The organism is Cognatiluteimonas lumbrici, from assembly GCF_006476065.1.
Taxonomy (GTDB): domain Bacteria; phylum Pseudomonadota; class Gammaproteobacteria; order Xanthomonadales; family Xanthomonadaceae; genus Cognatiluteimonas; species Cognatiluteimonas lumbrici.
This window is the reverse complement of record NZ_ML636798.1, coordinates 2,022,520-2,131,775: the sequence shown is the minus strand read 5'-3', so window position 1 is coordinate 2,131,775 and position 109,256 is coordinate 2,022,520. Positions and strand designations below refer to the sequence as shown.

Here is a 109,256-nt window from a genome sequence, read left to right as displayed (position 1 = left end):
AGCAGCGCACCGCCGGCTTCATGTACCTGCGCCTGCACGGCGACGAGCAGCTGTACGTGAGCGGCTACTCCGCGTCGGCGCTGGCGCGGTGGGAAAGGAAGATCCGGCGCTGGGCCGGCGACGGCGACGTCTACTGCTACTTCGACAACGACGCCAAGGTGCACGCGCCCTTCGACGCGCTGGCGCTGATGCAGCGGCTCGGCCTGGCCGACGACGTTCCGGTGCGACCCGTCGGGGCCCGCGGCGAGGACGCGCGGGCCGGGTGGCCCGCTATTTCGTCTCGGACAGGCTGACGCCGTCGAGCCCGGCCGACAGCGAGTGCGCGTCGCCGCCCTGGGCGAGCTTGATGCGCAGGCGCACCTCGTTGGCGGAGTCGGCGTAGCGCAGCGCATCCTCGTAGGAGATCTCGCCGGCCTGGTACAGCTCGAACAGGCTCTGGTCGAAGGTCTTCATGCCGAGGTTGGTGGACTCCTTCATCACTTCCTTGAGCTTGGCCACCTCGCCGTCGCGGATGTAGTCCTGCACCAGCGGCGTGCCCAGCAGGATCTCCATCGCCACACGCCGGCCCTTGCCGTCCGGGGTGGGGATCAGCTGCTGCGCGACCACGCCCTTGAGGTTCAGCGACAGGTCCATCAGCAGCTGGCCGCGCCGGTCCTCGGGGAAGAAGTTGATGATGCGGTCCATCGCCTGGTTGGCGTTGTTGGCGTGCAGCGTGCACAGCACCAGGTGGCCGGTCTCGGCGAAGGCGATGGCGTGGTCCATGCCCTCGCGGGTGCGCACCTCGCCGATCATGATCACGTCGGGCGCCTGGCGCAGGGTGTTCTTCAGCGCGTTCTCCCAGCTGTCGGTGTCGATGCCGACCTCGCGCTGGGTGATGATGCAGCCGGCGTGCTTGTGCACGAACTCGATCGGGTCCTCGATGGTGATGATGTGCCCGGTCGAGTTCTCGTTGCGGTAGCCGATCATGGCCGCGAGCGAGGTGCTCTTGCCGGTGCCGGTGGCGCCGACGAAGATGATGATGCCGCGCTTGGTCATCGCCAGCGTCTTGATGATCGGCGGCAGGTTCAGCTCCTCGACCGTCGGGATCCGGGTCTCGATCCGGCGCAGCACCATGCCCACCTGGTTGCGCTGGTAGAAGCAGGAGACGCGGAAGCGGCCGACGCCGGCAACGCCGATCGCGAAGTTGCACTCGTGGGTGCGCTCGAACTCCTCGCGCTGCGGCGGGGTCATCACGTTCAGCACCAGGTCGCGCGCCTGCTGCGGCGTGAGCGGGCTCTGCGTGATCGGCGAGATCTTGCCGTGGACCTTCATCGACGGCGGCATGCCGGCGGTGATGAACATGTCCGAGGCTTTCTGGTGCGCCATCAGCTTCAGGAACGAAGTGAAGTCGATGCCGCTGCCTGTGGGATTGGGTGTGCTCATGGCCTTGCTCCGGCGGCGTCAGTCGAACAGCCGCTTGTCCTTGGCGTACTCGCGGGCCTGCTGCTTGGCGACGACCGAACGCTTCACCAGGTCCTGCAGGTGCTGGTCGAGGGTCATCATGCCTGCCTGCTGGCCGGTCTGGATGGCGGAATACATCTGCGCGACCTTGTCCTCGCGGATCAGGTTGCGGATGGCCGGGGTGCCGACCATGATCTCCCACGCCGCGGTGCGGCCGCCGCCGACCTTCTTCAGCAGCGCCTGCGAGATCACCGCGCGCAGCGACTCCGACAGCATCGAGCGCACCATCGGCTTCTCGCCGGCCGGGAACACGTCGATGATGCGGTCGATGGTCTTGGCCGCCGACGAGGTGTGCAGGGTGCCGAACACGAGGTGGCCGGTCTCGGCCGCGGTCAGCGCCAGCCGGATCGTCTCCAGGTCGCGCATTTCGCCGACCAGGATGTAGTCCGGGTCCTCGCGCAGCGCCGAGCGCAGCGCCTCGCTGAAGCCGTGGGTGTCGCGGTGCACCTCGCGCTGGTTCACCAGGCACTTCTGCGAGGTGTGCACGAACTCGATCGGGTCCTCGACCGAGAGGATGTGCCCGTACTCGTTCTTGTTGATGTGGTCGAGCATCGCCGCCAGCGTGGTCGACTTGCCCGAGCCGGTCGGGCCGGTGACCAGGATCAGGCCCTGCGGCTGGTCGATCAGCTGCCGGAAGATCGGCGGGCAGCCCAGGTGCTCGAGCGTGAGCACCTCGGAGGGAATGGTGCGGAACACCGCGCCGGCGCCGCGGTTCTGGTTGAACGCGTTGACTCGGAAGCGCGCCAGGCCGGAGATCTCGAACGAGAAGTCGACCTCGAGGAACTCCTCGTAGTCGCGGCGCTGCTTGTCCGACATGATGTCGTACACGAGCGCGTGCACCTGCTTGTGGTCGAGCGCCGGGATGTTGATCCTGCGGACGTCGCCGTCCACCCGGATCATCGGCGGCAGCCCGGCCGACAGGTGCAGGTCCGAGGCCTTGTTCTTGACCGAAAACGCCAGAAGTTCGGCGATATCCATGCTTCTCCCCTGAAGCCAAGGTGGCCCCCGCGCTGGTGCGGGCGGGCCTCCGTGCGGCAGTATAGGCACAAATGCAACGGACGCTTCACGACCTCCTGCAGGCGCTGGAAGACGCGGCGCGGCGGACCGGAAGACCGCCCCCCCGATTATTGGCGGTCAGCAAGCTGCAGCCTGCGACCGCCGTCGCGGAACTGGCAGGGGCGATGCGCCGGGAACGCCCGGGAATGCGGCCGCTTTTCGGCGAGAACTACGTGCAGGAAGCGCGCGCGAAGCAAGCCGCCCTGGCCGGCCTCGACGCCGAGTGGCACCTCATCGGGCACCTGCAGTCGAACAAGGCGGCGGAGGCGGCGAACCTGTTCGACTGGGTGCAGACCGTGGACCGGCCGAAGCTGGCGCGGGCGCTGGGCGCAGCGCGCGACCCCGAGCGCGGGCCGCTCGCGGTGCTGCTGCAGGTGAACATCGACGACGAGCCCGGCAAGCACGGCTGCCGGCCGCAGGACATGGCGCAACTGGCCCGACAGGTGGCGGCCGAACCGAACCTGGCGCTGCGCGGCCTGATGGCGATCCCGGCGCCGTGGCCGGACATGCAGCAGCGGCGCGGGTCGTTCCGCCGCATGCACGCGCTGTTCGAGGCCTTGCGCGACGCCCACCCCGGCGTGGATACCCTGTCCATGGGCATGAGCGCCGACGCGACCATCGCGGTGGAGGAAGGCGCGACCATGGTCCGCGTCGGCACCGCGCTGTTCGGCGAGCGCCCGTCCGGACGGCACCCGGAAAACCCAGGAGCACCACAATGAAGCAAGCACTCCCCGTCGCCTTCATCGGCGGCGGCAACATGGCGCGCAGCCTGGTCGGCGGCTTGCTGGCGCGCGGCGTCGCGGCCGACGCGATCCGCGTGTCCGATCCGGCCGCGGCCTCGCGCGAGGCGCTGCACCACGACTTCGGCATCGCGACCTTCCCTGGCAACGCGGACGCGGTGCGCGGCGCGCCGACCTGGGTGTTCGCGGTGAAGCCGCAGGTGATGCGCACGGTATGCCAGGCGCTGGCGCCGATGGCGCAGGAGGCACGGCCGCTGGTGGTGTCGATCGCCGCCGGGATCACCGCCGGCCAGCTCGAGCAGTGGCTCGGCGGCGGCATCGCGGTGGCGCGCTGCATGCCCAACACCCCGGCGCTGCTCGGCGCCGGCGTCACCGGCCTGTACGCGAACCCGCGGGTGGACGCGGCCGGGCGCGACGCCGCGGAAGCGCTGCTGGCCGCGGCCGGCAAGACCGTGTGGATCGAGGACGAGGCCAGCATGGACGCGGTGACCGCCACCTCCGGCAGCGGTCCCGCCTACGTGTTCCTGCTGGCCGAAGCGATGCAGGCCGCGGCCCGCGAGCAGGGCCTGGCGGAGGACACCGCGCGGACGCTGGTGCTGCAGACCATCCTCGGCGCCGCGCGCATGCTGACCGAATCGGATGCCGATGCGGCCGAGCTGCGCAGGCGCGTGACCTCCCCCGGCGGCACCACCCAGGCCGCGATCGAGACCTTCGAGGCCGGCGGCTTCCGCGAGCTCGTAGGCCGCGCCATCGCCGCGGCCACTACCCGCGGCCGCGAGCTGTCGGCCGCCAACGACTGAGGCTCGCCCATGTTCCGCACTGCCCTTCTCGCCTTCTCCGCCGCCGCGCTGCTGGCCGGCTGCGCCCCGGATGCGCCGCCGGCCGCGCCGCACGAGGAAGTCCTGCAGCGCGGCGACACCACCGTCCGCGCGACGGTGATGCAGACCTCCACCCTGTCCGAGGCGATCGCCGCCCGCTACGGGATCGAACGCGGCGACGACCGGGTGCTGCTGGTGGTCGGGGTGCGCCAGGGCCCCGCCGAGGATCCGGCGGACGCCACCGTGACCGCCACTGCCACCGACCTGCGCGGCCGGCGCCACGCCATCCCGCTGCACGCGCTGGAGGCCGGCGGGCTGGTGGACCACGTCGGCAGCCTGCGGGTCGAGCTCCCGGCGACGCTGTCGTTCGAGATCGAAGTGCGGCGCGCGGGCGGCCAGCCCCTGCGCATGCGCTTCAACCACGACTTCCGCTGAGGGGTCGCGGCGCCAGCGCCGCTCCTACAGAGTGTTGGCCCAGGCCTGGATGATGCGGGCCATTTCGCGCACGCCGTCGGTCAGCGCAGCCGGGCCTGGCTGCAGGATGATCGGCGACTTGATTTCGTGCAGCTGCCCGTCGCGCACGGCCGGGATCGCGTCCCAGCCGGGCCGCGCGGCGACCTTGTCCGGGCGAAACTTCTTGCCGCACCAGGAGCCGAGGATGATGTCGGGCGCGCGCCGCACGACTTCCGACGCATCCTCGAGGATGCGCGCCTTCGCCAGCGGTTCGAGCGCGCGCTCCGGGAAGATGTCGTCGCCGCCGGCGATGCGCACCAACTCGGCGACCCAGCGGATCCCGGTGATCGGCGGCTCGTCCCACTCCTCGAAGTAGACCCTCGGCCGCCGCGGCAATGCCGCCGCCTCCTCCGCGATCGCCTCCAGCCCGCGCTCGAGCTCGTCGGCGTAGCTCGACGCGCGATCGGCGGCGCCGACCAGCGCGCCCAGCCGGCGCACGTAGTCGAGGATGCCGTCCACGCTGCGGTGGTTGCTGATCCAGACCTCCACGCCACGCCGCACCAGCTCTGCGGCGATGTCGGCCTGGATGTCGGAGAAGCCGACCACGAAGTCCGGCTGCAGGTCCAGGATGGCGTCGATCCTGGCGCTGGTGAAGGCGCTGACCTTCGGCTTCTCGCGGCGCGCACGCGGCGGACGCACGGTGAAGCCGCTGATGCCGACGATGCGGTCCTGCTCGCCGAGCGCGTACAGGACTTCGGTCGGCTCCTCGGTCAGGCAGACGATGCGCCGCGGCCCGTTGCCGCTGCTCACGGGTACAGCAGCCGCTTCGACCAGTGCGCGGCGACGTCGCGCTCGTACAGCACGCGATCGTGCAGGCGGAACTCGCCGGCGTGCCAGAACTCGATCCAGCGCGGGCGCACGCGGAAGCCGGTCCAGCGCGGCGGCCGCGGCACGTCGCGACCCTCGAACTGGCGCTCGGCCTCGGCCACGCGCGCGTCGAAGGTTGCGCGCGCGTCCAGCGTCTCCGACTGCAGCGAGGCCCAAGCGCCGATCTGGCTGCCGCGCGGACGGCTGGCGAAGTAGGCGTCGGCCTCCTCGTCCGGGACCATGTGCACGCGGCCCTCGATCCGCACCTGCACGCCGCGGCGCACGCGCGGCCAATGGAACAGCAGCGCCGCGTACGGGTTGTCCTGCAGCTCGCGGCCCTTGCGCCCGTCCAGGTGGGTGTAGAACACGAAGCCGCGCGGGTCGAAGGCCTTGAGCAGCACGGTGCGCGCCGAAGGACGCGCATCCAGCGTGGCGGTGGCCAGCGTCATCGCGGTGCGGTCGGGCTCTCCGGCGGCCGCGGCCTCGTCGAACAGCCGGGCGAACTCTGCCAGCGCTTCCGCGTACAGCGGGTCGGGAACGTGCTCGTCCATTGCGCTATTGTCGCCCGATGGCCCCCGCAAACAAGCACCCGTCCGCCGGCTACGCGCCGGCGTTCGTTTCAGCGATCCTCGACAAGGCCCTCGCGGCCGCCGATCCGGGCGGCGGGCCGCTGGTCCATGCCATCGCAGGGCTGCAGGGCACCGGCAAGTCCACGCTGTCGCTGCAGCTCGAGGAGCTGGGCCGGGAGCGCGGCTTGGCCGTGGTCCCGCTGTCCATCGACGACTTCTACCTGGGTCGTGCAGAGCGCCAGCGCCTGGGCCGCGAAGTGCACCCGCTGTGCGCGACGCGCGGCGCGCCCGGCAGCCACGACGTGCCGCTGGCCTGCGCCGTGCTCGATGCGCTCGCGCACGGCAAGCCGACGACGCTGCCCCGCTTCGACAAGATCGCCGACGACCGCCTGCCCGAATCGCAATGGCCCACCGTGCACCACGCCGACCTGGTGGTGCTCGAGGGCTGGTTCCTGAAAGTGCCTCCGCAGGCGCCCGCGGAGCTGGTCGAGCCGATCAATGGGCTCGAGCGCGACGAGGATCCGGACGGCACCTGGCGCAGTTGGGTGAATCGGTCGCTGGCCGACGACTACCCCGAACTGTGGAAGCGGCTTCCGCGGATGCTGTTCCTGCAGGGCCCCGGCTTCGAGGTCGTGCCGACTTGGCGCTGGCAGCAGGAGCAGACCCTGCAGGCGCAGCACCCCGACCGCAAGGCCATGGACCAGGCCCAGGTGATGCGATTCGTGCAGTTCTTCGAGCGCGTCAGCCGCCACGCCCTCGCGACCTGGCCGGCCATCGCCGACGACACCATCCGCCTCGACGCCGAGCGCACTCCCCTGTAGCTGTTCGAGATGGTGGGCCGTGATGGATTCGAACCATCGACCAGCGGATTAAAAGTCCGATGCTCTACCGACTGAGCTAACGGCCCACTGCGGCTTGCGCCAAGGGTCGGATTTTACCGGTAACGGGTCGGGTCCGTGACCCCGGCCGCGGCGAAGCCGTCTGCGCGCAGGCGGCAGGCGTCGCAATGGCCGCAGGCGCGGCCCTGCGCGTCGGCCTGGTAGCAGGACACGGTGAGCTCGAAGTCCACGCCCAGGCGCACGCCCTCGCGCACGATGTCGGCCTTGGACATCCGCATCAGCGGCGCGTGCACGCTGAATCCCGCGCCCTCCACGCCGGCGCGGGTGGCCACGATCGCCAGCCGCTCGAAGGCCTCGATGAACTCCGGGCGGCAGTCCGGGTAGCCGGAATAGTCCACCGCGTTCACGCCGCAGAACAGGTCCGAGCTGCCGATGACCTCGGCCCAGCCAAGCGCCAGCGACAGCATGATGGTGTTGCGCGCGGGCACGTAGGTCACCGGGATGCCCTCGCCGATCACGTGGCCGTCGCTGTCCTCGGGCACGGCGATGTCGTCGGTGAGCGCGGAACCGCCGATGCTGCGCAGGTCCACGTCCACGGTCTTGTGCTCGACCGCGCCCAGCGCGCGCGCGACGCGGTCGGCGGCCTCGAGCTCGGAGGTGTGGCGCTGGCCGTAGCGCACGCTCAGCGCGTGCGCCGCGAAGCCGCGCTCGCGCGCGATCGCCAGCACCACCGCCGAGTCCATGCCGCCGGAGACCAGCACCACCGCGGGATTCTTCGCGCTCGCGTCCATCGTCGTCCCCTCAGCGGCCCGGTTCGTCGTTCCACAGCAGCTTGTGCAGCTGCAGCTGGAAGCGCACGGGCGGCTTTCCGGCCACGATCCAGTCGGCCAGGTCGCGCGGCGCGATTTCGCCGAAGCTCGGCGAGAACAGGACCTCGCAGCGCTCGTGCAGGCGGTGCCCGGCGACCACGCCGACCGCCCAGTCGAAGTCCGCGCGGTTGCAGATGACGAACTTCACCTGGTCGCGCGCGGTGAGCAGCGGCAGGTTGGACCACAGGTTGCGCGCCACCTCGCCCGAACCCGGCGTCTTGATGTCGAGCACCCGCGACACGCGCGGGTCGACCGCGGCGATGTCCATCGCGCCGGAGGTCTCCAGCGACACCTCGAGGCCGGCGTCGCACAGCCTCTGCAACAGCAGCAGGCAGCGCTTCTGCGCCAGAGGCTCGCCGCCGGTGACGCAAACGTGGCGCACGCCGTGGCCGAGGACCTCGGCGACGATGCCGTCGATGTCCCGCCACTCGCCGCCATGGAACGCGTAGGCGGTGTCGCAGTAAGTGCAGCGCAGCGGGCAGCCGGTCAGGCGCACGAACACGCTGGGCCAGCCGGCCGCGCGGGCCTCGCCCTGCAGCGACAGGAAGATCTCGGTGATGCGGAGCCGTTCCGCCGTCCCGGCAGCGGCGGCCGCTGGCGGGGCGACGGTGCTCATGCGTGCATTTTACCGGTGCCTAGCGCAGCGCACCCAGCTGCATCGCGCGCAGGCGGTCGGAGGCGGTGCGGGCGGCGTCGGTGCCGGGATAGCGCCGGCCTACCTCCGCCAAGGTCGACTCGGCGTCGGCCTGGTGGCCGAGGCCGTATTGCGACAGCCCCAGCTTCAGCAGCGCACCGGGAGCCTTCTGGTCGGTGGGGTAGCGCTGCAGCAGCGCGCGGAACTGCGCCTGCGCCAGTTCGTAGTTCTGGGTGGCGTAGTAGCTCTCCCCCAGCCAGTACAGCGCGTTCGGGGCCAGCGCACCCTCGGGGAACTGCTCCAGGAAGTCCTGGAACTGGCGCGCGGAGGCGTCGTACTGCCCGGCCTTCAGCACCTCGAAGGCGGCCTCGTAGGCGGCGCGCTCGGCGTCGCCGACGCGCACCGGCGCCGGCGGCGGCGCAGGCACGGACGGCGCCGCGTCGGCCGCGGGGGCCTGGGCCGGCGGTACGCTGGCCTGCGGCGCTCCGGCGGCCACGGGCGGGGCGCCGCCTTCCAGCCGCAGCAGGCGGCCGTCGATGTCGAGGTACTGGTTGCGCGAGGCTTCCTGCATCTGCTGCAGCGCGTGCTGCAGTTCCTCGACCTGCCCGCGCAGCGACTGCACTTCGTCCTTGAGTAGCGTCACCTGGCGCAGCAGGTCGCTGGTGCCCTGCGACGCGGCCGCCTGCTGTTCCAGCGCGGCGACCCGCTCGGCCAGGCTGGCGCGCTGCGCCAGCGCCGCCGGCGACAGCGCCAGCAACGCCGCGCCCAACGCGAGGATTCGAATTCCAGCGTTCATCGGAAAGCTCCGTCGAAACCTGAAGACCACAAAAGGGTAAGGCAGCGGCACGGCCGCTGCCTTACCCGTCACTGTCCGGCCTGGCGCCTCAGCGCGAGCTGTAGTTCAGCTCGACGCGGCGGTTGCGGGCCCAGCAGTCCTCGCTCGAGGACGTGCACACCGGACGCTCCTCGCCGTAGCTGACCACGTTCAGCTGGCCGGCGGAGCCGCCGTTGGCCTGCAGCGCGGAGGAGACCGCGTTGCCACGGCGCTCGCCCAGGCCGAGGTTGTACTCGCGGCTGCCGCGCTCGTCGGCATTGCCCTCGAGGGTCAGGCGCGCGGTCGGACGGTCACGCAGGTACTTGGCGTGGCAGGCCATCGCGGCCTGGAATTCCGGACGCAGGGTGTCCTGGTCGAAGTCGAAGTAGATGGTGCGCTGGCGCAGGCAGCTGTCGGTATCCAGGTCTTCCGGACCGTACAGGCCGTCGTCGGTGACCGGCTGGGTGACCGGCGGCGGCGTGGTGTCGGCGACGGGCGGCGCTTCCTTGACCTTCTTGGAGCAGGCGACGGCCGCGGTGCAGAGCAGCGCGACCAGCAGAACTCGACTCGTGGCATTCATGGCAAATCCTCGTCAATTCGCGGGTGGGTGGGGACGACTCAGCGCGCGCGGTAGGGCCCCCAGGCCGGTTCGCGCACGTCGCCGTCCGCGAGCACCAGTCGCTGGCGCACGCGGGCATCGGCAGACACGGCATACAGCACGCCGCGACCGCCTTCCTTGGCGGCGTAGAGCAGCATGCTGGCATTCGGGGCGAAGCTGGGCGACTCGTCCATCGAGCCCGGCGACAGCATGGACCAGCGCGGCGAGCCCAGGCTGCGGTCCATCAGCGCGATGCGGTAGGTGTTGCCGCTGCCCTGGGTGGTCGCCAGCTTCTGGCCGTCGAACGAGACCACCGGGTCGGCGTTGTAGCTGCCCTGGAAGGTCACGCGGGTGGCGCTGCCGCCGCTCGCCGGCACCTGGTAGATCTGCGGCTTGCCGCCGCGGTCCGAGGTGAAATAGAGGGTGTTGCCGTCGGCGCTCCACGCGGGCGAGGTGTCGATGCCGAACTGGCGGGTCACCTGGGTCAGCGCGCGGCTGGCCAGGTCCATCACGTAGATCTCCGGGTTGCCGGACTTCGACAGCGTCAGCGCCAGCCTGCGGCCGTCCGGCGAGAACGCCGGCGCGCCGTTGATGCCGCGGAAGCTGGCGACCAGCTCGCGCGCGCCGGTGGCGATCTCCTGGATGTAGATCGAGGAATTGCCGCGCTCGAAGCTGACATAGGCCAGCTTGCGCCCGTCCGGGCTCCACGAGGGCGACAGCAGCGGTTCGCCCGAGCGCACTACGGTCTGCGGGTTCCAGCCGTCGGAGTCGGCCACCATCAGCGCGTACTGGGTGCCGGGGCCGACGCCGCTGGCGGTGACGTAGGCGATGCGGGTCCAGAACGCACCGCGCACGCCGAGGATCTTCTCGTAGATGGCGTCGGCGATCTGGTGGGCGACGTCGCGCATGGCGTCGGCGCGGCTGGTCATGGCGAAGCCGAGCAGGCGCTCCTGCTTGGCTACGTCGAACAGTTCGTACTCGACCCGGTAGCTGCCGCCGCCGGCGTCGAGCACGCGCCCGACGACCAGGAAGTCCTGCTTGAGCAGGCGCCAGGCCGGGTAGTCCACCTCGCTGCCGCGGGTCGGGCGCTGCACCATGTCGCGCGCCGGCAGGGTGCGGAACTGGCCCGAGCGCGCAAGGTCGGAGGCGACCACCGAGGCGATGTCGGTGTCCGGCGCGGCGCCGCTGCCCTGGTACGGCATCGGCACCACCGCGATCGGAAGCGCCGATGCATTGCCGCCGATGATGTCGATCTCCAGCCCGCGTTCCTGCGCGACGGCGGCCGCCGGGACGAGCAGCGCCAGCAGCAGCAGGAAGGCGGGGAGGGACACGCGCGGCAGTCGGGTCATCGTCACGTCCGGGTCTGGTTCGGATTCAGTCAAGAGCAAGGAGTGTTAACAGCTTGGCCGTGAAGGCACTCTCAAAGATGAATGGAGGCGCACCGGCGCCGCGGGCTAGCGGTCGGCGGCCTGGAAGTTGAGGATCAGGGTGCGGTTGAACACCGGCTCGAAGCCGGCATAGGGGAGCGGCTGGGCCTTGAGCACGGCGGCCTCGATGGAGCGCCGGCCCAGGTCGTCGTAGGGGCAGCTGGGGTCGACGTCCGCATCGATCACGGTCCCGCCGGGGACCTGCCGGATCACGATCTTGCAGCGCTGGCCCAGTGGCACCGTCTCGGGGCGGGTCCAGTTCTGGACGATGGCGGCGTTGAGCGCGGCGATGTAGCGGGCGAGCAGGTCGGGATCGGTGCCATCGTTGCCGGGCGGTGGGCTGGCGGTCGAGTCCGAGGACGCCTGCGAGCGGGCCTGGGCGTCGCGGATCTGCTGCAGGCGCTGCTGGGCCAGGCGCTCGGCGCGCTCCGCCTTCTCGCGTTCGGCGCGGATCTTCGCCAACCGGTCGGCGATCTCCTTCTGTTTCGCCTGCTGCTCGGCCAGGCGCCGCTGCTTCTCGGCCTCTTCCTGGCGCTTGCGCTCGGTCAGGTCCGCCTGCTCCTGGCGGCGGCGCTCCTCCTGCTCGCGCTCGGCGCGGCGCGCGGCTTCGGCTTCCGCCGCGACCCGCTCCTGCTGGCGGGTGTCCGGCTCCGGCAGCACTTCCTGCGGGGCCGGCTGCGGCTCCACCGGCGAGTCCTGCGGCACCGGCTCGGGTTCGGGCTGCGGCGGCGGCGCCACCGGTTCCGGCTCCGGCTCGGCCACCGGTTCGGGCGGCGGCGTTGCGGGCTCGTCCAGGGCCGCGCGCATCGGCGCCGACAGTGCGCGCGGGTCCACGAGGTCGGCCTCGATCACCGGCCCGGCGGCCGACACCGGCGCGGCCCGGCGGGTCCACCACATGCCGGCGAACATCAGCGCGAACAGCAGCGCGTGCAGCAACAGCGCCGCAACCACCGCACGGCTGGTGTCGGCGCGCGTTTCCCTCATTGCGGCTCCGGCGACTGGGTCAGCAGCGTGGCCTTGTCCACCTTCGCGTCCGTGCGCAGGCGCTGCAGCACGCGCAGCACCTCGCCATACGGGACGGCCGCATCACCGGCGACGAACACCGCGAGATTGCTGTCCTGGTTGCGGAACGCGGCCACGCGCGCGACCAGCGCCTCCTCGTCCAGCGCGACCTTGCTGGTGTCGCCCTGGTCGTCGCGCTGGATCAGCGAGAGGCCGCCGGCGGCGTCGAGCTGCACCACCACCTGGTGCTTCGGCTGCTCGACGCTGGCGGCCGCCACCTGCGGCAGCTGCACGTCCACGCCGAGATTCAGCAGCGGCGCGGTGACCATGAAGATGATCAGCAGCACCAGCATGACGTCGATGTAGGGCACGACGTTGATGTCGGCCTTGAGCCGGCGCTTGCGGATCCGGCGCCCGGTCGCGGTCATGGCCATGGCTCAGTCCTCGTCGTCGAGGTGGGCCTGGCGCTGCAGGATCGAGGAGAACTCCTCGGAGAAGGTGTCGTAGCGCACCGAAGTGCGTTCCACGCGGGTGGCGAAGCGGTTGTACGCCCAGACCGCGGGGATCGCGGCGAACAGGCCCATCGCGGTCGCGATCAGCGCCTCGGAGATGCCCGGCGCGACCGTGGCGATGGTCGCCTCCTTGACGTTGGCCAGGCCCTGGAACGAGACCATGATTCCCCAGACCGTGCCGAACAGGCCGACGTAAGGTGCGATCGAGCCGACGTTGGCGAGGAACTCGAGGTTGCGCTCGAGCCCGTCGAGCTCACGCGAGGCCGCCGCGCGCATCGCGCGTTGCGCACCCTCGAGCTGCATCCGCCCGTCCACGCCGCGGCGCTGGCGGATGCGGTGGAACTCGCGGTAACCGCCCTCGAAGATCGCCTCCAGGCCCTCGATGTCGCGGTTGCGCTCGGTGGCGGCGGCGTACAGCTTGGACAGTTCGGCGCCGGACCAGAAGCGCTCCTCGAAGCGGTCGGCCTCGGCTTCGGCGCGGTCGAGCAGGCGCTTCTTGCGGAAGATGATCACCCACGAGGCGACCGAGCCGAACAGCAGCAGCAGCATCACCAGCTGCACCGGGATGCTCGCGTGCAGGATCAGCTGCAGCATGTCGATGCCGTCCTGGGCGACGGGGGCCGCGTCGGCCGCGAGCTGCGCTGCGGTCGCCGGTGCGTCTTCCGGCAGGGCTTCGGCGGCACTCTGCAGGGCGGCCAGTAATGTCATGCGTGTCGCTCCCTCGATGGCTTTGCGTGTGTGGTGTGACGGCTATTCGACGCCCTGCAGGGCCTGCAGTTCCCGCAGCAGGGGCTCCGGGATGGCGCGCGGCCGGAAATCGGACGCGTTCAGTGCCGCCACCCGCACCGTGGCGTCGAGCAGCAGGGCGCCGTCGCGGCGCACCTCCTGCGCGAACACCAGGCTCGCGCGGCGGCATTCGCGCAGCGCGCAGGTGACCTGCAACGCATCGTCCAGCCGCGCCGGCGCGCGGAAGTCCACCTGCATCGCGCGCACCGCGAACACCAGGTCGTGCTCGCTGCGCAGCGCGTCCTGGCCCCGGCCCAGCGCGCGCAGCCACTCGCTGCGCGCACGTTCCAGGAACGCCAGGTACTGCGCGTGGTAGACCACTCCGCCGGCATCGGTATCTTCCCAGTAGACGCGGACCTGGAAGCTGAACATAGGCTAAGACCCGAACAGGTCGGAGGCGCCGGCCTTGGGCTTCAGGCCCAGGTGGCGGTACGCCTTGTGGGTCGCCATACGCCCGCGCGCCGTCCGCACCAGGTAGCCCTGCTGGATCAGGTAGGGCTCGATGACGTCCTCGAGCGTGCCGCGTTCCTCGCTCAGCGACGCGGCCAGCGACTCGACCCCGACCGGGCCGCCGTCGAAGGCGTCCACGATCGTGCGCAGCAGGCGCCGGTCGAGTTCGTCGAAACCCTGCGGGTCCACCTGCAGCATCTCCATCGCCGCCTGCGCGGTGACGTCGTCGATGTGGCCGGCGGCGCGCACCTGGGCGAAGTCGCGGACCCGGCGCAACAGCCGGTTGGCGATGCGCGGGGTGCCGCGCGAGCGGCGCGCGATCGCGGCCGCGCCCTCCGGCTCGCAGGCGATGCCGAGGATCTGCGCGGAGCGGCGCACGATCCGGGTGAGCTCCTCGGGCGAATAGAACTCCAGCCGCTGGACGATGCCGAAGCGGTCGCGCAGCGGCGCGGTCAGCAGCCCGGCGCGGGTAGTCGCGCCGACCAGGGTGAACGGCGGCAGGTCGAGCTTGATCGAACGCGCGGCCGGACCCTCGCCGATCATGATGTCGAGCTGGAAGTCCTCCATCGCCGGGTACAGCACTTCCTCCACCGCCGGCGACAGCCGGTGGATCTCGTCGATGAACAGCACGTCGTGCGGCTGCAGGTTGGTCAGCAGCGCGGCCAGGTCGCCGGCCTTTTCGATCACCGGCCCCGAGGTCACCCGCAGCCCGACCCCGAGCTCGTTGGCGATGACGTGGCTGAGGGTGGTCTTGCCGAGGCCGGGCGGGCCGAAGATCAGCACGTGGTCCATGGCCTCGCCGCGGGCGCGGGCGGCCTCGATGTAGATCCCGAGCTGCTCGCGCACCGGCTGCTGGCCGAGGTACTCGTCCAGCCGCTTCGGCCGGATCGAGGCCTCGACCGCCTCGTCCTCGCGGGTGGCGCCGGCGGCGATGATGCGGTCGCTGGGGAGCTCGTCGTTCATGCCCCTATGGTAGGCCGCGGCAGGCCTCCGCGGCGATCGCGAACGAGCGCAGCCGCGCCTGGTGGTCGAAGACATTGCCGGTCAGCAGGATCTCGTCCGGCCGGTGGCGCTCGACGAACGCGGCGATGCCCTCGCGCAGCTGATCCACGGTGCCGAGCACGCTGCAGGCCAGCGCCTGCCCGACCATCGCCTTCTCCGCCGGCGTCCAGTAGGCCTCGATATCGTCGATCGGCGGCGGCACCAGCCCCGGTTCGCCGCGGCGCAGGCGGATGAAGGCCTGCTGCTGGGTGGTGAACAGCCGCCGCGCTTCGGCCTCGCTGTCGGCGCCGACGACGTTGAGCGCCAGCATCGCGCAGGGTTCGCGCAGCCGCTTCGAGGGCCGGAAGTCGCGGTGGTACACGGCCAGCGCCTGGTCCATCGCCGCCGGTGCGAAATGCGAGGCGAACGCGAACGGCAGACCCAGGTGGGCCGCGAGCTGCGCGCTGAACAGGCTGGAGCCGAGCAGCCACACCGGCACCTCGATGCCGGCGCCGGGCACCGCGCGCACCGCTTGCCCCGGCTGCTCCGGCTCGAACCAGTGCAGCAGTTCCTGCACGTCCTGCGGGAAGGCCTCGGCGCTGTCGAAGTAGCGGCGCAGCGCGCGGGCGGTGGCCTGGTCGGTCCCCGGCGCGCGCCCGAGCCCGAGGTCGATCCGGTCCGGGTACAGCGAGGCCAGGGTGCCGAACTGCTCGGCGACCTGCAGCGGCGAATGGTTCGGCAGCATGATCCCGCCGGCGCCGACCCGGATGCGCGAGGTCCCGCCGGCGACGTAGCCGATCAGGACCGCGGTCGCGGCGCTGGCGATGCCGGGCATGTTGTGGTGCTCGGCCAGCCAGAACCGGTGGTAGCCCTCGGCCTCGGCCAGCCGCGCGAGATCGAGCGTGTTGGCGAACGCGTCGCGCGGGGTGGCGCCTTCGGGAACGGGGGCCAGGTCCAGCAGCGAGTAACGCATCTCAGATCTCCACTTGCGCGCCCAGCTCGACCAGCCGGTTGCCCGGGATCCGGAAGAAACCGGTGGCCGGCGCGGCGTTGCGGTGCATCACCGCGAACAGCTTGTCGCGCCACATCGGCATGCCGCCGCGACGGCGCGCGACCACGTTCTCGCGGCTGGCGAAGTAGGTGGTGTCCATCGGGTCGAAATACATGCCGTTGGCGTCGCAGGAACGCATCAGCGCCAGCGGCACGTCGGGCGTCTCCATGAAGCCGAAGCGCACGGTGACGCGGTGGAAGTCGTCGCCGATGGGCTCCATCCTCAGGCGCTGGTCCGCCGGAGCGTAGGGCACGTCGAGTGTCTCCACGGTGAGGAACACGTTGCGCTCGTGCAGCACCTTGTTGTGCTTGAGGTTGTGCAGCAGGGCCTGCGGGACCATGCCCTGCTGCGCGATCAGGAACACCGCCGTGCCGGGCACGCGGACCGGCGGCGCCAGCATCAGCCCGGGCAGGAAGCTGTCGAGCTGGATGCCCTCCTTGCGGATCTCCTGGTACAGCAGCTCGCGGCCGCGGCGCCAGGTGCGCAGCAGCGTGAACAGCACGATGCCCAGCACCACCGGGAACCAGCCGCCGTCGAGGATCTTGGCGCCGTTGGCGACCAGGAAGCCGAGGTCGGCGACCAGGAACACCAGGCACAGCGGCAGCACCCAGTTGCGCGCCTTCGGCCACAACGCGCGCGCCACCAGCGCCAGCAGCAGGGTGTCGATCAGCATCGTCGCCGACACCGAGATGCCGTAGGCCGTGGCCAGCGCGGTCGAGCTGCCGAAGCTCAGCACCAGCCCGAGCACCAGCACCATCAGCATCCAGTTGATGCCGGGGATGTAGATCTGCCCGATCGTCTCCTGCGAGGTGTGCTTGATCGCCATGCGCGGGATGTAGCCGAGCTGCATGGCCTGGCGCGAGATCGAGAACGCGCCGGTGATCACCGCCTGCGAGGCGATCACGGTGGCGGCGGTGGCGAGCGCGATCACCGGCCAGCGCGCCCACTCCGGCACGCCGAAGTAGAACGGGTTGCGGATCGCCGCCGGGTCCTCGAGCAGCAGCGCGCCCTGCCCCAGGTAGTTGAGCATCAGCGCCGGCAGCACGAAGAAGTACCAGCCGCGCCGGATCGGCCGGGCGCCGAAGTGGCCCATGTCGGTGTACAGCGCCTCGCCGCCGGTCACCGCCAGCACCACCGCGCCGAGGATGAAGATGCCGTGGAAATGATGGGTGGCGAAGAAGTGGATCGCCCACCACGGGTTGATCGCCTTCAGTACCTCGGGCTCGTGGGTGAGGTTGATCGCGCCCAGCACCGCCAGCACCAGGAACCAGAGCACCATCACCGGCCCGAAGACCTTGCCGACCTTCTCGGTGCCGTAGCGCTGGGCCACGAACACGCCGGTCAGCACCACCACCACGATCGGCACCACCCAGTGGTGCAGGCTCGGCGCCACCACCTCCAGGCCCTCGACCGCGGACAGCACCGAGATCGCCGGCGTGATCACGCCGTCGCCGAAGAACAGCGAGGCGCCGAAGATGCCGAGGATCCCGACCAGGTAGGTGGAACGCGAGCCGGGCTTGAGCGTGCGCTGGGCCAGCGTCATCAGCGCCATGATGCCGCCCTCGCCCTCGTTGTCGGCGCGCATGATGATGGTGACGTACTTGATCGTCACCACCAGCATCAGCGCCCAGAACACCAGCGACAGCAGGCCGATCACGGTGTCGTGGGTCGGCGACAGCCCGTAGTGCGGGCCGAAGGCCTGCTTGACGGTGTACAGCGGGCTGGTGCCGATGTCCCCGAACACCACGCCGATCGCGGCGACGACCAGGCCGGCGCTGGCCTTGCCGCCCGCGGCGCGGCGGTCGCGTGGCGTGTGCGCGGTCTTGGACATGCGGGCTCCCGCTCAGCGAAGCGCGGACTGTAACGCCTTGCGGATGATGGCGGCTGCGTCGTCGCCGGCGGCGGCGGCGTCGCGGGCCATGCGCGCCGCGTCCGCAGGCTTGTAGCCGAGCTGCTGCAGCGCCACCGTGGCCTCGGATTGCGGGTCCGCCGGCACGCCGCCGCCCGGGAGCGGGCCGCCGCCCGTGCCGAGGTCGGCCGCGCGGTCGCGCAACTCCACCACCATGCGCTCGGCGGTCTTCTTGCCGATGCCGGGAATGCGGGTCAGCGCGGTCACGTCCGAGGTCTGCACCAGCCGCGCGAACTCCTCCACGCTGGCGCCGGACAGCACCGCCAGCGCGATCTTCGCGCCGATGCCCGAGACCTTCTGCAGGTCGCGGAACAGCCGCCGCTCGCCCTCGCGCAGGAAGCCGTACAACGACACGCTGTCCTCCTTCTGTGCGTAATGCGTGAACAGCGCGACCTCGCGCCCGACGTCGGGCAGGTCGTAGAACGTGCTCATCGGCGCCTCCAGCTCGTAGCCGACGCCGTTGACGTCCACCACCAGCCACGGCGGCTGCTTGTGCACCAGGAGGCCCTTCAGGCGTCCGATCATGCTCCCCGCCTCCGCAACAATGCCGTCGCCACGCCGGTGCGGGTGGCGGTCGCGCTCATGTGCGCGTGGGTGAGGGCCACCGCCAGCGCGTCGGCGGCGTCGGCCTGCAGCCTGGCATCGGCCAGGTTCAGCAACAGGCGCACCATGTGCTGCACCTGGGCCTTCTCGGCGGCACCGCGGCCGACCAGGGACTGCTTGATCAGGCGCGGCGCGTACTCGCTCACCGGCAGGTGGCGCCGCACCACCGTCGCCAGCGCCGCGCCACGCGCGTGCCCCAGCTTCAGCGCCGAGGTCGCGGACTTGTCCATGAACACCGTCTCGATCGCGACCTGCTGCGGCTGCCACTGGTCGAGCAGCGCCTCGAGGCCTTCGCACAGCAGCCCGAGCCGCGACGGGAAATCCTCGGCCCCGAGCAGCACCAGGGCCTGCGCGTGGACGTAGCGGCAGCGCCCGGCGTCGTCCACGTCGATGACGCCGATGCCGGTGCGCTGGGAGCCTGGGTCGATGCCGAGGATGCGGATCACGGCCCCAGCTTACGCGTAAGCGGCGTCGCCGAGGTCGGCGTTGGAGTGGACCGCCTGCACGTCGTCCATGTCCTCGAGCCAGCGCAGCAGCTTCGCCACCTGCTCCGCGGTCTCGCCCTCGACCACCACGTCGTTGTCGGCGCGCATGGCGACCTCGGCGATGTCGGCCCTGAACCCGGCCGCCTCCATCGCCGCCTTGACCTCGCCGAAGGCCTCCGGCGCGGTGAGCACGTCGATGGCGCCGTTGTCGTGCACCACCACGTCGTCGGCGCCGGCCTCGATCGCGGCCCCGGTGAGCGCATCCTCGTCCACGCCCTGCGCGAACGAGAGCACGCCGAGCTTGCGGAACATGAAGGCGACCGAGCCCTCGGTACCCATGTTGCCGCCGAACTTGCCGAAGGCGTGGCGCACGTCGGCGACGGTGCGCACGCGGTTGTCGGTGAGGCAGTCGACGATCACGGCGACGCCGCCAGGGGCGTAGCCCTCGTAGCGCACCTCCTCGTACTCGACGCCCTCGAGCTCGCCGGTGGCCTTCTTGATCGCGCGCTCGATCACGTCCTTCGACATGTTGGCCGACAGGCCCTTGTCGATGGCGCTGCGCAGGCGCGGGTTGCCGGCCGGGTCGCCGCCGCCGGCCCGGGCCGCGACGGAGATCTCGCGGATGATCTTGGTGAAGATCTTGCCGCGGCGCGCGTCCTCGGCGTTCTTGCGCGCCTCGATGGAAGGACCTCTGCCCATTGCTGCGACCTGCAAACCCGTTGAAAGACGCGGATTCTACCCTTGTAGGAGCGGCGCTTGCGCCGCGACAGCCCGATCGCGGCGCAAGCGCCGCTCCTACAGGAAGCGGCCCTCGCGCAGGAAGGCGACGGCCTGGGCGGCGGCGTCGGCGGAGAACAGCAGGCCGCTGTGGCTGCATTCGACGACCACGTGGTCGGCGATCCCCTCCAGCCGTGTCTCGACCACGGCGACGGTGCCGTCGTGGTCGCCGTCGAAGCCGGCGAACAGCGAGCCGAGGCCGTGCGGCACGCAGCCGGCGACCACGCCCACCTGCGCGCGCCCCCTCCAGCGGCCGACCCCCTCCCGCAGCAGCCCGGCGCTGCGCCCGAGCAGGGGCGCGGTCGGCGACCAGCGCAGCATGCCGGCCGCGGCGCCGCTGCCGGTCAGCGGCGACCCCAGGCACACCACCCGTCCCACGGGCAGGTCGGGCGCGTCGCGCAGCGCCTGCAGCGCGATCAGCCCGCCCAGGCTGTGGGCCACGATGTCGGCCTCGCCGCCGCCCTGCAGCAGCTCCACCAGGCGCGGGACCGCAAGGTCGGGACCGTCGGCGACGCTGTGGTAGCCGAAGACCTCGGGCGCGAAGCCGGCGTCGCGCAACTGCAGCGACAGCCAGTGCATCGAGGCCCCGGGCATCCACAGCCCGTGCAGCAGGATCACGCGGCGCGCGCCGGCCATGCTCAGGCTGCCGGCTCGCGCCGGTACATGAACTCGATGTCGCGCACGCGCCCGACCGGGAATTCGTACTCGGCGACCTTGCCGAAGCCGTGGCGCGCGTAGAAGCGCTGCGCCCCGAAATTCTCCGACCACACGCTGATCCAGAGCCGGCGCGGGCCGTCGCGTTCCAGCCAGGCCAGCGCCTCGTCGAACAGGCGTCCGCCCCAGCCGCCGTTCTGCACTTCCGGGAGCAGATACAGGCGCTTGAGCTCGCCGTCCCGGGGGCGCACGTCCGGGTGCGGCAGGCCGCACGGCCCGGCCACCGCGTAGCCCACGGGGCGGCCGGCGTCCGCCAGCAACCACAGCGCGTAACGCGGATCGCCCAGCAGCTTCGCGTACGCGGCTTCGGAATGGCTTTCGGCGAGGAACGTCGCCAGGTCCTCCGGCGGGTACAGGTGCCCGAAGGTCAGGTCGAAGGTGCGCGCGCCGATCTCCGCCAGCGCCGCGGCATCGCCCGGCCCTGCCCTGCGGATGGCGAGCGCCCCGGTCATTCCTTCGGCTTGATCGCCACGTGCACCTCGCGCAGCTGCTGCTCCGGGACCGGCGACGGCGCGCCGGTCATCAGGCACTGCGCGGTGGTGGTCTTGGGGAACGCGATCACGTCGCGGATGGACTCGGTGCCGGCCATCAGCGCGGCGATGCGGTCGATGCCGAAGGCGATGCCGCCGTGCGGCGGCGCGCCGTAGTTCAGCGCCTCGAGCAGGAAGCCGAACTTGGCCTGCTGCTCCTCGGCGCCGATCCCGAGCAGATCGAACACCGCCGCCTGCATCTCCGGGCGGTGGATGCGGATCGAGCCGCCGCCGATCTCGTTGCCGTTCAAAACCATGTCGTAGCCGCGGCTGACAGCGGTCGCGGCGTTGGCGCGCAGGTCGTCGATGCTGTCCACGGCGGGCGCGGTGAACGGATGGTGCAGGGCGACGTGGCGCTGTTCCTCCTCGTCCCACTCGAACATCGGGAAGTCGGTGACCCACAGCGGCTTCCAGCCGGCCTCGACCAGGCCGAGGTCGCGGCCCAGCTTCAGGCGCAGCGCGCCCATGAACTCGCTGACCACCCTGTACGGGCCGGCCCCGAAGAACCCGATGTCGCCAGGCTGCAGGCCGATCGCCTGCACCAACGCCTGCTGGGTGGCCTCGTCGAGGAACTTGGCGATCGGCGAGTTGATGGTGCCGTCGGCGCCCAGCTTGAGCCATGCCAGGCCCTTGGCGCCGAACTTGGCCGCGTGCGCGGCGTAGTCGTCCACCTGCTTGCGCGAGAAGCCGGCGCCGCCGACGGCGCGCAGCGCGGCGACGCGCCCGCCATCCGCATTCGCCCACTCGGCGAACACCTTGAATTCCGTCGCCTTCACCAGCGCAGCGACGTCCACCAGCTCCATGCCAAAGCGCAGGTCGGGCTTGTCCGAGCCGTAGCGGCGCATCGCCTCGGCCCAGGTCATGCGCGGGAACTCGCCGAGCTCCACGTCCATCACCTCGCGGAACACGTCGCGCATCATCGCCTCGACCGTGTCCTGCACGTCGCGCTCGGCGACCCAGGCGAACTCCATGTCGAGCTGGGTGAACTCGAGCTGGCGGTCGGCGCGCAGCGCCTCGTCGCGGAAGCAGCGCGCGATCTGGTAGTAGCGGTCGAAGCCGGCCACCATCAGGATCTGCTTGAACAGCTGCGGCGACTGCGGCAGCGCGTAGAACTCGCCCGGATGCAGCCGCGCCGGCACCAGGAAGTCGCGCGCGCCCTCGGGCGTGGCCTTGGTCAGGATCGGGGTCTCGATGTCCTGGAAGCCCCGCGCGTCCAGCCAGCGGCGCAGCGCCTGCACCAGCTTCGTGCGGGTGCGCAGCATCTGCTGCATGCGCGGCGTGCGCAGGTCGAGGTAGCGGTACTTGAGGCGGATGTCCTCGCCGGCGTTCTCGTGCGCGTGGAACGGCAGCGGCGCGGCCTTGTTCAGCACCTCGATCGCGGTCGCCAGCACCTCGACCTGCCCGGTCGGCAGCTTGGGATTGGGCTTCTCGCGGCGGCGCACGGTGCCGGTGACGCGCAGGCAGTCCTCGTAGCCGATGCCGGCGGCGGTCCCGAGCACCGCGGCGTTGCCCTCGGCGTCCGACGGTTCGGCGACGACCTGGACGATGCCTTCGTGGTCGCGCAGGTCGACGAAGCAGAGGCCGCCGAGGTCGCGGGCGACGTCGGCCCAGCCGCACAGGGTGACGGTCTCGCCGACCAGGGATTCGTCGATCAGGCCGCAGAAGTGGGTACGCATTTGGTTCGGGAGGGCTGGGAAGCCTTCCATTCTAGCGGGCTTCGGACGGGCGCTCTCGCGGGAAAGGCGGTTCCCCTGCCCTCCTCGCAGAGCGTTTTGAGTCGTCGGCCAGGGGAACCGCCTTTCCCGCTACGCTTCGCCGGTGCTCGAGGGCGTCGCTTTCGCTTCCGCCTTCTTCCCGGTGGGCTTGGACTCGGACGGGTTGGTGTCGGCGGGCTTGGCGGCGTCGCCGGCGAGGTTGCGCTTGCCTTCCTTCTTGAAGTCGGTTTCGTACCAGCCGCCGCCGGCGAGGCGGAAGCTGGGGGCGGTGACCTTGCGCTTCACGGCGGCCGCGGCGCAGGCCGGGCAGGCCTCCGGGTCCGGATCCGAGAGTTTCTGCAGGCGGTCGAACTCGTGGCCGCAGGCATCGCAGGAGAAGGCGTAGATCGGCATGGCGCGCTGGAACTCGTGCAAGGGGACGGAACGCGAACCATTCTGGGGGCTGAATCCGCTTATTCAAGCGCACTGGCGGCGGCGTCACGCGCGGCTAGACTGTCGCGGACGCCACCCGGGGAGACCGCCATGCAGGATCGCAGCTTCGCCTCCATCATCGCCGCGCTCTTGCTGGCGCTCGGCATCGTCGTGGCCGGCTGGTTCGCGTCCCGCGGCCTGGTCGCGATCAAGACCCAGGACCGCTACGTCGTGGTCAAGGGCTCGGCCGAGCGCATCGTGGACGCCGACCTGCTGGTCTGGCCGCTGCCGCACACGGTCGGCGGCAACGACCTGGCCTCGGTCCAGCGCGACCTCGCCCGCAACACCGAGGCGATCCGCCGCTTCTTCCTCGACGCCGGCTTCGAGGAAGGCGAGATCGTGGTCTCGCCGCCGCGGCTGGAGGACCGCTGGGCCTACGCCTACGGCGACAGCCGCCCGCCGGAGCGCTTCCGCTACGCCAACACCGTCAGCCTGCGCACCACCAAGGTGGACAAGGCGCTGGCCGCGCTCCGCAACAGCGGCCAGCTGGTGGCCGGCGGGGTGATGCTCGAGCAGCACAGCCAGCCCGAGTTCGACTACACCAAACTCAACGACATCAAGCCGGAACTGATCGCGGAAGCGACCGCGGCGGCGCGCGAGTCGGCCGAGCAGTTCGCCAAGGACTCGGGCTCACGCCTGGGCGGCATCCGCAACGCGAACCAGGGCGTGGTGACCATCAGCGACCGCGACCAGAGCAGCCCCCAGGTCAAGAAGGTCCGCGTCGTCACCACCGTCGAATACTTCCTCCGCGACTGACCGCCACCCGAAGATCGGTCGCGGCGCTAGCGCCGCTCCTACAGGGCGTTGCGGGAGGGGGTGTTGCGGTCCTCGGGGTGCTGGTAGGGCGGCGCGTCGGCCAGCGGATCGATGTCGAAGGTCTGCTTCAGCACCAGCGACGGCAGCATCGTGTTGAGCACCGTGTACAGCACCAGCCCCCCGAACAGCGGCCCCGGCAGATCGAAGCGCTCGAACAGGATCTGCGCGATCACCAGCGTGAACACCAGCGTCGGCGCCAGTGCCACCGACACCCGCAGCGCCCCGGCCGCGCTCTCCCGGAACACCACCCGCCGCTGCAGCCAGGTCATCCCGACCCGCAGCGGCAGCACCACCGCCGTGATCCCGAGCCCGATCAGCAGCGCCTCCAGGCTGAGCGCGTCGCGCGAGATCAGGGTGCCGGCGTGGAAGAAGTAGAACGGCACGAAGAAGGTCGCGAACAGGCGCAGCGCGTGGATGTTGTCGTGCGCGGTCAGCCGCGGCATGCGGTCCTGCAGCATGCGCGCGGTCAGGCCGGCGATGAACGCGCCGACCAGGTAGTACACCCCGAGCCGGAAGGTGAAATAGGCCGCAACCATGCCGACCATCACCAGCAGCGAGAACTCCGAGCCGGGCGCATGCGGCACCACCCAGCGCCCGAGCGCGATGAACAGCAGCGGCAGCCCCACCAGCAGCCCGACCATGGCCGCGGAGGACACGCCGAGCTCCATCCCGTTGTCTGCCTTCAGCGCCACGAACAGCACCGCCAGCGCCAGCAGCTCGCCGGCAATCGCCTTGCTGGTCACCCAGAAGCGCTCGCCCTCGTCCAGGCCCATGCGCTCGAGGGTGTCGAGGATGAAGCCGGTGGACGGGGTCAGGAGCGCGAGCGCGAGCAGCACCGAGGCCTGCCAGCCCAGCTCGAGGTAGCGCCACGACAGCCAGCCGACCAGGGCCAGCGAGATCCCGCGCACCGCGAGGTGGATGGCCAGGCGCCCGGCGCCCTGGCGCAGGGTCGCCAGGTCCACCTCGAGCCCGGCGAACAGGAACAGCGAGGAGATGCCCAGCGCCGACAGCAGCGTGACCACGGGGTCGTGGGTGTCGCTGCCCCACAGCAGCATCGCGCCCACGCCCAGCAGCAGGCTGGTGATCGGGGCCGGGATCTTCAGCCGCTGCAGTGCGCGCGGCACCACCAGCAGGCCGAAGATGAGGAGCAGGTAGATGAGGTCGCGGCTCATCGGCGGCAGGGTAACCGGAGCGGGCGCCTGCGTCGCGTCAGGCCGCGTGGACCGTCACTCGGCGCCCCACGGCGGCGGCGGTGCCGGCACCGGCGCGGACAGGTCGAACGCGACCCGGAACAGGCGCCCGCCCGGGCGCGACAGCTCGTAGGTGAAGCGTTCTCCGGGCACGAGTTCCATCGCCCAGGTATTGCTCACCGATGCCGAAAGTCCCTCGCGCTCGAACATCGCCACCGACTCGGCATCCACCGGGAATTCCTGGCGGATGGCGCTGCCGGCGTCGGCGGTGTCGCCGCCGTACAGGGTGACCGCATCCGGGCTGCCGTCGGCGTGGCGGTGGTCGTGCTTCAGGCGCAGGCCTGCCCCGGTCCGCGTGAGCACCCAGGTGCGCGAGCGGTCTTCGCCGACATGGAAGGGAATGCGCAGTTCCTCCTCGTCGCACTGGCGCACGTGCATGACCAGCGGCTGGCCGGCGAAGGCGTCGTTGCCCGGCGCGGCGGGAACGTCGGTCTCCACCGTGCCGGCGAAGGCCTGGCCGCACAACGCGCGCAGGTTGGCGACGAACGCGTCCTGCGGGGCGTGCGCGGGCTCGACGGCTGGTTCCGGCACCGGCGACGGCGCCTGCGCGCAGGCGGCCAGGACCAGGGAGAGCAGCAACGCGGTGGTCGCGAGCGAGGGGGACTTGCGAAGGGTGTCGTGCATCAGGCGGCCTCGTACAGGGCAAGCAGTTCGGCTTCGCTGGCATCCAGCGCAGCACGCAGCGACTGCTGGCGGCTCGCCAGCGGCGCGGCGGCGGCATGGTCGCCGGCGGCGTAGGCCTCGGCAAGTTGCGCCTCGACAGTGGCCAGCTCGCGTTCCCGGTCGGCGATCTCGGCCTCCAGCTTCGCCAGACGGCGCTGGTCGACCTTGGGTGGAGCGCACCCTTCGTCCGCCCCCTGCGGGGGCAGCTTCTCCCCGCTGGCGGGGAGAAGGGACGGCGCGGGCGCGCGCGACGCTTTCGACTTGCCGCCCTGGTCGCCGCGGCTGGACGAGAGCCACGCCGCGTATTCGTCGAGGTCGCCGTCGAACGGCGCGACCCGGCCGTCGGCGACGCGCACGAAGCGGTCGCTGACCATGCCGATCAGGTGGCGGTCGTGCGAGACCAGCACGATCGCGCCGTCGAAGTCGCTGAGCGCCTCGGCCAGCGCCTCGCGCATGTCGAGGTCGAGGTGGTTGGTCGGCTCGTCGAGCAGCAGCACGTTCGGTTGCCGCCAGGCGATCAGCGCCAGCGCCAGCCGCGCCTTCTCGCCGCCGGAGAACGCGTCGATGGACTCGAACGCACGGTCGCCGGGGAAGTTCCACTTGCCGAGGAAGTCGCGGAAGGCCTGGGTCGGGGTGTCGGGCGACAGCTCGCGCAGGTGGTCGATCGGCGACTGTCCGGCGCGCAGCGACTCGACCGTGTGCTGGGCGAAGTAGCCGATGCGCATGTCCGGGTGCGCGTTGCGCTCGCCGGAGATCAGCGGCAGCTCGCCGACCAGCGTCTTCACCAGCGTGGACTTGCCGGCGCCGTTCGCCCCGAGCAGGCCGATGCGGTCGCCCGCTTCCAACCCGAAGCCGACGTCGTGCAGGACCACGGTGGGAGCCGCCATGGCGGCGAGCCTTTCCCCGGTCGCCGCGACCTTGGAAGAGCTCGCCGCCATGGCGGCTCCCACAGGGGGATACCCGCAATCGGCATTCTCCAGCCTGACCAGGCTGTTCGGCATCCGCGCCGGCTGCGGGAACTCGATGCGCAGCGCGCGCTCGGCGCGCACCGCCTCGGTGCCGGCGAGCTTGGCCAGCCGCTTCATCCGCGACTGCGCCTGCTTCGCCTTGCTGGCCTTGGCCTTGAAGCGGTCGATGAACGACTGCAGGTGCGCACGCTCGGCCTGCTCCTTCTCGTGCGCGATCTGCTGCTGGCGCAACTGCTCGGCGCGCTGGCGCTCGAACGCGGTGTAGTTGCCGGCGTACAGCTTCGCGCGGCCGTCGTGCAGGTGCAGGGTGTGGGTGGCGACGTTGTCGAGGAACTCGCGGTCGTGCGAGATCACCAGCAGCGTGCCCTGGTACTTCAGCAGCCACTGCTCCAGCCACAGCACCGCGTCCAGGTCGAGGTGGTTGGTCGGCTCGTCGAGCAGCAGCAGGTCGCTGGGGGTCATCAGCGCGCGCGCCACGTTGAGGCGTACGCGCCAGCCGCCGGAGAAGTCGGACACCGCCTTTTCGTGGGTCTCCGGCGGGAAGCCGAGGCCGTGCAGCAGCCTGCCGGCGCGCGCGGTGGCGTCGTAGCCGTTGAGCGCTTCCAGCCGCTGGTGCGCCTCGGCCACCGCCTCCCAGTCCTCGCGCGCGAAGGCGTCCGCCTCCATGCGCACCGCCGCGTGCACCTCGCGGTCGCCGGAGAGCACGAAGTCGAGCGCCGTGTCGGGCAGCGACGGGGTCTCCTGCGCGACCCAGGCGATGCGCGCCTTGCCCGGCAGGTCGAGGTCGCCGCGGTCGGGCTCCAGCTCGCCCATCAGCGCGGCGAACAGCGAGGACTTGCCGGTACCGTTGCGCCCGACCACGCCCACCCGCCAGCCGGCGTGCAGGGCGAGGTCGACGCCGGACAGCAGCAGCCGTTCGCCACGGCGCAGGGCGAAGTCGCGGAAGGAGATCATCCGTGTATTTTAGACCGATGCCCCACCACACCTCGCTGATCGCCATGCTCGTCGCCGGCTTCGTGCTGGCGTTCGTGCTGGGGGCGCTGGCCAACCGACTGCGGCTGTCGCCCCTGGTGGGCTACCTGCTGGCGGGGATCGTCGCCGGGCCGTACACGCCGGGCTTCGTCGGGGATGCCGAGATCGCGCCGCAGCTGGCCGAGATCGGCGTGATCCTGCTGATGTTCGGGGTCGGCCTGCACTTCTCGCTGCGCGACCTGCTGTCGGTGCGCGGGATCGCCATCCCCGGCGCGGTAGCGCAGATCACGGTGGCCACGACCCTGGGCTGGGGCCTGGCCCTGCTGATGGGCTGGGGGCACATGGCCGGCCTGGTGTTCGGGTTCTCGCTGGCCACCGCCTCCACCGTGGTCCTGTTGCGGGCGATGGAGGAGCGCCGGCTGCTGGACACCCGCCGCGGCCGGATCGCGGTCGGCTGGCTGATCGTCGAGGACATCGCCTGCGTGGTGGCGCTGGTGCTGATCCCCGCGCTCGCCGGTGCGCTCGGCGACGGCGACGCCAGCGCCGGCGAGATCGGCATCGCGCTGCTGTTCACCTTCCTCAAGGTCGGCGCCTTCGTCGCCTTCATGCTGCTGGTCGGGCGGCGGGTGATCCCGTGGCTGCTGGAGCGCATCGCCGGGACCGGCTCGCGCGAGCTGTTCACCCTGTGCGTGCTCGCGATCGCGATGGGGGTGGCGCTGGGCTCGGCCGAGCTGTTCGGGGTGTCGTTCGCGCTGGGCGCGTTCTTCGCCGGCATGCTGCTCAACGAGTCCGAGTTCAGCTCGCAGGCGGCACAGGACTCGATGCCGATGCGCGACGCGTTCGCTGTGCTGTTCTTCGTCTCGGTCGGCATGCTGTTCGACCCGATCATCCTGTTCGACCACCCGTGGCAGGTGGTAGCGACCACGCTGATCATCCTGGTCGGCAAGTCGGCGGCGGCCTACGGCATCGTGCGCCTGTTCGGGCACTCCCGCTCCACCGCGCTGACCATCTCCACCAGCCTGGCGCAGATCGGCGAGTTCGCCTTCATCATCGCCGGGCTCGGGCTGGCGCTGCGGCTGCTGCCGCCCGAAGGCCTGAGCCTGGTGCTGGCGGGCTCGCTGATCTCGATCATGCTCAACCCGCTGCTGTTCATGCTGCTCGACCGCTGGCAGGCGCGCGAGGACGCGCGCGCCGACCGCGAGCGTCCGCCGGAACCGCCGGTGGTGCCGGTGGACATCGAGGGCCACGCGATCGTGGTCGGCTACGGCCGCGTCGGTGCGCAGCTCGCGACCCTGCTGCGCCACCGCGGCGTGCCGATCGTGGTGATCGAGGACGACGCCGACCTGGTGCGGCGCGCGCGCGAGGACGGCTTCACCACCGTGCGCGGCAACGCCGCCAACCCGCGGGTGATGGAGGAGGCGGCGCCGGACCGCGCCAAGCTGGCGGTGTTCGCGATCCCGCAGGCGCTGGAGGCCGGCGAGGCGATCGAGCGGCTGAAGGCTGCGAACCCCGGCATTACCGCCCTGGCCCGCGCGCACAGCGACAGGCAGGTCGAGCACCTGCTCGCCCACGGCGCCGACGCCGCGGTGCTGGCCGAGCGCGAGCTGGCCTACTCGCTGGCCGAGATGATCATGGCCTCCCCGGCCTACCGCCCGCCGCGCACCGCCTAGCGGAACACCAGTTTGCCGGCTTCGGCGTCCACGTGGACGGTGTCGCCGCTGCCGAACTCGCCGGCCAGGATCTTCTGCGCCAACGGGTTCTCGAGCTGGGCCTGGATCGCGCGCTTGAGCGGGCGCGCGCCGTACACCGGGTCGAAGCCGACGTTGCCGAGCAGATCGAAGGCCTTGTCGCTTAGCTCGATCGCGATCCCGCGCTCCGCCAGCCGCTGCTCCAGCCCGCGCAGCTGGATCTTCGCGATCTCGCGGATCTGCGCCTTGTCCAGCGGGTGGAACACGACGATGTCGTCCAGCCGGTTGATGAACTCCGGGCGGAAGTGCGCCTGCACCACGCCCATCACCGCCGCCTTCATCTGCATGTAGGCCTCGGGCGAGTCGTCGCCGGCAAGTTCCTGGATCTGGTGCGAGCCGAGGTTCGAGGTCATCACGATTACGGTGTTGCGGAAGTCCACGGTGCGCCCCTGGCCGTCGGTCAGGCGGCCGTCATCCAGCACCTGCAGCAGGATGTTGAACACGTCCGGGTGCGCCTTCTCGACCTCGTCGAGCAGGATCACGCTGTACGGCCGGCGGCGCACCGCCTCGGTCAGGTAGCCGCCCTCCTCGTAGCCGACGTAGCCCGGGGGCGCGCCGATCAGCCGCGCCACCGAGTGCTTCTCCATGAACTCGCTCATGTCGATGCGGACCATGGCCTCGGTCGAGTCGAACAGGAATTCGGCGAGCGCCTTGGTCAGTTCGGTCTTGCCGACGCCGGTGGGGCCCAGGAACAGGAAGGAACCCGATGGGCGGTTCGGGTCCGACAGCCCGGCGCGCGAGCGGCGCACGGCGTCGGACACCGCGGCGATCGCCTCGTCCTGGCCGACCACGCGCGCGTGCAGGTGCTCTTCCATCCTCAGCAGCTTGTCGCGCTCGCCCTCGAGCATCTTCGACACCGGGATGCCGGTCCAGCGCGAGACCACCTCGGCGATCTCCTCGGCGGTGACCTTGTCCTGCAGCAGGGTGAAGCCCTTCGACTCGGCCTCCTGCGCGGCCGCGAGCTGCTTCTCCAGCTCCGGGATGCGGCCGTACTGGATCTCGCTCATGCGCGCATAGTCCTGGCGGCGCTGCGCCGCCTCGAGCTCGAGCCGCGCCGCCTCGATCTGCTCCTTGAGCTTCGTGGCGCCCTGCAGGGTGGCCTTCTCGGCCTTCCAGACCTCCTCCAGGTCCTTGAACTCGCGCTCCAGCGATTCGATCTGCTCCTCGAGCTCGGCCAGCCGCTTGCGCGACTCCGGGTCCTTCTCCTTCTTCAGCGCCTCGCGCTGGATCTTGAGCTGGATCAGGCGGCGCTCCTTGCGGTCCATCTCCTCGGGCTTGGAGTCGATCTCCATGCGGATCCGCGAGGCCGCCTCGTCCATCAGGTCGATGGCCTTGTCCGGGAGCTGGCGGTCGGAGATGTAGCGGTTGGACAGGGTCGCGGCGGCGACGATCGCCGGGTCGGTGATCTCGACGCCGTGGTGCACGGCGTAGCGTTCCTTCAGGCCGCGCAGGATCGCGATCGTGTCCTCGACCGTCGGCTCGCCCACGAACACCTTCTGGAAGCGGCGCTCGAGCGCCGCGTCCTTCTCGATGTACTTGCGGTACTCGTCGAGCGTGGTCGCGCCGATGCAGTGCAGCTCGCCGCGCGCGAGCGCCGGCTTGAGCATGTTGCCGGCGTCCATCGAGCCCTCCGCCTTGCCCGCGCCGACCACGGTGTGCAGCTCGTCGATGAACAGGATGATCTGGCCCTCGTTCTTGGCGAGGTCGTTGAGCACCGCCTTGAGGCGCTCCTCGAACTCGCCGCGGAACTTGGCGCCGGCGATCAGCGCGCCCATGTCCAGCGACAGCAGGCGCTTGCCGCGCAGGCCCTCGGGCACCTCGCTGTTGACCAGGCGCTGGGCCAGGCCTTCCACGATCGCGGTCTTGCCGACGCCGGGCTCGCCGATCAGCACCGGGTTGTTCTTGGTGCGGCGCTGCAGCACCTGGATGGTGCGGCGGATCTCCTCGTCGCGGCCGATCACCGGGTCGAGCTTGCCGGCTTCGGCGCGCGCGGTCAGGTCGATGGTGTACTTCTCGAGCGCCTGGCGCGCGTCCTCGGCGTTCTCGTCCTGCACCTTCTCGCCGCCGCGCATGGCGTCGATGGCAGCCTCGAGCTTCTGCCGGGTAGCGCCGGCATCCTTCATCGCGCGCCCGGCGGGGCCGCTGTCGTCCACCGCCGCCAGCAGGAACAGTTCGCTGGCGATGAAGCTGTCGCCGCGCTGCTGCGCGAGCTTGTCGGTCACGTTGAGCAGCCGGGACAGGTCGTTGCCGACGGCGATGCTGCCCTCCTGGCCGGAGACCTTCGGCAGGCCGTCGAGGATCTCGCCGAGGCGCTCGCGCAGCAGCGGCACGTTGACGCCGGCCTGCAGCAGCAGCGGGCGCGCGCCGCCGCCCTGCTGGTCGAGCAGCGCCGCCAGCAGGTGCGCCGGCTCGATCAGGTTGTGGTCGCGGCCGACGGCCAGCGACTGGGCGTCCGCGAGCGCCTGCTGGAAGCGCGAGGTGAGCTTGTCCATGCGCATGGGGAAGTCTTCCTCCCGGCTGGGGAACTGGTTCCTAAATGTGGGCGCCCCGCGCCGGTTGCAAGCCGGCGAAAAGCGCGTGAATCCGGCGCTGACAAGATGTCGGCGACAATACCTTCATGCCGAAGCACCGCGACAAGCCACGGCCGCGGCCGCCCGCGCCGGCCGACGACTGGGCGCTGTTCCTGGACGTGGACGGCTGCCTGGTGGACTTCGCCGACACCCCCGACGGGGTCAGCGTCCCCGCCCGCCTGCGCGCCACCCTCGAGGCGCTGGCCACCCGCCTGGACGGCGCGCTGGCGCTGGTGAGCGGGCGCCCGCTGCGCGGCCTGGACCACCTGTTCGCGCCCATGCGCCTGCCCACCGCCGCCGGCCTGCACGGCCTCGAACGGCGCAGCGCGCACCAGGTCCAGGCGGCGCCCGAACCGCCGCCCGCCTTTGCCTCGGTCCGCGACGAAGCCAGGCAACTGGCAACGCGCTGGCCGGGCACCGTGGTCGAGGACAAGGGCGCCGCGCTGGGCCTGCACTGGCGCGGCGCGCCGGCCGCGGGCGACGCCCTGCGCGATTTCGCCGACGCGGTCCTGCCGCGCCTGCCCGGCTACCGCCTGCAGCACGGCAACCAGGTGGTCGAACTGCGGCCCGCCGAGGGCGACAAGGGCGCCGCGATCGACGCGCTGCTCGAGGAACCGCCGTTCCGCGGGCGCGTGCCGGTGTTCGCCGGCGACGACATCACCGACGAGAGCGGCTTCGCCGTGGTCAACCGCCGCGGCGGGCTGAGCGTGCTGGTCGGCGACCGCGAACCGAGCGCCGCGCACTATCGGCTGCGCAGCCCGGAGGCGGTGCGGCGCTGGCTGGCGGAGGGGGTCGCGGCATGAGCAACCTGGACCTGGGCCTGGTCGGCAACGGCAGCTTCAGCGCGCTGCTGGACGCGCGCGGCAGCGTGGTCTGGAGCTGCCTGCCGGCGTTCGACGGCGACCCCGCGTTCTGCGCCCTGCTGCAGCCGAAAATCGAGGGCGGCGACTGGGCGATCGAACTCGAGGATTTCGTCCGCTCCGAGCAGGAGTACCTGGACAACACCGCGATCCTGCGCACGGTGCTGTACGACGCGCATGGCGGTAGCGTCGAGCAGATCGACTTCGCGCCGCGCTGGCGCCAGCACGACCGCTTCTACCGGCCGGTGATGCTGGTGCGGCGCGTACGGCCGCTGAGCGGCAGCCCGCGCATCCGCATCCACCTGCGCCCGCTCGCCGACTGGGGCGCACGCGTGCCGGAATGCACCTGGGGCAGCAACCACATCCGCTTCCTGCTGCCGCAACTGGCGCTGCGCCTGACCACCGACGCACCGCTGCGGCTGGTGCGCGACCGGCTGCCGTTCGTGCTCGACCGCGAACTGCGCTTCATGCTCGGCCCGGACGAGACCCTGACCCAACCCCTGCAGCGCTTCGTGGACGACGCACAGCGGCAGACCGCCGAGTACTGGTTCGAGTGGTGCCGCTACCTGTCGCTGCCGCTGGACTTCCAGGACGCCGTGATCCGCAGCGCGATCACCCTCAAGCTGTGCCAGTACGAGGACACCGGCGGGATCATCGCCGCGCCCACCACCTCGATCCCGGAGGCGCCCCACTCCATCCGCAACTGGGATTACCGCTACTGCTGGCTGCGCGACGCCGCCTTCGTGGTGCGCGCGCTCAACCGGCTGGGCGCGACCCGCACGATGGAGGAATACATCCGCTACATCTTCAACCTGGCCGCGCGCGAGGACCCGCAACTGCAGCCGGTGTACGGCATCGCCTTCGAGAAGGAGCTCGCGGAGGAAGAGGTCGAAACCCTGGCCGGCTACCGCGGCATGGGCCCGGTCCGGCGCGGCAACCTGGCCTGGCTGCAGAAGCAGCACGACGTCTACGGCAGCGTGGTGCTGGCCTCGGCGCAACTGTTCTTCGACCGGCGCCTGCGCCACCGCGGCGACGTGGCCATGTTCGAGCGCCTCGAGCCGATGGGCGAGCAGGCCTTCGCGGTCTACGACAAGCCGGACGCCGGGCTGTGGGAGTTCCGCGGCATGGCCCACGTGCACACCTATTCGGCGGTGATGTGCTGGGCCGCCTGCGACCGGCTGGCGCGGATCGCGCGCCACTTCGAGCTCGACGAGCGCGCGCGGCTGTGGCGCGACCGTGCCGACACCATCCGCGAAAGGGTGCTGGCCGAGGCCTGGAACGAAGAACGCGGCCACTTCGCGGATGCGTTCGGGGGCGAGCGCCTCGACGCCTCGCTGCTGCTGCTCGCCGACATCGGCTTCGTCGAGGCGACCGACCCGCGCTTCGTCGCCACCGTGGAAGCGATCGGCCGCGAGCTGAAACGCGGGCATGGGCTGTTCCGGTACATCGCTCCGGACGATTTCGGCACGCCCGAGACCAGCTTCACCATCTGCACCTTCTGGTACATCGACGCGCTGGTGTCGATCGGCCGCAGGGAAGAGGCGCGCGAGATGTTCAGCCACGTGCTGGGGCGGCGCAACCACCTCGGGCTGCTGTCCGAGGACCTCGCATTCGACACCGGCGAGCTGTGGGGCAACTTTCCGCAGACCTACTCGCACGTCGGCCTGATCATCGCCGCGATGTCGCTCAGCCGGCCGTGGCAGGACGCGGTATGAGCGGGGTCGCGCCATGAGCCGGCTCGTCGTCGTCTCCAACCGCGTGGCGTTGCCGGGAGAGGCGCGCGCCGGCGGCCTCGCGGTGGCGCTGCAGGCCGCGCTCGACGACCGCGCGCGCGCCGACGGCGGCGGCCTGTGGTTCGGCTGGAGCGGGCGCATCGACCCGTCGCAGTCGGGCAAGCTGCACCTGCAGGAGGCCGGCGGCATCGAGTACGCGACCATCGACCTGTCGCGCCGCGACCACGCCGACTACTACAACGGCTTCGCCAACCGCTCGCTGTGGCCGCTGCTGCACTTCCGCATGGACCTGGTGGACTACAGCCGCGAGACCTACGCGGCCTATCGCCGGGTCAATGCGCTGTTCGCCGAGAAGCTGGCGCCGATGCTGCGCGACGACGACCTGGTCTGGGTGCACGACTACCACCTGATCCCGCTGGCGGCGCTGCTGCGCGAGCACGGCGTGCGTTGCCGGCTCGGCTTCTTCCTGCACGTTCCGATGCCCTCGTCCGACCTGCTGGCGGCGCTGCCGCAGCACGGGCGCCTGTTCGAGGGCCTGTCGGCCTACGACCTGGTCGGCTTCCAGACCCAGCGCGACCTCGAGCGCTTCCAGGACTACGTGCGCCTGTACGGGCGCGGCCGGGTGGTCGGCAACGGCGTGCTCGAGACCGCCGGCGGGCGCCGGCTGCGCGCCGGGGCGTTCCCGATCAGCATCGACACCGCGCACATCGCCGAACAGGCGCGCGAGGCCGTGTCCAAGCCGAGCGTGCGCAGCCTCGCCGACAGCTTGTCCGGGCGCGAGCTCGCGATCGGCGTGGACCGGCTGGACTATTCCAAGGGACTGCCGGAACGGTTCCGCGCGTTCGAGCGCTTCCTCGAGCGGCACGCGGACCTCGCCGGCCGGCTCACCTTCCTGCAGATCGCGCCGGTGTCGCGTGGCGACGTCGCCGAGTACCGCGAACTGCGCGAGGAGCTGGAGCAGCTGGCCGGGCACATCAACGGCGCGCACGCGGCGCCGGACTGGACACCGATGCGCTACGTCAACCGCAACTACGCGCACCCGACGCTGACAGGCTTCTACCGGATGGCCAAGGTCGGGCTCGTGACGCCGCTGCGCGACGGCATGAACCTGGTGGCGAAGGAGTTCGTCGCCTCGCAGGATCCGGAGGACCCGGGCGTGCTGGTGCTGTCGGCGTTCGCCGGCGCCGCGCGCGAGCTCGACAGCGCGCTGTTGGTGAACCCCTACGACCTGGACGGCGTCGCCGACGCCATCGCCACCGCGCTGCGCATGCACCGCGACGAACGCCGCGACCGCTGGCGCGCCATGATGGACCGCCTCGAGACCTGGGACATCACCGCCTGGCGCAACGCCTACCTCGAGGCCCTTGCCGCTGCCTGATACCGAGCAGCTTTTTAGCCACAGATTCCACAGATTGAAAAGGATCAAAAAGCAATCGCTTTCGCGGTGAACTCCCGGCCTCCGCGTACAAATCCTTTTTTCATCTGTGAAATCTGTGGCTAAGGAATGTCTTTCCAGACGAGGGTGGCCATGCGGCCGGTGCGGTGGTCGCGGCGGTGGGAGTAGAAGCGGGCGGGGTCGGTGATGGTGTCGAGGCCGCCGCCGTGGATGGCTGCCGGGTCCAGCCCGGCGGCTTGCAGGCGCTGGCGGGCGAGCGCGTAGAGGCCGACGCGCCAGTGGCCGGGGCGGGTGGCGACGAAGGCCGCGGCGGCGCGTGCATCGTGCGCGACAAAGGCGTCGCGGACTTCCTCCCCGACCTCGTAGGCCTCCGGCCCGGCCGCCGGGCCTAGCCAGGCGAGCACGCTGCCGGGGGCCACGTCCATGGCTTCGACGGTCGCTTCGAGCACGCCCGCGGCAAGGCCGCGCCAGCCGGCGTGGGCGGCAGCGACGACGGCGCCATCGGTGGAGCAGAAGGCGACGGGCAGGCAGTCGGCGGTGAGGATGGCGAGGACGGTGTTGGGGGTGCGGGTGACGGCGGCGTCGGCTTCCGGGTCTTCCGGCGAAGAGCGCCCCTCATCCGCCCCCTGCGGGGGCACCTTCTCCCCGCTGGCGGGGAGAAGGGACGGCACTGTAGGAGCGGCGCTAGCGCCGCGACCCACTGCGTGGACCTTGGTGCCGTGGACCTGGCGGAGCCAGCGGGGGGCGGACGGGAGGGCGAGGCCCTGTTCCAGCAGCTTGCGGTTGGCGGCGACCGCGGCGGGGTCGTCGCCGTTGCGCAGGCCCATGTCGAAGCGGTCGAACGGCGGTTGCGAGGTGCCCGCCGGACCGCGCAGGGTCGTGAGCGCATGCACGCCGGCGGGTGCCGGCCAGGCAGCGCGCAGCACGCTGTCGCGGACCCGGGCGGCGGCGTCGCCCGCGGCCATCTCAGCGCGGGTCGTCCGCGTGCGCGGCGGCATCCTCTCGCAGCGCGTCCATCAGCGCGGCGAGGTCGGCCGGGACCGGCGCGCTCACGCGCAGCGGCTCGCCGCTCGCCGGATGCCGGAACTCCAGGGTCTCCGCGTGCAGCGCCTGGCGGCGGAAGCCGCGCAGCGCTTCCACCACCGCGTCCGAGGCGCCGCGTGGCAGGCGCAGAGGTCCGCCGTACAACGGGTCGCCGACGATCGGATGCTTGAGGTGGGCCATGTGCACGCGGATCTGGTGCGTCCGCCCGGTCTCCAGCCGGCATTCCAGCGCGGTGTGCGCGCGGAAGCGCTCGCGCAGCCGGAAGTGGGTGACCGCGTCGCGGCCGTCCTCGCGCACCGCCATGCGGATGCGGTCGCGCGGGTGGCGGTCGATCGGGGCGTCGGCGGTGCCGCCCGACACCAGCGCGCCCACGACCACGGCCAGGTACTGGCGGTGCACCTCGCGCGCGGAGAGCTGCGCCACCAGCGCGGTGTGCGCCTCCAGGGTGCGCGCCACCACCATCACCCCGGAGGTGTCCTTGTCCAGGCGGTGCACGATGCCCGCGCGCGGCAGCGCCGCCAGCGCCGGATCGCGGTGCAGCAGCGCGTTGACCAGGGTGCCGCCCGGGTTGCCCGCGCCCGGGTGCACCACCAGCCCCGCGGGCTTGTCGAGCACGAAGACCTCGGGATCTTCGTGCAGCACCTCCAGCGGGATGTCCTCGGGCTCGGCGCGCACCTGGTCCTCCAGCTGCGCGCGCAGGCTGACCGGCTCGCCGCCACGGACCGGGTCGCGCGGCCGCGCGCGCGCGCCGTCGAGCAGGGCGTCGCCGGACTTGATCCATTCAGCCAGCCGCGAGCGCGAGAATTCGGGGAACAGCTCCGCCAGCACGGCGTCGAAGCGGCGCCCGGCGGCGGCCTCGGGAACGACGGCTTCACGCAGGGTGCCGGGCCGGGGTCCGGGCTGGGGTTTCGATGCAGGCATGACTGCTATTATCCGGGGTTCGTGCCCCCGGCGCCTGCGAAATCTCCGATGACCCCACGCCAGACCCCGCGTCCCGCCCTCCGCCCCGTGCTGTTGCTGCTGCTGGCGGCGGTGCTCGTGCTGCCCGGCTGCAGCACCATCAAGGGCCTGTTCAAGGACCAGGACGCCAACGAGGGCGTGCCGGTCAGCGAGCTGTACGACAAGGGCCACGACCAGATGGTCCACGGCAACTGGACCAGCGCGATCACGGTGTTCAAGCGCCTGGTGGCGCAGTACCCCTACGGGCCGTACACCGAGCAGGCGCTGATGGAGATCGCCTACGCGCAGTTCAAGTCGGGCCGCAACGAGGAGGCGATCTCGAGCATCGACCGCTTCCTGCGCACCTACCCGACGCACCGCAACGTCCCCTACTTCTACTACCTGCGCGGCCTGGTGAACTCGGACCGCAACACGGTGTTCCTGCAGAAGGTGTGGTCGCTGGACGCCAGCCGCCGCGACCTGTCCACCCCGATGCAGGCCTACAACGACTTCCGCATCGTCACCGAGCGCTACCCGAACAGCCGCTACGCCGAGGACGCGCGCGCGCGCATGGTCGAGCTGCGCAACCTGTTCGCCCGCCACGAGCTCGACGTCGGCCTGTACTACCTGCGCCGCGGCGCCCTGGTGGCGGCCGCCGACCGCGCCACGCACATGCTCGAGACCTACCCGGGCGCGATGTACCAGGACGACGCGGTGGCGCTGCTGGGCGAGGCCTACACCCGCCTGGGCAACGAGGCGCTGGCCGCCGACGCGCGCCGGGTGCTCGAGGCCAACAACCCGCAGCACCCGTGGCTGACCGGCGACTGGCCCGACTTCCCGTCGAAGATCCGCCGCCTGAACCCGTTCGCCGGCGAGAAGTCCGCGCTCGACAACTGAGGGCAGGGTCAGGGTGAGGCGTAAGGAGTCAGGCAGCCGCTGCGCGGCTGCAGAGGGTGGAGCAAAAGCCCCAACTGACCCCTTACTGGCGCGGAGCGCCCTCACAAGGCGGCCAAAGGCCGCCGCTCACTCCCTATAGCCGTTCGTGATCGGGTAGCGCCGTTCGCGACCGAACGCGCGGCGCGAGACCTTGGGTCCCGGCGCCGCCTGGTGCCGCTTCCACTCGCTGGTCCGCACCAGCTTCAGCACCCGCTCGACCACCGCGTCGTCGAAGCCCGCGGCGACGATCTCGCCGCGAGACTGCTCCTGGTCCACGTAGCGGCGGAGGATGCCGTCGAGCACGTCGTAGGGCGGCAGCGAATCCTGGTCGAGCTGGTTCGCGCGCAGCTCCGCCGACGGCGGCCGCGCGATCACCGCCGAGGGGATCACCTCGCCGCCGTGCGGGGCGCTGCCGCCGACCGTGTTGCGCCAGCGCGCCAGTTCGAACACCTCGGTCTTGTACAGATCCTTGAGCGGCGCGTAGCCGCCGCACATGTCGCCGTAGATGGTGGCGTAGCCGACCGCGTACTCGCTCTTGTTGCCGGTGGTCAGCAGCAGCCCGCCGAACTTGTTGGACAGGGCCATCAGGATCGCGCCGCGGCTGCGCGACTGCAGGTTCTCCTCGGTGGTGTCGACCGGCGCGTCGCCGAAGCTGGGCGCGAGCGCGTCCAGGTAACCCTGGAACGGCTGCTCGATCGGCACCGTCAGCAGGCGCACGCCGAGCGAGGCGCACTGCACCGCCGCCAGGTCGTTGGACAGGTCGGCGGTATAGCGCGAGGGCATGCGCACCGCGGTGACGTTGTCCGCGCCCAGCGCATCCACCGCGATCGCCAGCACCACCGCCGAGTCGATGCCTCCCGACAGTCCCAGCCAGGCCTTGGAGAAGCCGTTCTTGCGGAAGTAGTCGCGGGTGCCGCGCACCACCGCGCGCCAGGCCAGCGCGTCGCGGCTCTCGTCGCCGTCCACGGTCCATTGCACGGCGGTGAAGCGGCGCGTCGACGGATCGAAGTCGGCGACCAGCCACTCGTCCAGGAACGCGGCCGCGGCCGGGTGCACGATGCCGTCGCCGTCGGCCAGCACCGAGGCGCCGTCGAACACCAGCGCGTCCTGGCCGCCGACCAGGTTCACGTAGGCCAGCGCCGCGCCGCCCATCCGCTGCGTCTCCGCGGAGCGCTGCGCGAGCAGCGCGTCGCGCTGGGCGTGCTTGTCGTGCTCGAACGGCGAGGCATTGGGGACGAGGACCAGTTCGGCGCCCTCGTCCACGCAGTCCGACAGCGGTTCCGGGAACCACAGGTCCTCGCACACGACCACGCCGACGCGCACGCCGTCCACGTCGAACACGCAGGGCCCGCCGTCGGGATCCACCGCGAAGTAGCGGCGCTCGTCGAACACCGCGTAGTTGGGCAGCTCGCGCTTGCGGTAGGTGGCCGCGATGCGGCCGTCGCGCAGCACGCTGGCGCTGTTGTAGACCACCGAGCCGGCGGCCTCGGGCCAGCCGACCACGGCGACGATCCCGGTCGTCGCCCTGGCGATCCCGGCCAGCGCGGCTTCGCAGTCGGCCAGGAACGACGGCCGCAGCAACAGGTCCTCCGGCGGGTAACCGGACAGGGCCAGCTCCGGGAACAGCACCAGCCGCGCGCCGTGCACGTCGCGCGCCTCCGCGATCATCGCGGCGATGCGCCGGGCGTTGCCGGCCACGTCGCCGACCGGGAAATCGAACTGCGCGAGTGCGAGCCTCAGGGTCATGGCGCGAATGTTACCCATCCGCCGGTGTGGGAGCCGCGATACCCTTGGCGGATGGAATCCGCTCCCAACCTCGTCCTGGTCGGCCCGATGGGCGCCGGCAAGAGCGCGATCGGCCGGCGCCTGGCCGAGCGCCTCGGCCTGCCCTTCGCCGACGTGGACGAGGACATCGAGGCCGCGACCGGCGCCAGCATCCCGGTGATCTTCGACTGCGAAGGCGAAGCCGGCTTCCGCGCGCGCGAGCGCAGTACGCTCGCCGCCCGCCTCGCCGGCGAGGCGCTGGTGCTGGCGACCGGCGGCGGCGCCGTGCTCGATCCCGGCAACCGCCGCCTGCTGCGCGAGCGCGGGTACGTGGTCTGGCTGCGCAGCCGGGTGGAGACGCAGCTGGAGCGGCTCGGCCGCTGCAGCAACCGTCCGCTGTTGCAGCGACCCGGCCGCGAGCAGGTCCTGCGCGGCCTCGCTGCCGAGCGCGAGCCGCTGTACCAGGAGGTGGCCGACCTCGCGTTCGACACCGACGGGCTCGCGCCCGGCGCCGCCGCCGGCGAGCTCGCCGCGCTGGTGCACGCGCGCTGGCAGGCGCCGGAACGGGCATGAGTACCGTCCGCAGCCTCCGCGTCGAAGGCGAACGTCCCTACGACATCCACGCGGGCCCGGGCCTGCTCGACGACGGCGCCGCGCTGGCCGCGCAGGTGCGCGGCCGCCACGTGCTGCTGGTCAGCGACGCCAACGTCGCGCCGCTGCATGCCGGACGCGTGCTCGAGGCGCTGGCCGCGCAGGGCGCCCCCAGGCCACGCCTCGCCACGCTTCCCGCCGGCGAGGCGGCCAAGTCGCTGGACGGGTTCGCCGCGCTGCTGCAGGAACTCGCCGCGATGGGCGCGACCCGCGATGCCTGCGTGTTCGCGCTCGGCGGCGGCGTGGTCGGCGACCTGGCCGGGTTCGCCGCCGCCTGCTGGATGCGCGGCATCGACCTGGTGCAGTTGCCGACCACGCTGCTGGCGATGGTGGACTCCTCGGTCGGCGGCAAGACCGCGATCGACCTGCCGCAGGGCAAGAACCTGGTCGGCGCCTTCCATTCCCCACGCGCGGTGTTCGCCGACACCGGCACCCTGCGCACCCTCCCCGACCGCGAGCTGCGCGCCGGCCTGGCCGAGGTCGCGAAGTACGGCGCGATCATAGACGCCCCGTTCCTGGACTGGCTCGACGCAAACGCCGCTGCGCTGCTGGCACGCGACGACGACGCGCTGGCGGACGCCATTGCGCGAAGCTGCGCGCACAAGGCGGCGATCGTGGCGCGCGACCCGCGCGAGCACGGCGAGCGCGCGCTGCTCAACTTCGGCCACACCTTCGCGCACGCGATCGAGGCCGAGCAGGGCTACGCCGGCAACGGCGCACTGAACCACGGCGAGGCGGTGGCCGTGGGCATGGTGCTGGCGGCGCGGCTGTCGCACGCGCTCGGGCTCGCGCCGGACACGGACGCGGACCGCCTGCGTCGCCTGCTCGAGCGCCTGGGCCTGGACACGCGGCTGCCGGCCGGCCTGGATCCGCAAGCCCTGCTCGCGCGCACGCGCCTGGACAAGAAAGCCACCGCCGACGGGCTCCGCTTCGTGCTGTGGGACGGCGCCGGCAGGGCGCGAATCGTCGCCGGCGTCCCCGACGAAGCAGTGCTGGCTGTCCTGTAGGAGCGGCGCTGTCGCGGCGCGAGCGCCGCTCCTACAATGGGCGCATGCGCCTGCTGCTCCAACAACGCCCCGGCGGCCCCGAGGCCCCGCGCTTCGTGCAATTGATGCTCGAGCGCGACCTGCTCGGCGGCTGGACGCTGGTCCGCGAGACCGGCCAGGTCGGCGGCCGCAGCAGCGTGCGCCGCGAGCAGTACCTCGACCAGCGCGAAGCCTTCAAGGCGCTGGAGCACGCGCGCGACCTGCAATTGAAGAAGGGCTTCCAGCTGATGTTCGCGCAAGGCGTGGACGCCCCCAAGTGACCGCGCGACCGGAGACTGCCTTGGCCGCCCCCCTGAAGAACGACAACTTCCTGCGCGCGCTGCGCCGCGAGCCCGTGGACCACACCCCGGTGTGGCTGATGCGCCAGGCCGGCCGCTACCTGCCGGAGTACCGCGCGGTGCGCGCCAAGGCCGGCAGCTTCCTCGCGATGGCCAAGAACCCGGAGCTGGCCTGCGAGGTGACGCTGCAGCCGCTGCGCCGCTTCCCGCTGGACGCGGCGATCCTGTTCTCGGACATCCTCACCATCCCCGACGCGATGGGCCTGGGGCTGTACTTCGCCGAGGGCGAGGGCCCGAAGTTCGAGCGCCCGGTGCGCGACGCGGCCGCGATCGCGAAGCTCGGGGTGCCCGACATGGAGACGGAGCTGCGCTACGTGATGGATGCGGTGCGCACGATCCGCCGCGAACTGGACGGAAGCGTGCCGCTGATCGGCTTCTCCGGCAGCCCGTGGACGCTGGCCTGCTACATGGTCCAGGGCGGCGGCAGCAAGGACTACGCCACCATCAAGGCGATGGCGCTGAACGACCCGAAGGCGCTGCACGCGCTGCTGTCGGTCAACACCGACGCGGTGATCGCCTACCTCGCCGCGCAGCGCGCGGCCGGCGCGCAGGCGCTGCAGGTGTTCGACACCTGGGGCGGGGTGCTGTCGCCGGCGATGTACCGCGAGTTCTCCCTGCCCTACCTGGTGCGGATCGCCCGCGAACTCGAGCGCGGCGAAGGCGCCGAGCGCACGCCGCTGATCCTGTTCGGCAAGGGCAACGCGCCCTACCTCGAGGAGCTGGCGGCCAGCGGCTGCGAGGGCGTCGGCGTCGACTGGACCGTCACCCTCGAGGAAGCGGCCCGGCGCACCGGCGGCAAGGTCGCGCTGCAGGGCAACCTGGACCCCGCGATGCTCTACGGCTCACCGGGAGCCATCCGGACGCAGGCGAAGGCAGTGCTCGACAGCTACGCCGCCGGCAACGGCGGCTCGCGCGACGGCCACGTGTTCAACCTCGGCCACGGCATGTCACCGGACATGGACCCCGCCCACGTCGCCGTGCTCGTCGACGCGGTCCACGCCGGCTAGGCCCTCCAGCACGCGCGCCAGCATCGCGCCGGTCAGCGGCTTGCGCAGGAAGGCGTCGAACCCCGCGGCCCGCGCCTCCGGCTCGGCGGCGGCGTCGGCGCGCGCGGTGACCGCGACCAGCGGCCCGGCGAACCCCTGCCCGCGCAGCGCCGCCGCGAGCGACAGCCCGTCCATGCCCGGCAGGTCGAGATCGAGCAGGGCCATGTCGAACGTCCGGGTCGTCGCTTCCGCGAGCGCGCCGAGCCCGTGCGCGGCGTGCGCCACGCGGTGGCCCTGGGACTGCAGCAGCCCGCGCAGCACCTCGGCCACGGTCGGGTCGTCCTCGACCAGCAGCAGGTCCAGCCCGGGCGCGGGCAGGTTGCGCGGCTCTCGCGCCGGGGTGGATGCGGGCAGCAGCGGCAGCACTTCCAGCGGCAGTTCCACGCTGAAGCGGGTGCCCACGCCGGGCGAACTGGCGACGTCGATGCGCCCGCCCATCGCGGCCGCGAGTTCCTGGCTGATCGCCAGGCCGAGCCCGCTGCCGCCATAGCGCGACGCTGTACGCGCGCCGTCGGCCTGCTCGAAGCGCCGGAACAGGCGCGCGCGCTGTTCCTCGTTGAGTCCGGGACCGGTGTCGCGGACCACGAAGCGCACGCCCTCGCGCCCGAGCGGTTCGACCCGCAGGCCGACTTCGCCCTGCTGGGTGAACTTGATCGCGTTGCCGAGCAGGTTGAACAGGATCTGGCGGATGCGCACCGGGTCGCCGCGCAGCTTCGCCGGCGCGCGCGCGTCCACCTCGCAGGCGAAGGCCAGCCCGCGCTGGCGGGCGAGCGGCGCGTGCAGGCCGACGACGTCGTCCACCAGCTCGCGCAGGTCGAACGGCTGCGGATCGAGCTCCAGCTTGCCGGCCTCGATCCGGGCCAGGTCGAGCGCGTCGTTGACCAGCCGCAGCAGGTGGTGGCCGGCGTCGCGGATGGATTCCACGTACCCGCGCTGGCGCCCGTCGAGCCCGGTGGACAGCAGCAGCTCGCCCATGCCGAGCACGCCGGTCATCGGCGTGCGCACCTCGTGCCCGAGGGTGGCCAGGAAGCGGCTCTTGGCCAGCGACGCTTCCTCGGCCAGCGCGCGCTCGCGTTCGAGCAGGCGCAGTTCCTCGCGCTCGCGTTCGCGTGCGCGCCAGGCCCAGCCCGCCCAGCCGAGCAGCAGCAGCGCCAACGCAGCGAACCCGGCCAGCGCCCACGGCGTGCGCCACCACGGCGGCTGCACGCTCCACTGCAGCACCTGCACCTCCGACGCCTCGCCGGCGGCGTTGCGCGCGCGCAATGCGAGCGCGTAGTCGCCGGGCGCGAGCCCGCTGAAGACGCGCTCGCCGCTGGAGCCCTGCGACAGCCAGTCCGCGTCCACGCCCTGCAGGCGGCTCTCGTAACGGTTGCCGGCCGGGTCGGCGAAGTCGAGCAGGCGCATGCGCACGCGCAGTTCGCGCGTGTCCGGCGGCAACTGCAGGCCGGTCGCGTCCACCGGCTCCCAGCGCCCGTCGCGGCGCACCGCGACCTCGTCCAGATGCAGGCGCGGCTGCGCCGGCTTCGGGTCGGGCAGGTTCACGTCCACCATCACCACGCTGCCACCGGTGGTGGTCGCCGCCAGCACGCCGCCGGACAGCGCGATGCTGCGCGGCTCGAATTCCTGGCTGCCCAGGCCTTCCTGGATGCCGAGCCGGCGCAGGCGCCCGTTGCCGGGATCCCAGCGGAACAGGCCGCGGCTCGTGGACAGCCAGACCCGGTGGTGCCCGTCCACCACCATGCCCGCGGCCTCGACCGCGGGGATGCCCTGGTCCTGCGCGATCCTGGCCACGCGCCGCCAGCCGTCGCCGTCGCGGCGGTAGTGCTCGAGCCCGGTGCGCCGCGACAGCCACACCGAGCCGCCGTCCAGCGCCAGCGCGTACACGCGCTCCTCGCCCATTCCGGCGATCCGCTCGAAGTCCTCGGCGCCGGGGCGCAGCACGCGCACGCCGCCGTCGCCCGCCAGCCACAGCGTGCCGTCGGGCGCGAATTCCATGGTCTCGTTGTCGGCGAGGTCGAGGCCGTGGCTGCCGGCCTTCCAGCTGCGCAGCACGCGTCCGCTGCGCGCGTCGCGCTGCTGCACGCCGCTGCCGTTGCAGGACAGCCACAGGCTGCCGTCCGGCGCGATGCGCAGCAGGTCCAGGCCCGGCAACAGCGCGTCCACCTTGTCGCGGGGGAACCATTTGCGGACCTCGTCGCCGACCACCCGCGCCAGGTGGTCTCGGGTACCGGCCCACAGCACGCCGTCGGCGGTCTCGGCGACCGTCAGCAGTTTGGCGCTGCCGCCGATGGCCTCGGCCGCCGCGTCCGAGAGCTGCGTGACCGAACCGTCGGCGCCGATGCGCTCGGGCGCGCCGCCGTAGGGCGCCAGCCAGAAGCCGCCGGCGCGCGCCGCGCCGATTCCGCGATAGAGCATCGCGCCCAGCGCGCTGTCCCGGCGCGAGAACTGCGCCACCTGGCGCCAGTCCGCGCGCAGGTAGCCGAGGCCGACGCCGGTGACCGGCGCCCACAGCGCGCCGTCGTCCTGCAGCAGCAGCGCCGCCACCGCCTTGTTGATCCCGGGCCCGTCGCCGCGCACCGGCACCGGGATGCCGTCCCCGCGCACGCGCCACAGGCCGAGCTGGCTGCCGATCCAGAACTGGCCCTGGCGGTCGCGCACCAGCGCCTGCACCGCATTGGGCTGCTCGAACATCGGCGACCACGACGGCGCCACCCAGCGCCCGGAGCCGCTGCGCCGGAACACGCCGGTACTGGCACCGACCCAGAGCGCGTCGCCGTCGAGCGACAGCGAGAACACCAGCGGTCCCGGCCGTGGCCCGGGCAAGGAAACGCGCTCGAAGTCGTCGCCGGTCCAGCGCGCGAGGCCGCGCATGGTGCCGGCCCAGAGCACGCCCTGCGCGTCCACGAGCAGCGCCAGCACGGTGGGCGCGGGCAGGCCGCTGCCGTCCTCGCCGGGCATGAAGCGGGTGATGCGGCCGTCCGGATCCAGCCGATGCACGCCGCCGGCATAGGTGCCGAACCACACCACGTCGCCCTGGCTGGCGATCGCCCAGGTGTCGTCGCTGCCGATCTCGGGGTGCTCGGCCATGCGGTAGTGGGTGAAGCGCCGCCGCTGCGGGTCGAGCATGCTCAGGCCACCCGACTCGGTGGCGATCCACAGCCGGTCGCGCGCGTCCACGTGCAAGGCCTGCACCGTGTTGCCCGGCAGCGATTGCGGATTGCCCGGCTCGTTGCGCCAGACGCGGAAGCCGATGCCGTCGTAACGCGCGAGGCCGTCGGCGGTGCCGATCCAGACGTAGCCGGCCTGGTCGCGCACGATCGCGTTGATGCCGGTCGCGGGCAGGCCGTCGGCGACGCCGAGCGTGCGCAGGCGCGGCACCTCGGGCACGCCCGCGGCGGCCAGTCCGACCCACAGCGCCAGCATTCCCGACAGCAGCCAGCCGACCCGCCGCATCCTGCTCCCCCGCTTCCCGATGGAAGCCATCCCCCTGCCCGATCCTCGCAATCCGTGCCCCGCGTCGCAAGCGCGGCGCCTGCGGGTGACGGCCATTCACGTTTCACGGCCTAGAATCGACGGCCATGACGGTGCGCATTGCAAACCACCGAGGGACATTGCCGGCAGTGCCCGCCCTGCTGCTGGCGATCGCCTTCGCGCCGGCCCTCGGCGCGGCGGAAGGCGAGCTTGCCGGCTACCGCCTGGACCCGGTGCACACCCGCGTGCTGTTTGGCTTGGACCATGCCGGCTACACGACGGCCCTGGGCACGGTCTCGGGCAGCAGCGGCGCGATCGCGTTCGCGCCCGGCGACTGGTCGCGCGCCCGGGTGCGCGTCAGCGTGCCGCTGCAACGCGTGGACTTCGGCGACGAGGCCTGGAACCGCGCGGCCCGCGACATGCTCGGCGCCGAGCGCCATCCGGAAGCGGTGTTCGTGTCCGAGCGGGTGGTGCGCGAGGGCGATCGCCACGCGCGCGCCTGCGGCACGCTGAGCCTCAACGGCACCAGCGCCCCGTTCTGCCTGTCGGTGCGCTTCAACCAGCTCCGCCGCGCGCCGTTGCCGCCGTTCGCGCAGACCGTGGGGTTCTCCGCCGAAGGCACGCTCTCGCGCAGCGCCTTCGGCATCGACGACTGGAGCAGGCTGGTGGGGGACGAGGTGACTTTCCGGATCGAGGTCGAGGCCACGCGCGACGACAGCGTGCTGGCGCAGTTCCCGGAGGCGCCCTGATGCGCCGCGGGCCCGCCGACCGCTGGGGCGCCCCCGCGCAACTGCTGCACTGGACCATCGTGGTGCTGATCGTGGCCATGGCCTGGCTTGGGCTGACCATGGTGGACATGCCCAACACCCCGGCGAAGGTGGAACGCTACGCGCTGCACAAGTCGCTCGGGCTGCTGGTGCTCGCGCTGGTGGCGGTGCGCCTGCTGTGGCGCGTCTACGCCGGCGCCCCGGAACCGCTGCCGGCGCCGCGCTGGCAGCGCTGGCTGGCGCAGGGCACACACTTCGGCCTGTACCTGCTGATGCTGGCGATGCCGCTGAGCGGCTGGATCGCGAACGCCTACTCGGGATTCCCGCTGCGCTGGTTCGGCCTGTTCCGGATGCCGCAGCCGATCGCCGCCGACGAAGCCCTGTACGACCTCACCCGCGACGTGCACGAATGGCTGTTCTGGCTGCTGCTGGTGCTGGCGCTGGCGCATGCCTTCGCCGCGGTCTGGCACCACCTGTTCCTGGGCGACGCCACGCTGTCGCGGATGCTGCCGCGCGGCTGGCTGAAGCCGCCCGCCCCCACGCAAGAGGAGATCCGATGATGCGCCTTCCGTTCCTGGCCGCCGCCCTGCTCATCGCCGGCACGCTCGCCGCCGCGCCCGCCGCCGCCACCGACTACGCGCAGGCGGACGGCTCGACCCTGGCCTTCGGCGGCATGTACCAGGGCGAGGCCTTCTCCGGCCGCTTCCCCGGCTTCGAGACGCGGATGACCTTCGATCCGTCCGATCTTGCCTCCGCCCGCCTCGACGTCACCATTCCGCTGGCCACCGCCACCACCGGCAACCGCGACTACGACGGCGAGATGCGCGGCAAGGCCTTCCTCGACGCCGCCGCCTTCCCGCAGGCCCGCTACACCGCGACCCGCTTCCGCCACCTGGGCGGGGACCGCTACGCCGCCGACGGCGTGCTGTCGCTGCACGGGGTGGAGAAGCCGGTCACCCTGACCTTCACCTGGGCGCCGGGCCCGCAGCCGCTGCTCACCGGCCGCGCCACCGTGCGCCGCCTCGATTTCGGGATCGGCGCCGGCGACTGGGCCGACACCAGCCTGATCCCGGACGAGATCGCGATCAGCACGCGGGTGCGCCTGGACCCGTTGTAGGAGCGGCGCTCGCGCCGCGACCTGGAATCGCGGCGCAAGCGCCGCTCCTACAAAAACGCCCGGACCTGGTCAGCCGTGAAGGGCCAATCCAGCTCCTTGTTCCCGGCCTCGTCCCGGAACACCGGCACGCGCACCCCGTAGCGCTCCTCGAGCGCCGGATCGTCGTCGATGAAGACGCTGCCGAACTCCGGCGCGCGCGCCTCCGCCAGGACCTCCAGCGCCAGGTCGCACAGGTGGCAGTCGTCGCGCTGGAACAGCAGGTAACGGTGGGCCATCCGCATAGAATAGCGGCATGGCAGTCAGCACCTTCGACCTGTTCAAGATCGGCATCGGCCCGAGTTCCTCGCACACCGTCGGGCCGATGCGCGCGGCCGCGCGCTTCGTGTCCAAGTGGCTGCGCGACGCCGGCACCCTCCACCGGGTCGCGCGGGTGCGCGCCGAGGTGTTCGGTTCGCTGGCGATGACCGGGCGCGGCCACGGCACCGACAAGGCGGTGTTGATGGGCCTGGAGGGCCACTGGCCCAACGAGATCGACCCCAACGTCATCCCGCCGGCGCTGGAGCGCATCCGCGGCAGCCAGCGCATCCGCCTCGGCGGCGAACACGAGATCGCCTTCGACGAGAAGGGCGACCTGGTGATGAACAAGCGCCAGAAGCTGCCGCACCACACCAACGGCATGCGCTTCACCGCGTACGACGCCGCCGGCGTGGTGCTCGCCACCCAGGACTACTACTCGGTCGGCGGCGGCTTCGTGGTCAACCAGGACGAGGCCGCGGTGGACCGCATCGTCGCCGACACCACGGCGTTGCCTCATCCGTTCCGCAGCGGCGACGAACTGCTCGCGCGCTGCGCGGCCACCGGCAAGACCATCGCGCAGCTCATGTTCGAGAACGAGCAGGCCTGGCGCAGCCCCGACGAGATCCACGCCGGCCTGCGCGAGATCTGGGAAGCGATGCGCGGCTGCGTGCAGCGCGGCATCCGCGCCGAGGGCACGTTGCCGGGCGGCCTGCACGTGCAGCGGCGCGCGCCGCGACTGTTCGCCGAGCTCTCGGCGCGCCCCGACGACGCCGACCCGCTGACCACATTGGACTGGGTCAACCTGTTCGCGCTGGCGGTCAACGAGGAGAACGCCGCGGGCGGGCGCGTGGTGACCGCGCCGACCAACGGCGCCGCCGGGATCATCCCGGCGGTCCTCCACTACTACGAAAAGTTCTGCCCACCCTGTAAGAGCGGCGCTGGCGCCGCGACCCACGAACAGGGCATCTTCGACTTCCTGCTCACCGCCGCCGCGATCGGCATCCTCTACAAGGAGAACGCCTCGATCAGCGGCGCCGAGGTCGGCTGCCAGGGCGAGGTCGGCGTCGCCTGCTCGATGGCCGCCGGCGGCCTCGCCGCGGCGCTCGGCGCGAGCATGTCGCAGGTCGAGAACGCCGCCGAGATCGGCATGGAGCACAACCTGGGCCTGACCTGCGACCCGATCGGCGGGCTGGTGCAGATCCCGTGCATCGAGCGCAACGCGATGGGCTCGGTGAAGGCGATCAACGCCGCGCGCATGGCGCTCCGCGGCGACGGCAAGCACAAGGTCAGCCTGGACAAGGTCATCAAGACCATGCGCGAGACCGGCCGCGACATGCGTGACAAGTACAAGGAAACCTCGCGCGGCGGCCTCGCCGTCAACGTCATCGAGTGCTGACGGCGATTGCGTCGTCCAGGAGCGCGGCGGCGGTGATTGCGGCGCCGGCGCCGGGGCCCTGGATCACCAGTGGCTGGGCGGCGTAGCGGTCCGACCAGAGGGCGACGCGGTTGTCGGTGCCGCGGCCGGTGGCGAGCGGATCGTCGGGCGGCAACACTTCGAGGCGCGCGCTGGCGACGCCGTCCTGCAGCCGCGCCACGAACGCGAGCCGGCCCCCGCTGGCGCGGGCCGCTGCGAGGCGGTCGCGCAACGCGTCGTCGGACGCGCCCGCCAGCGACTCGACCCGGACCGCATCCGACTCGAGCTCGAAGCCGGCCGCGCGCGCGAGGATCAGCAGCTTGCGGCGTACGTCCTCGCCGGAGAGATCGTCGCGCGGATCCGGTTCGGTGTAGCCGGCGGCCTGCGCCTGGCGCACGCACGCCGCGAACGGACGCGTGCCGTCGTAGGCGTCGAACAGCCAGGCCAGCGAACCGGACAGCACGCCGGCGATGCCATGGATGCGGTCGCCACCCGCGCGCAAGGCGCGGATCGTGCGCAGCAGCGGCAGCCCTGCGCCGACGGTGGCGCTGTCGCCGTAGCGCGCGCCACCGGCCGCCGCGGCGTCGCGGATCGCGCGCCAGCGCCGCAGCGGGCCACCCTGCCCCAGCTTGCAGGCGGTGACGACGTGGACGCCGCGCGCGAGCCACTCCGCGTGCCGCTCGGCCACAGCCTCGCTGGCGGTCGCGTCGATCACGATGCCGGCGGCGTCGAAGTCGCCTGACGCCTGGCGGGTGTTGGCGACGTGGACGAGTTCGAACCGGTCGCCGAGCCGCTGCAGCCGCTCGAGCACCGCGCTTCCGACATTGCCGGTGCCGAGCAGCGCGAGCCTTGCCGGTGTAGGAGCGGCGCTCGCGCCGCGACCGAAAAGCTCGCCGCCATGGCGGCTCCCACAGGACGGTCGCGGCGCCAGCGCCGCTCCTACAGCCGGGCGGGTCATCGGGCGGCCTCCGCGGCAGTCGTTGCCACGGCCGCCGCACGCTCGAGCGCGGCGGCGATGTCGGCGACCAGGTCGCCCGCGTGCTCGATGCCGACGGACAGGCGCAGCAGGCCGTCGCCGATGCCCGCCGCGGCGCGCGCTTCCGGCGCCATCGCCGCATGGGTCATGGTCGCCGGATGCGCGACCAGGCTTTCGATGCCGCCAAGCGATTCGGCCAGCGTGAAGCACTGGAGCCCGTCGAGGAACGCGCGCACCGCGGCCTCCCCGCCCCGCAGTTCCAGCGACAGCATCGCGCCGAAGCCGGCCTGCTGCCGCGCCGCCACCGCGTGCCCGGGATGCGACGCGAGTCCGGGCCAGTGCAGCGCGCGCACCGCCGTGTGGCCGTCGAGCACCGCCACCAGCGCCTCGATGTTCTCCGCGTGCACGCGCAGGCGCGCATCCAGCGTGCGCAGCCCGCGCAGCGCAAGGAAGCTGTCGAACGGCGCGCCGGTCACGCCGAGCGCGTTGGCCCACCAGGCGAGGGTGTCGTGCAGTGCAGCGTCGCGTGCCACCAGCGCCCCGCCGACCACGTCGCTGTGGCCGTTGACGTACTTGGTGGTCGAATGCAGCACCACGTCGGCACCGAAGGCGATCGGACGCTGCCAGGCCGGCGACAGGAACGTGTTGTCCACCAGCGCCAGCGCGCCGGCCCGGTGCGCGGCCTCGACCACGAAGCGCAGGTCGGTGATCCGCAGCAGCGGGTTGGAGGGCGTCTCGATCCACACCAGCGCGGTCGGCTCGCGCAAGGCGTCCGCCAGCGCGCGCGGATCGGTCAGGTCGGCGGTCGCCACCGTGAACTGGCCCTTGCGCGACAGGGCATCGAACAGCCGCCAGCACCCGCCGTAGCAATCGTGCGGGACCACGATGCGCGCGCCGCGCGGCAGCAGCGCGTGCAACGCCAGGGTCGCGGCGGACATGCCGCTGCCGGTGACCACCGCGCCGGCACCGCCCTCCAGCTCCGCCAGCGCGCCTGCGAACAGGTCGCGGGTCGGGTTGCCGCTGCGGGTGTAGTCGTAGGTCCGCTTGGCAGCGAAGCCGGCGAAGCTGAAGTTGCTGGAGAGCACCAGCGGCGGCGTGACCGCGCCGAAGGCCTCGTCGCGGTCGATGCCCGCGCGCACCGCCAGCGTCTGCGCCCGCAGCCCGCTCACTGGCGCGGCTCCTGGCGCAGGGCCTCGCGCAACACGCCGGCGATCGCCACGTGCTCCTTGAGGAAGGCATCGTGGCCGTAGCGCGAGCGCAGCACGTGCAGGCGCGGGCGCGGCAGCCGCTCGACCAGCGCGTAGGCATCCTGCACCGGGACCAGGCGGTCCTCGGCGACGGCGACCACGGTGACCGGCACCGGCACGTCGCGCGGATCGAGCGCCTGCAGGTCGATGGATTCCGACAGCCGCAGGAATGCCGTGGGCGGCGTGGCGGCGACGTACTTCGCGGCGCAATGGTCGAGGTAGTCCTCGGCCTCCGCGCGTACTACGCCGCCCACCACCCGCGCCGGGCCGAAGCGCCCGTCGAACTCCTCCGGCGTGCGGTAACTCAGGATCGCGAGCTGCCGCGCCAGCGACAGCCCGTCGCGCTCGTCGCACTGCAGCGCACCGAGCGCCACCGCGCGCCGCTGCAGCGCGCGCCAGGCGCTGGCGTAGGGATGCGCGCGATGGCTGCCGCTGATCGCGACCAGGCGCGCGAGCCGCGCCGGGTGCCGCGCCGCGAACTGCAGCCCGACCATCGCCCCGTAGGAGCAGCCGACGAAGCCGGCCAGGCGCGCGATGCCGAGCGCGTCGAGCAACGCCGCGATCGCATCGGCCTGGTCGGCCGGATCGATCGGTGCGTCGAGCCTGCCGTCGGCGCCGAGCCAGTCGATCGCCACGAGGCAGTGCCGCGCCGGGTCCAGCGCACGCCCCTCTCCCACCTGCGCCTCCCACCAGCCCGGCGAAGGGAACGCGTCGCTCGCGGCCACGTGGCGGCCCGCGGAGATGCCGCCGGCGACCAGTACCGCGGGCAGGGCCGCGTCGCCGAGGAGTTCGTAGCGCAGTTCGACCGCGCGCAGGCCGGCGTGGCGCATGGCCAGCTCGAACGCCAGCGTGCCGCGGCGCGCAGGTGCGGGCGTCGGCGCGACGATGGCCGGCGGGCAGGCGGGATCGGGGGCGAAGGCTTGCAGGGCGGGGGCGAGGCTCATGGCGCGTTCCTTGGAGGGAAAGGGCCATCGAGTCGCGCGGGGCGGGCCGGACGATGCGGGCACGCCCACCCCGGGGAGAGGGAGGGACGGAACGCACCCATCTTCCGGTGGACCGACAGGTCCCCGCAGGAATTGGCACCGCGAAAGGGCTTTGCGCCCGATCAGGTTGCCCCGGCTTCGTCGGGCCTGTCCCTCAGCCGGTCTCGATGGATGGGCGCAGCTTGCCACCGCCTTCCGGGACTGTCAATCGCTTCATCGGCATGAAGCGATGACTAATTTAAAACGGCAATAATGTCGTCTACGTCGACTCCCGCCTGCTTCAAAACTCCGGAGAGCGTCCCCGTCTTGAGCTCCCGATGGAGGGGAACTACGCAAAAATCGCTGGCTCGACGAAGCATCACGTGGCTGCCCTTCTGGCGAACAACGACGAATCCCAGCCTCTCCAAGGCGCGAACCGCGTCCGCGCCCGACACACGGGGGATCCTAGGCGGCACGCGCCGCGACGTTGAAAGTCGTCAGCACCGCGTGCCCAACGGCCGCTGCCGGAACCCCCTCGAGATAGAGTTCCGTCGCCTCCCGCAGGTTCGCCAGCGCCTCCTCGATGGAGTCGCCCTGGGTGGTGGTCCCGGTCTCGGCATTGAGGGCGACGAATCCACCTTCCTGCGCCGGCATGAGGACTGCGCTCAGTCGCATGATGATCTTCTCCTTCCCTCGGGGCACTTGCTCCGAAGGCAGTGCCTCGTAGCGTTCTTTCAGCTCGGCCAGCCGCAAGATGCCCGTGCGGTCGGCATCCGCAGCGCCCATCTGGACCTCCGCAATATGGCGGTCTTCCAGACCCTGCAAGTGTTCCATGATCGCCGCACGCACGTAGTAGCTCTTGCTGCGACCGGTGCGCCTGGCCAGCGTTTCGAGTCGTTGTTCGATTTCGGCGGGCAATCGAATGGCGAGCATGATGTCCTCCGGAGAATGCAATACATGTATAGCACCCCGGGAAATGGTACGCAAGGTGCATCCCTCGCGGCACGCCATCCGTTAAGGTTGCGTCATGACCGAAGTACGGACGGCTGCCAGCGCACACACGGCGAGCGCACTGGTCGTTGACGACGAACGCGACATCCGCGAACTGCTGGTGCTCACCCTGGGCCGGATGGGCCTGCGCACCGACACCGCCGCCACCCTCGCCGCGGCCCGCGCGCAACTGGCGCAGCACCGCTACGACGTCTGCCTGACCGACATGCGCCTGCCCGATGGGTCCGGCATCGACCTGATCGGCGAGATCTCGGCGCACTACCCCGACACCCCGGTCGCGATGATCACCGCCTACGGCAACGTCGAGGCGGCGGTGGAGGCGCTGAAGGCGGGCGCCTTCGACTTCGTCAGCAAGCCGGTGGACATCCAGGTGCTGCGGCGGCTGGTCAACCAGGCACTCGGCCTCGGCCGGCGCCGGCGCGAGGCGCCCCCCGGGCTCGCGCGGCTGCAGGGCGACTCGCAGGCGATGCACGCGCTGCGCGCCACCGTGGCCAAGGTCGCGCGCAGCCAGGCGCCGGTGGCGATCACCGGCGAGTCCGGCACCGGCAAGGAGCTGGTCGCCCGCACCATCCACGGCGAGGGCGGCCGCGCCAAGGGGCCGTTCGTTCCGGTCAACTGCGGCGCCATTCCCGCCGAGCTGATGGAAAGCGAGTTCTTCGGCCACCGGAAGGGAAGCTTCACCGGCGCCCACGCCGACAAGGAAGGCCTGTTCCAGGCCGCCGACGGCGGCACCCTGTTCCTGGACGAGATCGCGGAGCTGCCGCTGCCGATGCAGGTGAAGCTGCTGCGCGCCATCCAGGAGAAGTCGGTGCGCCCGGTCGGCGGGCAGACCGAAGTGCCGGTGGACGTGCGCCTGCTCAGCGCCACCCACAAGGACCTCGCGGCGCTGGTCGCGGCCGGCACCTTCCGGCACGACCTCTACTACCGCATCAACGTCATCGAGCTGCGCGTGCCGCCGCTGCGCGAGCACCTCGAGGACCTGCCGCAGCTGGCCACCGACATCATCGCCCGCCTCGCCCACGAGCAGGACCGCAGCGCGCCCACCCTCGCCAACGACGCGATCGCCGCGCTCATGGACTATCCCTTCCCGGGCAACATCCGCGAGCTGGAGAACATCCTCGAGCGCGCCATGGCGATGGCCGACGGCCCGCGGATCACCGCCGCCGATCTCGCGCTGCCTGTAGGAGCGGCGCTGGCGCCGCGACCCACCCAGCCCCCCGCGGGAACAGCCGAAGCCGCGCCCCCGACCCCCGACAAACCCGCGCCCTTGCCGACCTACATCGAGGACATCGAACGCCAGGCAATCGAGCAGGCGCTCAAGGACAACCGGTACAACAAGACGAAGACGGCCGAGGTCCTGGGCATCACCTACCGCGCGTTGCGATACAAGCTGAAGAAGCTGGGGCTGGACTGAGCCGCGTCACCCATTGACGTGCAGCGTCACTTTTTGACACGCCTTCCGTCGGGCCATCCGTGACCATCCCCCCAAATCGGCAAAAAGGTTGCGGGCCCCCTCCCTTGGCACGCTAAATGCGTGCATAGTCCGTGCACGTGCAGAACATTGCACGGCTACCGAGGACCGGGAAACCGGCCATGTCGGCACGTGAAGTTCAACCCTAGGGGAATAGACATGAACATGAAGAAGGTGCAGCAAGGCTTCACCCTGATCGAGCTGATGATCGTGATCGCGATCCTCGGCATCCTGATGGCCATCGCGATCCCGGCGTACCAGGACTACTCGGTCCGCGCGAAGGTGTCCGAGGGCATCAACCTGGCCGCCGCTGCCAAGCTCGCGGTGACCGAGACCTACTCGTCCACCAGCTCCATGCCGGGCAGCAACGCCTCGGCCGGTGCCCCGGACGCGAACACCATCCAGGGTGAGTACGTCGATTCCGTGACCGTCGGCTCCGGCGGCATCATCGACATCGACTACAACGGCACCACGCTGCCGGAGATGACCAGCACCCTGCAGCTGTCGCCGGTCACCTACGCCGGTTCGGTGGACTGGGTCTGCAAGGCCAACGGCAACCCGACCCGCTACCTGCCGTCCGAGTGCCGCAACTAAGCACGCGCGAGACAGTAGCTGACGAAGGGCCGCCTCGTGCGGCCCTTCTTCTGTCCATGACCAAGACGTGACGGATCGCATCCGGCAAACGCGCTACATCCGCGCCGCGGCCTGTGCGGCCGCGGCGCTGCTGGCATGGTCCTATTGGCCCGGCCTCGCCGGACCGTTCCTGTTCGACGACTTCGCCAACCTCGACAAGCTCGGCGCCTTCGGCCCGATGGACGACTGGCGGAGCTTCCTGTTCTACCTGACCTCGGGCAGCGCGGATCCCACCGGCCGTCCGGTGGCGATGCTGAGCTTCCTGCTCGACGCGCAGCAATGGCCGGCCGACCCGTGGCCGTTCAAGCGCACCAACCTCGTCCTGCACCTGCTGAACTTCGCGCTGCTCGGGGTGCTGCTCACCCGCTTGCAGCAGGCGCTGGCACGCCGGATGCCGGGGCTGCGAACCTCGCCCTGGACACCGTGGACCGCTGCCGCGCTGTGGGCCGCGCACCCGTTCTTCGTGTCCACGACGCTGTACGTCGTGCAGCGCGAAGCGATGCTGCCGATGACGTTCGCGATGCTCGCAATGCTGGCCTGGGACCGCGCCGTCGGGCGCTTCGAAGCCGACCGGCCGCGGTCCGGATGGGCCTGGGCTTTGCTCGGGGTCGGCGGCTTCACCGTGCTGGCCGGGTTGTCCAAGGCAAACGGTTTCCTCGTCCCGTTGCTGGCCGGCCTCGCGCACCTGTGGATCTACCGCCCGGCCACGGCTTCGCAGGCACGGCGTGCGACGGACCGGGCCGCCGCGCTCTGCCTAGGCCTCCCGAGCCTGCTGCTGCTGGGCTACCTCGTGCATCACGGCGCCAGCCTGTGGTCCGTCCAGCTCGCCGGTCGCGACTGGACCATCGGCGAGCGGCTGCTGACGCAACCCCGCGTGCTGTGGGACTACGTGGCGCACCTGGTCCTGCCCAGGGCCGGCGGGGGCGGCCTGTTCGTCGAGGGCTTCCAGGCCTCGCGCGGCTGGACCGAGCCGTTCTCCACGCTGCCCGCCGCCTTCGCCCTGCTCGCCAGCGTCGTCGCCGCGCTGGCCTTCCGCCGGCGCTTCCCGATCGCGAGCTTCGCCTGGCTGTTCTTCCTCGCGGCGCACCTGATGGAAAGCAGCGTCGTCGCGCTCGAGCTCTACTTCGAGCACCGCAACTACCTGCCGGCGGCATTCCTCGGCTGGCCGCTCGCCCACCTGCTGTTGAAGCCCGGCGCCTACCTGCGCTACCGCGCGGGAGCCGTGGCGCTGCTGCTGGTCGCTCTGCTCGTGCTGACCCACCAGCGCGCGTCCGTGTGGGGCAACCCGGCGCTGCTCACCGCGTTGACCGCCTCGCACCAGGACGACTCGGCCAGGGCGCAGGTCGCGGCGGCGTGGCAACGCCTACAGCGGGGAGACGCCGCCGGTGCCCTGGACACGGTCCACCAGTTGCAGGCACGACATCCGCAATCGGTGGACGTCGCCTTCAACGCCGTCAGCATGGAGTGCCTCGCCAACGGCGCACTGGCTCCGGAGACCCGGCGGCAGGCGATCGAGGCCACGCGCCTGACCGGGCGGTGGACGTTCGCCATGAACATGTGGCTGCAGGATGCGGCACGCGAGCCGGCGATCCGGCAATGCAACGGACTGGGGCTGGAAGGACTCGAGTTGCTGGCCGACGCCGCGGCTTCCAATCCGCTGAACCAGCCGCCACGCCGACTGCGCGAAATAATGCATGCGAAGGGCAGGATCGCGCTGGCCGAAGGACGGCCGGAGGTCGCGCTCGAATGGTTCAACGCCGCGCTGGAGTTGCATCCGGACCCGAACTACGCGCTGGTACAGGCGGCGGCACTCGGCGACGTCGGCGCCCAGGCGTTGGGCGTCGAGCATCTCGACGCCTATGCGCGGATCCCCGCGCCCGCGGCCAGCAGGATCCGCGACATGCCCGGGCTGCACCGGTGGCTGCTCCGGCACTGCGGCTACTATGACGCCGAGATCGCGCATCTCCGGCGCCGGCTCGTCGCCGACGCCGCGCGGCCACGGGGGAACGAAGACTGATGCCGGGTACGCCCATGCCGATCCGTCCTGCGCCGGCACCGGCCCTGTCGAAGGCCGCCTCCGGCTGGCTGGGGATCGCCGCGTTGCTGCTGGTCGTGGCGCTGGTCTACTGGCCCGGCCTGCGCGGCGGCTTCGTGTTCGACGACTACCCCAACATCATCGAGAACACGGCCCTGCACGTCGGCTGGGAGTCGGGCTGGCGCGACTGGCTGGCGGCCGCCTTCTCCTCTCCCGCCAGCGCGATGCAACGGCCCCTGGCCTCGTTGACCTTCGCCATCAACCACGCCGCCACCGGGCTCGACCCGTACTGGATGAAGGCGACGAACCTGGGTATCCACCTGCTCAACGCCCTGCTGGTGTTTGTGCTGTGCCGTTTGCTGCTGCGCGCAATCCGCCCGGGGATGGGCACCGATGCCCGCGACGCGCGCATCGCGCTGTGGATCGCCGCGGCCTGGGCGCTCAACCCGATCAACCTGATGGCCGTGCTGTTCGTAGTACAGCGCATGGAATCGCTGTGCCACACCTTCGTGTTCGCCGGCCTGGCGATGTACTTGGCCGGGCGCCTGCGGCTGCAGGCCGGGCACGGCGGTTGGGCGCTGGTCCTGGGCGGCCTGCTCGGCGGCACCGCGCTGGGCGTACTGGCGAAGGAGTCCGCGGCGCTCCTGCCCGTGTATGCCCTCGCGATCGAGTGGGCCCTGCTGTGGTTCGGCACCGACCGTGGGCGCCCGGACCGCCGGTTGCTGGCACTGTTCGCCTGCATCGTCGTGCTGCCCGCCGTGGTTGGGCTGTGGTGGATGGTCCCGCAGGTCCTGGGCAACGGCGTCTATGCAACCCGTGACTTCGATCTCGGCGAGCGCCTGCTCACCGAGGGGCGCGTGCTGGTGGACTACCTCCGCTGGACGCTGCTGCCGAACCTGGGCCAGCTCAGCCTCTACCACGACGACTACGTGGTCTCGCGCGGCCTGCTGCAGCCGCCGTCCACGCTGGTGGCGCTGCTGATGCTCGCCGGGCTGGCGGCGGCAGCGGCGTGGCTGCGCACGCGACGCCCGCTCATGGCGCTCGGCCTGGCCTGGTTCCTTTGCGCCCACCTGCTCACCGCGACCATCTGGCCGCTGGAGCTGGTGTACGAGCATCGCAACTACTTCGCGTCGCTCGGGTTGTGCCTGGTGCTGGCCGACGTGCTGCTGCGCCTCGCCGGCGACTCGGACCGGTTCCGCAGGATCGGGGTGCTGCTGGCGATGGTCCTGCTGCTCCTGTATGCCGGCACCACCGCACTGCGCGCACTGGAATGGAGCAACCCGCTCCGCTTCGCGATGAGCGAAGCCGCCAAGCACCCGCAGTCCCCCCGGGCCACCTACGACCTCGCCCGCGACTACATCCTCCTGAGCGGGTTCGACCCGGCGTCCCCATACGTGGACGAGGCGTTCGCCGCGCTGGAACGGGCGCGGCAGGTCCCGCGGGCGACGCCTCTACCCGAGAGCGCGGCGATCCTGCTGGCGGCCCGCACCGGCCGCGGCATCGACCCGGACTGGTGGCGGGGCCTGGAACGCAAGCTGGCCGCCGGCCCCATCGGCGCCGAGGGCCACAACGCATTGGGAACGCTGGCCAAGTGCGTTCCCGTCAACCAGTGCGAGCTGCCGCTCGCGCCGGTGGTCGCGGTGTTCGAAAACGCGCTGGCGCGGCAGCGCCATCCCGAGACGCTGAGCATCTACGGAAACTACGCACTCAACGGGCTGCGCGACCCGAACCTGGCCCTTCGACTGTGGCAGGAGGCGGCCGAGCGCGCTCCGCACGTCGTCCAATACCAGGAGACCCTCGCGCGGATGCTGATCGCCTCGGGGCGCCCCGACCTCGCGGCCGCGCCGATCGCAAGGCTGCGCAACCTCGGCCAGCTGGGCCAGAATGAGGCGTTGGCGCGGGAACTGGAACGACTCGCGCAGGAGCGGAGCCCTGTGGCTCCGGAGGGGCAGCAACCCGGCCCGGGTCCGTGAGCCTGACGAGGTGGGAATGGATTTTTCGACGGTTGGGCAGTTGATCGTGGAGGCCGAGGCCGATGGGCGCATTGGCCAGCTTCGCGGCGTCAGCGGCCTGTCGGGTGGAGCGCTCGTCGGCATGCTGCAGCGCCTGGCATTGCACCAGCGCGAGCGCGGCTGCTATCTCGAAATCGGCGTGTTCCAGGGCAATACGTTGCTGTCGGTGGCACATGCATCTCCCGGAATCCGCGCCTTCGGCATCGACAATTTCTCCCAGTTCGACCCCGAGGGCACCAACAAGTCCATCATCGAAACCCGCATCGCGGACAACGCGATCCAGAATGCCACCCTGCTCGACCTCGACTACGAAGACGCCCTCGAGCGCTACACCGAGTTGATGCCGGGCACCAAGGCCGGCCTCTACTTCGTGGACGGGCCGCATGACTACCGCAGCCAGCTGATGTGCCTGCTGCTGGCGAGGCCGCATCTCGCTCGGAACGCAATCATCGTGGTGGACGACTGCAACTACCGCCACGTGCGCCTCGCCAACCGCGACTTCCTCGTGGCCCACCCGGAGTTCAAACTCCTCTTCCAGGCATACACACCCACCCATCCGGGCAACGCGACCGCGGAACAGCTCGAAAGCGCGCGCGCTGGCTGGTGGAACGGCGTGAACGTCATCGTCCACGACCCGGACGACGTGCTTCTTCCGATGCATCCGCCCACGCTGCGTGACCGCGCGCTCTACGAAAACGAGCACCTCGTGCATGCGGCGAAGCGCGGGTTCCTTGCACCCGAAGCCGTGGCCTTCTTCTCCGAGCTGCTCGATTTCCACCCGGTCCGGGCCGCGCGCAATTTCGTTCGCACACTGCGAAAGTCCAGGAGCACTTCCGCAAGCCACGTCGGCGCTTTTGCGTCGATGAACACCTTCAGCGACGACCTCGACGCACCCCGCTTCAATGCAGGGCTGGCTCCCTAGTTCCGCGGCTCCGATGCGGCCGCTCGAGTCACCCAGCCTGATGGCATGGGCCGCCCTCGCCGTGCGCCTGGTCGGCTTCGCGGTGGTACTTCCCGCGGCGCTGGCGCAGCTCTCGAGCGCCGAAGTTTCGGTCTGGCTTCTGTTCTCGACGATCACCAGCCTGCAACTGCTGGTCGACTTCGGCTTCGGCGCCACCTTCTCCCGGGAGATCGCCTACGGGTTTGCGGGCGGGTCGACGCTGGCGCCGACGGCACAGTCGCGGGTTCCCAAGGAGGAGGCGCGTCCGGACTGGGCAAGCATCTCGCGCACCATGGCCGCGATGCGCTGGCTGTACCGGAGGCTCGGCCTGGCGACGCTGCTGTTGCTGGCGACACTGGGCACGCTGGCGGTGGCCAGGCCCATCGGTCGCATCGAGGTGCCCGTCGATGGTTGGCTGGGATGGATCGTGATCGTTGGGTCCACGGCATCCGCGATCATCGGCAACGCCAACTCCAGCTTCCTGCTGGGCGCCAACCGCATCGCCCAGATGAAGCGCTGGGAGGCATGCAACGGCCTGGCATTCATTCCATTGCAGGTGGTGGTGCTCCTGGCCGGAGGCGGGCTGCTCGGGCTGGTGCTGGCCGCCCAGGCAGGCGTCCTCTCGCAAGTACTCATCAACTGGGTCCTCGCGCGGCGCATGACCGCCGGCCACACGGGCGAGAAGCTGTCCAGGGACGAGACGCGGGCAGTGGTGCGTGGACTCTGGCCGGCCGCGTGGCGAACCGCGGTCGGGACGATCAGTTCGTTCGGCGTGCAGCAGGGCATGGCGATCGCGATGGCCAACGTACTCGCTGCAGGAGAAGCGGCGAGCGTGCAGGTCGCACTGCGGCTGGTGCAGATCATCAGCCAGTTCTCACAGGTTCCGTTCTACACGAAGATCCCCGTGTTCAACCGGCTGCGCGCGATGGGCGCGGATGCCGACCTCATGGCGCTCGTGAACAGGGCGATCCGGCTCAGCCTTGGATTGTTCGTGGCTGCCGCCATCGCGACCGACCTGGCCATCCGGCCGATCCTGGACCTGGTCGGGAGCCAGACGACCTTCCCCAGCCCGCTGTTCTGGCTGTTGCTCGCGCTTGCAGGGCTGTTCGAGCGGATTGGCGCGATGCACGTGCAGTTGCTGATGACCAGCAACCGCATGATCGCGCACATCGCCAACGTGGTGACGGCCGTCGCCTGGATCGGTGCCACGGTCGCCCTGTGGCCTTCGCTGGCGGCGACTGCGCTGCCCCTCGGCATGCTGATCGCCTACGCCGGCTTCTACGCGCCCTGGTCCTCGTACAAGTCTCGCGCCAGCATGGGCCCGGAGGGCGGGTTGGCCTTCGAATTGCGCACCTCGGCGCTCCCGGTCGCGGTGCTGGCGGCGTATTTCGCCATCGCTATGCTCTAGATTGACCGAAGACCCGCTTCCACGGCCGCCATGACCTCCCATCCGATCCTCGCGCAAAGGGCAACGCTCAATCCGTACCTGCTCGCGTTGCGCCTGGCGCTGAACCGCCTCAGGTGGGACCTGAATCCAGAGGCCCTGCGGTCCCGACGGCGCCTGCATGCATCGCGGGACCGACATGCAGGAAGCCGCGCGGTCATCCTCTGCAATGGGCCGAGCCTACTGTCCACCGACTTCGACCGGCTCGCCGCGTCGGATGCGTTCGTCTTCGGGCTCAACAAGATCAACCTGCTGTTTCCCCGGACGGACTTGCGGCCCGGCGCGATCGTCGCCGTCAATCCGTTCGTCATTGAACAGAACCTCGACTTCTTCCGGACAACCGGGATCGACCTGTACCTGGACAGCGGCTCGTATCCGCTCGTCGGCAGGCGCGACAACCTGACCTATCTGCATTCGGCGCCTGCGCCCCACTTTGCGCGGGACTGCAGCGTCAGTGTCTACCAAGGCTACACGGTGACCTTCGTCGCGCTGCAACTGGCATTCCACATGGGCTTCACCGATGTCGCGCTGGTGGGCTGCGACCACGACTTCAGCAGCAAGGGCCCAGCCAACATGGAGGTGGTGGCCGCCGAGCGCGACGCCGACCACTTCGATCCGGACTACTTCCCGCAAGGCGCCACGTGGCAGCTTCCCGACCTCGCCCAGAGCGAGGCCAGCTACGCACTGGCGCGTGAAGCCTACGAGGCGGCGGGACGCCGCGTCCTCAACTGCACGGTGGGGGGCAAGCTGGAGATCTTCGCGCGCATGTCGCTCGAAACCTTCCTGGCGGACTAGCTGCGCGCGCGCAACAGCCGCAATGGGTGCAGCAAGGCGTTGATGCCAAGCACCGCCAGCTGGTACGGCGCACGGCGCCAGAAGATCCCCAGCTTCCAGTTGATGTAGACCGACTCGCAGACCATGCGCAGCCGGCCCGCGGGCTGGGCGCTGATTCCCCCGGCCTCGAAACGCGCCACCATCAGTTCGAGCCTGGCCCCGCGGCCGGCCAGCAGCTCCCGCAGCAGCAGTTCGTTGTCGGCGGAGATGCGACAACGCTGGTCGAACCGGAAGCCATCGAACACCTTCGCATGGTGGAACACGCCCTGGTGGCAGGGAAGCACCGGGCGGCCCCCACGCCACGGGCCGTCGAGCCCCTGGAAGCCGTCGTTGCGCACGTGCGTGTCCTCGCCAGTGGCAGGATCGAAGACGGTGACGTCGCCGTACGCGGTCGTCGTCCCCGGCGACAGCGAGTCCAGCGCGGCGGAAACCCGCTCGAGGACGTCGTCCGCGTACAGCGTATCGCCGGCGCCCAGGAACAGGACCCACTCGCCGCGCACCAGCGGCAACACCTTGTTCCAGGCGTCGTAGATGCCGGAGTCCGGCTCCGAGACGAGCCGCGCGACCAGGTCGCCGAAGCCACGCGCGACCTCGGCGGTCCCGTCGGTCGACGCGCCGTCCACCACCACCCACTCGAAATCCCGGCACGTCTGGCCAGCGAGCGACCGCGCGGTACGCGGGAGCGATGCGGCAGCGTTGAAGGTGGACGTGACGATGGTGAACCGGGGTGCACGCCCGGCACGAATCGGGACGTCCGTCGCGATTGCATCCGTAATGGCACATCCCCCTTGGCCTGCCGTGGCAAAGGCTATCATCCTGCTTTGCGGGAATCCGAAGCAGGCAGGATGGGCAACGCGGGAATGCAACCCCGGGTCAGCGTAGTCGTCGCGGTCCACAACTGCGCCCGTTATCTCCGGGAGGCGGTCGCGTCCGCGCTGGCCCAGTCGCTGCCGCCGCACGAAATCATCCTCGTCGACGACGCTTCCGGCGATTCCACCCGCGAAGTGGCCGACGACCTCGCCCGCGGGGACGCACGCGTCCGCGTCGTGCCGCTGGAGCGCAACGTCGGGCCATCGGCGGCCCGCAACATCGCCCTGGATGCCGCAAGCGGGGACTGGATCGCGATCCTGGACGGCGACGACATCTGCCTGCCCGGGCGGTTCGAGGCACAGGTCGCCTTCCTGCGGCGCACTGGCGTAGACCTGTGCGGCAGCTGGTTCACCGAGTTCGGGCAAGGGCCCGCCCGGACCGTGCGCTGGCCGCACGGCGAATCCGAGCTGCGCGCCACGATGCTGTTCCAGAGCGCCATCTGCCATCCGACGGTGATGGCGAGGCGCGAAGTATTCGACCGCCACCGCTACAGGGCCGAGCTGCGGCTGGCAGAGGACTACGACCTGTTCGCGCGCGCGCTGTCCGGCTTCAGGCTGGCCAACGTGGCCATCCCGCTCCTCCGATACCGGCGCCACCCCGCCCAGGCCACCCAGTCGAGGCGGCTCGCCATGGAGGCGGTGACCCGCGGAATCCGCCTGGGCCTGCTGTCCAGCCAGGGGATCGAGGCGGACGATCGCGAGCAATACCTGCACAACCTGGTGCGCGCGCCGGGCTCCATCCGCGAGTTCCGCGACCTCGCCGACATCGAGCAGTGGCTCTTGAAGCTCGCGGGGCACTTCGACGACGACGCGGCCCGGAAGGCCGTGGCGTCGCAGTGGGCACGCGCCTGCATACGCGCCGCGCCCCTGGGCCTGCGGATGTACGGGGCGTATCGCCGCTCCGCCCTTCGGCGCATGGCGCCGGCCGGACCGATGCAGGCGTTGGACATCGCGATCCTTGCAGCGCTCAGGCTGGACCATGCATCCCGCCCATTCCAGTTCCTGCGGCGACTGGGGTTGAGCGCTTGACCGCGCCAAGGCCACCCTTGCCGAGTCCCACGCTGATCGTCGGCGCCGGCTATGCCGGCAGCGTCGTCGCGCGCGAACTGGCGGACGCCGGGCGGCGCGTGCTCGTCATCGACAAGCGCCCGCACGTCGCGGGCAATGCCTACGACGAACCCGACGCCCACGGGGTGCTGGTGCACCGCTATGGCCCGCACATCTTCCACACGAACGGCGAGCGCATCTGGGAGTGGCTGTCGCGGTTCACCGGGTGGCGTCCGTACGAGCATCGCGTGCGCGGGGTCGTCGACGGCCGGGAGTACCCGTTCCCGATCAACCGCGACACCCTCAACCAGCTCTACGGACTCGACCTGGACGAGGCCGGCGCCGAGGCCTTCTTCGAACGGGTGCGCGAACCGCGCGACCCGGTCCGCACCAGCGAGGACGTGGTCCTCAACAGCGTCGGCCGCGACCTGTACGAGAAGTTCTTCCTCGGCTACACCCGCAAGCAGTGGGGCCTCGATCCCTCCGAGCTGAAGGCGGGCGTGGCCGCGCGCATCCCGGTGCGCACCAACACCGACGACCGCTACTTCACCGACCGCTTCCAGGCCATGCCGCTGGAGGGCTACTCGCGGATGTTCGCCAACATCCTCGACCATCCCAACATCAGCGTGGAGCTGGGGGTGTCCTTCGACGAGGTGCGCGGCCGCCACCCGTTCCCGCACATCGTCTACACCGGGCCCATCGACGAGTACTTCGGCCACTGCCACGGGCGCCTGCCGTACCGTTCGCTGCGCTTCGAGCACGAGCACCTGCCGGGCACGCCCAGGTTCCAGTCGGTCGGAACGGTCAACTACCCGAACGACCACGCCTACACCCGCATCACCGAGTTCAAGCACCTGACCGGGCAGCAGCACGCCGGCACCTCGATCGTGCGCGAGTATCCGCAGGCCGAAGGCGACCCCTACTACCCGGTGCCGCGGGTGGAGAACGAGCTGCTCTACAAGCGCTACGAGGCGCTCGCGGAAAAGGAGTCGCGCGTGACGTTCGTGGGCCGGCTGGCGCAGTACCGCTACTACAACATGGACCAGGTGGTGGGGGCGGCGCTTGCCGCCGCCCGGCGCCTGCTGGACTGAGCCGTGCGCATCGCCTACCTCTGCAAGCGCCGCTACATGGGCAAGGACGTGGTCCTGGACCGCTACGCGCGGCTGTACGAGATCCCCGGCCAGCTCGCCCGGCTTGGCCACGACGTCGAGGCCCACTGCCTGGACTACCGGCGCGGGCACGAACAGGGCGAGTGGTCCCACGACGCGCCGCCGGGCCGGCTGGAATGGCACTCCCACGGCATCGGGGCCGGCACGCTGGCATATCCGCTGCGCCTGCTGCGGCGGCTCCGCGCGTTCTCGCCCGACGTCCTGGTCGCCGCCTCCGACATCCCCCACGTCGCGCTCGGCGCGTGGCTGGCGCGTCGCCTGGGCGTGCCCTTCGTCGCGGACCTCTACGACAACTTCGAGGGCTTCGGCCAGGCACGCATCCCGGGCATGGTGACGGCATTGCGGCGCGCGGTCCGCCGCGCGGACCTGGTGCTCACCACCAGCGAGCCGCTACGCGAACTGGTCGTCCACGGCTATCGCGCGCGCGGCGAGGTGGTCGCGATGCCGAGCACGGTAGACAAGTCGGTGTTCCATCCGCGCGACCGCGGCGAGAGCCGGGATGCGCTGGGTCTGCCGCGCGATGCGTTGCTGGTGGGCACGGCCGGCGGCCTGTACCGCGACAAGGGCGTCGAGGCGCTGTATGCCGCCTGGGAGCAGCTCCGCGGGGAGGATCCACGGATGCACCTGGTCCTGGCGGGCCCGCATGAACCCGGTTTGCCGCCTCCCGCGGGCGACCGCGTGCACTACCTCGGCGCGCTGCCGCACGCGCGGGTGGCGCAACTGTTCTCCGCGCTGGACGTCGGCGCGATCTGCGTCCTCGACACGCCGTTCGGCCGCTACTGCTTCCCGCAGAAGGCCTACGAGATGCTGGCCTGCCGGTTGCCGGTGGTGGCCGCCGATGTCGGTGCGATGGGTGCGCTGTTCGCCGGTTCTCCGCAGTGCCTGTACGCGGCCGGGGACGCCGGGGCGCTGGCGGCCGGGTTGCGCGAGCAGGCCATGCGCCCGGTCCTGCCCGACCTGCCGATCGAGGACTGGCAACGGATCATCGGGCGGCTCGAGCCGCGGTTGCGGCGGCTCGTCGGGCAGTAGCAGGTCACCCCCGACGCACGGCCGTCGCGACCAGGCCGTCGCCCAGGTCCCTGTCGTAGAACCAGCGCTGCACGACCACGAACGGCAGCACGAGGTTGCCGCTGAACAGGGACAGCACCCGCTGGATCGCCTTCGGCTTTGCCTGCGCGCTGCGGATGCTGCGCTGCACGGGTGACAGGCTGTCGTAGCTGCGATCGGCCTTGACCAGGCGGTTGGACACCCGGCGCGTCAGCTCGGTGATCGGATAGCCATAGTTGACGATGCGGATGTCGGTGAAGCCTGCGCGCTCGAGCAGGTCGTGCAGTTGCCGCTTCTCGTAGCGCCGGACGTGCCCGACCAGGCTGTCCGAGCGACCGAACTTGCGCGCGTGCGCAGGCACCGAGACCAGCAGCTTGCCGCCGGGACGGAGGAAGCTGCTCCAGGCGCCGATGGCGTCCTGGTCCTCCTCGATGTGCTCGAGCACCTCGAACGCGAACAGGTAGTCGAACGACCCTGCCGCCAGTCCTTCCACGTCGTCGACCACGGTCGCGCGATCGCCGTACGGCGCAAGCCGCTCCCTGGCCATCCGGCGGCTGTCCTCGCCGATGTCGTAGCAGGTGGCGCGGAACCCGCGCTCCACGAACAGCTGCGTCATCTGCCCGGTGCCCGCTCCCATCTCGAGGAACGAGCCCGGCGCCCAGTCCCGGCTGAGGTCGTGGACGCAGGCCTCGCGCAGCACGAGCTTGGGCTGCTTAGCCATGGCGTCCCGCCCGGCGAGCGATGCTCGCCTGGATCAGTTCCGAGTACGCGGCGCCGATGCGTGACCAGTCGAGGCGTTCCACCGCGGTGCGCCGGATTGCCGCGGCACGCGCGGCGGCGGCCTCCGGATCCTCCAGCACCGCGACGATCCTGTCGGCGAGCGCTTGCAGGTCCGTCGGGTCCACGCAAACCTCGGCGTGGTGCTCGCCGAGCAGGTCCTGCAGGCCCGGCACCGAGCCGGCGATGGCCGGGCACCCGCAACCCACCGCCTCCATCAGCGCCACCGGCAAACCCTCCTGGTCGCCCGACGGATCGCGCACGAACGGGGCGACGAACGCGCTCGCCCGCGCGAAGCGCGCCGGGAGTTCGTGCTGCGGCATGGCGCCGAGGAAGCGCACGTGGCCGCCGAGGCCGAGGCGCTCCACCTGCGCGCGGAGCGCCGGTTCCTCGGGACCGAAACCGATGATGTCCAGCGTCGCCGCCGGGCGGCGGGCCAGCACCAGCGGCAGCGCGTCGAGGAGATGGCGCACGCCCTTCTTCGCGACCAGCCGGCCCACGAAGATGAGCCGGTCGCGCTCGCGCGTGGCGCCCGGATCGGCGACGAACCGTATTTCGAAGTCCACGCCCATCGGCACCACCGCGATGTGCGGCGGCCGGAGCCCGAGCCGCGCCGCCTCGTCGCGCATGGCGCTGCTGACCACGCTCATGCCGGTGGAGCCGGCGGCCACCAGCCGCTTCAGCGCCGCCAGCATGGCACCGCGCAGTCCGAACAGGTCCCCGCCATGCGACGTGACCACGTAGGGCGTGCCCTTGCGCCGGGCGATGGCCCACGCCACCAGTCCTTGCGGCAGCAGCCAATGCGCATGGACGGCCGAGAACCTGCCGGTCGCGAGCAGCCGCCGCGCCCGCAGGTACTGCGCCAGCACGAAACCGGGGACCAGCAACCACTTCCAGCGCGCGCGCCTCAGGTTCGCGTTGATGCCGCCATCGTTGACGAGCGTCTGCAGGCGCCGGGGCGCGTACCGGTAGCGGACGACGTGCACGCCTTCCAGCTCGCCGTCGGGATCCGCGCCGGGCGCATCCGGCACCAGCGCGGTGACATCGAAGTCCGCGCCGAGCCGCTTGCAGAGTTCATGGATGAAGCCGGGTTCCGGATCGTCCTTCCAGCGCGGGTAGGTGGACGCCAGCACCAGCAGGCCCGGCTTGCCCTCAACCGCCCGGCTTGTCATCGCGCCGACGCTCCGAACGGACCGCCTGGTAGGTCAGGCTGGTGATCTGTTCCGACACGAGCCCGATCAGGAACACGATCACCGCCGCGCTGAACAGCAGCATGCTCATGTTGGTGAACCGGTGCAGCGTCACGAAGGTGTAGGCGTAGTAGCTTGCCCCGACCAGGAAGAACGTGAATCCGACCGGCGCGAACAGCTTCAGCGGCGAATACAGCGTCGCGATCCGGAAGATGATCAGCAGGAACCGCAACCCGTCGCGGACCGGGCGGATGTGGCTCTTGCCGATCCGCGCCGCCACCGGCACCGGCAAGTAGGCGACCGGATACGCGCTCCTGAAGAACGCCATCGTGCTCGTGGTGGGGTAGCTGAACCCGTTGGGCAGCAGGTGCAGGAACTGCCGGAAGCGCTCCGCGCGCACGACCCGGAACCCCGACGTCAGGTCCGCGATGCGATGCCCGGTCATCCAGCTCGCCAGCCGGTTGTAGAAGGCGTTGGCCAGGCCACGCCCGGCACTGGCCTGCCCCGCCCCGTCGCGGGCCCCCACGACCATGTCGTAGCCCTCGTCCAGCTTGTCCAGGAGCCGCGAGATCAGCGCCGGGTCGTGCTGCCCGTCCGCGTCCATGAACACCAGGATCTCGCCGCCGGCCGCCCTGGCCCCGCGCTTGATGGCGGCGCCGTTGCCCATCGGGTACGGCGACGACAGGACCCTGGCCCCGTGTTCCGCGGCGACGGCCGCGGTCTCGTCCGTGGAGCCGTCGTCCACCACGATGACTTCCGCCTCCGGATAGCGGGCGCGGAGTCCCGGCAGGACCTGGCGAAGGCCGGGCGCCTCGTTCTTGGCGGGCAGGATGATGGACAGGTGCATTGGTTTCCCCCTCGGGGAGAGGGTAGCGGAAAAGCGCCCCTCATCCGCCCCTTCGGGGCACCTTCTCCCTGCGGGCGGGGAGAAGGGAATGCCTGGGTGTGACGGGGGTTGCACTTGGCGAGTACCGGGTTTGGGGTAAAGTCGCCAATGGGGAATCAAGAGGTCTTCGCGATGGCGAGCGCGCTGCACGCCAACCTGGTCGGCATCACCGGCATCGCCCGGCAACTCGTCATCGACGGGGCGCTGGACGAGGCGGCCGCGCGGGAGGCCATGGAGGCCGCGACCGTCGCAAAACGCCCGCTGGCCCAGTACCTGATCGACAACAAGCTGGTGGCGCCGATCCAGATGGCCGCCGCCAACTCGGTGGCCTTCGGCATCCCGGTGTTCGACATCAGCACCATGGACCCGGCGCAGTCGGCGATCAAGCTGGTGAGCGAGGAGCTGGTCCGCAAGCACTGCGTGCTGCCGATGTTCCAGCGGGGCGGCAAGCTGTTCGTCGGCATCGCCGACCCGACCAACAACCGCGCCCTCGACGAGGTCAAGTTCCAGACCAACCTCAAGGTCGAGCCGGTACTGGTGGACGAGGAGCGCATCCGCGCCACCATCGACAAGTGGCTCGAGTCGGCCGAGTCGCTCAACGCGGCGATGGGCGGCGACGACGAGGACGAGGACTTCGAGAACCTCGACGTCAGCGGCGGCGAGGAGGACGAGGCCGGCAGCGACACCGGCGTGGACGCCAAGGGCGACGACACGCCGGTCGTCAAGTTCATCAACAAGGTGCTGGTGGACGCCATCCGCAAGGGCGCCTCGGACATCCACTTCGAGCCCTACGAGACCGACTACCGCGTGCGCCTGCGCATCGACGGCATCCTCAAGCAGGTCGCCAAGGTCCCGGTGAAGATGAGCCCGCGCATCGCCGCGCGCCTGAAGGTGATGTCGCAGCTCGACATCGCCGAGAAGCGGGTGCCGCAGGACGGCCGCATCAAGCTCAACCTGAGCAAGAGCAAGCAGATCGACTTCCGCGTCAGCACCCTGCCGACCCTGTTCGGCGAGAAGATCGTGCTGCGCGTGCTCGACGGCGGCGCCGCCAAGCTGGGCATCGAGAAGCTCGGCTACGAGGACGACCAGAAGGCGCTGTTCCTCGACGCGGTGAAGAAGCCCTACGGCATGGTGCTGGTCACCGGCCCGACCGGCTCGGGCAAGACCGTGTCGCTGTACACCGCGCTGAACATCCTCAACGACGACTCGCGCAACATCAGCACGGTCGAGGACCCGGTGGAAATCCGCGTCCCCGGCATCAACCAGGTGCAGCAGAACGTCAAACGCGGCATGACCTTCGCGGCCGCGCTGCGCTCGTTCCTGCGCCAGGACCCGGACGTGATCATGGTCGGCGAGATCCGCGACCTGGAGACCGCGGAGATCGCGGTCAAGGCGGCGCAGACCGGCCACATGGTGCTGTCCACCCTGCACACCAACGACGCGCCGCAGACCATCGCGCGCCTGATGAACATGGGCGTGGCGCCGTTCAACATCACCTCCTCGGTCAGCCTGGTGGTCGCGCAGCGCCTCGCGCGCCGGCTGCACGACTGCAAGCAGGAGCAGGAGTTGCCGGCCGCCGTGCTGCTGGAGGAAGGCTTCACCCAGGAAGAGATCGACGCCGGGCTGAAGATCTACGAGGCCGTCGGCTGCTCGGACTGCACCGAGGGCTACAAGGGCCGCACCGGCATCTACCAGGTCATGCCGATGACCGACGAGATCCAGGCCATCATCCTGGCCGGCGGCAACGTGCAGCAGATCACCGAGGCCGCGCAGCGCTCCGGCGTGCGCGACCTGCGCCAGTCGGCGCTGCTCAAGGTGAAGAACGGGATTACCAGCCTCGCGGAGATCAACCGCGTGACGAAGGATTGAGGTGACGAACCATGGCCGCTAGCCGATCCGCCGCGAGACCCACGAGCCGCGACCTGAAACTGGAGGTGTTCGTCTGGGAAGGCACCGACAAGCGCGGTGTCAGGATGAAGGGCGAACAGACCGCCAAGAGCCTGCACATGGTGCGGGCCGAGCTGCGCCGCCAGGGCATCAACCCGACCGTGGTCAAGCCCAAGCCGAAGCCGCTGTTCGGCGGCGCCGGCAAGACCGTCACCGCCGGCGACATCGCGGTGTTCAGCCGGCAGCTGGCGACGATGATGAAGTCCGGCGTGCCGATCGTCGGCGCGCTCGAGATCATCGCCGGCGGCCAGAAGAACCCGCGCATGAAGGACCTGGTCAACGCGATCAAGTCCGACATCGAGGGCGGTTCCTCGCTCAGCGAGGCGCTGGCCAAGCACCCGGTGCAGTTCGACGAGCTGTACCGCAACCTGGTGCATGCCGGCGAGACCGCGGGCGTGCTGGAGACGGTGCTCGACACCATCGCCAGCTACAAGGAGAACATCGAGACGCTCAAGGGCAAGATCAAGAAGGCCCTGTTCTACCCCGCCACTGTGATCGCGGTGGCGATCCTTGTCAGCGCGATCCTGCTGATCTTCGTGGTGCCGCAATTCCAGAACGTGTTCGCCAGCTTCGGCGCCGACCTGCCGGCCTTCACCAAGATGATCATCGCCGCGAGCGACTTCATGATCGCGTACTGGTGGCTGGTGCTGTTCGCCGTGGGCGGCGTCGGCTTCGCCTTCGTGTTCGCCAAGAAGCGCTCGCCGGCGTTCGCGCACTTCCTCGACCGCGTGATCCTGAAGCTGCCCGTGGTCGGCCAGATCATGCACAACTCGGCGATCGCCCGCTTTGCGCGCACGCTTGCGGTGACCTTCCAGGCCGGCGTGCCGCTGGTGGAGGCGCTGGACATCGTCGCCGGTGCCACAGGCAACCAGGTGTACGAGAACGCGGTGCACCGGGTGCGCGACGACGTGGCCGTCGGCTACCAGGTCAACGTGGCCATGCGCCAGGTCAACCTGTTCCCGCACATGGTCATCCAGATGGCGGCGATCGGCGAGGAGGCCGGCGCGCTCGATGCGATGCTGTACAAGGTGGCCGAGTTCTACGAGAACGAGGTCAACAACGCCGTGGACGCGCTGTCCAGCCTGCTCGAGCCGCTGATCATGATCTTCATCGGCGGCATCGTGGGCTGCATGGTCGTCGGCATGTACCTGCCGATCTTCAAGCTCGCCGCCGCGATCTGACGGTGGCGCGCTGCTAGATGGCATTCCTCGACCAGAACCCCGAAATCGGCTATCCGGTGGCAGCAGGCCTGGGCCTGCTGATCGGCAGCTTCCTCAACGTGGTCATCCTGCGCCTGCCCAGGCGGCTGGAGTGGCAGTGGAAGCGCGACAGCCTGGAGATGCTCGGCGAGCCCGAGATCTACGATCCACCTCCACCGGGCGTCGTGGTCGAGCGCTCGCACTGCCCGCACTGCAAGCACCAGCTCGCCTGGTGGGAGAACATCCCGGTGCTGAGCTGGCTGGCGCTGCGCGGGCGCTGCCGCTCCTGCAAGGCGCCGATCTCGATCCAGTACCCGCTGGTCGAGCTGCTGACGATGTTGCTGGTGCTGTGCTGCGTCTGGCGCTTCGGCTTCGGCTGGCAGGGCTTCGGCGCGATCGTGTTCACCTGCTTTCTGATCGCGCTCTCCGGCATCGACCTGCGCACGCAACTGCTGCCGGACCAGCTCACCTTGCCGCTCATGTGGCTGGGACTGGTGGCCAGTATCGACGCCCTCTACATCCCGGCCAAGCACGCGCTGGTCGGCGCGATCATCGGCTACCTGAGCCTGTGGTCGGTGTGGTGGCTGTTCAAGCAGCTCACCGGCAAGGAAGGCATGGGCCACGGCGACTTCAAGCTGCTCGCCGCGCTCGGCGCCTGGATCGGCCTGAAGGGCATCCTGCCGACCATCCTGTTGTCCTCGCTGGTCGGCGCGATCATCGGCTCGGTGTGGCTGACCGCGCGCGGGCGCGACCACGCGACCCCCATCCCCTTCGGCCCCTACCTCGCCATCGCCGGCTGGATCACCTTCTTCTGGGGCGACACCCTCGTCGGTTGGTACCTCCGCCTCCTGTAGGAGCGGCGCTAGCGCCGCGACCCCTTCTTGTAGGAGCGGCGCTTGCGCCGCGACCTCTCCATGGCCGCCCGCTGGTCGCGGCGCGAGCGCCGCTCCTACAGGGGCTTCTGGTCGCGGCGGCGGCGCCGCTCCTACAATCGGGGGATGAGCGAGTTCATCGTGGGGCTGACCGGAGGCGTTGCCTCCGGGAAAAGCGAAGTCCAGCGCCGCTTCGAAGCCTTGGGCGTGTTCGTCGCCGATGCCGACGTCGCTGCCCGCAACGCGGTCGCCAAGGGGTCCGATGGCTTACGAGAGGTGGTGGAGGCGTTCGGCGCCGGGGTGCTGCACGCCAGCGGGGAACTCGATCGCGCCGCGATGCGGCGCCGGATCTTCCAGGACGCCGAAGCCAAGCGCCGACTGGAGGCGATCATCCATCCGCGGGTCCGCGTCGAACTCTACGAGGCCTGCCGGGCGGCGCCCACGCCGTATGCGATGGCCGCCATCCCCTTGCTGGCGGAAAGCGGCAGCCGCGCCGCCTATCCCTGGCTCGACCGGATCCTGGTCGTGGATGCCGATCCGGAAGTCCAGCTCTCGCGCCTGCGCGCCCGCGACGACATCGGCGAGGAGCTCGCCTCGCGCATGCTCGCTGCGCAGGCCACCCGCGGGGAACGGCTGGCGATCGCCGACGATGTCCTCGACAACAACGGATCCCTCGACGACCTCGACCGCGCCGTGATCGCGCTGGATACCCGCTACCTGGCCTTGGCACGCGAGCAGCCCCTGTAGGAGCGGCGCTGGCGCCGCGCCCCGTCAACTGCGCATGTCGCGGCGCCAGCGCCGCTCCTACATTGGGGGTGTGGTCGCGGCGCTTGCGCCGCTGCTACGGCCAGAGGGCGCGGATGGCGGCGATGCCCTGGGCGCCGTGGGCGCGCGCGGTGCCGATGTCGTCGGGGCCGAGGCCGCCGATGGCGTAGAGCGGGATGGTGCCGCGTTCGCGCAGGGCCGCGAATGCGTTCCAGCCGAGGGTCGCCGCCCCCGGATGGGTCGGCGTGGCCTGCACCGGGCCGAGCACCGCGAAATCGCAGCGCAGGCGTTCGGCGTGGGCGAGTTCGGTGGCGTCGTGGCAGGACGCGGCCACCGGCAGCGGCGCCGGCAGCGGCCGCTGCGACAGGCCGGCCAGCTGCGCGGCCTTCAGGTGGACGCCCAGGCGCAGCTCGCGCGCCAGGGCGATGTCGCCGCCCAGCAGCACCTCGGCGTCGGCGGCCCGGCACAGCGCCGCGGCGTCCCGGACCAACGCGCGCCAGCGCTCCGCGGCGAACTCCGGGCCCGGGCCGCGCAGGTGGACCCGGCGCACCTCCGCGCGCGAGACCGCGCGCTCGAGCGACGCGAGCCAGGCGGCGCCGTCGCCTCCAGGCGCGGGCGTGACGAGGTAGCGGTCGGGCTGGAGCAGCGCGGCCAGCACGGGCCGGTCGGCCGCGGGCATCGCGTAGCTGGCCAGCTTGTGCGGCGGCACCCAGGCCAGGGCCTGGCCGTCCAGGCCCTTCGGGCTGCCGGTCCAGGCGTCGATGTGGCGCACGTCCAGGCGCAGGCGCTTGTGCGGGTAGCGGTGCGGGACGGTGATCAGCGGGGCGCCGACCTCGACCTCGATCCCGAGTTCCTCGCGCAGCTCGCGCGCGAGGGTCTCCTCGGGCGTCTCGTCCGGCTCGCGCTTGCCGCCGGGGAATTCCCACAGGCCGGCCAGGTCACGGCCTTCGGTGCGGCGCGCGAGCAGGATGCGGCCGCGGGGGTCGGCGATGACGCCGGCGACGACCTCCGTCGGGAGGTCGTCAGGCGAGCTGTCCATGGCAGTGCTTGTACTTCTTGCCGCTGCCGCAGGGGCACGGGTCGTTGCGGCCGACCTTGGGCAGGTTCGACTGCATGCGCGCGGCCATCGCCTGCGCCTGGGCCTGCTCGGCCTCCTCGTCGGCCCCGAGGCCGCCGGCGCCGGCGTGCTGGAACTGCATCTGCTGCGCCTGGCGCTGGGCCTGGGCGCGCTCGGCCGCCTCCATCTGCGCGACCTCTTCCTCGCTGCGGATGCGCACGCGCGCGAGCACGGTGACGACGTCGCGCTTGAACTTGTCCAGCATCTCGCTGAACAGCGCGAACGCCTCGTGCTTGTACTCCTGCTTCGGCTGCTTCTGCGCGTAGCCGCGCAGGTGGATGCCCTGGCGCAGGTAGTCCATGCGCGCGAGGTGCTGCTTCCAGTTGTCGTCCAGCGAGCTGAGCATGATGTGCTTCTCGATCATGCGCATGGTCTCGGCGCCGACCTGGGCTTCCTTCTCGGCGAACACCGCGGCCACCTGGCGCTGCACTTCGTCGAGGATCTGCTCGGCGTCGATCTCCTTCGCCCCGGCGACCATCTCCGAGAGCTGCGGGCGCACGCCGAACTGGCTCGCCAGCTCCGCCTCCAGCCCCTTGATGTCCCACTGCTCGTCGATCGAGTCCGGCGGCACGTAGCGGTGCACGGTCTCGGCGACCACGTCCTCGCGGATGCCCTCGATGCTGGCGTGGATGTCGTCGCTCTCGAGCAGCTCGTTGCGCTGCTCGTAGATGACCTTGCGCTGGTCGTTGTTGACGTCGTCGAAGTCGAGCAGGTTCTTGCGGATGTCGAAGTTGTGCGACTCGACCTTGCGCTGCGCGTTGGCGATCTGCTTCGACACCAGCGGGCTCTCGATGATGTCGTCTTCCTTCAGGCCCATGCGCGCCATCACCTTCTGCACCCAGTCGGCGGCGAAGATGCGCATCAGGTTGTCTTCCAGCGACAGGTAGAAGCGGCTGGAACCCGGGTCGCCCTGGCGGCCGGAACGGCCGCGGAGCTGGTTGTCGATGCGCCGCGACTCGTGGCGCTCGGTGCCGACGATGTGCAGGCCGCCGGCGGCCTTGACCGCGTCGTGGCGCTTCTGCCACTCGGCCTTGAGCTTCGCGCGGGTGGCGTCGTCCACCGGAGCGCCGGTGTCCGCCTCGAGCTGCGCCAGCTCGGCCTCGAGCGAGCCGCCGAGCACGATGTCGGTGCCGCGGCCGGCCATGTTGGTGGCGATGGTGACCGCCCCCGGGCGGCCGGCCTGGGCGACGATCTGGGCCTCGCGCTCGTGCTGCTTGGCGTTGAGCACCTCGTGGTGGATGCCGGCCGCGCGCAGCTGCTCGCTCAGCAGCTCGGAGACCTCGATCGAGGTGGTGCCGACCAGCACCGGCTGGCCCTTGGCGTGGGCCTCCTTGATTTCGTTGACCACCGCGCGGTACTTGCCGGCGCGGTTCAGGAACACCGCGTCCGGGTGGTCCTTGCGGACCATCGGGCGGTGGGTCGGGATCACCACCACTTCCAGCCCGTAGATGCTCTGGAACTCGTAGGCCTCGGTGTCCGCGGTACCGGTCATGCCGGACAGCTTCGAATACATGCGGAACAGGTTCTGGAACGTGATCGACGCCAGCGTCTGGTTCTCGCGCTGGACGTTGACCCCTTCCTTGGCCTCGACCGCCTGGTGCAGGCCGTCGGACCAGCGCCGGCCCGGCAAAGTGCGGCCGGTGAACTCGTCCACGATCACCACTTCGCCGTCGCGCACGATGTAGTCCACGTCGCGCTGGTAGATCGCGTGCGCGCGCAGGCCGGCGTTGAGATGGTGCACCACGTGGATGTTGTGGCCGGCGTACAGGCTGTCGCCTTCCTCGATGATCCCGGCCTTGTGCAGCAGCGCCTCGGCCTTCTCCTGGCCGGCCTCGGACAGGTAGACCTGCTTGCCCTTCTCGTCGACCCAGTAGTCGCCCTCGCCGTCCTCCTCCTTCTGCCGGACGAGCTGCGGCACGATCCGGTCCACCTTGGTGTACAGCTCGGGCGACTCGTCGGCGGGGCCGGAGATGATCAGCGGGGTGCGCGCCTCGTCGATCAGGATCGAGTCCACCTCGTCCACGATCGCGTAGTTCAGCGGGCGCTGGAAACGGTCGTCCTTCGACAGCGCCATGTTGTCGCGCAGGTAGTCGAAGCCGATCTCGTTGTTGGTGGCGTAGGTGATGTCGGCGTCGTAGGCGGCGCGCTTCTCGGAATGCGGCATGCCCGGGTAGACCACGCCCACGCTCAGCCCGAGCCAGTTGTAGAGCTTGCCCATCCAGGCCGCGTCGCGGCGGGCCAGGTAGTCGTTGACGGTGACCACGTGCACGCCCTTGCCGGCGAGCGCGTTGAGGTAGGTCGGCAGGGTCGCGACCAGGGTCTTGCCCTCGCCGGTGCGCATCTCGGCGATCTTGCCCATGTGCAGCACCATGCCGCCGATGAGCTGCACGTCGTAGTGGCGCATGCCGAGCACGCGCTTGGCCGCCTCGCGGCAGACCGCGAACGCCTCGGGCAGCAGCTTGTCGAGCGACTCGCCGTCGGCGACGCGCTTCTGGAACTCGGGGGTCTTGCCCTTCAGCTCTTCGTCGGAGAGCGCCACCATCTGCGGCTCGAGGGCGTTGATCTTCTTGACGATGCCGCCGAGCTGGCGCAGCAGGCGTTCGTTGCGGCTGCCGAAGAAGGCGGTGAGCAGGCGATTGAGCATGGGTGGTCCTGTCCGGAAACAAGAAAAGGGCGCGAGGCGCCCTTTTTCATGGCAACTTCCGATTGTAGCTGGTGCTGGCCCGGCGTGAAATCAACCGGCTCCTACAGGAACTTGCGGGGGTCCACGACCCGGCCGTTGTCCCAGACCTCGAAGTGCACGTGGGCGCCGGTGGAGCGGCCGGTGGAGCCGGCCTTGGCCACCTGCTGCCCGGCGCGGACCAGGTCGCCGGCCCGCACCAGCAGGCGCGAGTTGTGCGCGTAGCGGGTCACGTAACCGTTTCCATGGTCGATCTCCACCACCTTGCCGTAGCCCGAGCGGGTGCCGGAGTAGCTGACGACGCCATCGGCCACCGCGTTCACCGGATCGCCGGTGCGGGCGTGGAAGTCCAGGCCCTTGTGGTACTGGCTGCCACGGCCGAACGGATCGGCGCGGCGGCCGAAGCGCGAGGTGATGTAGCTGTTGGCGATCGGAGTGCGCGACGGGGTCGCGTCCTGCTCGAGCTTGCGGCTGAACATCAGCGACTCGAGCACCGAGAGCTGCTCGCCGGAATGCTTGAGCTGCGAGCCGAGTTGGTCGAGGCCGGCACTCAGGTCGCCGGCGGGCATGTCCGCGGTCGGGCCTTCGCCGCCGATGCCGACCGGGGCGTCGAAGTCGAACTCGCCGTCGTCCAGGCTGCCGACCTGGGCCAGGCGCTCGCCGAGGGCGTTCAGGCGGTTGGCCTGGGCCTGCAGCTCGCCGAGGCGGGCGGCCATGGCATTGATCTCGCGCTGGGCCTGGGCCCGGGTGTCGGCGAGCTGCGCGGCCTGCTCGGCGGCCTGCTGCTGGAGCATCGCCACTTCGGCGAAGCCGACCAGGGTGCGGGCGCCGGCGCCGAAGGCGATGCCGGCGGCCAGCAGCACCGCGACCGCCACCGCAGGACGGCGGCTGGCACGCTGGAACTCGTGGCTGGCGGCAGCCTGCAGGCGGCCGCGGAGGTGGTCGAAGAGATTGTGTAGAGTCATGCGGATGTCTGTGTCCCGTTCCGGTTCTTCCCGACTGCCGCGCGAGGCGCTGGACGCGCTGTTCGCCGGCAGCGCCGCCGATCCGCTGCGCCGGGCCCTGTGGCTCGACACCCTGGAACGGCAACTGCGGCCCCACCTCCCCCCTGCACTCGCCGCGCACGCACGGTTCGCGAACGTGCAGGGAAGGAAGCTAGTGTTCGTCGTCGATTCCCCGGTCTGGCATGCGCGGCTGCGCCTTGCTTCGGCCGAACTCCTCGACGCCGCCCGCTCCGTCGGGCTGGAGTGCGACGCCGTCGTGGTCAGGACCACCACCGCGCCGCTGCGGCCGGAACCCCCGGCCCCCCGCCGGCCCCGCCCGATGTCCCCGGGGACCCGCGAAGCGCTGCGGGCCGCCCTGGATTCACTTGGCGTGGACGACGATGAAGGGGGGAATGCTAAAGGTCGAGGCCGCGTGAAAAGTTAAGCGGCGGGGGGCAAGTGTTAGGGTTTCGTTAAGAGACTGAATCCGCCCGAAGTCAGGGGCTTCGGAGTGAGGTGAGGTCGGCGGCTTCGCCGCCTGTGAAGTCGGCCGCTGCGCGGCCTGTGAGCGGGCGCTTCGCGCCCTTGTAAACAGGAAAATCAAAAGCTTTTGCTCTTCTGTTTACAGCGAGCGCAGCGAGCGACTTACCAGGCGGCGTAGCCGCCGCTCACAGCGAGCGCGGCGAAGCCGCCGGCTTACGCGGGCAACGCGGGGCCGTACGCTGCCGGCGCAGCCCGCTCGTCCTCGAAGGTGACCTCTTCCCAGGCGGCCCGCTCCGCCAGCAGGGCGCGGACCAGCTTGTTGTTCAAGGCGTGGCCCGACTTGCGCGCCTCGTAGGCGCCGATGATCGGGTGGCCGGCCAGGTACAGGTCGCCCACCGCGTCGAGGATCTTGTGGCGCACGAACTCGTCGGCGTAGCGCAGGCCGTCGTCGTTCAGCACCCGGAACTCGTCCAGCACGATGGCATTGTCCATCGAGCCGCCGAGGCCGAGGTTGCGCTCGCGCATGAACTCCAGGTCGCGCATGAAGCCGAAGGTGCGGGCGCGGCTGACCTCGCGGATGTAGGCCTCGCTGGAGAAGTCCACCACCGCGCGCGATTGCGCGGTCGGGATCGCCGGATGGTTGAACTCCACCGTGAAGTCCAGGCGGAAGCCGTCGTGGGGCACGAACCGGGCGACCTTGTCGCCGTCACGGACCTCGACCGGGCGCAGGATGCGCATGAAGCGCTTGGGCGCGGACTGCTCCACGATCCCCGCCGACTGCAGCAGGAACACGAACGGGCCGGCCGAGCCGTCCATGATCGGCACCTCGGCCGCGGACAGGTCGACGTAGGCGTTGTCGATGCCCAGGCCGGCGAAGGCCGACATCAGGTGCTCGACCGTCATCACCTTGCCCGGGCCCCGCGACAGGCCGGTGCAGAGCATGGTCTCGGTGACCAGCGCGGCGTCGGCCGGGATCTCCACCGCCGGCTCCAGGTCGACGCGGCGGAACACGATGCCCGTGTCCACCGCCGCCGGGCGCAGGGTGAGAAAGACCTTCTCGCCGCTGTGCAGGCCGACGCCGGTGGCGCGGATCACGTTCTTGAGGGTGCGTTGGGCGAGCATGGCAGGTCGGCAAGATTACCACCGGGAAAGCTGAACAAGGCTGTAGGAGCGGCGCTGGGCGCCGCGACCCGCGGGGTCATGGCGGGCCGAGGGGTCGCGGCGCGAGCGCCGCTCCTACACCCGTTCCGGTCAATCCGCCTGGCGGCGGAGGAAGGCCGGGATGTCCAGGTAGCTGCTGTCGTTGCCGAAGTCCGCGGTGGCCGGGGCCGGCTCGGCGGTGGTGCCGCCGCCGGTGGCGCTGCCGCGGCCGCGCAGGGCCGAGGCGATGCCCTGGCCGGGGCTGAACGGCTCGGCGACCTCGTCGATCAGCATGCCGGTGGTGCCGTCGCGCTTGCCCTGGTTGTGGATCAGCTGGACCTGCGGGCGGCGCTGCTCGCGGCCGTAGTCGCGGAAGCCGTCGTCGCGGTCGCGGATCGGCTGGCGCACGGTGGCGCGGTTGAGGCCGGTGGCGACCACGGTGACGCGGACGTCGTCCTGCATGTCCGGGTCGAGCACGGTGCCGATGACCACGGTCGCGTCCTCGCTGGCGAAGTTCTCCACCGTGCGGCCGACCTCGTCGAACTCGGCCATGGTGAAGTCCGGGCCGGCAGTGATGTTGACCAGGATGCCGTTGGCGCCGGACAGGTTGACGTCGTCCAGCAGCGGGTTCTGGATCGCCGACTCGGCCGCGGCCTGCGCGCGGTCGTCGCCGCGGGCGTGGCCGGTGCCCATCATCGCGAGGCCCATCTCGCTCATCACCGTGCGCACGTCGGCGAAGTCCACGTTGATCAGGCCGGGGCGCACGATCAGGTCGGCAATGCCCTGCACCGCACCGAGCAGCACGTCGTTCGCGGCACGGAAGGCCTGCACCATGGTCGCGTTCCTACCGAGTACAGTAATCAGCTTCTCGTTCGGGATCGTGATCAGCGAGTCGCAGTGCTGCGACAGCTCGTCGATGCCCTTGAGCGCCACCTGCATGCGCCGGCGGCCCTCGAACGGGAACGGCTTGGTGACCACGGCGACGGTGAGGATGCCCATCTCCTTGGCGAGCTGGGCCACCACCGGCGCCGCGCCGGTGCCGGTGCCGCCGCCCATGCCGGCGGTGATGAACACCATGTCGGCGCCCTGCAGCGCGTCCATGATGTGCTCGCGATCCTCGAGCGCGGCCTGGCGGCCGACCTCGGGGTTGGCGCCCGCGCCCAGGCCCTTGGTGACGTTGCCGCCGAGCTGCAGCTGCAGCTTGGCGCCGCAGTTGCGGATCGCCTGTGCGTCGGTGTTGGCGGTGATGAACTCCACCCCCTCGACGCTGCTGTTGACCATGTGCGCGACCGCGTTGCCTCCGCCGCCGCCCACGCCGACTACCTTGATGACCGCATTCGGGGCCATCTTTTCCACGAGTTCGAAATGCGCCATGACCTTGCCCTCGGTTTTAGTTATGTGTGTTGCCGGAAAAAACGAACACGCCTCAGAATTCGCCGCGATACCAGTTCTTGAGCTTCGCCAGGAAACTCCCGGCCCTTCCGGTGCGCAGCACCGGCCGGCGCGGGTTCTCGATCTGGCTGCCCATCAGGAGCAGCCCCACGCCGGTTGCATGCACCGGGTTGTTGACCACCTCGCCGAGCCCGGTGACGTGCTGCGGGACGCCGACGCGAACCGGCATCTGCAGCATTTCCTCGGCGAGTTCGACCACGCCCTCCATCTTCGAAGCGCCGCCGGTGAGCACCATCCCGGCGCGCACCAGCTCCTCGAAGCCCGAGCGGCGCAGTTCCGCCTGCACCATCTCGAAGATTTCCTCGTAGCGGCCCTGCACCGCCTGCGCCAGCGAGTGCCGCGGCAGCCGCCGCGGCGGCCGGTCGCCGACGCTGGGCACCTGGATGCTTTCCTCGGCCGTCGCCAGCTGCGCGAGCGCGCACGCGTAGCGCACCTTGATCTGCTCGGCTTCCGGCGTCGGCGTGCGCAGCATGTGCGCGATGTCGTTGGTGACGTGGTCGCCGGCGATCGGCAGCGAGGCGGTATGGCTGATCGCGCCCTGCACGAACACCGCCAGGTCGGTGGTGCCGGCGCCGATGTCCACCAGCACCACGCCGAGCTCGCGCTCGTCCGCGGTCAGCACCGCGGTGGCCGAGGCCAGCGGCGACAGGATCAGGTCGTCCACCTGAAGGCCGCAGCGCTGCACGCACTTGCTGATGTTGGCCGCGGCCGACTGCGCGCACACCACCAGGTGCGCGTGCACCTCCAGGCGCACGCCGGTCATCCCGACCGGGTTGCGGATGCCTTCCTGCGAGTCGTCGAGCACGTACTCGCGCGGGATCGCGTGCAGGATGCGCTGGTCGGCCGGGATCGCGACCGCCTTGGCGGCCTCGAGCACCCGGTCCAGGTCGGCCCAGGTCACCTCGCCGTCGCGGATCGGCACGATCCCCGGCGAGTTGCGGCACTGCACGTGGTTGCCGGAGATCGAGGCGTAGACCGAGCTGATCTCGCAGCCGGCCATCAGCTCGGCCTCCTCGACCGCGCGCTGGATGGACTGCACCGTGGACTCGATGTCCACGACCACGCCGCGCTTGAGCCCGCGCGACTCGTGCGAGCCGATGCCGATGACCTCGATCGGGTTGCCGGGCCCGCTGTTGGCGGGATCGTACTCGCCGACCAGCGCCACCACCTTGGAGGTGCCGATGTCGAGCCCGACGATCAGGGCCTTGTCGCCTTTTCGGTTCATGGTGCTGCGGGTTCTCCCCAGGTCAGTGCGAAGCCGTTGGTGTAGCGGAGGTCGGCGCGCTCGAGGGTGCGGGCCTGGCGCGCCAGCAGTTGCGGCAGCAGGCGCGCGAAACGATGCATGCGCAGCCGCGCCTCGCGGCTGCCGACGACCACGTCGACGCCGTTGGACAGTTGCAGCGACCAGCTCCCGCGGCGGTCCAGGCGCAGCGCGCGCACGTCCACGCCGGCGGGGGCGAACAGTTCGCGCGCCTGGCCGTAGAGCTCCATCACCGCGTCGGTGCGGGCATCGGGCCCGTCGAGCAGCGGCAGCGACCTCGGCGCCGTCGCGCCGGCCGCGGGGAACAGCGTCCCCTGGTCCGAGAGCAGCCGGTCCTCGCCCCAGCGCGCGACCGGGCGGTGCTCGACCACGCGGACCTCGAGCGTGTCCGGCCAGCGCTTGCGCACTTCCGCCGACCGCACCCAGGGCAGCGCCAGCACCGCGGCCTGGGCATCGTCCAGGCGCACCGCGAAGAAGCCGCGCTCGGCGAACGGCAGCAGCACCTCGCGCAGCTCCGCGGGATCCACCTGCTGCAGCTCGCCCTGCACCCGCAGCGTGGTCAGCGGCCAGCGCTCGGCGCCGACCCAGCCCTGCACCACGGCCACGACCGGCGCCACGACCAGGCCGATCGCCAGGATCCACGCGGCGACGCGCAGCACGGTGCCGCTCATGCGCGCACCTCCGGCATCCGGTCCAGGGTCTGTTCCAGGATGCGCCAGCACAGCTCGTCGAACTCGACCCCGAGCTGGCGCGCCGCCTTGGGCACCAGCGAGTGGCTGGTCATGCCCGGCGCGGTGTTCACTTCCAGCAGGTAGAGCGCGCCGTCACTGCGGTCGCGCATCAGGTCCACGCGGCCCCAGCCGGTGCAGCCGGCGGCGCGGAAGGCCTGCATGGCCAGCGTGCGGATCGCCTCTTCGTCGGCGCCTTCCAGTCCCGGGCAAAGGTACTGCGTGTCCTCGGCCTGGTACTTGGCGTGGTAGTCGTACCAGCCGCCCTTGGGCACGATGCGGATGGACGGCAGCGCGACCTCGCCGAGGATGCCGACGGTGAGCTCGTCGCCCTCGATCATGCGTTCCATCAGCAGCATGCCGTCGTAGCCGCCGGCGAACTCCGCTGCAGCCGCGAAGTCGGCTTCGCCGGTGAGGCGGAACGCGCCGACACTGGAGCCCTCGCACGAGGGCTTCATGAACACCGGCAGCCCGAGCGCGCGCGCGGCGGTGCGCAGGTCGTCGCCCCCCTGCAGGCGCACGTACGGCGGGGTCGGCAGGCCCTCGGCGATCCACACCTGCTTGGTCCGGATCTTGTCCATGCTCAGCGCCGAGCCGAGCACGCCGGGGCCGGTGTAGGGCACGCCGAGCGCTTCGAGCAGGCCCTGCAGGGTGCCGTCCTCGCCGCCGCCGCGGTTGCCGTGGAGGATGTTGAAGACGCGGTCGAAGCTGCCGGACTGCAACTCCCGCACCAGCGCGGGGATGCCGTCCACCGGGTGCGCGTCCACGCCACGCGCGCGCAGCGCCTCGAGCACGTTGCGGCCGGAGTCGAGCGAGACCTCGCGCTCGGCGCTGGTCCCGCCCATCAGCACGGCCACGCGCCCGAACACGGCGGGGTCGCGGGTGCGCAGCGGCGGCAGCGCGCTCATGCGCCACCCCCGAAGCCGTTGGCGGCCAGCGCCTGCGCGACGTGGCCGATGTCGCCCGCGCCCATCACCAGCAGCAGGTCGCCGTCCTCGAGGATGTCCGGGAGCACGTCGCCCAGCTCGCCGGCGGCGTTGACCACCACCGGATCGATGCGGCCGCGGGTGCGGATCGCGCGCGCCAGCGAGCGCGCGTCGGCGCCGGTGATCGGCGCCTCGCCCGCCGGATAGACCTCGGTCAGCACCAGTGCGTCCACGCTGGACAGCACGCCGGCGAAGTCGTCGAACAGGTCGCGGGTGCGGGTGTAGCGGTGCGGCTGGAACGCCACCACCAGGCGCTTGTCCGGCCAGCCGCCGCGGGCGGCGGCGAACACTGCCTCCAGCTCCTTCGGATGGTGGCCGTAGTCGTCCACCAGCTGCACGGTGGCGCCCTTGTGGGTGGTCAGCTTCGCCAGCAGGTTGAAGCGGCGGCCGATGCCCTCGAACTTCTGCAGCGCGCGCGCGATCGCCGGCGCTTCGACCCCGAGCTGCCAGCCGACGCTGGCCGCGGCCAGCGAGTTGAGCACGTTGTGGCGGCCGGGCAGCGCCAGCTCGACGCCGGTGCGGCTGCCGTCGGGCAGGCACAGCGTGTAGCGCATGCAGTTGCCGTCCTGGGAGACGTCCACGGCGCGCACGTCGGCGCCCTCGTCGAACCCGTAGGTCATGACGTGGCGCGAGGTGACCTGCGCCAGGCGCGCGACCTCGGGATCGTCGATGCACAGCACCGCCAGCCCGTAGAACGGCAGCCGGTGCAGGAACTCGCCGAACGCCGCCTGCACGCGGCCGAAGTCGCCGCCGTAGTTCTCGAGGTGGTCGGCGTCGATGTTGGTGACGATGGCAACCAGCGGATTGAGGCGCAGGAAGCTGCCGTCGCTCTCGTCGGCCTCCGCCACCAGCCAGTCGCCGCCGCCCAGGCGGGCGTTGGCGCCGGCCGCCAGCAGCTTGCCGCCGATCACGAAGGTCGGGTCCAGGCCACCCTCGCCGAGCACGCTCGCCAGCAGCGAGGTGGTGGTGGTCTTGCCGTGGGTGCCGGCGACCGCGATGCCGCGGCGGAAGCGCATCAGCTCGGCCAGCATCTCCGCGCGCGGCACGATCGGGATGCGCCGCGCGCGCGCCTCGGCCAGTTCCGGGTTGTCGGGCTTGATCGCGCTGGAGGCAACCACGCAGTCCACGCCTTCCACGTGCGCGGCGGCGTGGCCGCGGTGGATGGTCGCGCCGAGCGAGGCCAGGCGGCGGGTCACCGCGTTGTCCGCGCTGTCGGATCCCGAGACGCGGTAGCCGAGCGTGCACAGCACCTCCGCGATCCCGCTCATGCCGACGCCGCCGATGCCGACGAAATGCACGCGCGTGGCGGCACCGTCCAGGCTGGTCCTGGCCAGATCGCTCCTGGCCAGGTCGCGGGTGGCCTGCAGGCGGCGCTCGGCGGTCATGCGGCCTCCTTCATGGCTGCGACTTCCAGCACCGCGTCCGCGACCCGCTCGGCGGCGTCGGGCGCGGCGATCGCGCGCGCGGCCTCGGCCATCGCCAGCCGGCGCGCGGGGTCGCGCGCGAGCGTGGAGAGCGCGCCACGGAGGTCGTCGGCGAGCGAGGACGACTGCGCCACCAGCAGCGCGGCGCCGCGCTCGACCAGGTATTCGGCGTTGCGCGTCTGGTGGTCGTCCACCGCCTGCGGGAACGGCACCAGGATGCTGCCGACGCCGGCCGCGCACAGTTCGGCCAGGGTCAGCGCACCGGCGCGGCACACCACCAGGTCGGCCTCGGCATAGGCCGCAGCCATGTCGGCGATGAACGGCTCCACCGTCGCGGCGACGCCGGCGGCGGCGTAGGCGCGCTCGGCTTCCTCGCGCAGTTTCTCGCCGCACTGGTGGCGGACCACGATGTCGGCCTCCAGCCGGGCCAGCGCGCGCGGCATCGCCTCGTTGAGCGCGCGCGCACCCTGGCTGCCGCCGAGCACCAGCAGGCGTAGCGTGCCGCCGCGCCCGTCGAAGCGCTGCGCAGGCGGCGGCAACATGGAGATCACGCTCCGCACCGGGTTGCCGACGTGCTCCTCGGCGACGCCGCGGAAGGTGTCCGGGAAACCGGTCAGCACGCGGCGCGCGACCCGCGCCAGCACGCGGTTGGTCAAGCCGGGGGCGCGGTTCTGCTCGTGCACCACGAGCGGCGTGCCGCGCAGGCGCGCGGCGATGCCGCCGGGGCCCGCGGCATAGCCGCCAAAGCTGACCACCGCGCGCGGGGTGCGCAGGCGCAGCACGCGCAGGGCCGCGCGGACCGCCGCCAGCACCCGGAACGGCGCGCCGAGCAGCGTGGCCACGCCCTTGCCGCGCAGGCCCTTCACCGGAATGGTGTCGATGGCGATGCCGTGCTGCGGTACCAGCCGGGTCTCCATGCCGCCTTCCGCGCCCAGCCACGCCACCGGCACGCCGCGCGCCTGCAGCGCCGCGGCCACCGACAGGCCCGGGAAGATGTGCCCGCCGGTGCCGCCGGCGAGGATCAGCACCGGATGCTCGCGGTAGTCGAGCTGCGCGCTCATTGCGCACCTCCCGCGTCGGCACCGGCCGCGGCGTCGCCGCGCAGGCGCGCGACCTGGCGCTGCGCGCGGTCCAGCTCGTAGCTGATCCGCAGCAGCAGGCCGAGCGCGGCGCAGGTCATCAGCACGCTGGAACCGCCCGAAGACACCAGCGGCAGGGTCAGGCCCTTGGTCGGCAGCAGCCCCAGGTTGACGCCGATGGACACGAAGCTCTGCAGCGCGATCCACAGCGCGATGCCGAACGCGCAGTAGCCGGCGAAGTGGCGGCGCATCTCCACGCAACGCAGCCCGACCAGGAACGCGCGCCCGACCAGCAGCGCGTAGGCCGCGATCACCGCGCACACCCCGACGAAGCCCAGCTCCTCCGCAATCACCGCGAGGATGAAGTCGGTGTGCGCCTCCGGCAGGTAGGCGAGCTTCTGCACCGAGGCACCGAGGCCGACCCCGAACCATTCGCCGCGGCCGACCGCCATCAGCGCATTGGTGAGCTGGTAGCCGCTGTTGAACGGGTCCGCCCACGGGTCCAGGAAGGTGGTCAGGCGCTGGTAGCGGTAGGGCTCGGCGATCGCGACCACCGCCAGCAGCGGCAGCGCCACCAGCACCGGCCCGAACAGGCGCGGCATGTTGACCCCGCCCAGCACCAGCATGCCGGCGGTGATCGCGAGCAGCAGCGAGGAGGAGCCGAAGTCGGGCTGCAGCAGCAGCAGGACCACCATCGCACCGGCCACGCCGAGCGGCTTGAGCATCGCCGGCCAGGTGGCGGTGACGTCCTCGCTGTAGCGCTTGAGGTAGCTGGCCAGCCAGACGATGTACAGCAGCTTCACCGCCTCCACCGCCTGGAAGTTGGAGAGGCCGAAGTTGAGCCAGCGGCGCGCGCCGTTGACGCTGACCCCGATGCCGGGCACGAACACCAGCAGGAGCAGCACGAAGCACGCCAGCAGCAGCCACTGCCCGGCCTGCTCCACCGGCTTGAGCTCGGTGCGCATCACCCAGCCGGCGAGCACGATGCCGGCGCCCAGGAACACCAGGTGCTTCTCGAGGAAGTGGAACGGGCCGACGCCCAGGCCCTCGCCGATCGCGATCGAGCTCGAGGCCACCATCACCACGCCGAAACAGGCCAGCGCGATGGACACGCCGAGCAGCCACGGGTCGTAGCGGCCGCCGATGGCGTCCAGCCGCACCGCCTGGCGCGGGCTTTCGAACGGGGTGTCCCAGGCGACGGCCATCAGCGCACCTTCAAGGTCGCGAGGCCGACCAGCACGAGCACCACCGAGATGATCCAGAAACGCACGATCACGCGCGGCTCCGGCCAGCCCTTGAGCTCGAAGTGGTGGTGGATCGGCGCCATCCGGAACACGCGCTTGCCGGTGAGCTTGAACGACGCCACCTGGATCATCACCGACAGGGTCTCGATGACGAAGATGCCGCCCATCACCACCAGTACCAGTTCCTGGCGCACGATCACCGCGATGGCGCCGAGCACCGCGCCCAGCGCGAGCGCGCCGATGTCGCCCATGAACACCATCGCCGGGTAGGTGTTGAACCACAGGAAGCCGAGCCCGGCACCCGCGATCGCCGCGCAGATGATCACCAACTCGCCGGCGCCGGGAATGCGCGGGATCTGCAGGTAGGTGGCGAACTGCGCGTGGCCGGAGGCGTAGGCGAACACGCCCAGCGCGCAGGCCACCAGCACCGTCGGCATGATCGCCAGCCCGTCGAGCCCGTCGGTCAGGTTGACCGCGTTGGAGAAGCCGACGATCCACAGGTAGGCGATCAGCACGAAGCTGACGCTCACCAGCGGCAGCGCCACCGCCTTGAAGAACGGGATGTAGAAGGTCGTCGCCGCGGGGATGTCGGCGCTGTAGAACAGGTACAGGCCGGCCGCGAGCCCGAACACCGACTGCGCCAGGTACTTCCAGCGCGACTTCAGCCCGTTCGGGTCGCGCTTGACGATCTTGATCCAGTCGTCGTACCAGCCGATCGCGCCGTAGGCCAGCATCACCGCCAGCACCACCCACACGTACTTGTTGCGCAGGTCGCCCCACAGCAGCACCGCGGCCAGCACCGTGACCAGGATCAGCGCGCCGCCCATGGTCGGCGTGCCGGCCTTGGAGAAGTGGGTCTGCGGACCTTCCTGCCGGATCGGCTGGCCCTTGAACTCGGCGAGCTTGCGGATCATCGCCGGGCCCCACCACAGCGACAGCGCGAGCGCGGTCAGCGCGCTGAGGATGCCGCGGAAGGTGAGGTAGCCGAACAGCCCGAACACGCTCTGCAGCTGTTCCAGCCAGCGGGTCAGTTCAAGCAGCATCGGTTTCACCCTCCAGCAGCGCTGCGACGATCCGGTCCATCGCGCTGCCGCGCGAGCCCTTGACCAGGACTGTAGGAGCGGCGCTTGCGCCGCGATCGCCGCTCCCGGGTCGCGGCGCGAGCGCCGCTCCTGCAAGGGCTTCGGCCAGGGCGTCGGCCAGTTCTTCGTGGCTGTCGAAGTGGCACGCGCCCTCGCCGAACGCTTCGGCGGCCGCGGCGCTCAGTTCGCCCAGCGTGAACAGCCGCGCGATGCCCGCGCCCTTGGCACGGCGCCCGCCTTCGGCGTGCAGCGCGCGCGCGTCCTCGCCGAGCTCGCGCATGTCGCCGAGCACCAGCCAGGCCTCCGGCAGGCTCGCCAGCCATTCGATCGCGGCGTTGAGCGAGCCGGGGTTGGCGTTGTAGCTGTCATCCACCAGCAGCGCGCCGCCGGCGAGCCGGTGGCGCACCAGCCGCCCGGCCACCGGGCGCGCCTCGGCCAGGCCCGCGCGGATGTCCTCCAGCGACGCGCCCAGCCCGAGCGCCAGCGAGGCCGCCGCCAGCGCGTTGCGCACGTTGTGCCGGCCCGGCAGCGCCAGCGTGCAGGCGACCTCGCCCTCGGGCGTGACCAGCGTGAAGCGCACGCCCTCGCCATCGGGGGCGATGTCGCGCGCGCTGATGTCGGCGCTCGCCTCCAGCCCGAAGCGCAGCAGCCGGCGGCCGTGGGCGCGCTCGGCGAAGTACGGCGCGAAGGCGTCGTCGGCATTGATCACCGCGACCCCGCCCGCGGGCAGCGCATCGTAGATCGCGGCCTTGGTGTCGGCGACGCCGAGCAGGCTGCCCATGCGTTCCAGGTGGGCCGGCGCGATGTTGTTGACCAGCGCCGCGTCCGGACGGACCACCGCGGTCAGGTAGGCGATGTCGCCCGGCTTGCCGGCACCCATCTCGTACACCGCGAAGCGCGCCTGCTCGGGCGCGTCGAGCACCGCGAGCGGCAGGCCGATCTCGTTGTTGCGGTTGCCCGGGTTGGCGTAGGCCCCGCCGGGGCCGCCGCCGGCGGCCCGGTGCAGGATCGGCAGCAGCAGCGTCTTCACGCTGGTCTTGCCGTTGCTGCCGGTGATCGCGGCGACCCTGGTCGCGCGCGTGTGCTGCAGCGCCGCCGCGAACGCGGCCAGCGCGCGCTCGGTATCCGCCACCACCACCTGCGGCAGCGGCACGTCCACCGGGCGCGCCACCAGCGCGGCGCGCGCGCCCGCCTCCGCGGCCGCGGCGACGTGGTCGTGGCCGTCGAAGCGCTCGCCCCTGAGCGCGACGAACAGCGCGGCGCGGGCGTCGCTGGCATCGAGCGTGCGCGTGTCGGTGGCGACCGCGTCCACCAGCACGTCCGGTACCGGACCGGCCTCGACGCCATGCAGGCGGCCGCCGGTCCATTGGGCGATGCGCGAGAGCGGCAGCGGCATCATGGCGCGCCCTCCGGGCGCCACTGCGCCAGCACTTCGCGCGCCACCGCGAGGTCGTCGAACGGGTGCTTCACCCCGGCCACTTCCTGGTAGGTCTCGTGGCCCTTGCCGGCCACCAGCACGATGTCGCCGCGGCGCGCCGCGCCGATCGCGCGCGCGATCGCGCGGCGCCGGTCGCGCTCGACCACCACGCGCGCGGGGTCGGCGAAGCCGGCGACGATGTCCTCGATGATCGCGTCGCCGTCCTCGCGCCGCGGGTTGTCGTCGGTGACGATCACCAGGTCGGCGGCGCGTTCTGCGATCGCCGCCATCTGCGGGCGCTTGCCGGTGTCGCGCTCGCCGCCGCAGCCGAACACGCAGGCCAGGCGGCCCTCGAGGTGTCCCTTCAGCGACTCCAGCGCCTGCTGCAGGGCGTCGGGCTTGTGCGAATAGTCCACCACCACCAGCGGGCGCTCGCCGCCGCCGAGCCGGTTCATGCGCCCGGGGATCGGCGCGAGCTGCGGCAGCACCGTGGCGATGGCGTCGATGCCGTGCCCGAGCGCGTGCAGCACGCCGGCCACGGCGAGCAGGTTGTCCACGTTGAAGCGGCCGAGCAGCGGCGAGCGCAGGTTGCGGCGCTCGTCGCCGACCAACAGGTCGAACTGCAGGCCGTCGCCGCCGAGGGCCACGCCGGTTGCGCGCACGTCGGCCTGGCCGCCGGCCGAACTGGTGCCGATGGCGCGCACGCCAGCGGGCAGCATGCCGGCCAGTTCGCGGCCGAACGGATCGTCGAGGTTGACCACCGCCGCACGCAGGCCCTTGCGCTGGAACAGCCGCGCCTTGGCGGCGCCGTAGCTGGCCATGTCGCCGTGGTAGTCGAGGTGGTCGCGGGTGAGGTTGGTGAACACCGCGATGTCATAGTGCACCGCGTCCACACGCCCCTGGTCGAGCGCATGCGAGCTCACTTCCATCGCCACCGCCTGCACGCCGTCGTCGCGCAGCGAGCCCAGCAGTCCGTGCATGTCCAGCACCATCGGCGTGGTGTAGCCGGTGGCGTTGGCGGCGCCGTAGCGCCCGGCGCCGAGCGTGCCGATGGTGCCGCTGTCCACGCCGAGCAGCTTCAGGGCCTGCGCCAGCAGCTGCACGGTGGAGGTCTTTCCGCTGGTGCCAGTGACGCCGACCATGGTCATCGCCGACGAGGGCCGGCCGTGGAACTGGTCGGCGATCTCGCCCATGCGCGCGCGCAGGCGCTGCACCGGGATCGCGTCCGCCGGAACCGGGATGTCGTCGGGCGCCGGCGGTTCGTACAGCACCGCCGAGGCGCCGGCCTGCCGCGCCTGCGCGGCGAAGCGCAGGCCGTGCGTGCCGAAGCCGCCGATCGCGAAGAACGCGTCGCCGGGCCGCACCGCGCGGCTGTCGGCGGTGAGCCCGGTGACGACGATGTCCCCGGGCGCACCGTGCACGAGATCCACCAGTCGCATCTGCCGGCTCATTGCGCGGCCTCCGCGATCCAGGTCTCGATGTCGTCCGGCGGCACGTCCATCAGCCGCAGCGCGCCCTGCATCACGTCGTGGAAGACCGGGCCGGAGACCGAGCCGCCGTAGTAGCCGCGGCGGCCCGGGTCGGGCTCGCTGACCACCACCACCATCGAGAAGCGCGGGTGCTCGACCGGGACCACGCCCGCGAACACCGAAACGTAGCGGCGCGAGTAGCCACCGCCGCTGGCCATGCGCGAGGTGCCGGTCTTGCCGGCGACGTGGTAGCCGAGGATCGCCGCGGTGGTCGCGGTGCCGCCCGGTTCGGTCACGGTCTGCATCATGCGCATCACTTCGCCCGCGATCTCCGGGTCGAGCACCTGGCGCGGCTCGTTGCGCTGGCCCTTGACGAAGGTCGGCGCGATCATGCGCCCGCCGTTGGCGAAGGCGGCGTAGACCTCGGCGATCTGCAGCGGCGTCGCCGACATGCCGTAGCCGTAGGACATGGTCTGCTTGGTGGTGCCGTACCACGCGTCCACCGGCGGCAGCACGCCGGCGGACTCGCCGGGGAAGCCGCTGCCCGGCTCCACCCCGAAGCCGAAGCGGCGCACGAAGTCGTAGTACTGCCGGTCGGGCAGCATGTGCGCGATCTTGGCGGCGCCGACGTTGGAGCTCTTGGTGATCACCCCGGTGACGCTGAGCACGCCGTGGTTGCGCGTGTCGGTGGTGGTGAAGCGGCCGTTCGGCATCCAGCCCGGGTTGGTGTCGATCAGCGTGTCCGGCGTGACCACCCCGGCCGAGAGCGCCGCGGCGATGGTCACCGGCTTCATGGTCGAGCCGGGCTCGATCACGTCGGTGACCGCGCGGTTGCGGCGCGCCTCGCGGTGGCTGCCGTCCACCGCGTTCGGGTTGTACGAGGGCACGTTGGCCATCGCCAGCACCTCGCCGGTGGCCACGTCCAGCACCACCGCGGAGGCGCTGCTCGCCCCGGTCTCCGCCACCGCGCGCTTGAGCTCGCGGTAGGTGAGGTACTGGATGCGGCGGTCGATCGACAGGGTGAGGTCGTGGCCGGGCTGCGCCGGGCGCACCAGGTCCACGTTCTCGACGATGCGGCCGCGGCGGTCGCGGATCACCTTCTTGGCGCCGGGCTCGCCGCGCAGCCAGTCGTCGAACGCGAGCTCGATGCCTTCCTGGCCGCGGTCGTCGACGTTGGTGAAGCCGAGCACGTGCGCCAGCGCCTCGCCCTGCGGGTAGAAGCGCCGGAACTCACGCTGCGAGAACACGCCGGGAATGTCGAGCGCCAGGATCTCGCGCGCCTGGTCCGGATTCATGCGCCGGCGCAGGTACATGAACTCCTTGTCGCTGCGCTGCCCCAGCTTGCGGGTCAGCTCGTCGGCGGGCACGCCGAGCGCGGCGGCGAGTTCGGGCAGCCGGTCCGGGTGCTTGAGCAGCTCCTGCGGGTTGCCCCAGATCGACTCGACCGGCGACGACACCGCCAGCGGCTCGCCGTTGCGGTCGGTGATCATGCCGCGCGAGGTCGGGATCGGGATCTCGCGCAGGAAGCGGGCATCGCCCTGCTGGCGATAGAAGTCGTTGTCGATCAGCTGCAGGTCGACCGCGCGGCCGACCAGCGCGAGCGAGCACAGCCCGAGCGCGCCGCCGACCAGGGCCAGCCGCCCGCGCAGGTTGAAGCGGCCGCGCGGGCGCGGCGGGCGCGCCTCGCGCGCCGCCTTGCCGGCGCCGCGCTGCCTGCCGTTGCCGGGACGCACGCTCATGGCCGCACCACCACGATGTCGCGGGTTTCCGGGAAGCGCATGCCGAGGCGGTTGCGCGCGACCTGGTCGATGCGGTTGCTCTCCGCCCAGGTCGCCTGCTCCAGCTGCAGGCGGCCGAATTCGATGTTGAGCTCGTCGCGCGCCTTCTCCAGCTTGCTGAGCTCGATGAACAGCTGGCGGTGCTCGTGGCGCGCGAACACCACCGCGATCGCGCTGAGCACGTTCGCCACCACCAGCAGCCCGAGCACGACGCGCAGCATCATGCCGCCACCCCCGCCAGGCGCTCGGCCACGCGCAGCACCGCGCTGCGCGCACGCGGGTTGCCCGCCAGCTCGCGTTCGCCGGCCTTGCGCGCGCCGCCGATGGCGCGCAGCGTCGGCACGAAGGCTTCGGGTTCGGGCCGGCGCCGGTCCGTGGGCGGCGCCTTGGCGCGCGCGGCGATGAACTGCTTGACGATGCGGTCCTCGAGCGAATGGAAGCTGATCACCACCAGCCGACCGCCGGCCTTCAGGCGTTCCATCGCGGCGACGAGCCCGGCCTCGAGGTCGGCCAGCTCGCGGTTGATGAAGATGCGGATGCCCTGGAAGCTGCGCGTCGCCGGATGGATGCGGTTGCGGTCGCTGCCGGTCTTGCCACGCGGCATCGCCGCGGCGATCACCTCGGCGAGCTGCGCGGTGCGCTCGATCGGCGCCTGCGCCCGCGCCGCCACGATGGCGCGCGCGATCCGCCGCGACTGGCGCTCCTCGCCGTAGCGCCAGAGCACGTCCGCGATCTCCTGTTCGTCGGCGCGCGCCAGCCACTGCGCCGCGCTTTCGCCGGCGTCCGGGTCCATGCGCATGTCCAGCGGCCCATCCTTGCCGAACGAGAAGCCGCGCTCGGCGACGTCGAGCTGGGGGGAGGACACGCCGAGGTCGAGCAGCACGCCGTCGAGCCCGCCGGCGGTCGCGTCCCAGGCAGCGAGGTCGGCGAAGCTGCCGCGGCGGATGGCCACGCGCGGGTCGCCGCCGAACTCCCGTTCGGCCGTCGCGATCGCTTCGGGATCCTTGTCCATCAGCAGCAGCCGCCCTCCGGGCCCGAGTTCCTGCAGCACGCCGCGGGCATGGCCGCCGCGTCCGAACGTCCCGTCCAGGTACGTTCCGTCCGATCGCACCGCGAGCCCTTCCATGACCTCGTCGTACAACACCGGAAGGTGGCCCGCGCGGGGCGCCGCCCCGTGGCCACCCGCCGTCATAGCTGCAGGTCGAGCAGCCCGTCGCCCAGGTCGGCATCGCTGAGCGTCTGCCGGATCCGCGCGTGGTGGGCCTGCTCGCTCCACAGTTCGAACTTGTCGCCCATGCCCAGCAGCACCGCCTTCTTCTCCAGCCCGCAGGCCGCGCGTTGCGTGGCGGGGATGGAGATGCGGCCGTTGCCGTCGGGTTCGACGAAGGCGGCCGCGCCGACCAGCTTCAGCTGCAGCAGCCGGCTGTTGCTGCGCGTGCGCGGCAGGGCATTGACCTGGTCGCGCACGGTTTCCCACACGGCGTGGGGATACAGGTACAGGCAGCCGGCCTCGAACGGGTTGTAGGTGAACACCAGCCGGTTCCCGGACTCGCGCGCGACGACCTCCCGGTAGCTGGTCGGGATCGCCAGCCGGCCCTTGTCGTCGATGGTGATGGCGGTCTCGCCCTGGAACATGCCTGCCCTGTGCCCCCGTCTGAGGCGGGTTTGCGACCTCGGAAAACCACTAATTTCCCGGTTTTCCCACGAGTCGCCACCTTAGGAGTGCCCCCCAAGGTTGTCAACAACTTTCAGCGGGGATTTTCGCTAGGCAGGTCAATGACTTGCGTGAAACTTCAGAGACTTGTTAAAGGTTTATCCACAAGCTGCTGTTTCGTCTCAAAATTTGAGATCAAGCCCTCGTGAAGGGGTCGTTCAGGCGGGCGCGACCGGCTGCCGGCATTCAGCTTGCTGCACCGCAGCAGAACTGTGGGAGCGCGCCTTGCGCGCGATCGGCGGCACATCGCGCGCAAGGCGCGCTCCCACGGGTACCATGTTCCGCGGCGGAGTCGGCCAGGCAGTCGCGGTGTCCATCTGTCCTTCGGGGCAGGCGGGCATCGAGGAAAGTCCGGGCTCCACAGGGCACGGTGCCAGGTAACGCCTGGGCGGCGCGAGCCGACGGAAAGTGCAACAGAAAGATACCGCCGAACGGCCCTTCGGGGCGCGTGGCAAGGGTGAAATGGTGCGGTAAGGGCGCACCGCGAGCCTGGCAACAGGCCGGCACGGCAAACCCCACCGGGAGCAAGGCCAAATAGGGACCCCACGACGTTGCCCGCGTCAGGTCCGGGTAGGCTGCTCGAGCGTAGCGGTGACGCTGCGCCCAGAGGAATGACTGTCCACGACAGAACCCGGCTTACAGGCCGGCTCCGCCGCTTTCTTCAAGTATTTTTAGCCACAGATTCCACAGATGAAAAAAGGATTTGTTCGCGGGAGCCCAGGTTTCCCCGCGAAATCCGCTTGCCGCGTGGCTGATCCTTTTCAATCTGTGAAATCTGTGGCTAAAGCTATTTGTCCTCGAAGCCGTAAAGGGCCTTGCGGGGGGCGCCGGTGAGTTCGGCGGCGAGTTTGGCGGCGGTGGAGGGGGGGAGGTGTTCGCCGAGGCGGGCGTAGAGGCGGCGGCCTTCGACGATGCGGGCTTCGGTGTCGTCGCCGACGCCCTGCACGAGCACGACGAATTCGCCCTTGCGCTGGTCGGGGTCGCCGGCGACGCGCTCGGCGAGTTCGCCGAGGCTGCCGTCGAGGACGGTCTCGAACAGCTTGGTGAGTTCGCGCGCGAGCACCGCGGGACGCGCGGCGCCGAAGGCATCGCGCAGGTCGGCCAGGGTGTCGGCGATGCGGTGCGAGGACTCGTAGAACGCCAGCGTGCGCGGCTCGGAAGCGAGCAGCGCCAGGCGCTCGCGGCGGGCACCGGCCTTCGCCGGCAGGAAGCCCTCGAACGCGATGCGGTCGCTGGGCAGCCCGGCCACGCTGAGCGCGGCGACGAACGCGCAGGGACCGGGCACCGGGCTGACCCGGACCCCCGCGGCGCGCGCGGCGCGCACCAGGCGGAAGCCCGGATCGCTCACCAGCGGCGTGCCGGCGTCGGACACCAGCGCCAGCGATTCGCCGCCCTGCAGGCGCGCGACCAGGCGCGCCGCCACGTCCGCTTCGTTGTGCTCGTGCAACGCCAGCAGCGGCGTGTCGAGCCCGAAGTGCGACAGCAGCTGGCGCGTGCGCCGAGTGTCCTCGGCGCAGATCGCGGCCACGCCGCGCAAGGTCTCCAGCGCCCGCGGCGACAGGTCGCCGAGGTTGCCGATCGGCGTGGCGACCACGTGCAGGGTGCCGCTGTGACTGGCGGTCGTCATCCGTTCTCCACCGCGCGTCGTTCCGCGCACGGGTAGAATCCTAACCGGTCCACCAGGGAGCCCCGGCCCCCATGCCGCACCGCAACCGCGCCATCGCGCCGATCTTCGCCACGCTGTGCCTGCTGGTCCTGCTGGCCGGCTGCACCACCACGGTAGTGCGCGCGCCGGCACCGGTGGCCACGCCGCAGGCGCTGCCGGAGGCGCCGCCGCCGACCGACCACTGGAGCTTCGACGCCAGCGCGCTGCCGCCGGCTGAACGCGACGGCTACCGACCGCCGGCGAACGTGGCGGTGTTGCTGCCGCTGTCCGGCAACCTGTCGCGCGCCGCGCAACCGGTGCGCGACGGCCTGCTCGCGGCCTACTACGCCGAGTCGCGGCGTCGCCCCGAACTGACCTTCTACGACACCGTGGGAACGCCCGCCGGTGCGCTGGCCGCCTACCAGGAAGCGGTCGCCGCCGGCGCCGATTTCGTGATCGGCCCGCTCGGGCGCGACGAGGTCGGCGCACTGTTCTCGCATGGCGACGTGCCGGTGCCGGTGCTGGCGCTCAACCGGGCGACCACGCCGCCGGTACGCGGTGCCGCCAGCTTCGCACTGGCGCCGGAGGACGACGGCATCGCCGCCGCCGAGTACCTGCTCGCGCGCAACGCGCGCCGCGTGCTGGTGCTGGCCGGGCCCGACGACAGCATGCGCCGTGCCGCCGCGGCCTTCGGCGAACACCTGCGTGCGCATGGCGGCGAGGTGGCGGCGGAGATCGTGGTGGCGACGCCGGAATCCGACATCTCGGCCTCGCTGGCGGCGGTCGTCGCGTCCGGTGCCGCGCAGCCGCCGGTGGACGCCGTGTTCATGGCGCTGGCGGCCCGACGCATCCGCGGCGTGTTGCCGCAACTGGAGGCCGTCGGCCTGGGCAACCGCCCGCGCGTGGCGACCTCGCAACTGGCCTCGGCCAATCCCGCCGAGGCGTCGCGCCTGGACTACACCGCCGAGCACGCGCTCGACGGCATCGCTTTCCCGACCGAGGCCTGGGGCGTGCTCAGCGTGCCCGGCCTGCCGTCGGCCGACAGCGCCGCGGAGATGCTGCCCACCGCGCGCGGGCCGGCTGCGCGCCTGTTCGCGTTCGGCCACGATGCCTGGCTGGTCACCGCCTACCTCGAGCGCCTCGCCACCGACCCCGCGGCCAGCGTTCCCGGCGCCACCGGTCGCCTGCGCGTGGACGCGCAGGGCAACGTGCTGCGCTCGCCGGCGTGGTCCACCTGGAGCGGCGCGACGGTGGTGCCGCTGGCGAATGCCGGCGGCTGAAGCCGCGCTCGACCGCCGCGCGCGCGGCTTCGCGGTCGAGGCCGCGGCGCGCGACCACCTGCTGGCCGCGGGGCTGCGTCCGCTGGCCGGCAACGTCGGCTTCCGCAGCGGCGAACTCGACCTGGTGATGCTGGACCGCGACCGCCTCGGCGAGGTGCTCGTGTTCGTCGAGGTCCGCTACCGCGCCGATGCCGGCTTCGGCGGCGGCGCCGCCTCCGTGGACGCGTCCAAGCGGCGCAAGCTGGTGCGGGCGGCGACGCTGTTCCTGCACCGCAACGGGCTGCACGACATGCCCTGCCGCTTCGACGTGGTCGAGGGCGACGGCGATCCGGCGCGACCGCGGCTGCGCTGGATCCGCGACGCGTTCCGCGCCGACGACTGACGACGCCATGGCCTTCAGCGACGCCTTCGACCACGCAATGCAGGCGCTGCTCGGCGACGGCTGGGTACGCGATGCGGGCCGGCTGGCGCGCTACGGCGACGAGTACCGCCGCGAAACACGCCTGCCCGACGCGGTCGCGATCCCGGCCGACCGCGACCAGGTGCGCGCGCTGGTGCGCGCCTGCCGCGAGCACCGCGTGCCGCTGGTCGCGCGCGGCGCCGGTACCAACACCACCGGCGCGACCGTGCCGGCGAGCGGCAGCGTGGTGGTGTCGTTCGAGCGCATGGACCGGATCCTCGCGATCCGCCCGGACGACCGCTGCGCCGTGGTCGAGCCCGGCGTGGTCAACGGCGTGCTGCAGGACGCCCTGCGCGCGCACGGCCTGTTCTGGCCGCCCGATCCGACCAGCGCCGACACCTGCACCGTCGGCGGCAACCTCGCCTGCAACGCCGGCGGGCCGCGCGCCGTGAAGTACGGCGCCACCCGCGACAACGTGCTCGCGCTCACCGCGGTCACCGGCGCCGGCGAGCTCGTCGGCTTCGGCAGCGCCACCACCAAGGGCGCCACCGGCTACGACCTGCAGCGCCTGCTGGTCGGCAGCGAAGGCACGCTCGCGCTGATCGTCGAGGCGACGCTGAAGCTGGCGCCGCTGCCGCGCGACCGCCAGGTGCTGCGCGCGACCTACCGCGACGTGGGCAGCGCCGCCGCGGCGGTGGCGCGCCTGATGGCGCAACCGGTGGTGCCGTCCATGCTCGAGTTCATGGACGGCGAATGCGTGCGACTCGCCCGCGAGGTGGGCGGCGCCGAGCTGCCGGCCGAAGCCGGCGCGCTTCTGATGATCGAGGCCGACGGCGATCCCGACGCCCTGCCCGCGGCCCTGGTCGCGCTCGGCGAGGCCGCGACCGTGGACGGCCTGCTCGACATCGAGACCGGCGGCAGCGCGGCCGCGCGCGAGCGGCTGTGGTCCGCGCGCAAGGCGCTGTCGCCGTCGCTGCGCACGATCGCCGCCGGCAAGATCAACGAGGACGTGGTGGTGCCGGTGTCGCGGATCCCGGCACTGGTGGCCGGGGTGCAGGCCATCTCGCGCGACTGCGGGGTCCTGGTCGTCACCTTCGGGCATGCCGGCAACGGCAACCTGCACGTCAACATCCTGTTCGACCCGGACGACCCGTCCCGGGCGCGGGCGGCCAGGACCGCCCTGCCCCGCGTGTTCGCGCTTGCGCTGGAGCTTGGCGGGACCCTGTCCGGCGAGCACGGGATCGGCCTGGCCAAGCGCGACTTCATGGCCCGGGCCCTGGACGCGGGCACGCTCGAGCTGATGCGCGGGGTCAAGCGGCTGTTCGATCCCGACGACATCCTCAACCCGGGCAAGCTGCTACCCTGACGCCGCGGACCCCCGGGAGGACGCGCCATGGCCGCACCCCTGACTGCATGCCTGCGTTTCCTCGCCTGCCTGCTGCTGGCCATCGCCTGCACGCAGGCACGCGCCGACGACACGGTGAAGGTGCTGTTCGTCGGCAACAGCCTCACCTACGCCAACAACCTGCCGCGCCTGGTGCGGGCGATTGCCGCGTCGCAGGAAACCGGCCCGCGGATCGCCACCACCACCTTCGCGATCCCCGGTGCGGAACTGGATGAGCTGTGGGACGCGGGGCATGCCGCGACTGCCCTGCGCGAAGGCGACTTCGACGTCGTCGTGCTGCAGGAGCGCGGCGGCCTGCTGCGCTGCATGGCGATGCACCGCGGCGAGCCCGAGTGCCGGCGCAGCGAGCGCGCGCATCGCGACTTCGTGGCGCTGGCCGACGCGCGCGGCGCGCGCGTGCTGCTGCTGGTGGCATGGCCGCCGATGAAGCCGGCCACCCTGCGCGACCCGCGCCGCCGCAAGGCACTGAAGGAAGGCACCCTCCGCGCCTACACCCTGCTGGCCGGCCGCCTGGGCAGTGCCGGCGGCGCGGAGGTCGGGCTGGTGCGCGCGGCGCCGCTGCTGGTCGAGCTCGCGGCCGGGCGCGACCCCGAACAGGTGCTCGGGGACGCCGTGCACCCCACGGTGCTCGCCTCGCTGGCGATGGCCGCCCAGTTGTACGAGGCGGTCGCGGCCCGCCCGCCGCAGGCGCGCAAGCTCGTGCTCGACTTCCCGCTGCTCCCCTCCAACGCCGCGGTGCACGCGGACGCGCCGCTGGAGACGCAGCCGCAACTGGCCGGCGACGGGCAGCGGGTCGAAGTCGCGGCCGAGGCGCTGGCGCCGTTGTTCGCCGCCGCGCGCGGCGGCTAGCCGCCGTTGCCGAAGTGCTCGTGGCCGGCGCGCGCCGGCTGCCAGGTCGTGCCGTCCGCGAGCCGGGCGGACACGCCGCCGCCGGCGACCATGCCGCCGATGCGCGTCGCGCGCACGCCGACGCGAGCCAGCGCGGCGGCGATCGCATCGCGCGCCTCGGGCGACGCGGTGAAGCACAACTCGTAGTCGTCGCCGCCGGTCGCCTGCAGGGCCGTGCGGCGTTCGCCGTCGAAGGCGGCGAGCAGCGCCGGCGAGGCCGGCAGCGCCTCCAGCGCGATCTCCGCGCCCAGGCCGCTCGCGGCGCAGACGTGGCCGAGATCCGCCAGCAGGCCGTCGGAGACGTCGATGGCGGCATGGGCTAGTCCGGCAAGGGCCCGCCCCGCTTCCACCCGCGGGCTCGGCCGGTCCAGGCGCGCGCGCAGGGCCGGATCGTGCGCGCCGCCGGCACGCCACTGGACCAGCGCCGCGGCGGCATCGCCGAGCGTGCCGGTGACCCACGCGTCATCGCCGGCGCGCGCGCCATCGCGGCGCAGGGCCGCGCCCGGCGCGACCCAGCCGTGCACGGTGACGCACACCGACAGCGGTCCGCGGGTGGTGTCGCCGCCCACCAGCGCGACGCCGTGCGCGTCGGCGAGCGCGAGGAAGCCGTCGAGGAAGGCGTCGAGCCAGTCCGCGTCGGCAGCGGGAAGCGACAGCGACAGGCTCGCCCACGCCGGCGTCGCGCCCATCGCGGCCAGGTCCGACAGGTTCACCGCCAGCGCCTTCCAGCCGATGTCGGCGGCCAGCGTGCCGTCGGGGAAATGCACGCCGGCGTTGAGCGTGTCGGTGGCGACCGCGAGCAGCATGCCCGCTGGCGGTTGCAGCAGCGCGGCGTCGTCGCCGATGCCCAGGACCACGTCGCCGCGGCCCGTGGCGCGGCGGCGGATGCGGTCGATGAGGGTGAATTCCATGCCGAAGGGTCGCGGCGCCAGCGCCGCTCCTACAGGCCCTTTTCCACGGCGCGCCAGGCGGCGGCGGCGTGGTCGAGCACGCCGTTGACGTAGGTGTGGCCGTGTTCGGACCCGAAGCGCTTGGTGCCGTCGATGGCCTCGTTGATCACGACCCGGTACGGGATGTCCAGGCGGTGGCGCAGCTCGTAGGCGGCGATGCGCAGCGCGGCACGCTCGATCTGGTCCACCTGCGCGATGCCGCGGTCGACGAACTCGTCCAGCGCGGCGTCGAGCTCCGCGTGGTGGCGGAGCACGCCGCGCACCAGGTCCTCGAAATACTCCAGGTCGGCGGTCTCGCGCGCCTGCTCGTGCGCGAACTGGGCGATCACCTGCTGCGCGCTGCCGCCGGCCATCTGCCAGGCGTACACCGCCTGCAGCGCGCGCCGGCGGGCGCGCGAGCGCGCGACCTTGTCGACGCCGTCGCGGGACTGCCGCCTCATGCCGGCGCTCCCGGCAGCCGCGACAGCAGCTCCGCCATCTCGAGCGCCACCTGGGCCGCTTCCTCGCCCTTGTTGCCGTGGCTGCCGCCGGCGCGCTTCTCGGCGTCGGCGTGCTGCTCGACCGCGAGCACGCCGTTGCACACCGGCACGCCGGTCTCGAGCGCGACCTTCATCAGCCCTTCCGCGCAGCCGTCGGCGACCTGCTCGTAGTGCCGGGTGTCGCCGCGCACCACGCAACCGAGCGCGACCAGCGCCGCGTACTCGCCGCTCGCGGCCAGGTGCAGCGCCGCCTGCGGCAGTTCCCAGGCCCCCGGCACGCGGACCACGTCCAGCGCGTCGGCCTCGACGCCGTGGTCGGCGAAGGCCTTGCGCGCGCCGGTCACCAGCGCGTCGGTGATGCGCGGGTTCCAGCGGCTGGCGAGGATGGCGAAGCGGGCGCCGGCGGGGGCGCGCAGGTCGCCTTCGTAATGCGGCATGGCAGTGGAGCTCCCGGACGGCCCGCCAGTTTACAGGGGAAGGTGCTCCACCACCTCGAGGCCGTAGCCGGCGAGGCCGACCTGGCGCCGCGGGGTGCCGAGCACGCGCAGCTTGCCGAGGCCGAGGTCGGCCAGGATCTGCGAGCCGGCGCCGTTGCGCCGCCATTCGACCAGCGCGCCGCGCCGCGACGCGGCGGCGTCGGCGGCGTGCTCCGCCTGTGGCTGGCGGATGCGCTCCAGCAGCGCCTCGGGGCCGTCGGGACCGGGCGCGTCGAGTAGCACGAGGACCCCGCGACCCTCCTGCGCGAGCCGCGCCAGCACGTCGCCCACCGCCGGGCCGAAATCGGACCGCCGCCAGCGCAGCGCGTCGGCCAGCGGGTTGCGCACCTGCACCCGCACCAGCGTCGGGGTCGCGGCCTCGGGCTCGCCACGCACCAGCGCGAAGTGCAGCGCATGGTTGAGCCGGTCGCGGTAGGTCACCAGTTCGAACCCGCCGTGCTCGGTCTCGATCGCGCGCGCGTCCACGCGCTCGACGGTGTGCTCGTTCTCCAGCCGGTAGCGGATCAGGTCCTCGATCGAGCCGAGCTTGAGCCCGTGCTCGCGCGCGAACACCTCGAGCTCCGGGCGCCGCGCCATGGTGCCGTCGGGATTGAGGATCTCGACCAGCACGCCGGCCGGCTCCATGCCCGCGAGCAGCGCCAGGTCGCTGGCGGCCTCGGTGTGCCCGGCGCGGTTCAGCACCCCGCCCGGCTGCGCCTGCAGCGGGAAGATGTGGCCCGGCTGCGACAGGTCGGCGGGGGATGCGTCGGGGCGCACCGCGGTGCGCACGGTGTGCGCGCGGTCGTAGGCGCTGATGCCGGTGGTGACGCCCTCGGCGGCCTCGATCGAGACGGTGAAGTTGGTGCCGTGCGGCGAGGTGTTGTCGCGCACCATCGGCGGCAGGCCGAGCTGGCGGCAGCGTTCGCGGGTCAGCGACAGGCACACCAGGCCGCGCGCGTGCGTGACCATGAAGTTGATGTCCTGCGGCCGCACCAGTTCCGCGGCCATGATCAGGTCGCCCTCGTTCTCGCGGTCCTCGTCGTCCACGATCACGACCATGCGGCCAGCGCGGATCTCCTCGATCAGTTCCGGCACCGGCGCGAAGCTCATCGCGGCACCCCCGCCGACAGCAGCCGCTCGACGTAGCGCGCGATCATGTCCACCTCCAGGTTGACCGGGTCGCCGACCCGGGTGGCCGCGAACGCGGTGTTCGCGACGGTATGCGGGACCAGCGCGACCTCGAAGCCGGCGTCGTCCACCGCGTTGACGGTCAGGCTGGTGCCGTCCACGCAGATCGAGCCCTTGGCCGCGACGTAGCGCAGCAGCGGCGCCGGCGCGGCGAAGCGCCAGCGCTGGGCGCGCGCGTCCGGTTCCACCGAGAGCACCTCACCGACGCCGTCGACATGGCCGCTGACGAGGTGGCCGCCGAGCCGGTCCTCCGCGCGCAATGCGCGCTCGAGGTTGAGCGGCGCGCCTTCCGGCAACCGGCCGAGCGTGGTCAGCGCCAGCGTCTCGTTGGAAGCGTCCGCCTCGAACGCAGCGGAGTCGAAGTCGACCACGGTCAGGCACACGCCGTTGACCGCGATGCTCTCGCCGAGCGCGACGTCGCCGGTCGGCAGCCCGCCGAACGCGATCCGCAGCCTCGCATCACCGCCGCGCGCCTCGCGCGCCTCGAGGCGGCCGACCGCCTGCACCAGTCCGGTGAACATCGGCGGTTACCCGTTGCCCTTGGGCCGCAGCAGCACCCGCACGTCCTCGCCGATGCGGCGGGTCTCGAGGATCTCCAGCGCCAGCCGGTCGGTCATCTCGTCGATGTGCAGGCCGTCGAACAGCGGGCGGGCGCGCGCGCCGAGCATCACCGGCGCCACGTACAGCAGCAGCTCGTCGACCAGGCCCTGCGCCAGGAAGGCACCGGCCAGGGTCGCGCCGGCCTCGACCTGGACCTCGTTGATGCCGCGCCCGGCCAGCAGTTCCAGCACCGCCCTGAGGTCGAAGCGGCCGCCGACGACCGGCACGTGGGCGTGCTCGGCGTCGAGCGCGCGCGGCGGCTTCACGTCGGCGGCGTGCAGGTACAGCGTCGGCGCGTCGCCCTGGCGGATGTGCCCGCGCGCGACCGTGGCCAGGCCCGGGTCGAGCACCACCCGCAGCGGCGGCACGAACGGGGTGTCGTCGTCGAAACGCACGGTCAGGTGCGGGTCGTCCACCAGCACGGTGCCGGCGCCGGTGAGCAGCGCGCCGGCGCGCGCGCGCCAGTGGTGCACGTCGCGGCGCGCGGCCTCGCCGCTGATCCATTTGGAGTCGCCCGAGGCGAGCGCGCTGCGCCCGTCGAGGCTGGTGGCGAGCTTGATCCGCAGCCACGGCCGGCCGCGCTCGATGCGCGACAGGAAGCCGCGGTTGAGCGCGCGCGCCTGCGCTTCCATCAGCCCGCCCTCGACCGCGATCCCGGCCTCGCGCAGCTTCGCGTAGCCGCTGCCGGAGACCTTGGGGTTCGGATCCTGCATGGCGCCGACCACGCGCGCGACGCCGGCCGCGACCAGCGCCTCGGCGCAGGGGCCGGTCTTGCCGGTATGCGAGCACGGTTCGAGGGTGACGTAGGCGGTGGCGCCCTTCGCCCGCTCGCGCGCGCCCTCGAGCGCGAACACCTCGGCGTGCGGACCGCCGGCGCGCTCGTGGTAGCCCTCGCCCACCACCTCGCCGTCGCGCACGATCACGCAGCCGACCATCGGGTTGGGGCGCGTGGTGTAGGCGCCACGCTCGGCCAGGCGCAGCGCGCGCGCCATCATCGCGTGGTCGAGGGCGGAAAAGCCGCTGCCCGTGGCGTCGGATGCGTGGGTGTGGGTGGGGGAATCTGGCATCAACGCTTCTTTTTCTCTGCGTGCCTGTCGATGGGGACGACCTCGGCGCCGAGCAGCGGCAGCTGGCCCTCGCCCGGCAGGTCGTGCTCGAGCCGGTCGAGCTCCTCGCGGAAGTCGGCCACGTCCTCGAACGCGCGGTACACCGAGGCGAAGCGCACGTAGCCGACGTGGTCGAGCTTGCGCAGTTCGGCCATCACGAACTCGCCGACCCGGCGCGAGGCGATCTCGCGCTCGGTGGTCATCCGCAGCTGGTGCACCACCGCGCGCACCGCGGCCTCGATCTGCTCCTCGGACACCGGCCGCTTCTGCAGCGCGCGGTCGAAACCCTGGCGCAGCTTGCGCGCGTCGAACTGGTCGCGGCGGCCGTCGCTCTTGATGATCGCCGGCAGCTTCAGCTCGATCGTCTCCAGGGTGCTGAAGCGCTCGCCGCAGGCCTCGCACTCGCGCCGCCGGCGGATGGTCGCCCCGTCCTCGCTGACCCGCGAGTCGATGACCCGGGTGTCGGCGTGCTGGCAGAAGGGGCAGTGCATCG

General features: G+C 71.4%; 104 protein-coding genes, 1 tRNA gene, 1 other RNA gene, 1 pseudogene and 1 riboswitch (1 of these 108 running past the window's edge). Of the genes and pseudogenes, 39 read left to right on the top strand and 68 right to left on the bottom strand.

Going from position 1 to position 109,256, the window contains the following annotated elements; genetic code table 11:
* On the top strand, positions 1-293 hold the end of the coding sequence (locus tag E4F25_RS10320) for a DUF72 domain-containing protein (RefSeq protein ID WP_140910047.1). The gene continues 604 nt to the left of window position 1, outside the view; 293 of the gene's 897 nt are visible here — the last part of the coding sequence; the start codon falls outside the window, past its left edge; the stop codon is at positions 291-293.
* On the opposite strand, the gene E4F25_RS10315 is transcribed toward E4F25_RS10320, so the two are convergent.
* Both E4F25_RS10315 and E4F25_RS10310 read right to left on the bottom strand, forming a co-directional pair.
* Positions 271-1,422, bottom strand: coding sequence for a PilT/PilU family type 4a pilus ATPase (locus E4F25_RS10315; RefSeq protein WP_140910046.1), 1,152 nt, complete (start codon positions 1,420-1,422; stop codon positions 271-273). The genes E4F25_RS10320 and E4F25_RS10315 overlap by 23 nt on opposite strands.
* A gap of 18 nt (positions 1,423-1,440) precedes the next feature.
* The gene (locus E4F25_RS10310; RefSeq protein WP_140910045.1) at positions 1,441-2,478 is read right to left on the bottom strand and encodes a type IV pilus twitching motility protein PilT; all 1,038 of its coding nucleotides are present in this window, start codon (positions 2,476-2,478) and stop codon (positions 1,441-1,443) included.
* 71 nt (positions 2,479-2,549) lie between these two features.
* Here E4F25_RS10310 and E4F25_RS10305 point away from each other — a divergent pair, with 71 nt between their 5' ends.
* From E4F25_RS10305 to E4F25_RS10295, 3 genes are read left to right on the top strand one after another with little or no spacing between them, the layout of a single operon-like run.
* The gene (locus E4F25_RS10305; RefSeq protein WP_140910044.1) at positions 2,550-3,275 is read left to right on the top strand and encodes a YggS family pyridoxal phosphate-dependent enzyme; all 726 of its coding nucleotides are present in this window, start codon (positions 2,550-2,552) and stop codon (positions 3,273-3,275) included.
* Positions 3,272-4,096 carry a pyrroline-5-carboxylate reductase gene (proC, locus tag E4F25_RS10300; protein ID WP_140910043.1) on the top strand — a complete coding sequence of 275 codons (825 nt, stop codon included), beginning with the start codon at positions 3,272-3,274 and terminating at the stop codon, positions 4,094-4,096. The genes E4F25_RS10305 and proC overlap by 4 nt, the downstream gene beginning before the upstream one ends.
* Before the next feature lie 9 nt (positions 4,097-4,105).
* Positions 4,106-4,549, top strand: coding sequence for a DUF4426 domain-containing protein (locus tag E4F25_RS10295; RefSeq protein WP_140910042.1), 444 nt, complete (start codon positions 4,106-4,108; stop codon positions 4,547-4,549).
* A gap of 24 nt (positions 4,550-4,573) precedes the next feature.
* Here E4F25_RS10295 and E4F25_RS10290 read toward each other — a convergent pair whose 3' ends face one another.
* Both E4F25_RS10290 and pdxH read right to left on the bottom strand, forming a co-directional pair.
* Positions 4,574-5,377 carry a cobalamin-binding protein gene (locus tag E4F25_RS10290; protein ID WP_140910041.1) on the bottom strand — a complete coding sequence of 268 codons (804 nt, stop codon included), beginning with the start codon at positions 5,375-5,377 and terminating at the stop codon, positions 4,574-4,576.
* Positions 5,374-5,985 (bottom strand): pyridoxamine 5'-phosphate oxidase, encoded by a 612-nt coding sequence (gene pdxH, locus E4F25_RS10285; RefSeq protein ID WP_140910040.1) that lies wholly within the window; start codon positions 5,983-5,985, stop codon positions 5,374-5,376. Before pdxH ends, E4F25_RS10290 begins: the two co-directional genes overlap by 4 nt.
* Before the next feature lie 17 nt (positions 5,986-6,002).
* Between pdxH and E4F25_RS10280 the strand changes: the two genes are divergently transcribed.
* Positions 6,003-6,824 (top strand): kinase, encoded by an 822-nt coding sequence (locus E4F25_RS10280; protein WP_140910039.1) that lies wholly within the window; start codon positions 6,003-6,005, stop codon positions 6,822-6,824.
* 10 nt (positions 6,825-6,834) lie between these two features.
* Here the strand turns inward: E4F25_RS10280 and E4F25_RS10275 are convergent.
* The 20 genes from E4F25_RS10275 to E4F25_RS10180 form a co-directional block, all read right to left on the bottom strand.
* A tRNA-Lys gene (locus E4F25_RS10275) sits at positions 6,835-6,910 on the bottom strand.
* 27 nt (positions 6,911-6,937) lie between these two features.
* The gene (gene queC, locus E4F25_RS10270) at positions 6,938-7,633 is read right to left on the bottom strand and encodes a 7-cyano-7-deazaguanine synthase QueC (protein WP_140910038.1); all 696 of its coding nucleotides are present in this window, start codon (positions 7,631-7,633) and stop codon (positions 6,938-6,940) included.
* 10 nt (positions 7,634-7,643) lie between these two features.
* Positions 7,644-8,327: a 7-carboxy-7-deazaguanine synthase QueE gene (queE, locus tag E4F25_RS10265; RefSeq protein ID WP_140910037.1), complete on the bottom strand. Its 684-nt coding sequence runs from the start codon at positions 8,325-8,327 to the stop codon at positions 7,644-7,646.
* Positions 8,328-8,346: 19 nt separating this feature from the next.
* A complete protein-coding gene (gene ybgF / locus E4F25_RS10260; protein WP_140910036.1) occupies positions 8,347-9,141 on the bottom strand; it encodes a tol-pal system protein YbgF in 795 nt (264 codons plus the stop codon).
* Positions 9,142-9,229: 88 nt separating this feature from the next.
* Positions 9,230-9,739, bottom strand: a complete 510-nt coding sequence (gene pal, locus E4F25_RS10255) for a peptidoglycan-associated lipoprotein Pal (RefSeq protein ID WP_140910035.1) — start codon at positions 9,737-9,739, stop codon at positions 9,230-9,232.
* Between the two features lie 38 nt (positions 9,740-9,777).
* On the bottom strand, positions 9,778-11,106 hold the full coding sequence (gene tolB, locus E4F25_RS10250) for a Tol-Pal system beta propeller repeat protein TolB (protein WP_140910034.1): 1,329 nt from the start codon (positions 11,104-11,106) through the stop codon (positions 9,778-9,780).
* Between the two features lie 105 nt (positions 11,107-11,211).
* On the bottom strand, positions 11,212-12,168 hold the full coding sequence (locus E4F25_RS10245) for a cell envelope integrity protein TolA (protein ID WP_140910033.1): 957 nt from the start codon (positions 12,166-12,168) through the stop codon (positions 11,212-11,214).
* The gene (locus E4F25_RS10240; protein ID WP_246069855.1) at positions 12,165-12,620 is read right to left on the bottom strand and encodes an ExbD/TolR family protein; all 456 of its coding nucleotides are present in this window, start codon (positions 12,618-12,620) and stop codon (positions 12,165-12,167) included. Before E4F25_RS10240 ends, E4F25_RS10245 begins: the two co-directional genes overlap by 4 nt.
* 3 nt (positions 12,621-12,623) lie before the next feature.
* On the bottom strand, positions 12,624-13,406 hold the full coding sequence (gene tolQ, locus E4F25_RS10235) for a protein TolQ (protein ID WP_140910032.1): 783 nt from the start codon (positions 13,404-13,406) through the stop codon (positions 12,624-12,626).
* Between the two features lie 42 nt (positions 13,407-13,448).
* Positions 13,449-13,856, bottom strand: a complete 408-nt coding sequence (gene ybgC / locus E4F25_RS10230; protein WP_140910031.1) for a tol-pal system-associated acyl-CoA thioesterase — start codon at positions 13,854-13,856, stop codon at positions 13,449-13,451.
* 3 nt (positions 13,857-13,859) lie between these two features.
* Positions 13,860-14,897 carry a Holliday junction branch migration DNA helicase RuvB gene (gene ruvB, locus E4F25_RS10225; protein WP_140910030.1) on the bottom strand — a complete coding sequence of 346 codons (1,038 nt, stop codon included), beginning with the start codon at positions 14,895-14,897 and terminating at the stop codon, positions 13,860-13,862.
* A gap of 4 nt (positions 14,898-14,901) precedes the next feature.
* On the bottom strand, positions 14,902-15,888 hold the full coding sequence (locus E4F25_RS10220) for an LLM class flavin-dependent oxidoreductase (RefSeq protein WP_140910029.1): 987 nt from the start codon (positions 15,886-15,888) through the stop codon (positions 14,902-14,904).
* A gap of 1 nt (position 15,889) precedes the next feature.
* On the bottom strand, positions 15,890-17,797 hold the full coding sequence (locus tag E4F25_RS10215; RefSeq protein WP_140910028.1) for a potassium transporter Kup: 1,908 nt from the start codon (positions 17,795-17,797) through the stop codon (positions 15,890-15,892).
* A 12-nt stretch (positions 17,798-17,809) separates the two neighbouring features.
* A complete protein-coding gene (gene ruvA, locus E4F25_RS10210; protein ID WP_140910027.1) occupies positions 17,810-18,400 on the bottom strand; it encodes a Holliday junction branch migration protein RuvA in 591 nt (196 codons plus the stop codon).
* Complete coding sequence (ruvC, locus tag E4F25_RS10205) at positions 18,397-18,924, bottom strand: crossover junction endodeoxyribonuclease RuvC (protein ID WP_140910026.1); 528 nt, start codon at positions 18,922-18,924, stop codon at positions 18,397-18,399. The genes ruvA and ruvC overlap by 4 nt, the downstream gene beginning before the upstream one ends.
* A 9-nt stretch (positions 18,925-18,933) precedes the next feature.
* Positions 18,934-19,662, bottom strand: coding sequence for a YebC/PmpR family DNA-binding transcriptional regulator (locus E4F25_RS10200; RefSeq protein WP_140910025.1), 729 nt, complete (start codon positions 19,660-19,662; stop codon positions 18,934-18,936).
* Positions 19,663-19,758: 96 nt separating this feature from the next.
* Entirely contained in the window at positions 19,759-20,376 is a 618-nt protein-coding gene (locus E4F25_RS10195; protein ID WP_140910024.1) for an esterase/lipase family protein, read from the bottom strand.
* Positions 20,377-20,378: 2 nt separating this feature from the next.
* Positions 20,379-20,906 (bottom strand): GNAT family N-acetyltransferase, encoded by a 528-nt coding sequence (locus E4F25_RS10190; RefSeq protein ID WP_140910023.1) that lies wholly within the window; start codon positions 20,904-20,906, stop codon positions 20,379-20,381.
* Positions 20,903-22,660 (bottom strand): aspartate--tRNA ligase, encoded by a 1,758-nt coding sequence (gene aspS, locus E4F25_RS10185; RefSeq protein ID WP_140910022.1) that lies wholly within the window; start codon positions 22,658-22,660, stop codon positions 20,903-20,905. The genes E4F25_RS10190 and aspS overlap by 4 nt, the downstream gene beginning before the upstream one ends.
* 129 nt (positions 22,661-22,789) lie before the next feature.
* Positions 22,790-23,092 carry an FmdB family zinc ribbon protein gene (locus E4F25_RS10180; RefSeq protein WP_140910021.1) on the bottom strand — a complete coding sequence of 101 codons (303 nt, stop codon included), beginning with the start codon at positions 23,090-23,092 and terminating at the stop codon, positions 22,790-22,792.
* A gap of 129 nt (positions 23,093-23,221) precedes the next feature.
* Between E4F25_RS10180 and E4F25_RS10175 the strand changes: the two genes are divergently transcribed.
* Entirely contained in the window at positions 23,222-23,926 is a 705-nt protein-coding gene (locus tag E4F25_RS10175; protein WP_140910020.1) for an SIMPL domain-containing protein, read from the top strand.
* A gap of 38 nt (positions 23,927-23,964) precedes the next feature.
* Here the strand turns inward: E4F25_RS10175 and E4F25_RS10170 are convergent, their stop codons facing one another.
* From E4F25_RS10170 to E4F25_RS10160, 3 genes are read right to left on the bottom strand one after another with little or no spacing between them, the layout of a single operon-like run.
* On the bottom strand, positions 23,965-25,158 hold the full coding sequence (locus E4F25_RS10170) for a cation:proton antiporter (protein WP_181168262.1): 1,194 nt from the start codon (positions 25,156-25,158) through the stop codon (positions 23,965-23,967).
* A 54-nt stretch (positions 25,159-25,212) separates the two neighbouring features.
* Complete coding sequence (locus E4F25_RS10165) at positions 25,213-25,860, bottom strand: hypothetical protein (protein ID WP_140910019.1); 648 nt, start codon at positions 25,858-25,860, stop codon at positions 25,213-25,215.
* Positions 25,860-27,821 (bottom strand): ABC-F family ATP-binding cassette domain-containing protein, encoded by a 1,962-nt coding sequence (locus E4F25_RS10160; RefSeq protein WP_140910018.1) that lies wholly within the window; start codon positions 27,819-27,821, stop codon positions 25,860-25,862. The genes E4F25_RS10165 and E4F25_RS10160 overlap by 1 nt, the downstream gene beginning before the upstream one ends.
* Before the next feature lie 17 nt (positions 27,822-27,838).
* On the opposite strand from E4F25_RS10160, the gene ybaL reads away from it, so the two are divergent.
* The gene (gene ybaL, locus E4F25_RS10155) at positions 27,839-29,509 is read left to right on the top strand and encodes a YbaL family putative K(+) efflux transporter (RefSeq protein ID WP_140910017.1); all 1,671 of its coding nucleotides are present in this window, start codon (positions 27,839-27,841) and stop codon (positions 29,507-29,509) included.
* On the opposite strand, the gene clpB is transcribed toward ybaL, so the two are convergent.
* The gene (gene clpB, locus E4F25_RS10150) at positions 29,506-32,085 is read right to left on the bottom strand and encodes an ATP-dependent chaperone ClpB (RefSeq protein ID WP_140910016.1); all 2,580 of its coding nucleotides are present in this window, start codon (positions 32,083-32,085) and stop codon (positions 29,506-29,508) included. The two genes, ybaL and clpB, sit on opposite strands and share 4 nt — an antisense overlap.
* Positions 32,086-32,204: 119 nt before the next feature.
* Between clpB and otsB the strand changes: the two genes are divergently transcribed.
* From otsB to otsA, 3 genes are read left to right on the top strand one after another with little or no spacing between them, the layout of a single operon-like run.
* A complete protein-coding gene (gene otsB / locus E4F25_RS10145; protein WP_140910015.1) occupies positions 32,205-32,960 on the top strand; it encodes a trehalose-phosphatase in 756 nt (251 codons plus the stop codon).
* The gene (locus E4F25_RS10140; protein ID WP_140910014.1) at positions 32,957-34,732 is read left to right on the top strand and encodes a glycoside hydrolase family 15 protein; all 1,776 of its coding nucleotides are present in this window, start codon (positions 32,957-32,959) and stop codon (positions 34,730-34,732) included. The genes otsB and E4F25_RS10140 overlap by 4 nt, the downstream gene beginning before the upstream one ends.
* A 13-nt stretch (positions 34,733-34,745) precedes the next feature.
* Positions 34,746-36,128: an alpha,alpha-trehalose-phosphate synthase (UDP-forming) gene (gene otsA / locus E4F25_RS10135; RefSeq protein ID WP_140910013.1), complete on the top strand. Its 1,383-nt coding sequence runs from the start codon at positions 34,746-34,748 to the stop codon at positions 36,126-36,128.
* A gap of 119 nt (positions 36,129-36,247) precedes the next feature.
* Here the strand turns inward: otsA and pgeF are convergent, their stop codons facing one another.
* Both pgeF and rluD read right to left on the bottom strand, forming a co-directional pair.
* Positions 36,248-37,111: a peptidoglycan editing factor PgeF gene (gene pgeF / locus E4F25_RS10130; protein ID WP_140910012.1), complete on the bottom strand. Its 864-nt coding sequence runs from the start codon at positions 37,109-37,111 to the stop codon at positions 36,248-36,250.
* Between the two features lies 1 nt (position 37,112).
* Complete coding sequence (gene rluD / locus E4F25_RS10125; protein WP_140910011.1) at positions 37,113-38,111, bottom strand: 23S rRNA pseudouridine(1911/1915/1917) synthase RluD; 999 nt, start codon at positions 38,109-38,111, stop codon at positions 37,113-37,115.
* A 48-nt stretch (positions 38,112-38,159) separates the two neighbouring features.
* On the opposite strand from rluD, the gene E4F25_RS10120 reads away from it, so the two are divergent.
* A complete protein-coding gene (locus tag E4F25_RS10120; RefSeq protein WP_140910010.1) occupies positions 38,160-39,026 on the top strand; it encodes an outer membrane protein assembly factor BamD in 867 nt (288 codons plus the stop codon).
* 126 nt (positions 39,027-39,152) lie between these two features.
* On the opposite strand, the gene E4F25_RS10115 is transcribed toward E4F25_RS10120, so the two are convergent.
* The gene (locus E4F25_RS10115; RefSeq protein WP_181168261.1) at positions 39,153-40,811 is read right to left on the bottom strand and encodes an NAD+ synthase; all 1,659 of its coding nucleotides are present in this window, start codon (positions 40,809-40,811) and stop codon (positions 39,153-39,155) included.
* Positions 40,812-40,862: 51 nt separating this feature from the next.
* On the opposite strand from E4F25_RS10115, the gene E4F25_RS10110 reads away from it, so the two are divergent.
* Genes E4F25_RS10110 through hemE form a run of 4 tightly spaced genes read left to right on the top strand, consistent with a single transcriptional unit; the run spans position 40,863 to position 43,871 of the window.
* Positions 40,863-41,402 carry a shikimate kinase gene (locus E4F25_RS10110; RefSeq protein WP_140910008.1) on the top strand — a complete coding sequence of 180 codons (540 nt, stop codon included), beginning with the start codon at positions 40,863-40,865 and terminating at the stop codon, positions 41,400-41,402.
* Positions 41,399-42,487, top strand: a complete 1,089-nt coding sequence (gene aroB / locus E4F25_RS10105) for a 3-dehydroquinate synthase (protein ID WP_140910007.1) — start codon at positions 41,399-41,401, stop codon at positions 42,485-42,487. Before E4F25_RS10110 ends, aroB begins: the two co-directional genes overlap by 4 nt.
* Positions 42,488-42,531: 44 nt before the next feature.
* Positions 42,532-42,786: a WGR domain-containing protein gene (locus E4F25_RS10100; protein ID WP_140910006.1), complete on the top strand. Its 255-nt coding sequence runs from the start codon at positions 42,532-42,534 to the stop codon at positions 42,784-42,786.
* A gap of 32 nt (positions 42,787-42,818) precedes the next feature.
* On the top strand, positions 42,819-43,871 hold the full coding sequence (gene hemE, locus E4F25_RS10095; RefSeq protein WP_140910418.1) for a uroporphyrinogen decarboxylase: 1,053 nt from the start codon (positions 42,819-42,821) through the stop codon (positions 43,869-43,871).
* Here hemE and E4F25_RS10090 read toward each other — a convergent pair.
* Entirely contained in the window at positions 43,812-47,363 is a 3,552-nt protein-coding gene (locus tag E4F25_RS10090; RefSeq protein WP_246069854.1) for a hybrid sensor histidine kinase/response regulator, read from the bottom strand. The two genes, hemE and E4F25_RS10090, sit on opposite strands and share 60 nt — an antisense overlap.
* A gap of 158 nt (positions 47,364-47,521) precedes the next feature.
* On the opposite strand from E4F25_RS10090, the gene E4F25_RS10085 reads away from it, so the two are divergent.
* The 3 genes from E4F25_RS10085 to E4F25_RS10075 are packed head-to-tail and all read left to right on the top strand — an operon-like array spanning position 47,522 to position 49,265.
* Positions 47,522-48,130, top strand: coding sequence for a YceI family protein (locus tag E4F25_RS10085; protein WP_407062832.1), 609 nt, complete (start codon positions 47,522-47,524; stop codon positions 48,128-48,130).
* Positions 48,130-48,708, top strand: a complete 579-nt coding sequence (locus E4F25_RS10080; RefSeq protein ID WP_140910004.1) for a cytochrome b — start codon at positions 48,130-48,132, stop codon at positions 48,706-48,708. Before E4F25_RS10085 ends, E4F25_RS10080 begins: the two co-directional genes overlap by 1 nt.
* Positions 48,705-49,265: a YceI family protein gene (locus E4F25_RS10075; protein WP_246069852.1), complete on the top strand. Its 561-nt coding sequence runs from the start codon at positions 48,705-48,707 to the stop codon at positions 49,263-49,265. Before E4F25_RS10080 ends, E4F25_RS10075 begins: the two co-directional genes overlap by 4 nt.
* A 47-nt stretch (positions 49,266-49,312) precedes the next feature.
* Here E4F25_RS10075 and E4F25_RS10070 read toward each other — a convergent pair whose 3' ends face one another.
* Positions 49,313-49,540, bottom strand: a complete 228-nt coding sequence (locus E4F25_RS10070) for a glutaredoxin family protein (RefSeq protein ID WP_140910002.1) — start codon at positions 49,538-49,540, stop codon at positions 49,313-49,315.
* A gap of 17 nt (positions 49,541-49,557) precedes the next feature.
* On the opposite strand from E4F25_RS10070, the gene E4F25_RS10065 reads away from it, so the two are divergent.
* Complete coding sequence (locus tag E4F25_RS10065; RefSeq protein WP_140910001.1) at positions 49,558-50,958, top strand: L-serine ammonia-lyase; 1,401 nt, start codon at positions 49,558-49,560, stop codon at positions 50,956-50,958.
* Here E4F25_RS10065 and E4F25_RS10060 read toward each other — a convergent pair.
* The 5 genes from E4F25_RS10060 to relB all read right to left on the bottom strand — a co-directional run bounded on the left by E4F25_RS10060 (position 50,945) and on the right by relB (position 55,094).
* Positions 50,945-51,934: a homoserine dehydrogenase family protein gene (locus tag E4F25_RS10060; RefSeq protein WP_140910000.1), complete on the bottom strand. Its 990-nt coding sequence runs from the start codon at positions 51,932-51,934 to the stop codon at positions 50,945-50,947. The two genes, E4F25_RS10065 and E4F25_RS10060, sit on opposite strands and share 14 nt — an antisense overlap.
* Positions 51,931-53,121, bottom strand: a complete 1,191-nt coding sequence (metB, locus tag E4F25_RS10055) for a cystathionine gamma-synthase (RefSeq protein ID WP_140909999.1) — start codon at positions 53,119-53,121, stop codon at positions 51,931-51,933. Before metB ends, E4F25_RS10060 begins: the two co-directional genes overlap by 4 nt.
* Positions 53,118-54,143 carry a homoserine O-succinyltransferase MetX gene (gene metX / locus E4F25_RS10050; protein WP_140909998.1) on the bottom strand — a complete coding sequence of 342 codons (1,026 nt, stop codon included), beginning with the start codon at positions 54,141-54,143 and terminating at the stop codon, positions 53,118-53,120. The genes metB and metX overlap by 4 nt, the downstream gene beginning before the upstream one ends.
* Before the next feature lie 94 nt (positions 54,144-54,237).
* A riboswitch (SAM riboswitch) is annotated at positions 54,238-54,356 on the bottom strand.
* A 59-nt stretch (positions 54,357-54,415) separates the two neighbouring features.
* Positions 54,416-54,616, bottom strand: coding sequence for a type II toxin-antitoxin system HicA family toxin (locus E4F25_RS11690; protein ID WP_220433209.1), 201 nt, complete (start codon positions 54,614-54,616; stop codon positions 54,416-54,418).
* Positions 54,617-54,626: 10 nt separating this feature from the next.
* On the bottom strand, positions 54,627-55,094 hold the full coding sequence (gene relB, locus E4F25_RS11535; protein ID WP_220433208.1) for a type II toxin-antitoxin system RelB family antitoxin: 468 nt from the start codon (positions 55,092-55,094) through the stop codon (positions 54,627-54,629).
* A 94-nt stretch (positions 55,095-55,188) separates the two neighbouring features.
* Here relB and E4F25_RS10030 point away from each other — a divergent pair, with 94 nt between their 5' ends.
* The 7 genes from E4F25_RS10030 to E4F25_RS10000 all read left to right on the top strand — a co-directional run bounded on the left by E4F25_RS10030 (position 55,189) and on the right by E4F25_RS10000 (position 64,502).
* Complete coding sequence (locus E4F25_RS10030; RefSeq protein WP_140909996.1) at positions 55,189-56,586, top strand: sigma-54-dependent transcriptional regulator; 1,398 nt, start codon at positions 55,189-55,191, stop codon at positions 56,584-56,586.
* Between the two features lie 216 nt (positions 56,587-56,802).
* The gene (locus tag E4F25_RS10025) at positions 56,803-57,237 is read left to right on the top strand and encodes a pilin (RefSeq protein WP_342776931.1); all 435 of its coding nucleotides are present in this window, start codon (positions 56,803-56,805) and stop codon (positions 57,235-57,237) included.
* Between the two features lie 67 nt (positions 57,238-57,304).
* Complete coding sequence (locus tag E4F25_RS10020; RefSeq protein WP_140909995.1) at positions 57,305-59,293, top strand: tetratricopeptide repeat protein; 1,989 nt, start codon at positions 57,305-57,307, stop codon at positions 59,291-59,293.
* A 14-nt stretch (positions 59,294-59,307) separates the two neighbouring features.
* Entirely contained in the window at positions 59,308-61,284 is a 1,977-nt protein-coding gene (locus tag E4F25_RS10015) for a tetratricopeptide repeat protein (RefSeq protein ID WP_140909994.1), read from the top strand.
* Positions 61,285-61,300: 16 nt separating this feature from the next.
* Entirely contained in the window at positions 61,301-62,245 is a 945-nt protein-coding gene (locus E4F25_RS10010) for a class I SAM-dependent methyltransferase (protein ID WP_140909993.1), read from the top strand.
* 13 nt (positions 62,246-62,258) lie between these two features.
* Positions 62,259-63,671 carry a polysaccharide biosynthesis protein gene (locus E4F25_RS10005; protein WP_140909992.1) on the top strand — a complete coding sequence of 471 codons (1,413 nt, stop codon included), beginning with the start codon at positions 62,259-62,261 and terminating at the stop codon, positions 63,669-63,671.
* 30 nt (positions 63,672-63,701) lie between these two features.
* Positions 63,702-64,502 (top strand): 6-hydroxymethylpterin diphosphokinase MptE-like protein, encoded by an 801-nt coding sequence (locus E4F25_RS10000; protein ID WP_140909991.1) that lies wholly within the window; start codon positions 63,702-63,704, stop codon positions 64,500-64,502.
* Here the strand turns inward: E4F25_RS10000 and E4F25_RS09995 are convergent.
* A complete protein-coding gene (locus tag E4F25_RS09995) occupies positions 64,499-65,356 on the bottom strand; it encodes a glycosyltransferase family 2 protein (protein ID WP_140909990.1) in 858 nt (285 codons plus the stop codon). The two genes, E4F25_RS10000 and E4F25_RS09995, sit on opposite strands and share 4 nt — an antisense overlap.
* Positions 65,357-65,386: 30 nt before the next feature.
* Here E4F25_RS09995 and E4F25_RS09990 point away from each other — a divergent pair, with 30 nt between their 5' ends.
* Genes E4F25_RS09990 through E4F25_RS09980 form a run of 3 tightly spaced genes read left to right on the top strand, consistent with a single transcriptional unit; the run spans position 65,387 to position 68,655 of the window.
* Positions 65,387-66,439 carry a glycosyltransferase family 2 protein gene (locus tag E4F25_RS09990; protein WP_140909989.1) on the top strand — a complete coding sequence of 351 codons (1,053 nt, stop codon included), beginning with the start codon at positions 65,387-65,389 and terminating at the stop codon, positions 66,437-66,439.
* 17 nt (positions 66,440-66,456) lie between these two features.
* Positions 66,457-67,548, top strand: a complete 1,092-nt coding sequence (gene glf, locus E4F25_RS09985; protein ID WP_140909988.1) for a UDP-galactopyranose mutase — start codon at positions 66,457-66,459, stop codon at positions 67,546-67,548.
* Positions 67,549-67,551: 3 nt separating this feature from the next.
* The gene (locus E4F25_RS09980; RefSeq protein ID WP_140909987.1) at positions 67,552-68,655 is read left to right on the top strand and encodes a glycosyltransferase family 4 protein; all 1,104 of its coding nucleotides are present in this window, start codon (positions 67,552-67,554) and stop codon (positions 68,653-68,655) included.
* 4 nt (positions 68,656-68,659) lie between these two features.
* Here E4F25_RS09980 and E4F25_RS09975 read toward each other — a convergent pair whose 3' ends face one another.
* The 3 genes from E4F25_RS09975 to E4F25_RS09965 are packed head-to-tail and all read right to left on the bottom strand — an operon-like array spanning position 68,660 to position 71,487.
* Positions 68,660-69,394, bottom strand: a complete 735-nt coding sequence (locus E4F25_RS09975; protein ID WP_140909986.1) for a class I SAM-dependent methyltransferase — start codon at positions 69,392-69,394, stop codon at positions 68,660-68,662.
* Complete coding sequence (locus E4F25_RS09970) at positions 69,387-70,622, bottom strand: glycosyltransferase (protein WP_246069850.1); 1,236 nt, start codon at positions 70,620-70,622, stop codon at positions 69,387-69,389. Before E4F25_RS09970 ends, E4F25_RS09975 begins: the two co-directional genes overlap by 8 nt.
* Positions 70,603-71,487: a glycosyltransferase family 2 protein gene (locus E4F25_RS09965; RefSeq protein ID WP_140909985.1), complete on the bottom strand. Its 885-nt coding sequence runs from the start codon at positions 71,485-71,487 to the stop codon at positions 70,603-70,605. The genes E4F25_RS09970 and E4F25_RS09965 overlap by 20 nt, the downstream gene beginning before the upstream one ends.
* Positions 71,488-71,658: 171 nt before the next feature.
* On the opposite strand from E4F25_RS09965, the gene pilB reads away from it, so the two are divergent.
* The 4 genes from pilB to coaE all read left to right on the top strand — a co-directional run bounded on the left by pilB (position 71,659) and on the right by coaE (position 76,291).
* Complete coding sequence (pilB, locus tag E4F25_RS09960; protein ID WP_140910414.1) at positions 71,659-73,395, top strand: type IV-A pilus assembly ATPase PilB; 1,737 nt, start codon at positions 71,659-71,661, stop codon at positions 73,393-73,395.
* A gap of 11 nt (positions 73,396-73,406) precedes the next feature.
* Positions 73,407-74,654, top strand: coding sequence for a type II secretion system F family protein (locus E4F25_RS09955; RefSeq protein ID WP_140909984.1), 1,248 nt, complete (start codon positions 73,407-73,409; stop codon positions 74,652-74,654).
* 17 nt (positions 74,655-74,671) lie between these two features.
* Positions 74,672-75,526, top strand: a complete 855-nt coding sequence (locus E4F25_RS09950; protein ID WP_140909983.1) for a prepilin peptidase — start codon at positions 74,672-74,674, stop codon at positions 75,524-75,526.
* Positions 75,527-75,670: 144 nt separating this feature from the next.
* On the top strand, positions 75,671-76,291 hold the full coding sequence (coaE, locus tag E4F25_RS09945) for a dephospho-CoA kinase (protein WP_140909982.1): 621 nt from the start codon (positions 75,671-75,673) through the stop codon (positions 76,289-76,291).
* Positions 76,292-76,385: 94 nt separating this feature from the next.
* Here coaE and E4F25_RS09940 read toward each other — a convergent pair whose 3' ends face one another.
* From E4F25_RS09940 to E4F25_RS09930, 3 genes are all read right to left on the bottom strand, one after another.
* Positions 76,386-77,348 (bottom strand): Nudix family hydrolase, encoded by a 963-nt coding sequence (locus tag E4F25_RS09940; RefSeq protein WP_140909981.1) that lies wholly within the window; start codon positions 77,346-77,348, stop codon positions 76,386-76,388.
* Entirely contained in the window at positions 77,332-80,070 is a 2,739-nt protein-coding gene (secA, locus tag E4F25_RS09935; RefSeq protein WP_140909980.1) for a preprotein translocase subunit SecA, read from the bottom strand. The genes E4F25_RS09940 and secA overlap by 17 nt, the downstream gene beginning before the upstream one ends.
* 101 nt (positions 80,071-80,171) lie before the next feature.
* Positions 80,172-81,071 carry a M23 family metallopeptidase gene (locus tag E4F25_RS09930; protein ID WP_140909979.1) on the bottom strand — a complete coding sequence of 300 codons (900 nt, stop codon included), beginning with the start codon at positions 81,069-81,071 and terminating at the stop codon, positions 80,172-80,174.
* A gap of 4 nt (positions 81,072-81,075) precedes the next feature.
* On the opposite strand from E4F25_RS09930, the gene E4F25_RS09925 reads away from it, so the two are divergent.
* Positions 81,076-81,534 carry a DciA family protein gene (locus E4F25_RS09925; RefSeq protein WP_407062814.1) on the top strand — a complete coding sequence of 153 codons (459 nt, stop codon included), beginning with the start codon at positions 81,076-81,078 and terminating at the stop codon, positions 81,532-81,534.
* Positions 81,535-81,785: 251 nt separating this feature from the next.
* Here the strand turns inward: E4F25_RS09925 and lpxC are convergent, their stop codons facing one another.
* From lpxC to mraZ, 15 genes and pseudogenes are all read right to left on the bottom strand, one after another.
* On the bottom strand, positions 81,786-82,694 hold the full coding sequence (gene lpxC, locus E4F25_RS09920; RefSeq protein WP_140909977.1) for a UDP-3-O-acyl-N-acetylglucosamine deacetylase: 909 nt from the start codon (positions 82,692-82,694) through the stop codon (positions 81,786-81,788).
* Between the two features lie 129 nt (positions 82,695-82,823).
* Positions 82,824-84,086 carry a cell division protein FtsZ gene (gene ftsZ / locus E4F25_RS09915; protein WP_140909976.1) on the bottom strand — a complete coding sequence of 421 codons (1,263 nt, stop codon included), beginning with the start codon at positions 84,084-84,086 and terminating at the stop codon, positions 82,824-82,826.
* Between the two features lie 52 nt (positions 84,087-84,138).
* Entirely contained in the window at positions 84,139-85,389 is a 1,251-nt protein-coding gene (gene ftsA / locus E4F25_RS09910; protein ID WP_140909975.1) for a cell division protein FtsA, read from the bottom strand.
* On the bottom strand, positions 85,386-86,096 hold the full coding sequence (locus tag E4F25_RS09905) for a cell division protein FtsQ/DivIB (RefSeq protein WP_140909974.1): 711 nt from the start codon (positions 86,094-86,096) through the stop codon (positions 85,386-85,388). The genes ftsA and E4F25_RS09905 overlap by 4 nt, the downstream gene beginning before the upstream one ends.
* Positions 86,093-87,061: a D-alanine--D-alanine ligase gene (locus E4F25_RS09900; RefSeq protein ID WP_140909973.1), complete on the bottom strand. Its 969-nt coding sequence runs from the start codon at positions 87,059-87,061 to the stop codon at positions 86,093-86,095. Before E4F25_RS09900 ends, E4F25_RS09905 begins: the two co-directional genes overlap by 4 nt.
* Complete coding sequence (gene murC, locus E4F25_RS09895) at positions 87,058-88,524, bottom strand: UDP-N-acetylmuramate--L-alanine ligase (protein WP_140909972.1); 1,467 nt, start codon at positions 88,522-88,524, stop codon at positions 87,058-87,060. The genes E4F25_RS09900 and murC overlap by 4 nt, the downstream gene beginning before the upstream one ends.
* Positions 88,521-89,624 carry an undecaprenyldiphospho-muramoylpentapeptide beta-N-acetylglucosaminyltransferase gene (murG, locus tag E4F25_RS09890; protein WP_140909971.1) on the bottom strand — a complete coding sequence of 368 codons (1,104 nt, stop codon included), beginning with the start codon at positions 89,622-89,624 and terminating at the stop codon, positions 88,521-88,523. Before murG ends, murC begins: the two co-directional genes overlap by 4 nt.
* Complete coding sequence (gene ftsW / locus E4F25_RS09885) at positions 89,621-90,847, bottom strand: putative lipid II flippase FtsW (RefSeq protein ID WP_140909970.1); 1,227 nt, start codon at positions 90,845-90,847, stop codon at positions 89,621-89,623. The genes murG and ftsW overlap by 4 nt, the downstream gene beginning before the upstream one ends.
* Positions 90,847-91,929: a phospho-N-acetylmuramoyl-pentapeptide-transferase gene (mraY, locus tag E4F25_RS09880; protein ID WP_140909969.1), complete on the bottom strand. Its 1,083-nt coding sequence runs from the start codon at positions 91,927-91,929 to the stop codon at positions 90,847-90,849. The genes ftsW and mraY overlap by 1 nt, the downstream gene beginning before the upstream one ends.
* Positions 91,919-93,367: a UDP-N-acetylmuramoyl-tripeptide--D-alanyl-D-alanine ligase gene (locus E4F25_RS09875; protein ID WP_140909968.1), complete on the bottom strand. Its 1,449-nt coding sequence runs from the start codon at positions 93,365-93,367 to the stop codon at positions 91,919-91,921. Before E4F25_RS09875 ends, mraY begins: the two co-directional genes overlap by 11 nt.
* Positions 93,364-94,836, bottom strand: a complete 1,473-nt coding sequence (locus tag E4F25_RS09870) for a UDP-N-acetylmuramoyl-L-alanyl-D-glutamate--2,6-diaminopimelate ligase (RefSeq protein WP_140909967.1) — start codon at positions 94,834-94,836, stop codon at positions 93,364-93,366. The genes E4F25_RS09875 and E4F25_RS09870 overlap by 4 nt, the downstream gene beginning before the upstream one ends.
* 2 nt (positions 94,837-94,838) lie before the next feature.
* Positions 94,839-96,593: pseudogene (locus tag E4F25_RS09865) on the bottom strand (peptidoglycan D,D-transpeptidase FtsI family protein); the annotation flags it as partial.
* Positions 96,590-96,853, bottom strand: coding sequence for a cell division protein FtsL (gene ftsL, locus E4F25_RS09860; protein ID WP_140910413.1), 264 nt, complete (start codon positions 96,851-96,853; stop codon positions 96,590-96,592). The gene ftsL and the pseudogene E4F25_RS09865, both read right to left, overlap by 4 nt.
* Entirely contained in the window at positions 96,853-97,824 is a 972-nt protein-coding gene (gene rsmH, locus E4F25_RS09855) for a 16S rRNA (cytosine(1402)-N(4))-methyltransferase RsmH (RefSeq protein ID WP_140909965.1), read from the bottom strand. The genes ftsL and rsmH overlap by 1 nt, the downstream gene beginning before the upstream one ends.
* Complete coding sequence (gene mraZ / locus E4F25_RS09850; protein WP_140909964.1) at positions 97,821-98,267, bottom strand: division/cell wall cluster transcriptional repressor MraZ; 447 nt, start codon at positions 98,265-98,267, stop codon at positions 97,821-97,823. The genes rsmH and mraZ overlap by 4 nt, the downstream gene beginning before the upstream one ends.
* 367 nt (positions 98,268-98,634) lie before the next feature.
* On the opposite strand from mraZ, the gene rnpB reads away from it, so the two are divergent.
* An RNA gene (gene rnpB, locus E4F25_RS09845) (RNase P RNA component class A) lies at positions 98,635-99,001 on the top strand.
* Positions 99,002-99,133: 132 nt separating this feature from the next.
* Here rnpB and rsmI read toward each other — a convergent pair.
* Entirely contained in the window at positions 99,134-99,973 is an 840-nt protein-coding gene (gene rsmI, locus E4F25_RS09840) for a 16S rRNA (cytidine(1402)-2'-O)-methyltransferase (protein WP_140909963.1), read from the bottom strand.
* Positions 99,974-100,044: 71 nt separating this feature from the next.
* Here rsmI and E4F25_RS09835 point away from each other — a divergent pair, with 71 nt between their 5' ends.
* The 4 genes from E4F25_RS09835 to E4F25_RS09820 are packed head-to-tail and all read left to right on the top strand — an operon-like array spanning position 100,045 to position 103,925.
* On the top strand, positions 100,045-101,271 hold the full coding sequence (locus E4F25_RS09835; RefSeq protein ID WP_140909962.1) for a penicillin-binding protein activator: 1,227 nt from the start codon (positions 100,045-100,047) through the stop codon (positions 101,269-101,271).
* Positions 101,258-101,653, top strand: coding sequence for a YraN family protein (locus E4F25_RS09830; protein WP_140909961.1), 396 nt, complete (start codon positions 101,258-101,260; stop codon positions 101,651-101,653). The genes E4F25_RS09835 and E4F25_RS09830 overlap by 14 nt, the downstream gene beginning before the upstream one ends.
* Before the next feature lie 7 nt (positions 101,654-101,660).
* Positions 101,661-103,037, top strand: a complete 1,377-nt coding sequence (locus E4F25_RS09825; protein ID WP_140909960.1) for an FAD-binding oxidoreductase — start codon at positions 101,661-101,663, stop codon at positions 103,035-103,037.
* 27 nt (positions 103,038-103,064) lie between these two features.
* Entirely contained in the window at positions 103,065-103,925 is an 861-nt protein-coding gene (locus E4F25_RS09820; RefSeq protein WP_140909959.1) for an SGNH/GDSL hydrolase family protein, read from the top strand.
* On the opposite strand, the gene thiL is transcribed toward E4F25_RS09820, so the two are convergent.
* Genes thiL through nrdR form a run of 7 tightly spaced genes read right to left on the bottom strand, consistent with a single transcriptional unit; the run spans position 103,922 to position 109,254 of the window.
* Complete coding sequence (thiL, locus tag E4F25_RS09815; RefSeq protein WP_140909958.1) at positions 103,922-104,875, bottom strand: thiamine-phosphate kinase; 954 nt, start codon at positions 104,873-104,875, stop codon at positions 103,922-103,924. The two genes, E4F25_RS09820 and thiL, sit on opposite strands and share 4 nt — an antisense overlap.
* A 29-nt stretch (positions 104,876-104,904) precedes the next feature.
* The gene (gene nusB, locus E4F25_RS09810) at positions 104,905-105,354 is read right to left on the bottom strand and encodes a transcription antitermination factor NusB (RefSeq protein WP_140909957.1); all 450 of its coding nucleotides are present in this window, start codon (positions 105,352-105,354) and stop codon (positions 104,905-104,907) included.
* Positions 105,351-105,830: a 6,7-dimethyl-8-ribityllumazine synthase gene (ribH, locus tag E4F25_RS09805; protein ID WP_140909956.1), complete on the bottom strand. Its 480-nt coding sequence runs from the start codon at positions 105,828-105,830 to the stop codon at positions 105,351-105,353. The genes nusB and ribH overlap by 4 nt, the downstream gene beginning before the upstream one ends.
* A gap of 30 nt (positions 105,831-105,860) precedes the next feature.
* Positions 105,861-106,979, bottom strand: a complete 1,119-nt coding sequence (gene ribB / locus E4F25_RS09800) for a 3,4-dihydroxy-2-butanone-4-phosphate synthase (protein WP_140909955.1) — start codon at positions 106,977-106,979, stop codon at positions 105,861-105,863.
* Complete coding sequence (locus tag E4F25_RS09795; RefSeq protein WP_140909954.1) at positions 106,976-107,578, bottom strand: riboflavin synthase; 603 nt, start codon at positions 107,576-107,578, stop codon at positions 106,976-106,978. The genes ribB and E4F25_RS09795 overlap by 4 nt, the downstream gene beginning before the upstream one ends.
* 6 nt (positions 107,579-107,584) lie before the next feature.
* Positions 107,585-108,724, bottom strand: coding sequence for a bifunctional diaminohydroxyphosphoribosylaminopyrimidine deaminase/5-amino-6-(5-phosphoribosylamino)uracil reductase RibD (ribD, locus tag E4F25_RS09790; protein WP_140909953.1), 1,140 nt, complete (start codon positions 108,722-108,724; stop codon positions 107,585-107,587).
* The gene (gene nrdR / locus E4F25_RS09785) at positions 108,724-109,254 is read right to left on the bottom strand and encodes a transcriptional regulator NrdR (protein ID WP_140909952.1); all 531 of its coding nucleotides are present in this window, start codon (positions 109,252-109,254) and stop codon (positions 108,724-108,726) included. The genes ribD and nrdR overlap by 1 nt, the downstream gene beginning before the upstream one ends.
* Between the last annotated feature and the right edge of the window lie 2 nt (positions 109,255-109,256).

Excerpts from the sequence above, each read along its gene's own strand:
- E4F25_RS10080 (WP_140910004.1), top strand. The coding sequence starts at position 48,130 with ATGCGCCGCGGGCCCGCCGACCGCTGGGGCGCCCCCGCGCAACTGCTG.
- otsA (WP_140910013.1), top strand. The coding sequence starts at position 34,746 with ATGAGCCGGCTCGTCGTCGTCTCCAACCGCGTGGCGTTGCCGGGAGAG.
- E4F25_RS10090 (WP_246069854.1), bottom strand. The coding sequence starts at position 47,363 with ATGCGGCGGGTCGGCTGGCTGCTGTCGGGAATGCTGGCGCTGTGGGTC.
- E4F25_RS10295 (WP_140910042.1), top strand. The coding sequence starts at position 4,106 with ATGTTCCGCACTGCCCTTCTCGCCTTCTCCGCCGCCGCGCTGCTGGCC.
- E4F25_RS10015 (WP_140909994.1), top strand. The coding sequence starts at position 59,308 with ATGCCGATCCGTCCTGCGCCGGCACCGGCCCTGTCGAAGGCCGCCTCC.
- E4F25_RS10180 (WP_140910021.1), bottom strand. The coding sequence starts at position 23,092 with ATGCCGATCTACGCCTTCTCCTGCGATGCCTGCGGCCACGAGTTCGAC.
- murG (WP_140909971.1), bottom strand. The coding sequence starts at position 89,624 with ATGAGCGCGCAGCTCGACTACCGCGAGCATCCGGTGCTGATCCTCGCC.
- coaE (WP_140909982.1), top strand. The coding sequence starts at position 75,671 with ATGAGCGAGTTCATCGTGGGGCTGACCGGAGGCGTTGCCTCCGGGAAA.
- queC (WP_140910038.1), bottom strand. The coding sequence starts at position 7,633 with ATGGACGCGAGCGCGAAGAATCCCGCGGTGGTGCTGGTCTCCGGCGGC.
- E4F25_RS09925 (WP_407062814.1), top strand. The coding sequence starts at position 81,076 with ATGTCTGTGTCCCGTTCCGGTTCTTCCCGACTGCCGCGCGAGGCGCTG.
- E4F25_RS10025 (WP_342776931.1), top strand. The coding sequence starts at position 56,803 with ATGAACATGAAGAAGGTGCAGCAAGGCTTCACCCTGATCGAGCTGATG.
- E4F25_RS09820 (WP_140909959.1), top strand. The coding sequence starts at position 103,065 with ATGGCCGCACCCCTGACTGCATGCCTGCGTTTCCTCGCCTGCCTGCTG.
- E4F25_RS09795 (WP_140909954.1), bottom strand. The coding sequence starts at position 107,578 with ATGTTCACCGGACTGGTGCAGGCGGTCGGCCGCCTCGAGGCGCGCGAG.
- aspS (WP_140910022.1), bottom strand. The coding sequence starts at position 22,660 with ATGCGTACCCACTTCTGCGGCCTGATCGACGAATCCCTGGTCGGCGAG.
- otsB (WP_140910015.1), top strand. The coding sequence starts at position 32,205 with ATGCCGAAGCACCGCGACAAGCCACGGCCGCGGCCGCCCGCGCCGGCC.
- E4F25_RS09950 (WP_140909983.1), top strand. The coding sequence starts at position 74,672 with ATGGCATTCCTCGACCAGAACCCCGAAATCGGCTATCCGGTGGCAGCA.
- pilB (WP_140910414.1), top strand. The coding sequence starts at position 71,659 with ATGGCGAGCGCGCTGCACGCCAACCTGGTCGGCATCACCGGCATCGCC.
- relB (WP_220433208.1), bottom strand. The coding sequence starts at position 55,094 with ATGCTCGCCATTCGATTGCCCGCCGAAATCGAACAACGACTCGAAACG.
- E4F25_RS10245 (WP_140910033.1), bottom strand. The coding sequence starts at position 12,168 with ATGAGGGAAACGCGCGCCGACACCAGCCGTGCGGTGGTTGCGGCGCTG.
- E4F25_RS09965 (WP_140909985.1), bottom strand. The coding sequence starts at position 71,487 with ATGCACCTGTCCATCATCCTGCCCGCCAAGAACGAGGCGCCCGGCCTT.
- E4F25_RS10315 (WP_140910046.1), bottom strand. The coding sequence starts at position 1,422 with ATGAGCACACCCAATCCCACAGGCAGCGGCATCGACTTCACTTCGTTC.
- E4F25_RS10100 (WP_140910006.1), top strand. The coding sequence starts at position 42,532 with ATGCGCCTGCTGCTCCAACAACGCCCCGGCGGCCCCGAGGCCCCGCGC.
- aroB (WP_140910007.1), top strand. The coding sequence starts at position 41,399 with ATGAGTACCGTCCGCAGCCTCCGCGTCGAAGGCGAACGTCCCTACGAC.
- ribD (WP_140909953.1), bottom strand. The coding sequence starts at position 108,724 with ATGCCAGATTCCCCCACCCACACCCACGCATCCGACGCCACGGGCAGC.
- E4F25_RS09970 (WP_246069850.1), bottom strand. The coding sequence starts at position 70,622 with ATGACAAGCCGGGCGGTTGAGGGCAAGCCGGGCCTGCTGGTGCTGGCG.
- E4F25_RS10140 (WP_140910014.1), top strand. The coding sequence starts at position 32,957 with ATGAGCAACCTGGACCTGGGCCTGGTCGGCAACGGCAGCTTCAGCGCG.
- pdxH (WP_140910040.1), bottom strand. The coding sequence starts at position 5,985 with ATGGACGAGCACGTTCCCGACCCGCTGTACGCGGAAGCGCTGGCAGAG.
- E4F25_RS10310 (WP_140910045.1), bottom strand. The coding sequence starts at position 2,478 with ATGGATATCGCCGAACTTCTGGCGTTTTCGGTCAAGAACAAGGCCTCG.
- ybaL (WP_140910017.1), top strand. The coding sequence starts at position 27,839 with ATGCCCCACCACACCTCGCTGATCGCCATGCTCGTCGCCGGCTTCGTG.
- E4F25_RS10215 (WP_140910028.1), bottom strand. The coding sequence starts at position 17,797 with ATGTCCAAGACCGCGCACACGCCACGCGACCGCCGCGCCGCGGGCGGC.
- metX (WP_140909998.1), bottom strand. The coding sequence starts at position 54,143 with ATGAGCCTCGCCCCCGCCCTGCAAGCCTTCGCCCCCGATCCCGCCTGC.
- E4F25_RS10065 (WP_140910001.1), top strand. The coding sequence starts at position 49,558 with ATGGCAGTCAGCACCTTCGACCTGTTCAAGATCGGCATCGGCCCGAGT.
- rsmI (WP_140909963.1), bottom strand. The coding sequence starts at position 99,973 with ATGACGACCGCCAGTCACAGCGGCACCCTGCACGTGGTCGCCACGCCG.
- secA (WP_140909980.1), bottom strand. The coding sequence starts at position 80,070 with ATGCTCAATCGCCTGCTCACCGCCTTCTTCGGCAGCCGCAACGAACGC.
- E4F25_RS10280 (WP_140910039.1), top strand. The coding sequence starts at position 6,003 with ATGGCCCCCGCAAACAAGCACCCGTCCGCCGGCTACGCGCCGGCGTTC.
- queE (WP_140910037.1), bottom strand. The coding sequence starts at position 8,327 with ATGAGCACCGTCGCCCCGCCAGCGGCCGCCGCTGCCGGGACGGCGGAA.
- E4F25_RS10220 (WP_140910029.1), bottom strand. The coding sequence starts at position 15,888 with ATGCGTTACTCGCTGCTGGACCTGGCCCCCGTTCCCGAAGGCGCCACC.
- clpB (WP_140910016.1), bottom strand. The coding sequence starts at position 32,085 with ATGCGCATGGACAAGCTCACCTCGCGCTTCCAGCAGGCGCTCGCGGAC.
- tolQ (WP_140910032.1), bottom strand. The coding sequence starts at position 13,406 with ATGACATTACTGGCCGCCCTGCAGAGTGCCGCCGAAGCCCTGCCGGAA.
- E4F25_RS10240 (WP_246069855.1), bottom strand. The coding sequence starts at position 12,620 with ATGGCCATGACCGCGACCGGGCGCCGGATCCGCAAGCGCCGGCTCAAG.
- ftsW (WP_140909970.1), bottom strand. The coding sequence starts at position 90,847 with ATGGCCGTCGCCTGGGACACCCCGTTCGAAAGCCCGCGCCAGGCGGTG.
- ftsL (WP_140910413.1), bottom strand. The coding sequence starts at position 96,853 with ATGCTGCGCGTCGTGCTCGGGCTGCTGGTGGTGGCGAACGTGCTCAGC.
- ruvA (WP_140910027.1), bottom strand. The coding sequence starts at position 18,400 with ATGATCGGACGCCTGAAGGGCCTCCTGGTGCACAAGCAGCCGCCGTGG.
- E4F25_RS10060 (WP_140910000.1), bottom strand. The coding sequence starts at position 51,934 with ATGACCCGCCCGGCTGTAGGAGCGGCGCTGGCGCCGCGACCGTCCTGT.
- lpxC (WP_140909977.1), bottom strand. The coding sequence starts at position 82,694 with ATGCTCGCCCAACGCACCCTCAAGAACGTGATCCGCGCCACCGGCGTC.
- E4F25_RS10010 (WP_140909993.1), top strand. The coding sequence starts at position 61,301 with ATGGATTTTTCGACGGTTGGGCAGTTGATCGTGGAGGCCGAGGCCGAT.
- tolB (WP_140910034.1), bottom strand. The coding sequence starts at position 11,106 with ATGACCCGACTGCCGCGCGTGTCCCTCCCCGCCTTCCTGCTGCTGCTG.
- pal (WP_140910035.1), bottom strand. The coding sequence starts at position 9,739 with ATGAATGCCACGAGTCGAGTTCTGCTGGTCGCGCTGCTCTGCACCGCG.
- E4F25_RS10070 (WP_140910002.1), bottom strand. The coding sequence starts at position 49,540 with ATGGCCCACCGTTACCTGCTGTTCCAGCGCGACGACTGCCACCTGTGC.
- ftsA (WP_140909975.1), bottom strand. The coding sequence starts at position 85,389 with ATGAACCGAAAAGGCGACAAGGCCCTGATCGTCGGGCTCGACATCGGC.
- mraZ (WP_140909964.1), bottom strand. The coding sequence starts at position 98,267 with ATGTTCCAGGGCGAGACCGCCATCACCATCGACGACAAGGGCCGGCTG.
- ribH (WP_140909956.1), bottom strand. The coding sequence starts at position 105,830 with ATGCCGCATTACGAAGGCGACCTGCGCGCCCCCGCCGGCGCCCGCTTC.
- E4F25_RS10000 (WP_140909991.1), top strand. The coding sequence starts at position 63,702 with ATGACCTCCCATCCGATCCTCGCGCAAAGGGCAACGCTCAATCCGTAC.
- E4F25_RS09835 (WP_140909962.1), top strand. The coding sequence starts at position 100,045 with ATGCCGCACCGCAACCGCGCCATCGCGCCGATCTTCGCCACGCTGTGC.
- E4F25_RS09900 (WP_140909973.1), bottom strand. The coding sequence starts at position 87,061 with ATGAGCGCGCTGCCGCCGCTGCGCACCCGCGACCCCGCCGTGTTCGGG.
- E4F25_RS09975 (WP_140909986.1), bottom strand. The coding sequence starts at position 69,394 with ATGGCTAAGCAGCCCAAGCTCGTGCTGCGCGAGGCCTGCGTCCACGAC.
- murC (WP_140909972.1), bottom strand. The coding sequence starts at position 88,524 with ATGACCGCCGAGCGCCGCCTGCAGGCCACCCGCGACCTGGCCAGGAGC.
- E4F25_RS09990 (WP_140909989.1), top strand. The coding sequence starts at position 65,387 with ATGGGCAACGCGGGAATGCAACCCCGGGTCAGCGTAGTCGTCGCGGTC.
- E4F25_RS09870 (WP_140909967.1), bottom strand. The coding sequence starts at position 94,836 with ATGAGCCGGCAGATGCGACTGGTGGATCTCGTGCACGGTGCGCCCGGG.
- E4F25_RS10160 (WP_140910018.1), bottom strand. The coding sequence starts at position 27,821 with ATGATCTCCTTCCGCGACTTCGCCCTGCGCCGTGGCGAACGGCTGCTG.
- E4F25_RS09995 (WP_140909990.1), bottom strand. The coding sequence starts at position 65,356 with ATGATAGCCTTTGCCACGGCAGGCCAAGGGGGATGTGCCATTACGGAT.
- E4F25_RS10005 (WP_140909992.1), top strand. The coding sequence starts at position 62,259 with ATGCGGCCGCTCGAGTCACCCAGCCTGATGGCATGGGCCGCCCTCGCC.
- pgeF (WP_140910012.1), bottom strand. The coding sequence starts at position 37,111 with ATGGCCGCGGGCGACGCCGCCGCCCGGGTCCGCGACAGCGTGCTGCGC.
- ybgC (WP_140910031.1), bottom strand. The coding sequence starts at position 13,856 with ATGTTCAGCTTCCAGGTCCGCGTCTACTGGGAAGATACCGATGCCGGC.
- ftsZ (WP_140909976.1), bottom strand. The coding sequence starts at position 84,086 with ATGGCGCATTTCGAACTCGTGGAAAAGATGGCCCCGAATGCGGTCATC.
- E4F25_RS10175 (WP_140910020.1), top strand. The coding sequence starts at position 23,222 with ATGCAGGATCGCAGCTTCGCCTCCATCATCGCCGCGCTCTTGCTGGCG.
- E4F25_RS10110 (WP_140910008.1), top strand. The coding sequence starts at position 40,863 with ATGGAATCCGCTCCCAACCTCGTCCTGGTCGGCCCGATGGGCGCCGGC.
- E4F25_RS10200 (WP_140910025.1), bottom strand. The coding sequence starts at position 19,662 with ATGGGCAGAGGTCCTTCCATCGAGGCGCGCAAGAACGCCGAGGACGCG.
- E4F25_RS10030 (WP_140909996.1), top strand. The coding sequence starts at position 55,189 with ATGACCGAAGTACGGACGGCTGCCAGCGCACACACGGCGAGCGCACTG.
- E4F25_RS10170 (WP_181168262.1), bottom strand. The coding sequence starts at position 25,158 with ATGAGCCGCGACCTCATCTACCTGCTCCTCATCTTCGGCCTGCTGGTG.
- E4F25_RS10165 (WP_140910019.1), bottom strand. The coding sequence starts at position 25,860 with ATGCACGACACCCTTCGCAAGTCCCCCTCGCTCGCGACCACCGCGTTG.
- E4F25_RS09825 (WP_140909960.1), top strand. The coding sequence starts at position 101,661 with ATGGCCTTCAGCGACGCCTTCGACCACGCAATGCAGGCGCTGCTCGGC.
- E4F25_RS10075 (WP_246069852.1), top strand. The coding sequence starts at position 48,705 with ATGATGCGCCTTCCGTTCCTGGCCGCCGCCCTGCTCATCGCCGGCACG.
- ybgF (WP_140910036.1), bottom strand. The coding sequence starts at position 9,141 with ATGAACGCTGGAATTCGAATCCTCGCGTTGGGCGCGGCGTTGCTGGCG.
- E4F25_RS09955 (WP_140909984.1), top strand. The coding sequence starts at position 73,407 with ATGGCCGCTAGCCGATCCGCCGCGAGACCCACGAGCCGCGACCTGAAA.
- E4F25_RS10305 (WP_140910044.1), top strand. The coding sequence starts at position 2,550 with ATGCAACGGACGCTTCACGACCTCCTGCAGGCGCTGGAAGACGCGGCG.
- E4F25_RS09905 (WP_140909974.1), bottom strand. The coding sequence starts at position 86,096 with ATGAGCGGCACCGTGCTGCGCGTCGCCGCGTGGATCCTGGCGATCGGC.
- rluD (WP_140910011.1), bottom strand. The coding sequence starts at position 38,111 with ATGCCTGCATCGAAACCCCAGCCCGGACCCCGGCCCGGCACCCTGCGT.
- ribB (WP_140909955.1), bottom strand. The coding sequence starts at position 106,979 with ATGAGCTTCGCGCCGGTGCCGGAACTGATCGAGGAGATCCGCGCTGGC.
- ruvB (WP_140910030.1), bottom strand. The coding sequence starts at position 14,897 with ATGAACGACGAGCTCCCCAGCGACCGCATCATCGCCGCCGGCGCCACC.
- E4F25_RS09830 (WP_140909961.1), top strand. The coding sequence starts at position 101,258 with ATGCCGGCGGCTGAAGCCGCGCTCGACCGCCGCGCGCGCGGCTTCGCG.
- E4F25_RS10195 (WP_140910024.1), bottom strand. The coding sequence starts at position 20,376 with ATGGCCGGCGCGCGCCGCGTGATCCTGCTGCACGGGCTGTGGATGCCC.
- E4F25_RS10115 (WP_181168261.1), bottom strand. The coding sequence starts at position 40,811 with ATGACCCTGAGGCTCGCACTCGCGCAGTTCGATTTCCCGGTCGGCGAC.
- E4F25_RS10120 (WP_140910010.1), top strand. The coding sequence starts at position 38,160 with ATGACCCCACGCCAGACCCCGCGTCCCGCCCTCCGCCCCGTGCTGTTG.
- E4F25_RS09930 (WP_140909979.1), bottom strand. The coding sequence starts at position 81,071 with ATGACTCTACACAATCTCTTCGACCACCTCCGCGGCCGCCTGCAGGCT.
- thiL (WP_140909958.1), bottom strand. The coding sequence starts at position 104,875 with ATGGAATTCACCCTCATCGACCGCATCCGCCGCCGCGCCACGGGCCGC.
- nusB (WP_140909957.1), bottom strand. The coding sequence starts at position 105,354 with ATGAGGCGGCAGTCCCGCGACGGCGTCGACAAGGTCGCGCGCTCGCGC.
- E4F25_RS10190 (WP_140910023.1), bottom strand. The coding sequence starts at position 20,906 with ATGACCGGGGCGCTCGCCATCCGCAGGGCAGGGCCGGGCGATGCCGCG.
- E4F25_RS09875 (WP_140909968.1), bottom strand. The coding sequence starts at position 93,367 with ATGATGCCGCTGCCGCTCTCGCGCATCGCCCAATGGACCGGCGGCCGC.
- nrdR (WP_140909952.1), bottom strand. The coding sequence starts at position 109,254 with ATGCACTGCCCCTTCTGCCAGCACGCCGACACCCGGGTCATCGACTCG.
- rsmH (WP_140909965.1), bottom strand. The coding sequence starts at position 97,824 with ATGACGGCGGGTGGCCACGGGGCGGCGCCCCGCGCGGGCCACCTTCCG.
- mraY (WP_140909969.1), bottom strand. The coding sequence starts at position 91,929 with ATGCTGCTTGAACTGACCCGCTGGCTGGAACAGCTGCAGAGCGTGTTC.
- proC (WP_140910043.1), top strand. The coding sequence starts at position 3,272 with ATGAAGCAAGCACTCCCCGTCGCCTTCATCGGCGGCGGCAACATGGCG.
- E4F25_RS09940 (WP_140909981.1), bottom strand. The coding sequence starts at position 77,348 with ATGGACAGCTCGCCTGACGACCTCCCGACGGAGGTCGTCGCCGGCGTC.